This is a genomic window from Saprospiraceae bacterium, from assembly GCA_016713025.1.
In the GTDB taxonomy this organism is placed as follows: Bacteria; Bacteroidota; Bacteroidia; order Chitinophagales; family Saprospiraceae; genus OLB9.
Window position 1 is genome coordinate 2,479,871 of record JADJPZ010000004.1, and the last position, 115,343, is coordinate 2,595,213.

A 115,343-nucleotide genomic window follows, 5' to 3' on the forward strand; every position below is an offset into this window, starting at 1 on the left:
GGTGCCATTCAGGGAGATGACCGTTACACAAAAGATGGCAAATACTGGACAAGTGCAGGTGTGACAGCAGGAATGGATATGGCCATAGCTATCATCCAAGACAATTGGGGCGAAAAGTATGCTCAAGGAGTTATGCTCGACATGGAGTACGATCCCGCCCCACCTATACAAGGAGGCACACCCGAAAAAACAGGTTGGCTCGTGCGGTGGATGATGAAAGCCATGTATGATGCCGGTGTCAATCCTATTGTTGACAGTCTTGAACAAGTTAAAAAAGCCAAAAAGTAATTTTTAATTTTAAATCATAAAAAATGGAACGAAAATTTATCAATTATTATGCCATCGCAGTGGGACTATTTTTACTTTGGATGGTATTGAGAAATCAAATTTGGAGCAATGAAAGTTTATTGCCTGGCGACCTGGTGATGATATATGCTAGGGACAGTGGTTTTTATTTCTTGCTGCTCAGGATTGTATTTCTTACCTTCTCACTCTGGGCATCATTTTTATTGTGGACCAAAGGGAAATCTATATTTATGTGGCTTACCGCTACAGCTTATTCCTTTATTTTATTGCTTGATACATTTATTTTGGGAGCAAAGTATCTGGAATTCAAATTAGTAAACGAAACATGGGAAGCAGCTTATCCAATGTCCATGTTTGTGGAATTTGGTGAGGCGATATTTCAGCTATTCTTTACCGGTTTTGTGGTTTGGTTGATTAAAGACAGCAGAAAAAAGCGACTTGCAAGACAGCAAAACTTGTATAGTTATCCTAGTGAAATGGGCATACTATAATTCTTCAGGGCTTTGAATTAATTTTTATAATTATTCTTTCGAAGCTCCGTAAAAAGTGTAAAATCATAGTCAGATTTTTTATCTTTTGGGGAGGCCGATGCCAAGGCCTTCTCCTTTTTATTTCAAAGATGTACCAGTTTGAAAGCTAGATTGCATTTATAACCCATTTCCAGTCGACATCTGAATCGATAATTGATAAATCTATGTTTGATCGAGTTTTGTAAAACCAATAATTAAATAGTGGAATAATTTAATACAAAACATTACGTCACTTTTATGAATTAGATGTATATTTGCAACGTTGTTGCATTTAAGTGTAAATTCAACTCAAAATTCAATAATATGATATCAGCAAATACGACACAAAAAAAACTGCCTGTAACAGTATTAAGTGGCTTTCTAGGAGCAGGAAAAACAACTTTATTGAATCACATTTTGCATAACAAGGAAGGCTTGAAAGTGGCTGTCATCGTTAATGATATGAGTGAAGTAAATGTTGATGCAAGATTGGTCGAAAATGAAAACACTCTATCACGCACAGAAGAAAAATTGGTGGAAATGAGCAATGGTTGTATCTGTTGTACACTGCGTGAAGATCTCATGGTCGAAGTAGAAAAACTGGCAAACGAAGGCAGATTTGACTATTTACTGATCGAAAGTACCGGTATTAGCGAACCTGTTCCTGTGGCGCAGACCTTTAGTTTTGTGAGTGAAGATGGCAATATCGATCTATCAAAATTCAGTTATATAGATACAATGGTGACGGTAGTGGATTGCTATAATTTTTTTAAGGATTTTGGCACCAATGAATTATTAGTGGACAGAGCACTTACGGATATGGAGGGCGATTACAGGACGATAGTCAATCTGCTAACGGATCAAATAGAATTTGCCAATGTAATTATTTTGAATAAAACCGACTTGGTAGATGCAAAGACTGTCGGTCTTTTAAAAGCATCGATTCATAAACTAAATCCTGGTGCAAAGATCGTGTCATCATCTTTTGGCAAAATAGCCCCAAAAGAAATTTTGCATACCGGACTTTTCAATTTTGAAGAAGCCGAGTCATCAGCCGGATGGCAAAAAGAACTGGAAGGTGGTGCTCACGTACCGGAAACAGAAGAATACGGTATCTCATCCTTTGTATTTCGCAATCAAAAGGCTTTTCACCCTGCAAGATTCTGGAAGTATCTGAATGACAGTTACCCGAGTTCAGTGATCAGGGCAAAAGGATTATTCTGGCTGGCATCACGGCCAGATGATGCTATCAATTTTAGTCAGGCAGGTGGTTCATCACGACTCGAACGTGCGGGTGTTTGGTGGTGCAGCATGCCATATAGCGAGAGAATAGAATATCCTTCATTTGTACATAATAAGCATTATATCGAAGCCAAATGGCACAAGACTTGGGGAGACCGCATGAATGAGATCGTATTTATCGGACAAGATATGGACAAGGAAAAAATGATAGCAGATCTCGAAAATTGTTTGTTAGATGATAGTGAGATATCTCAGTTTGAAAACCAAATAACATTTATAGACCCATTTCCGCAGGATATTTAAATTCGGAAAATCAATCATCATAAAAAGAAAAAGAACATAGACATCACATTAATGCCTACCTGAGATAAGATTCTAATTCGAGACAGAGACATCAATGAAACCCAAATCGATGAGATGAAATTCATATCAATCTAAAATAAACATTTTTCAATTCTTTAAACGAGACAAACAAAACTGATTTTTCGGATTTCAGTATTTATGAAAATAGATATGAAGGATACAAACCAAAATACCTCTTAAATGCCTTGCTAAAAGTATAAATATCTGAATATCCCACAGCAAGACCAATATCCTGAACCAAACCAGCCCTTTTATTTAACAGTTGTCTGGCTTTTTCCATTCTGAGTTTCACCTGATATTGATAAGGGGCATAACCAAATACCTGTTTAAACATACGCGAAAAATGAAAATCAGACATGGTAGCCACTTTAGCTAACTCCTTGACTTTTAAATCTGTATTATAGTTAGCTTCCAAGTATTCTTTTGCCCAAAGTAGTCTTTTTACAATATCTTTTTTTGTTTCTTTTTTTGCATTGTTTAGCTTACTTAGGTATATTAATTGTGGTTTTTGGTCAAGAACAAAAGCTTCTCCAAATTCGAAAAACAAGTTTTCATTATTTTCATCACCAAATGGCTTATTGCCTTGATGTTTTTGCTTTAAAGAAAATAATTTCTGACTCAAATGACTATTTCCTAAGGTAAAAACTTCAAATATCTCTTCCGATAAAATGGCAACTCCTCCGGATTCTTCTCCTTCAAAATATCTGCAATCTTTCAAGGATGCTTCAATTTTACCAATGAGATGGTATGAAATATTAAGGCAAGTACCATTAACATTAAAATTACTCTCAATGCCAACACTTCCATCTAATGGTTGATTGGAAATAAAACATTCATTGGCTTTCAAAGTGATTTTTTTATTGTTCAGCACATAATTCTCAACACCAGCAGAAACATATTTTATACTAATACCTTCGGATTGGATAGGTTTATAAAATTGCTTTAGCTCTGAAAACACCAGTGTATTATTATGATACACTAATTTTTCCGGTACAGATTCACTGTTTAAATGACTGAACTGGGTAAAAGACATTTTAATTTATTAAAGACACTCAAATCTATGGAAACAAGCTGAAATGATACTAAAATTTATACCAATAGTCTAAAAATGTCGATTAATAATTATAAAAAATAAGGATTAAATTGTTTCTCCATTTTTACCCATGCTTGCCCTATTATCCTAAAGGGAATCCGCCCACTTTTTGCACTTTCTTTTGTCCACTCTCCTTTCTCCATTCTCCATTCTCCTTCCTGCAATCTCCATTCTTCCATTCTCCTTTCTCCTTTCTCCATTCTCCTTCTTCCATTCTCCTTTCTCCTTTCTCCTTTCTCCGTTCTCCTTTCTCCATTCTCCTTTCTCCTTTCTCCTTTCTACATCACTCCGTTCTCCCTTCTCCCTTCTTCCATTCTCCATTCTCCTTTCTCCTTTCTACATTCTCCTTTTTACCCATGCTTGCCCTATTATCCCTATAGGAAATCCGCACTCTTTGTGCACTTTCCATTCTCCTTTCTCCTTTCTCCGTTCTCCCTTCTCCATTCTCCTTTCTCCATCATTCCGACCTCAGCGACTTTACCGGATTCATGAGTGCTGCTTTGATAGACTGAAAACTGACGGTTATTAAGGCTAAAATCATTGTAGAAAAACCAGCAGCCAAAAATGCCCACCATGGAATATCGATTCGGAAAGAAAATTCATTCAACCATTGATTGATATAATACCAAGCCAAAGGCGCTGCTATGACAAAAGCGATGAGCACTAATTTCAGAAAACTATAAGAAAGTAAACGCATAATGCCTGGTACAGTAGCTCCAAGTGTTTTGCGAACACCTATCTCCTTCTTTCGCCTCTCAGCGGTAAATGCTGCCAATCCAAATAATCCTAAGCAAGCAATCAAAATAGCTACAATAGAAAAAAACATGATAATATTAGAAGTTTTTGCGTCATTGGCATATAGTTTACCGACGGCATCATTCAAAAAAGTATATTCAAATGTAGCGTTTGGTAATTTTTTTGCAAATTCAGATTTAATTATACTCATATTATCACTCAAAACTCCACCTTCCATCCTGATCAAAAGATTTGGTCTGCCTTCTGAAGGATTATTATGAAACGCATAGGCTCCTATAGGCTTTCGGAAATCTTCAAAATGAAAATCTTCCACTACGCCAACGATTTTTGCTCTATTCCAACTAAAAAGATTGTAAGCTGTCTTTCCTATCGCTTCTTCGGGAGAGTATCCATAAAATTTAATCGCCGATTGGTTTAACACCACTTGCACGTTTGTATCACTTTGTGATGTCCTTGCCGGAAATGTAGTACCTGCCAAAAGTTTCATACCCATCGTTTCGAATATTTCAGGAGTTGTGTGATTGGTATTTATTGAACTGCTTTTGTCAGGATCTTCCTTGCGGGATAAAGCCCTCAAACTTGAAGACTCACCAGGAAGTGCCTGAGCTCTTGAAACACTCTTTACAAAGTACTTGCTTTTTAACTCTCCAATCAATCCATCGATTTGCTCTCTGTTTTCAGCACCTGCAGTGGATACACTGACAATTTGTTCTGTGTCATAACCCAAATTTTTGGATTGCATATACCGAAGCTGACTATTGAATACCATAGTGCAAATGATCAGGATTATAGATGCTGTAAATTGAAGCACAACTAAACTTTTTCTTATATTTTCGGTAGAAAGTGCCGTATTTTCCTTCTTCCCAAATAGTGAAAGCGGAGAAAATGAAGTGAGCATTAATGCTGGATATGACCCTGCCAAAAATGACAAAACTATAGCAGAAATCAAAATACTAGCTACAAATCGGCCATTCAAAAGGTCTGTCCATGAGATGTTAGACTCAGCAATGGTATTAAATAATGGTAATGCTGCACATAAAAACAAAAAACCCACTAAAACAGATATAAACACCATCAAAAATGACTCAGAATAGAATCTCTTTATTAAACTCCACCTTGTGGCTCCCATCACTTTACTTAATCCTACTTCTTTTTGGCTTTTTTGAGATTGTGATGTAGCAAGATTCATATAATTGATACACGCTATAAATAAAATGGCAAGTGCCAGAGCTATCAAAATTTTTACTTGATTGGCATCTCCGATACGTGTGGTGCTAGAGCTTTCTATATGTGAAGAATAAAGATGAACATTACTTAGTGGCTGTAACCAAAATTTAAACCATTGGTCGTCTTTAGGTACGTTTTTATCAAGTACGTCGCTAAATTTTTTATCCAATGCCTGAAGGTCTGTATTAGGATTTAATAGAAAATAGGTCTCAAAACTGGCATTGCTCCATGTAAGGTTTTTTGATGCCCATTCCATAGTGTTGAAAGATCCCAATATTTCTGCATCCAAAGTAGAATTACTTGGTAAATCCTCAAATATGCCACTAACATTGACTGTATATTCATGGTCTATTTTCAAACTCTGCCCTATAGCCTCCTGATTACCAAAATACTTTTGAGCTGTAGTCTTGCTAAGAATAACAGTATTAGGCGCATCAAGTATGTTGGATTGATTGCCAGACAAAAGCTTAATGTCAAAAACTTTAAAAATATCGTTATCAACCCAATATAATTTTTTTTCAGTAAACTTATCATTCTTTGTATTGACTAAGGCTGGTGTCCCGAATGAATGACTTAAAATCCTGGCATAAGCTTTTATTTCAGGTATTTCTTTAGCCATGGTTGGCCCTACACTATTTGGCACAGAAGCCCATTCATAGCTTTTACCATCAAATGTTGCTGTCTGCCCAACTCTAACTATGTTCTCATAGTTGCTATTGAATTTATTGAAGGATAATTCTTGTTTAATAAACAGCAGTAAAAACAGGAAAATAGTCAGCCCAATAGCCAACCCAAAAATATTGAGACCAGAATAAATACCATTCTTTTTTAGATTTCTCCAGAGGCTGTAAAATATTTTGTGTAAACAAAACTTCAAAGAATTATGGCTGAATCAAATTATCCTCAAAGATAATTAAAATTTCATTATGAGTAATATGCCAGTTATGAATTGGCATTGTCCATTTAACTTGAATTTGCTGAATAGCAAGATATACAGATTTCAAGGCTGCCTGATCATTTGGAAAAAGTGTTTTGGTTTTGGTAAATTTTCTGATGGCTCTGTTGAGGCCTTCAATGGTATTAGTGGTATACATAATTTTACGAATGTTAGTAGGATACTGAAACATGGGAGATAGATTTGACCAGTTTGCTTCCCAACTTTTAATGGCATAGGCATATTTAGACCCCCATTTTGCTTTAAAAGCTTCAAAAGCAATGAGAGCAGTTTCCATATTTAAAGCGGCATAAACAGTTTTTAAATCAGCCAGGAAGGCCCTTCTATCTTTCCATGGGACAAACTTCATAGAGTTTCTGATTTGATGAACGATACAAAGCTGGGATACGGTATCGGGGAAAGCAGTTTGAATGGCCTGAGTGAATCCTGTAAGATTGTCAGTGCATGCAATGAGCATCTTTTTAACGCCCCTGTCTTTGAGCTCATTTAAGACAGAAAGCCAAAACGCGGCAGACTCGTTGGCGCTCATCCAGATGCCCAAAACTTCTTTGATCCCATTGGTTTTCAGTCCTATAACGATATAAATACTCTTGTTGATGATTTTATTATCCTGCCGGATTTTAAAACAAATACAATCCATCCAAACGATGTAATAAGTATTATCCAAAGGTCTGTTTTGCCATTCCTGGATAGCCGGAATCATTTTGTTTGTAATATCTGAAACAAAGGTTTTAGAAACGTCTAAGCCATAAATTTCCTGAATTTGAGCTGTTATGTCATCGGTGCTCATACCTCTGCTGTAAAGAGATGTAATGACAGATTCTACTTTCTCAGTGGTAGTTTGGCCCTTGGGAACAATGATAGGCTCAAATTCACCGTTACGATCCCGTGGAATATCCAACTCTACCTGTCCTTGTGTAGTGCGTATCTTTTTCTTATAAGACCCATTCCGGGAATTACCTGAATTAATCCCATCGGGCGAGTGTTTTGAATAGCCTAAATGATGACTTAGTTCAGCTTTTAAAAGTTCTTGAATGCCATCTTTGTAAAGACCATTCATAACATTGTCAAAATCATTAAGAGACTTGACATCCTGAAGAAATTCAGAGAGATTAAGATTAAATTTGTTACTTTGCATAACTATTAAATTTGTTAGGTTAAAAAATGTGTCTGTACTTGGTCGCACAAACATATTAAAAAATTTTCCATCTGTGGGGGGTACCCCCCACAGATGGAAGCCTAACTCCTTGATACTAGTTTACACAATCTTTCTTACACTCCCTTTCTCCAGGCAACTTTGATGTTGTACGTAAACATTTGTGATAAAGTTTAAGTTGTTAATTAATTTTACTTTCTCCCTTCTCCTTTCTCCCTTCTCCTTTCTCCTTTCTCCATTCACTCCATTCTCCTTTCTACATTCTCCTTTTTACCCATGCTTGCCCTATTATCCCTAAAGGAAATCCGCTCACTTTGTGCACTTTCCTTTCTCCATTTTCCTTTCTCCATTCTCCTATCTCCATCATTCCATTCTCCCTTCTCCCTTCTCCCTTCTTCCCTTCTTCCATTTTCCTTTCTCCATTCTCCTTTCTCCATTCTCCTATCTCCATCATTCCATTCTCCTTTCTCCTTTCTCCTTTCTCCATCATTCCATTTTCCTTTCTCCATTCTCCTTTCTCCGTTCTCCTTTCTCCGTTCTCCGTTCTCCCTTTTTACCCACGCTTACCCTATTATCCCTAAAGGGAATCCGCCCACTTTTTGCACTTTCTTTTGTCCACTCTCCTTTCTCCATCATTCCATTTTCCTTTCTCCATTCTCCTATCTCCATTCTTCCATTCTCCGTTCTCCTTTCTCCTTTCTCCATCATTCCGACCTCAGCGACTTCACAGGATTCATCAATGACGCCTTTATCGCATGATAACTAATCGTACAGAAAGCGATAACCAAAGCTGTGACACCAGCCAATCCGAAAAACCACCATTGGATTTCTATTCTGTAGGCAAAATCGTTCAACCATTGTTCCATAAAGTAATAAGCAAAGGGTGCTGCAATAAAGATAGAAATCAAAACAAGAAGCATAAAATCTTTGCTAAGTTCCCATATAAGTCCGGCTATCGACGAGCCCAAAACTTTGCGAATGCCTATCTCTTTAAATCTATCTGTAATATTGATGACCGCTATGGCGAATAAACCAAGGCAGGATAAAAATATCGCCAGAATAGCCGCATAAATAAACATTTGCGTAAACCGTCGTTCTGCTCTGTATTGTTCATTTCTGTTTTCATCAAGAAATGATCCAAGGTATTCAGAATTTGGTGCGATCTCTTTATAACTTTTTTCGATAGCTGCTAAGGTTGCATCTACATTTTTGTCCGCTATCTTGATGAAAATATATGTATATGGAAATCCATTAATCATGAGCGTGATGGGCTCGATATTGTTTTTGAGTGATTCAAAATGGTAGTCTTTGATGATGCCTACTATGACTTTGCCTTCATTTAGAGCAATCTTTTTGTCTATGAGATCCTTACTACCCAATACTTTGGCCATGCTTTCATTGATAATACATGCACCAGTAGAGTCAGAAGGAAAACTTACTGAAAAATCTCTGCCATCTTTGAGTGTGATACCCATAGTTTTTAAGTATTCGAAATCAACGAATAGAGCATTTGTATTGACCACTTTGCCTTCATGCATGATGCCATATTGCGACTTTGATGACGAGCCATCTTTACCAAAACCGATATTATTATCAGCCGCTGTGATATTGATAATATTCGGTTGACTACTCAGTTTGGTCTTGAGCAATGCCAACATCCTGCTGCCATCTACTTCCCGTCCTACTGGCACACTGATGACATGATCCTGGTCAAGGCCCAGTGGTTTAGTGCGTAAGTATTGTAATTGTGACCATATGATGATCGTACAACTGATTAGAAGAACAGAGATTGCAAATTGTTTCACAATCAAAGTTTTTCGTAGTAGTCCCGATCCGATGCTGGTTTTCAGTTTACCTTTCAGGACTTCTATGGTATTAACTTTGGAAATAAACCAAGCAGGATATCCACCAGCAATAAAAGTAATAAGTAAAAAAACAAGAGTTAAAATACCAAGGATAGTAGGATTGTAAAGCAGTTGGAAATTGAGTTTTGTTTTGAATAAAGCGTTGAATCCTGATAAACTAACATTAAAAAGTAATAAACCCAACATGAAAGAAATCAGACAAGTCACCAAAGCTTCACCCCAAAACTGACCCATGACCTGACCACGTATTGCACCCAGGGCTTTGCGTATGCCTACTTCTTTCGCACGAAGTATGGACCGTGAGATACTCAGATTTACAAAATTAATACATGCTATAAATATAATAAAAATACTGATAATCAACAGTGTATAAGGATAAACTATGCTTACTGATCGGCCGCCACCAACATTTCGGTCAAAATGCTCCTTACCAAATGGCAGCATTTTTGCACTGATAATATCTCCATTTTCATCAGGTTTGCCACCTTCTTTTTTTACCTGTTCGATGGCGTCTTTATAATATTTGGGAGCAAAAGATTTCAGGCTTTTCTCCAGTTCTGAATGTGTAATGCCTTCGTGTACCTGTACATATAAGTTGGAATTTGAATGATTCCAATTGTCTTTACTGGATTCGTAATCAGGTTCAATTTCATAGCGTACCATCATGTCATTTTCGATGCTGGTATTTTCAGGTAGCTTGGCTGTAATTCCGCTCACTGTCAGTGGCATAGGTTTGTCACCTATTTCTGCCATGATTACTTTACCCATGGCTGGTTCGTCACCGAATATTTTTTTGGCCACATCTTCGCGCAGTACAATATTACTCAAATCACTTAGTGCAGTCTCTGCTGAGCCTTCGATAAAATCAAAACTAAACATCTTGGCATAGTCTGCATCGACCGCCAAAGCACCTTCTGAGATGGTTTTATCCTTATATTTTACTACAAAACTGATATCCCTTATCCTGGAGATATGTTTTATTTCTTTTTTATAGTCTGCCACTAAAGCATCTTTCACGGGAGCAGGCACAGTACTACCAAAATTTGTCTCTTCGGCTCTATTTACTTTGAGATAATACTTGTAGATATCATCAATATTTTGGTGTACATGATTGTAAGTAAACTCCTGATAACTAGTCAGAAAAAGAAGTAAGCTTGCCGCAAAAGCCAGTGAAAGGCCTACAAGATTGATCAATGAAAAAGTCTTATGTTTCCAAAGATTCCTAAGTGAGATGTTGAAATAGTTACGGAGCATGATTTTTGACGGAGACCGGATTCCGAAACACCGGAAAACGGATATTATCCCCATTTTATATTATTAAAAATTTTCTTTTCTTATTCTAATTAATTTTGAAAGCTCTAACGGAGACCGGATTTTGCGGAGGTCGGAACCCGGATGTACAACAAATTCCATTTTCCAAATTCCATTTTCCATTTTCCGTCCTCCTTTCTCCATTCTCCTATTTCCTTTCTCCTTCACTCCGTTTTCAAACTTTTCACCGGATTCATAAGTGCCGCTTTGATGGCTTGATAACTGACAGTAAAAAATGCTATTGTAAATGTCAATATGCCAGCCCAAACAAATACCAGCAGATTTATATTTATTCTGAATGGGTATTTTTGTAACCATTGCTCCATAATCCAATAAGCAAGCGGACTCGCAATTACTATAGCAATAAGAATAGGGGCAATAAAATCTTTGGACATCAGAAAAATGATTTGTTGGATGTCAGCCCCTAAAACTTTACGAATGCCAATTTCTTTGATCTTATTTTGTGCAAGAGAAGTGACCAAACCAAACAGCCCCAAACATGTAATGAAAATAGTCAGAAAAGTAAACCACTTCGCCATAGCAGACAACCTTGCTACGTTTGTAAATTTCTGATTGTATTCTTCTTCCACAAAACTATATTCAAACGGGTAGTTGGGGTTGTATTTTCTAAAAATCACTTCTGCTTTTGCCAAGTTTTCTTTAATGGGTTTTGTAGAATTGTATTTAACATGAACAGCATTAAACATACTCATTTTGGGACCAGCAATTGTCACAGCACTGATTTCTTGAAAAGGCGATTGCATTATAAAATCTTTAACCACACCTATGACATAAAACTCCCAGCCGCCATCTGTAATTTTCTCCCCAATTGGGTTTTTAAAACCCATCATTTTTTTCATGGTTTCGTTAATTATAATTCCTGAAGAGTCAGTCGGATAGGCTTTTAAATCAAAATCTCTACCATCTATGATTTCCAACCCAAGCGTTGTTGCTATTTTATCGTCACCTCCAAATCGGTCTACATTTCGGTGGTCATCATCAGCTTTGCCTCGCCATTGCATTCCGCCAGTATTGCTCCATGTTTCGGTGATGGGTGAAAAAGTTTTGACCACCGAAACAGCAATATCATTTTTGATTAACGCTTCTTTAATCACATTGAAATTTTTATCAATATCCCCTTCCATTGCATGAAAAATAAGATTCTCTTTGTTATAACCCACTTTTCGTTTTTGAGCTTGATCTAATTGCTTTGTGATAATAATTGTACACGAAATGAGCAAAACACAAAAAACAAACTGAAAAACAACCAGTACTTTTCTAGGTGTGAGAGTCGAAGGAATATTGATATAACTACCTTTTAACACCTTCAACGGATTGAAACTCGATAGATACAATGCAGGATATGATCCTGCTACCAAACCGGCGGCTACAATGAAGGTAAAAGTGTAAACTAGCCAATGTACATCTAACCAATTAATGATTATTTTTGAATCAATAAGTTCATTAAACTTAGGTAGACTAAGAGTGGTGATGAACATTGCCAAAATAGCTGCTAATACTGCTGTTAAGAATGATTCTGTATAAAATTGTTTTATCAATGAGAGACGATTGGCTCCTGCAGATTTTCTAATTCCTACTTCTTTGGCGCGTTTGTCACCACGCGCTGTACTAAGATTTATAAAATTGATACAAGCAATCAATAATATCAAAAGTGCTATTACCGTAAAGTTTCGGACAGTTTCGATTTTTCCGCCTTCTTCTATGCCGTTTTTAAAACTCCCATAAAGGCGTAGTTTGGCAAAAGGGTAAATAAATGTTTCCCAGTTAGCTGTCTCTTGATCATAATTCTTTCGTAAATGCTTGACTTTTTCGTTAAATGCTACATAATCGACATTTTTTTCGAGCAAAACATAGGTTGTTGTGGAGTTATTACCCCAAAATAAGCTTTCTATATTATGTGCTACTTTAAAACGCCAAGGAACTAAGCAATCAAATTTAAACTGAGTGTTTGTTGGCAAATTATCTAAAACACCCGTTACCATAAAATCAGACTCATTGTGAAGCTTGACGATTTGACCTATCGGATCTTTGTTACCAAATAGTTTCTGAGCAAAGTCCTTGGTGACAACTATATTATTGACACCATTTAAACAAGTCTTTGGATCACCTTTGAGCAGCGGGAAGGTGAAAACATCTAAAAACGTGGAATCAACAACCTGAACAGTACCTTTCAATTTGGTTTCTTTAAATTGCATTAAAGCCTTATCAGGCCAATCTGTTCTAACCATTTTTTCTATCTCTGGATAGTCTTTTTGCAACATCACACCCATGATTTGTGGCGTAACGTTCCAGCAATTAGTTTCTCCTTTGTCAGTAACTCTGTTCCAAGCCTGAAAGATTCGGTCTTTATTTTGATGCGTATTTTCAAAGCTTTTCTCGTCATTGACCCAAAGTAAAATGAGTGCCGAAGCAGCAAAACCAATTGTTAAACCCAAGATGTTAATGAGCGAATATACCCAGTTTTTTTGCAGATTTCGCCAAGAGATTTTTAGATTATTTAGAAACATGACTTAGTGATATTTTAGACAGTTAAAATATTTAATAAATTGTTTACAAGCATTTTTAGAAGCAAAGTTGATTTGCCAATAAGCTCTTTTAAAAGCAGGATCATTAACATCGGTTATAGCAGTGCCTTTTTGAAGGAAAAACTCCACACTATTGTCAGAACCTAATTTTATGTGTGTATTCTCACTTATTGGAAAAACATGATTATTGATTTGCAAAGCAGGTTTATTTTTGAGATATTCAATTTTTATGTTTTCTTCCGATTTTTTTTCAATTAGTAAACTTCGGATTTTGGAGAGTGAAGCATCCAAACTACAATTTTGAGCCATGATAAGCTGAGAAAAACCAAAAAATATTACGTTAAATATAATGAATACTCTCATAATTCACTCCGTTTTCAAACTCTTCACAGGATTCATCAATGCCGCTTTGATAGCTTGATAACTTACTGTCATTATAGTGATCGCTAATGCACCAGTACCAGCAGTTACAAAAACCCACCAACTGATTTCAGTTCTATAAGAATATTTTTGCAACCATTCATGCATAAAATAATGAGCAATTGGCGCAGCGATTAGGCAAGAAATAATGACCAAAATCACGAAATCTTTTGATAATAATTGCCACAAATTGGCTATCGAAGCACCTAGGACTTTACGGATACCAATTTCTTTGGTGCGTTGTTCCGCTACAAAGCTAGCAAGCCCGAATAGTCCTAAACATGATATAAAAAGGGATAGAATAGCAAAAAAACTTATCAAACTGGACATCCTTTTTTCTCTAAAAAACTTTTCATTAAAGCGTTCGTCGGCAAAAAGATAATTAAAGTTGCCCGCTGGGTCGTAAGTTTTTAATACTTTTTCCATCTTAGCGATTGATTCTGAAGGGCTTATCTCAGGCTTTAACTTTATGGTTATGAAAGGAGCATTGGCTTTTATAACTTCAAAAACGGTGGGACGAACAGGGTCAAAGGGTGAATCCATGACAATGTTTTGCACCACACCAACTACCGTAAGAGGCTTGCCATTTTTCCTAATCAACTGATCGACAGGATTTTTCAAGCCCATCATTTTTACGGCTGCTTCGTTCAAAATCACTGCGTTTGAATCACTCGAAAAAGCCCTTGAAAAATCTCGGCCCTCAATGACTTTCCAATCTATGGTTTTTCCGAATTCGGGCGTTACATTTAAAGAAACCAGATCTTCAGCATTGGAGTTTTTCTCTGGCCAACTGTAGGCACTCGAATAATGCCATGATTCTGACATTGGGCTATTGATTTCGGCCATTTCTACGATAGCTCCAGAGTTGAGCAAATCTTGTCGCATGGCATAAAAATGACCTCTTAAATCTTCATTATTTTTGCGTATTTGCACCAAGCCTTTAGTATCATAGCCCAATGGTCGATTTTTAGTAAACTGAATTTGTTTATAGATGATTGTCGTCGAAATTATCAAAACAATGGAGATACTAAACTGAAAAACCACAAGTCCTTTTCTTGAAAACAACTCAAATGAGCTACTTTGAATTTTACCTTTTAACACCTTAACAGGCTGAAAAGAAGAAAGGTATAATGCTGGATAGCTTCCTGCAAATAGTATCAAAAAACCAGAAAACAAAACAATTTCAGACCAAAAAGCTGGATTTCCCCACGGAAATTCGATTTTCTTTTCGGCCAGTTCGTTGAATAACGGTAAGGCTATTTGAGCCAAAACAATTGCTAGCAAAGTACTTAGGAATATAGTCAGAAACGTTTCAGCATAAAATTGCCCAATAATTTGACCTCTGCCCGAGCCTATGGCTTTTCTCACTCCAATTTCTTTGGCACGTTTTTCTGACCGTGCTGTACTCAAATTCATGAAGTTAATGGCTGCCAAAAGTATTGTCAGAATGCCAATTAAGCCAAAAATCAAGATATTATCTTTTCCAGTAGAAACCGGCAAACCATTTTTGTACTCGGGATATAAATGCCAAGTATCCATCGGATACAAAAACAAAGCTGGCTTTGAAGGGTCTTTGGTAACTTTATAGATTTCGTCTTTTATCAATGTCGATGCCTGTTCTGCCGAAACATTTTTTGCCAATTTTACATATATTGGAAAAGAATTTTCGTCCCAAAGTTTTTTTGCACTTAACCAATCTTCCTTTTGCAAGTAAGAATCCATCGACGAAAAAAACGATGTGCTGCGATAAGTTGAATTTTGTGGCAATGATTTGAACACACCTACAATTTTAAATGGCGTATTTTTATCGAGATGAACGGTTTGATTTAGCGCACTTTTATTCTCAAAAAGAGCATCTTTTGTTTTGTCAGAAATAAGAATTTCAAAAGGTGCTAAGGGGAAGATTGGCGAGCCTTCCAAGATTTGCAAATCAAGGATTTTTTCTCCACCAGTTTCCATAAACAAACCTCGTTTTATGATGGTTTTATCGTTAACTGTCAAGCTTTTTTCACCACCGTAACTCGACGCCACAACTTCTTCAAAATAATTTCCGTAAGATTCTCTCAATTTAGCAGCAAGTGGAATCGACATAGATTGCTCGGTAATGATATTGCCATTGAAACTGCGGTTTTTCTGCAACATTGATATCCTATCATGCTCTTTATGATATTTATCAAAGTTAAGCTCATCCAAAACCCAAAGCCCAATAAGAATAGCCACCGCCATCCCAAAAGCAAGTCCTCCAATGTTGATAAGAGTATAAACTTTGTTATTTACAAGGTTTCGCCAAGCGATTTTGAAATAATTATGGAGCATGGTATTAGGTGTCAGGGTTTAAGGATTGTCTATTTGTCATTAGGTTGTTCGTTTATTCGTCATTCTGATTGTTCGTCATTCGTCTTACTCCGTTTTTAAACTTTTCACTGGATTCATTATAGCTGCTTTTATAGACTGGTAACTGACCGCTAAAACAGTAATAGATAAAGCGCAAATCCCAACAATTACAAATACCCACCACTGTATATCAATACGGTACACAAAGTCAGACAACCATTTATCCAAAAAGTATTTTCCCAATGGAAATGCAATCACCATCGCTATAAATACCAAAATGATGAAGTCCTTAGATATTAATGAAGCAAGATTATACAAATTTGCTCCTAATATTTTTCGTATTCCTATTTCTTTAGTTTTTTGTTCAGCTACAAAAGCTACTAGACCTAAAATACCCAAACAAGCTATCAAAATAGAAAGAATAGAAGCCACCCGGTATAAGAAACCAAGTTGAGTCTCAGACTTGTAATAACTTTGCATTGTTTCTTCATAAAACTTTCCTTCAAAGACTACTTCTGGATAAACTTCATTAAATATTTTTTCTACTTTTTGTACAGTAGATGGAATATTATTGGAAGCAAGTTTAACGGCTCCATGCCAATAGTATTTGGGACCTTTTGTCATCAATAAAGGAGCTATTTCTTCCTTGGTTGAAGCTACATGAAAATCTTTAACGACCGCTATGACAGGATGCGGATCCCATCCACCCACCTGGATATTTCTACCAATAATTTCTTCTGGATTTTTGATGCCTAATTTCTTTACAGCTGTCTCATTCACCACCAACTTACGCAAAGTATCTTGCTCTTCGTACACCTTGCCTGCTACAACTTCAATTCCAAAAGTTTCAAAATAATCTGCGTCTATGAGTTTTAAATTAAGATTATAGGCTTCATCTTTTGGCCTACCGTCAAAGCTAAAATTAACTTCCCATTCATTATCTGAAGAAGGAGCATCATTGCCAAAAGTAGTAGATTTCACTTCATTTAGTTCTTTTAATTTTGCTTTAAAAGTTGCATTTCTATCTTTATACTCCGTATCCATTCCAAAAGTATAGACTCCCTCTTTCTTAAATCCTGTATCTATATTGTGAACATATTCCATCTGTTGATAATTTACAATAGTACCTACCATCATGAGCAATGCCACCACAAATTGAAAAACAATTAAGCTTTTTCGCAATGATATATTACTTCCTAAAGATGGACTGACTGCATTTTTGAGAGATTGAAGTGGCTTAAAGGATGATAAGACTATGGCTGGATAGAATCCTGAAAGTAACGTTACAAAAATTAACAACAAACCAATAAATGCCCATAACCTTAAATTAGTAAATGGGTTGTGTTCTAATGGAAAGTCAAAAGTTTTATTAATTAATGGAAGACTAATCGAAGATATCAAAAGGCCAATGAGAATTGAAAATAAAACCACTACAAATGTCTCTGTCATGAATTGGCCAACTAATTGATACCTTTGACTCCCTAGTGTTTTTCTAACTCCTACTTCTTTTGATCTCTTACTTGCTATTGCCGTGGCAATATTGATAAAATTAATACATGCGATAAACAAAATAAGTAATCCTACTAACCCTATACTGTAAATCTTTGTTTTTGAGATGGTTCTACCCTTATAATTACCAAATCGATCGTCAAAATGAAAAGTACCAATTGAGCCTAAAGTATGAACCTTTGTGTCATTAGATTTTTTAGGGTCAAAATGTTTGGTAGTAAAATCTGCCAATAATTGGTTGGCTTTACTTACGGAAAAATTATTAGGTAATTCAATAAATATCTTATCCATACTGCTGGTACTACCCCAATTGTCAAATTCTCCAAAACCCCAATTGCCAGGATCAGCTCTTTTTGTTGCATAGGAGAATATAATATCCATCGGAAAATCTGTATTGAGTGGCGGATTTTCTAAGATTCCTCCCACCTTCATTGTTGTTAAGTTATTCACCTTTATATACTGACCAACAGCTTTGGATACATCATCAAAATACTTCTCAGCATATTTTTCACTTAGCACCACCACTTTAGGCTCATTAAGAACTTCTGGCTTTCCAATTTTCCATTTAAAATCAAATACCTCAAAGAACTCTGGTCCCACGCATAGACCTTGATTCTTTTCGTTATATTTTTTTGAAAAGTTATTACTATTAGGATCTTGCCCAATTATTGTTATTTGTGGCTCAATTGTACCACATACTGGAATGACATTTTTAAATTGAGAAATCTCTGATTTGATTCCGTCTATCATAGCAAGACTAGTTCCTGAAGTGTAGTGAATTTCGCCATCTTCTGTGGTCACCTCTCTCTCTATCAAATAGATATTATCTTTCTTACTGTGAAAAGTATCAAAACTCAACTCAAAGTAAATCAAGCTAAATATTAAAATAGACGAAGCAATCCCAACTGCTAAACCGATTACATTTATTGCAGTATAGCCTTTATTTTTTTGAATGTTTCTCCAGGCGATTTTGATGTTGTTTGTGAGCATGATTTTTAAAGATTTGCACTATTAGTTGTTAGCTATTAGCTGATTATTAAATAATTTGGTTTCTTGAGCTTAAAAGCTAAATGCTGATAGCTTTTGGCTAACAGCTTTACTCCGTTTTCAAACTTTTCACAGGATTCATCAATGCGGCTTTGATAGCTTGATAGCTCATCGATAATATTGAAAAAATAAAAGCAATGATTCCCGTTACAGCAAAATGCCACCATGAAATATCTATTCTGTATGGAAAATTGCCTAACCATTTTTCAATAAAATAATAAGCTACAGGAGAAGCTATGATCAATGCAATGGCTATTAAGACTACAAAATCTTTGGATAGTAAATGGATAATGCTTGGAATAGAAGCACCAAGGACCTTTCTTACTCCTATTTCTTTGGTCCGCGATTCAACGGTAAAAGTAGCTAAGCCAAAAAGCCCCAGACATGCTATAAAAATTGCCCAAATAGCAGCAATCGAAAACAAAGACCCATATTGCTGTTCAATGGCATAAGACTTATTAAAATTTTCATCTATAAACGCATATTCAAAAGGATTGCCCTGAAAGTATTGTTTGTAAAGGCTTTCCAATGAGCCGATTTTATCACTCATATTTTCAGGAGTCAATCGTACAGTGATATATTCTGATGATGCTTGTGGATAGAATATGATAGGATCAATTTTATTTTTCAAACTCAGGTGATTATAATCTTTGATCACACCAATGACATCCAAATATCGTTCATCCCATTTTATTTTTGTTCTTACGGCGTCTTCAGATGATACAAACCCCAATTCTCTTACCGCCGTTTCATTTAATATTACTTTGCTATTGTCATTCCATTCTACATTACATTCAGCATTGGTAAAATTTCTTCCTGCTACTAATTTTATGCCATAAGTATCAAAATACCTTTCACCTACGATGCTGAAGGCATACGCTTTTGTCTCATCACCAGCCTTAGAGCCGGGTTGTGTAAAACCACCGGTTCTGAAATTATATCCTTTACTCGGCACACTGCCTGAACCGGCAAAATCTTTGACAAAACTCTGTCTTTCGAGCTCATTAAAAAAAGCAGTTTTTCTTTGTGTATAGGTACTGTCTTTACCTATTTCAGGGCCATTTATGACCAGTAATTGATTAATATCCAGCCCTTTGTCTCGATTTTTCATGTATTGCAACTGACTATAGATCAATACGGTCGCTAATACCAATGCTATAGAAATTCCAAACTGTGAGACTACCAATGATTTTCTTAGGAAAACACCACCTGAAGATTTTGCCATCTTACCTTTTAGTGTTTTTATAGGATTGAATTTTGATAAAAGAAAAGCCGTATATGTTCCAACTGCCAAAGAACCAATGAGCATGACTCCTAGACTCATCACCCACAACGGTGAAGCAGCTAAATGCATAATTGTTAGAGATTTCCCCATTAAATCATTAAATAACGGTTGAATCGATATGATAATAATACCTGCTAAAACAACGGAACAAAGATTTACAAAAATGGATTCACACAGAAACTGATAAACCAGATTGCTTTGTGTAGCTCCTATCACCTTGCGCACACCAACCTCACTTGCACGTTTCATGGCATTAGCGGTACTAAGATTGATGTAATTGAACCATGCAATCAACAATATCAAAAAAGCTATACCCATCAGCATATAAACATATTTTACATCACCGGAATGCGGAAATTTGTCATCAAAAGTAGCTCCCAAATGGACTTCTGAAAATGGCTGAAGTCTGAATATAGCGCCATCACTATCTTGATCAAACTCCTTCCTCAGTGCATTTAATTTGTCTTCTACTTTGGAGTAATCAGCGTTTTCATTTAATGAAAAGTAAGTATCTATGTATTGAGATCCCAGATTGTCTAACTCAGCCCAATCATTACCATTTAAGTTTGCAGGATTTTTAAGGGTTTGTAAAGAGAAAAACATATCGTAATTGATACTTGAGTTTTCGCCTATGTTTTTAAAAATACCACCTACTGTATAATTCTGCGTTCCAAATTGATTGCTGAGTATTAAAATCTTCCCTATAGAGTTTTCATTTCCAAAATATTTATTGGCGTGATTTTCTGATATGAATACAACATTGGGTTTGTCAAAATCTTCAGGTCTTCCGGCTGCAAGTGCAAATGAGAAAAAAGTAAAAAAATTGCCTTCAGCATAACTCACTCTTTCTTCTTTAAAGGATGTGTTTTTGTTATTGGATTTCACTACTCCTTTGCCGTTGCCGTCATCAAAACGGCAAAATTCTTTGATTTCTGGAATTCTCTTTTTAACCAAGTCTGCCCATCCCGGTGCATGCTCTTTCCACATATCACCTTTGGGACTTTCATTGAGAAGTCGATAAGTCTTATCTATTTGTGTATGGAACTTATCCACTGATTTTTCCAGACTTACATATTGCAGTATAAGTATAAAAGCTGCCATACCCATAGCCAAGCCACCGATATTTACCAGCGAATACACCTTGTTTTTCCAAAGGTTTCTATATGCTATTTTGAAGTAATTAGTGAGCATTTTTATTAAGCTTTGAGCTTCTAGCCATTAGCTATTAGTTGATGAATACAAAGAAAAAGATTTCTAACAGCCGATAGCTAATTTCTATATTACACATGAAAATTCTCCGTCACAATCTTACCATCAAATAGATTGATAATCCTATGCGAAAATCCTGCATCATACGGTGAGTGCGTTACCATAGCAATCGTCGTTCCTTCATTATTGAGTTCCTGAAGGAGTTTCATCACCTCCTCACCGTTTTTGGAGTCGAGATTTCCTGTAGGTTCGTCGGCAAGGATCAATTTCGGTTTCGCTACGACTGCTCTTGCTATGGCAACTCTTTGTTGCTGACCACCTGACAATTGCTGAGGAAAGTGATTACGCCTATGCATCATACTCATACGCTCCAGAGCAGCTTCAACTTTAATTTTGCGTTCAGCTGTTGGTATTTTCAAATATAAAAGGGGCAATTCTACATTTTCAAACACTGACAGTTCGTCTATCAAATTAAACGATTGGAATATAAAGCCGATATTGCCTTTTCGGTGCTGCGCTCTTTGACGTTCGCTCATTTTGGCAACTTCGGTACCATAAAAATCATAAGATCCTTCAGACGGATTGTCAAGCAAACCCAGGATATTTAATAGTGTAGATTTGCCGCATCCTGAAGGTCCCATGATAGCGACGAATTCACCGTCTTTGATTTCCATATCGATACCATTCAGCGCTGTGGTTTCCACTTCTTCGGTGGTAAATATTTTTTGAAGATTTTGTACTGAGATCATATTTTTATAATTGTTTTATGAATTTATAATTTAATTTGGAGCGTGGAGAAAGGAACTAGGAACTAGGATATCGCCTAAGTTTTCTTAATCCACATTATTCTTTAAAAAATGGTATAAATTTTGAATTATCATGAAAAAAATATTTTAAAATGTCAAAAATTGAGTCATTTGAAGATTTACATGTCTATCAATCAGGCCTATCTATGGCAATAGATTTGTATAAAAAATTAGCAAATTGCAAAGAATATTCACTTAAAGATCAAATTTGCCGATCTGGTGTTTCTATTCCATCAAACATTGCCGAAGGTTTCGAACGTGATTACAACAAAGATTTCATCCGTTTTCTCAGAATTTCAAAAGGGTCATCTGGCGAATTGAGAACCCAAATTTACATTGCTGAAGCCATCGGAATCATCGACCCTGAAACAGCAAAGGACATCATAGCAAAATGCCGCCATATCTCTGCCATGCTTGGAAGTCTAATCAGAACAAGACAGGAAAAATTTAAATAATTTCTTTTCCATTCTCCTCGTTCCATTTTCTCAGTTTCATTCCCTTCGTTCCTTGTTCCTTTCTCCTTGCTCCATTTTACCCGTTTCCTTATTCCATTCTCCTCGTTCCATTTTCCAAGCTCCATTTTCCAAGCTCCATTCTCCTCGCTCCATTCTTCTCGTTCCATTCTCCTTAATTCCCAATCTCCAACACCTCCTTATCTCCATAATTACCATAAGAACTCGTAATCACTTTATCTCCTACCTTCAAACCATCGAGTACTTCATAATAATTTGGGTTCTTTCGACCGAGAGAAATTTTGCGTTTGACAGCACGTTTGCCATCTGATTCTACTACATATACCCAATTACCACCTGTATCTGAGAAAAATCCTCCGACAGGCAGTAAGATAGCTTTTTGAGATTGGCCAAGTTCCAGTCTGACAGGTGATGATTGACCTCTGCGAATACCATCCGGTGCGCTTTTGGCGAAAGTCATATCGACGGCAAACCGACCGTTGTTAACTTCAGGGTACACCTTGAAAATTTCCATTTCGTATTTGCCACCATTAAACTCAAAGCTTGCTTTCAAGCCGGTAAATATTCTTGAAATATAATGCTCATCTATACCAGCTCTTAGCTTAAAGCCATTCATATCGTCTATCTGACCAATATTTTGACCTTGATTGATATTAGAACCGATCTCTACATTGATCGCGGACAATAGTCCTGTCACAGGTGCTTTCACTACTAGGTTTTCAAGTGTCTGTCGCCATAGATCTACGTTTTTCTGAGTTCGAGCCAGAGTACCTTCCAGTTGTTTGATTTGTAGCTCAGCATTTTCTTGTTGATATTTCTGAGATTCAATTTCGATTTGACGTTGTTTTACGAGACGATCATATTCTCTTTTGGTTCTTTGGTAATCTAGGTCTGAGACCATATTGGATGATTTGAGTTTTTCGTTTCTGTCCAGCACATCTTTTGCTTGAGCAGTCTGAAAATCTAGGTCACTTAATGTTTTCTGAAGATTGAATCGCTCAACTTTGAGTCTTTGTCTCGTATTTTGCAGATCATTGACCAATCGGCTAGCTTCTGTCTCGGACTGAAGGAAATTAAGTTTTAGACTTTGGTTTTCTAGTCGTAGGATGATATCTCCAGACTTAACCATATTGCCACCATCTACGAGCTTCTGGGTTACATATCCACCGACGATGGCATCAAGTTGTATTGTTTTCAGGGGTTGGACAACGCCTTGTACTATGATGTATTCGTCAAAACTGCCATCTTTGACTTCAGATACAGTAAGTTTTTCAGCATCTACATTGAGCTTAGACCTTTTGTCTGCAAATCCAAACTGCCAAACCACAAAAGTCAAAAAGAGCATTGCTAGACTACTCAAAACTATCCGCTGTCGGTTCCAGAATTTTTTGGTATTACTTTATCCATTTTAAATATTCATATACTTATAGCCATTATATTACCATCAGTGTGCCAAATATTTAAAGGTCTGTATTACAGCTTATTAAGAATTTATTGCCATAATTGTTTGTCCGATTTTGGACGGATGTGTACGGTGTCGAAAGTAGATCTTTTCGTTTTGTGGATTTAAAAATTACTAATTGTTTATAGTCTTATTTAGGTCAAATAAATAGAATTGGACGTTTTCACCAAAATCATTATCTACAGTAACTTCAAGAATGCTTTTTGGATCTTTCCAATTTAAACTAAAAATGGGATCATGGTATCCTTTTAGACATAATAATGTATCAAGCAAAACAGAACTATCTTTATGCATATTTTTGATAATTAAATTATAGTGGCTAAGCGTTTTATTAGTTTTAATTTCTGCCATATATTTATTGTTTAGCGATATTGAAGTTTTTATAGTTTTATCATATATGATTCTATTCGGTTGAGTACATTGAATTGAGCTAATGATAAACAATGCTAAAACTATGGCATAGATTTTTATTGATTTAAAAAATGACATTTGGTTCTGGAGATTTTGTAATAACATCAATAAACTTTAACAATAAAGTAAACAGGTAAAATTTACTTATCTATAACTAATACACACCTCTATAAATATCCGCCATATTTAGATCTACATCCAATGATTCCAGCTTAAAGGTATCGTCTAAGGATTTATATTCCCTAAGTATCCACTCATTATTGGATTCTTTGAAATATTTTTCCGCATGTATCGACCCTGTAGAATCTATCACTAAATATTCCCTTAGACTGGCAATATCTCTGTAAAGCATAAATTTAGTACCACGATCATAATCACGTGTACTTTCAGACAGGATTTCTATGAGCACAGTCGGGTTGGTGACAGTATCAAATACATTATCCAATTTTTCTACTTCACCGCAAATGACGCTGATATCTGGATAAGTGTAAAGCGAATTTGTTTGGGCATGGATCCTGAGATCGCTGTTATATGGCACACAATTTTTATTCTTCAAACCACTTCCTAATTCAACAAAGGTATTTGAAGCTATTCGATTATGTTCAACAGTAGCTCCCGCCATAGCAAAGATTTCTCCCTGATAATATTCATGCTTTTCTACGGAGTTGATTTCCAATTCCAGGTATTCCAATTCTGATACTAATTTTTTTTCAGGTAAGCCCAATCTTAAAAAATTTATACAAAGTTAAGTTATTTTGGTGAAAATAGTACCCAATCTAGAGTATGTGTGTAAGGATGTCATTCATTGATAGTCAAAGCACCTTTAAAAAATAGATGTTGTAACCATGACTTGATCGAATACGTAATAGCTATAACAAACTAACCATCACATCATGTATTCTGTCAGACCTTTTTCATTGCTACTGTTGATATTCAGCATATGCATTCATCTTTCATACAATTACAGTTTTCGTCATGAAGTCAAATTGAATAAAATATTCGTATCTAATAGTCAAATATATTTAAATGGTAATGCAACTATTAATGTGAAGAGTCACACTAAAAATACTGTCGAATACGACATAGCCAACAAGGAAGAAAAACAGTTACAGGTCGAAGTCATCCAAGACACCCTTTTCATCACTCAAACCATCAAAAAGAAAACCATTTTTAATATATTTTCAAACAGAGATGACGATGATTTCCCGATATTAAATGTCCTGATTCCGAACAAAATTGATGAATTACAAGTAATATTATTGAAGAACGGCGATATTATATTTGATACTTCCTTGACAGCTAATGAGGTATCCATGGTGGTCATTGGTAACGGGGATATAATGTGTAATAGTGATCTCTTAACGCAGAAATGCAGGTTGGAAGTCAAAGGCAATGGCGACATCAAAGTAAATCAAATTAAATCTGACCTTCTCGATTGTGCAGTTTATGGTAATGGTGATATCAAAATAGACCAAATTACTACCAAAAATCTTATAGGAAAAGTTGATGGTAATGGTGATATTGATTTTGGTCATGGAGTAGCTGATGATATTGTCACTCCCAATGGAATCCGCGGTTTGATTATTAGTAAAGTTTCAAAATCAAATTAGAGTATGTTTAAACAAAATCATTGCGTTCTTTAAGCTATTCTTTTAAAACCAATTTTGTTTTGAGTATAAATTCCATCACAATTAACCTATCATTAAAACTTACAACAGCCTAAACTATTTGAAAATTTCTGTTGAAGAAACAATTTGAAACCTCATTTTTGTTAAATTTTTCATAACAATCCTGCTCAAACCACCATTGTTTCAACAATGGCTTGCTGAAAGCGTTATATTGCTTACTTTTGTGGTTTTTATTGTTCACTCATTTTCAAAAGTTCATCAACTACTTATCCTTTTACGACAATAAAATAACAAAATTTGTTGACAGAAATTTACATTTAACCTAAAAATAGCATTCTTTAATTATTAAATTTTAAAATTTTATGTCTTTTATTAAGCATTATTACATAGGTTTTTTAGCTATTCTTTTGGTCGCTTCATGCGGAGCGTTAAAAGGAACAAAAATAACAGGCACCCTTACCGGAGCAGAAAACATGACTGTCTATCTGGACAATGTCACTTTGACCCAGCAACCCAATATACTTTTGCAGGAAACTGTTGGGGCTGATGGAAAATTTTCATTTTCACTGCCCGATGGTATTAAAAAAGGGATATACCGACTTCGTATTGGTGAACAAGCTGCCGAAATTATTTCAGACGGTACGGAAAAAGAAGTAACTTTTAATGGTAAACTTACAGATCTAAATGAATTTAATTACAAAGTTACAGGCTCAAAGCTTACTGAAGCGTACTTTCAAACTGTCCGAAGTTATATAGATCAAAAAATGGATGTTCCGGCACTGACGACTTACACTGGTAAAACAGCAGACCCTTTGGTGGCTTATCAACTTGCTGTAAGGTTATTCACCCTAAGACCTGAATTCCTCGATCTGCATAAAGAAGTAGCAACAAAACTTACTGCGCAGGATGCCAAATTCGAACTGGCTAAAGAGTACAATCAGGTCATCGGCCAATTGGAACAACAAATGCAAATGGAAGCATCAGCTGCCAAAATAAGAGTAGGTGAGGACGCTCCTGAAATCGCCCTGCCAGGTCCTGACGGCAAAGTGAGAAAACTTTCAAGCTACAAAGGTAAAGTAGTATTGATCGACTTTTGGGCATCTTGGTGCGGGCCATGCCGAAAAGCCAATCCACATGTGGTGGAAGTGTATCACAAGTATAAAGGAAAAGGTTTTGATGTATTCTCTGTATCATTGGATGGAATAGACAGCAGAACTGCTCAAAGATTCACTGATGCCGCACAACTGAAGGAACAAACAGATGCTACTAAACAAAGATGGATTGCAGCAATACAGCAAGACCAACTTGCATGGGATGGTCATGTCTCTGATCTCAAAAAATGGGAATGTGCGCCAGCTCAGGTATATGGCGTCAGAGGTATTCCTCAGACTTTTCTGGTAGGAAGAGACGGCAAAATAGTCGCTGTCAACCCAAGAAATGATCTTGAAGAACAAGTGCAGAAGTTTCTGTAAAAATAATTTCGGTTAAATCATATGAAGAGTCATTGTGAAAACGATGGCTCTTTTTTTTTAGTTATTGAACGGTCAAATAATGTGTCTATAATCTCTAATAAATTAATATCAGGCTTTCTTCAAAGTAAACCCAAACGTAGACCCTATATCCGGGGTGGATCTGACATTGATAGTCTGATCATGAGCTTCTATGATATGCTTCACTATAGAAAGTCCCAGTCCTGACCCACCTTGTTTTCGGCTACGGCTGGAATCCACTCTATAAAATCTGTCGAAAACATGTTTCAGATGTTTTTCATCTATGCCCAAGCCATTGTCTGAAACTTCAATTAAAATTTCAGACTCAGTATCATAAAAAGAAACCTTGGTGACACCGCCTTCCTTTCCATACTTTATAGAATTTACCAAAAGATTAGTAAGCACCTGTCTGATCGAATCTCTGTCACCCATTACAAAATAAGGGTGAGAAGCACCCTCTTTAAATTTCAAACCTATTTTTTTCTTTTTTGCCATAGGTTTCAGATCTTTGAATATGTCATTGGTCAACTGCCGTATGTCAAACTTTCGGAATTCCATCTGCATTTGACCTGATTCCAGCCTGGTGATGATTTCAAGGTCTTCCACAATATTTTGAAGCCTGACTGTATTGTCCACAGCTCTTCTGAGATAATCTTTATTGATGCTTTCATCATACAATCCCCCATCCAATAGCGTATATAAGTATGCTTGAATTGAAAAAATCGGGGTCTTCAATTCATGTGATATGTTTCCCACATAATTTTTCCGATATTCTTCCAAAGACTTCAGCGTAGCAAGCTCCTTTTTTGTGGTTTCAGCCCATTCCATCACTTTAGTGTTGACGTCTTCAAGGCTCTCCTTTGAGATATCTTCAGCAAACTTGTCTTTTTTTGCTTCATAGATCAGTTTATATATCAATTTGACTTTTCTGAATACATATCTCTCAATAAAAAACCGGACGATCAAAAAATTAAGGAAAATGATAGGGAGCAAAAACAGAATCAGCCATATAAAACTGAACCATCTGGTAAAAAGATAAATTATAACTACGTTGAATACAGAAACAACGACTGTAATAAGTATGGTAATTTGCCGTATTGTGATATTTTTATTCACTTTCAGAATTCAAACTTATAACCTACACCTTTCATTGTAAAAATGTAATCTTCACCTATTTTTTCGCGCAATTTTCTTATATGTACATCTATAGTTCTGTCACCCACTATGACATCATTTCCCCACACTTTAGCAAGTATTTCTGTCCTTTTAAATACTTTTCCGGGTTTGGATGAAAGCAATGCGAGCAATTCAAATTCCTTTTTTGCCAGCCCTACATCTTTATTTCTAATAGAAACTTTAAACTGTTCATAATCTATTTCAAGTTCACCAAAGATGTTAATTTTATTTGAAGTTTCTATCCCTGATGATTGTGCTTTCCTTCTCAGTAATGCATTAATTCTGGATTTTAAAACATTGGGTTTGATGGGTTTATTTATAAAATCATCACCTCCGGAATCCAAAGCAGTGATCTGAGTAAATGCCTCGCTGCGGGCAGTAAGAAAAGCGATCAATGTGTCTTTAAACCTGACTTCAGCCCTCAATTTCTGACATACTTCTATACCATCCATACCTGGCATCATGATATCAAGTATGATCAGATCAGGATTGAATACATCCGCAATACCCAACGCAGCAATACCATCATTGGCCAACCTGACTTCATATCCTTCCTTTTCAAGATTGTATCTTAGAATTTCCAGAATATCCTCCTCATCATCTACTACAAGAATTTTATAGCCTGTTGACATATGTTTGATTTAGAGAGGCAAAAGTACTTATTGCCCAAGATTAAGCCACAAATCTAATATTATTTTAATGTTAAGAATCACAACACTCAAACTAATATTCTTGAGTATATTCAAATAATATATTTCTTGGTTTTATTGGTTAAAACATGTTCTGCCTATTGAATTTATTTCTATATTTGGGTCGTTTTAATAACTTACCAATAAAAAAAACAGATTATGTCAAATTCATTTTTTAGTTCAAAAAACCCGATCCTGAATGAAGATAAACTTAAATCACTGCAAACTTCGCAGGATTCCCTCACCGACAGGTCAGATGTAATGACCATTTCCGGGGCTATCAATAAAACACTCATTCTGTTTGTTATATTACTGATATCCAGCGCATTAAGTTTCATGATGCCTACAATGTTCATGCTGATAGTAGGTATTGTAGGTGGCCTTATAGCTGTGTTAGTGGCAAGCTTCAAGCCACATACATCGGCGATCGCAGCACCCGTTTATGCTGGTTTTGAAGGAATGGCTTTGGGCACCATCTCAGCGATGTATGCAGGTATGATGGATGGCATTATTTTACAGGCGGTATGCCTTACTTTTGGTACTTTATTGTCGATGTTGGTATTGTATAAATCTGGGCTCATCACTGTTACTGAAAAATTTCGAGCAGGCGTTATGATGGCTACCGGTGCTATTTTTTTTGTTTATTTAATCAGTTTTATAGGTAGCTTTTTTGGATGGAATATGCCAATGTTGCATTCCAATGGTATGTTGGGTATCGGCATTAGCCTTGCTATCATTGCAGTGGCGGCTATGAATCTACTCTTAGACTTTGACAATTTTGATAAGGCTGCCGAATCAAATGCTCCAAAATATATGGAATGGTTCTGTGGCTTGTCTCTCATGGTTACACTCGTGTGGCTGTATCTTGAGTTTTTACGACTTTTGTCAAAATTAAACAGAGATTAGCACTCTTTCAGAATATAAATGTGAAAGTACCTCCAGAAGTCAACCCCATTGATTTATTATAAGAATCTTTAGGGTGAATCAAGATTAAGTAAATCTCATTTTACTTTGATAATACTGATAATTTGATTGACTTTATCAACGTATGGGTGAAGATATGTAGGTAATTCATCTTTATCCTGGTCTATTGAAAAATTCCATGATTTTTTGGCATTTGAATATTGCAGTATCAACGCTCCCTGATCTCTGCAATCAGGGCATCCGAATGTGGTATCCGGCATGGTTAATAGTTCTGAAGGGAACAATTCCCATAATTCCCGGGCTTTTATAAATTCGGAATTTTCCAGCTCTACATATTTATGTTTACCTTGCTTTCTTTCATTGGCATAAATATCAAAATACAATGAAGTATCAGTAAGCTTAAATACCTTAACGCAATCAGGCCCAATACACTCTCCGTAGCTATGACCAAAAATTATAAAATTTTCATTCTGATTTTCTTCTTTTGAACATGCCGTTAAAACCAGCATTAACACAAAGTAAAAGACCTTATTTTTCATAACTACTGTACATTTTAATAAAATGATTTATATTTTAAAAGAGGCAAATAACCGAGTTACAGTTGGTAATTTTAATAAAATAATTATTTTTAGTCATTCAATTTCTATAACATTTGATTTATATTTCATTTCTTGTGTACAAATTTTAAAGTTATGCATAGAGAGATCAGATCGTGGTATAGCCCTACCCTCAACAGGAATATGGAAATTGTCGAATACGGACATTTTGGCCCTGTAATCCTTCTTTTACCGACAGCAGCAGCAGATTATCTTGAGTATGAACGTTTTCTTATGATTGATGTCATAGCAAAGTATATCGATAGCGGCAAAGTTAAGGTTTATTCTATCAACTCCATCAATAGTGAAAGTTGGCTCAACAATAAACTTGATGGCAGGACCAAAGTATTGAGACACAATGCATTCAACCAATATGTATACAACGAGGTTGTTCCGTTTATCAAAGGAAGAACATCATTGGATACGCCGATTTATACATGCGGCTCTTCATTTGGAGCTCTACATGCTGCAAATTTATTTTTCAAAAACCCCTGGGCGATCAGAGGGTGTATATCCATGTCTGGTTTATATGATTTGGGATATTACACAAAAAGTTATTGGGATCATGATTGTTACTGGAATAGTCCGATGCACTTTTTAAAAGACCTTCAGGACGAAAACCACCTAAACGCAATCAGAAGTTCGCAGCATATACACATCATGACAGGATCGGGAGATTATGAAGATCCGAGTGGGTCCAGATACTTATCTGGCTTACTCCACCATAGGCATGTACCGCATCATCTGGATGTGTGGGGCTATGATATCAAACACGATTGGCCTACATGGCGAGCTATGTTGCCTTATATTCTGGAAACAAAATTTTAATCTTTTATTTGTACCTTCGATACCTGATTTTTAATACCATTCAAGATGGATGTTATTAAAAGTTTTTAACTTACTTTTGTGGTTTCATAAAATGAGTTAAGAGTGACTTTAATTAAATCTATTTCCGGTATCAGAGGTACCATTGGTGGTAAACCAGGTGACAATCTAACCCCGGTTGACGTTGTAGAATGTACTGCAGGATTTGGTACCTGGATGAAAAGGCGTGGTCTGTCACCAAAAGTTGTAGTAGGCAGAGATGGAAGAATAAGCGGAAATATGGTGAGCCAGCTGGCTATCCAAACCCTGATTGCTATGGGTATCGATGTAGTTGACACGGGACTTTCTACCACCCCGACAGTGGAAATGATGGTCCCCAGATTATCCGCAGGTGCAGGTATCATCTTTACAGCAAGCCACAACCCCAAAGAATGGAACGCCCTGAAATTCCTTAACCACCAAGGAGAATTTATCTCCGCTCAAGATGGTGAAGAAATCATTGACATAATAAAATCAGGTGATCTTACCTTTGCAAGTGTAGATTATTTGGGAAATTACTCCAAAGTAGATGATGCCATCGAGTATCATATCAGCAAAATATTAGAATACAAATTTGTCAATATTGAAGCCATAAAGTCAGCTGATTTGCATGTAGTAGTCGATTGCATCAATTCAACGGGAGCCATTTCCGTACCTCCCTTGCTTGATGCCCTCGGTGTCAGATATACACTTATAAATCATGACGATTTTGGAAATTTTGCACACAACCCCGAGCCATTACCCAAACATTTGGAAGAATTATCAGGCACTGTAGTCCGGACGAAAGCCCATGCAGGTATATCTATCGATCCTGATGTAGACAGGCTGGCGTTTGTCTGTGAAGATGGGAGTATGTTTGGTGAAGAATATACCCTGGTAGCCATAGCTGACTATATACTCAGCAAAGAAGCCGGTAATACAGTTTCCAATCTTTCATCAACACGTGCTTTGTCTGATGTCACCATAAACCGGGGCGGCAAATATTTTGCTTCTGAAGTCGGAGAGGTAAATGTAGTCACAGCAATGAAAAGTTCAAATGCCGTCATTGGTGGTGAAGGTAACGGTGGTGTCATAGTACCTGACCTTCATTATGGTCGCGACGCTTTGGCAGGAATAGCGATTTTTTTATCTCTGCTTGCAGAAAAGAATATGGCTGTGTCAGCATTAAAAGCTACTTACCCTATGTATGAAATCATCAAAGATAAGGTTGATCTGACTGCTTCAACAGATGTAGATGCCTTGTACAAGAAACTAAAAAAAGAATTTAAAGCTGAAAAGCTCAATGATATAGATGGTTTAAAAATTGATTTTGCCGAAGGATGGGTTCATATGAGAAAGTCAAATACTGAACCTATCATCAGAATCTATGCTGAGTCACATGACATCACCACGGCTGAAAAGTTAATTCAAAAAGTAAAAGTATTATTATAAATATGCATCATCAACATACTTTAAGGGACCACTTTGCTCAGTTCATACAGAATATCATAGGTCATGATGCAAAATTTGAAACGCCCTATGGTGTAAAAAAATCATATATGCAGACTGGACAGCAAGCGGTCGTATGTATCAACCTATAGAAGATGTCATAAACAATAAAATCTACCCTTTTGTAGCCAATACACACACTGAAACCAATGTCACGGGTTCTACTATGACTTTGGCGTATAAAAGATCTAAGGAAATCATCAAAGCTCATGTCAATGCCATAGATGGAGATATCTTGATATCTTCCAACTCCGGTATGACTGGTGTGGTGAATAAGCTGCAACGTATCATCGGCATCAAACTCCATGAAAAATTTCAGGGTAGGATTTCACTAGAAGAAGACGAACGTCCTGTGATATTTGTGACCCATATGGAACATCACTCCAATCAAACTTCCTGGATTGAAACCACCGGGGATGTGGTAGTCATAGGAGCCACTGCGGATGGGTTAGTTGACTTGAATAGTTTTGCACTCTTGCTTGAAAAATATAAAAACAGAAAACTCAAAATTGCCGCTGTGACATCTTGCTCAAATGTGACAGGAATTTTCACCCCTTATCACAATATGGCTGGAATGATACACAAGGCAGGAGGTTATTGTTTTGTAGATTTCGCCTGTTCAGCACCTTACATTGATATAGATATGCATCCGGCAAATCCTAATGAGTATCTGGATGCTATTTATTTTTCACCTCACAAATTTCTCGGTGGGCCCGGCAGCAGTGGAATAGTGATTTTTAACCAAAAACTGTATAATAACAAAATCCCTGACAACCCTGGTGGCGGCACAGTAGACTGGACAAACCCCTGGGGTGAACATAAATATCATGATGAGATCGAAGCCAGAGAAGATGGTGGTACTCCGGCATTTCTTCAAACTATCAGAGTAGCACTTTGTATCCGGCTCAAAGAAAAAATGGGCGTGCGAAATATCCTGGACCGAGAACATGAACTTCTGGATAAAATATGGAAAAAGTTCTCCACCATTCCTAATCTCAGAGTCCTTGCGGACCATCACAAAAACAGATTGGGTGTCATATCCTTCTATATCGACAATCTTCATTTTAACCTGGCGGTGAAGCTGCTCAATGACAGATTTGGAATACAGATGCGCGGTGGATGCTCCTGCGCGGGTACATATGGGCATTATCTCCTTGAGGTATCCCATGAAAAGTCAAAAATCCTTACAGACGAGATTTCAAAAGGATTTCTGGCAAATAAACCCGGATGGATCAGGATGTCTATACACCCCACTACTACAAATGATGAGATGGACTTTATCCTGAATGCTTTGGAACAATTGTGTCTGCATCATCAAGAGTGGATGGAGGATTACGTCTACGATCCGCATACCAATGAATTTAATCACAAAAGCGGTATGTTTACTGAAAACCTTATTGTTGACCAGTGGTTTGATGACTAACCCAATGGCCTTTTTTGTATAAAACATAAGAGAATGAGAGATGGTATTATACTCTATTGATGGCATCTTAGAGTATATTTAAATTTTTATTGCCTTAAAATCAATGCATTATGAACCTGACTTCAAAATAATAGTCTTTATTAGTACACTAAATGCGTTGATGATTTTATTGCCAGAACCATAATCTCTTGATGATTTTATTGTATTTGAAGCTCTCCCTACGAATCTCATTTTAGATATTTAGGTTAAAACTTAATCTGAGATATATTTTTTCGAATAATATGAAATTAAAGCCATATATACTCTATTTTTGCATTGTCTAAAAAAATCGAGGAATTTTGAGTAAAATTATCATTATTGGTCCGGCTCATCCACTCAGAGGTGGGCTGGCTACTTTCAATGAAAGACTTGCAAGACAGTTTTTATCAGAAGGTCATGAGGTGGTAATATACACCTTTTCATTACAGTATCCTGATTTTTTGTTTCCCGGCAAAACACAGTACTCAACCAGTCCTCCACCAGCAGATATTGTAATAAAACCCATCATCAACTCAGTAAATCCAATTAACTGGGTATCATCGGGTCTGAAAATAAAAAATGAAAACGCCGATATTGTAATTATCAGATATTGGCTACCCTTTATGGCTCCTTGCTTGGGCAGTATCATACGATTGATCAAAAGGAACAAAAAGAGCGTAATCATAGGTCTGATCGACAATGCTTTGCCACACGAAAAAAGACCCGGAGATAAAATTTTCACAAGCTATCTGACAAAAGGATTAGATGGCTTTGTTACAATGAGTGCTCATGTCCGCAATGACCTGCTGCAATTTACAAAATCTCCGATTCACCTTGTTCAACATCCTTTGTATGATAATTTTGGCTTAAAAATTAAAAAGGATGAAGCAAGAAAAAGCCTTGGTATTCCTGAAAAGGGATTTGTTTTTCTATTTTTTGGCTTTATAAGAAAATACAAAGGTCTTGATCTCCTGATTGAAGCCTTTGAGAAAATGAATCCGACCAATGATACTCAGCTTGTCATAGCCGGAGAGTTTTATGCCGGAGAAGAAGCATTGTTGTCCCAACTGAAAAACTCTCGGGTAAACCATCAAATACATCAACACACCCGATTTATAAATGATGAAGACGTAGTCAAATACTTCAGTGCCAGTGATTGTGTTGTTCAGCCCTACAGGAATGCTACCCAAAGTGGAGTAACGCCTCTTGCATATCATTTTGAAGTACCTATGATTGTCACGAATGTAGGAGCACTGCCTGACCTCGTACCAGACACATTAGGTAAGGTTTGTGAGCCTGACGCTGACTCCATTGCTCAAGCTATGCAAAGTATGCTGACTTTCGATATTGCAAGTTTTGAAAGTGCTATCAAGGTAGAAAAACAAAAACTGAGCTGGAAAAAACTGACAACAACATTTTTTGAAGTGGCTAATGGCCTCAAATCTAAAAATAATTAAATAACATATTTTCAAACCTTATGATATAAATATGAGATACTATGTCGTTTAGATAAGCAATTTTTCTTTGTTTTTACCCAATCTAAATCTTTCCCTTAAATGTGAAAGACTTCATAAAGAGGACTTAACTAAACGACATTGATATGAGATACCTGAATGAATAACTGAAAACCGCAGAACAGACCTGAATACAAACATGAATGATAAAACATAGGGTGTTCTGTTTTGTAAGGATTTCTTAGCAATTAATGGATTTCACAATTTATACCAATTCAACAATTTATCAATATTAAGACATATGAATAAAATTTATAGGAGCAGGGCACCTTTGAGACTTGGTCTAGCAGGAGGAGGTACTGATGTAAGCCCGTATAGTGATATATATGGAGGTGCTATACTTAATGCCACGATTTCACTTTTTGCATATGTAGATATCGAAAAAAATGATACAAAAACCATCATTTTTGAAGCCAAGGACTTTGAAACACTGGAAAAATATGAAGTCGGAGAAACTATCAACCCTGACGGCCAATTAAATCTGTTGAAAGGAGTATATTTACGTATCATGAAGGACTACCCTTTTGAACATAATGGCCTGAGAATAACAAGCTATGTTCAAGCACCTCCCGGGTCAGGTCTGGGTTCTTCTTCGACACTAGTTGTTGCATTGATAGGTGCTTTTGTTGAAATGCTAAAGTTGCCTCTGGGAGAATATGACATAGCACATTATGCTTATGAAATAGAAAGAATAGATCTGAAACTGGCAGGTGGAAAACAAGATCAGTACGCAGCAACGTTTGGTGGATTCAACTATATGGAGTTTTTTAAGGACGATAAAACCATAGTCAATCCCTTGCGGATAAAACCTGAATATATATACGAACTTGAAAAGAACATCGTTCTTTTTTATACATCCAAAAGTAGGGAGTCGGCAAGAATCATAGATGAACAAGTAGCTAATGTGAAATCTCAAAAACAGTCATCTATTGAGGCAATGCACCACATAAAAGAGCAGTCTGTGATGATGAAAGAAGCACTGCTCAAAGGGGAACTGAGCAAGATAGGTCAAATCTTTGATTTCGGTCATCTACATAAAAAAAATATGGCAGCCAACATTTCCAATAGTTTTCTTGATGACATCTATGACAGTGCCATGAGTGCCGGAGCATCAGGAGGCAAAATCAGTGGTGCCGGAGGAGGTGGTTTTATGGCATTTTATTGTCCTGGTACTACGAGATATGATGTGATAGTAGCTCTTTCCAAGTTTGAAGGAAAATCTATCCCATTCTTATTTACGGAAAGGGGATTGACCCATTGGACAGGTCAGAAATCATAAAATTCTGAAATTCAATTTTGAAATCTTATTTGCCATTCGATTGTTTATAAAAATGGCAATATTTTTTACCAAGTGTTCATATGTCTTGACTGAAGAGTTTTTAGTTTTTTGCAACAGTATTTTTCTTTGAGTCTAAGGCTCTAAATAACAATTCAACACAATATCTCTACTATTCAACAATATAAAACGGTATGTCAAAAATCAGGGAAATCATCCAAGCGTCCATCGATACCAAGACCGAAATACTTCATGATCAGTCACTGCTCAATAATATAGACCAGTGTGTTGAAAAGATTACACATTCATTAAAAAATGGAAATAAGATCCTTTTCTGTGGAAATGGAGGAAGTGCAGCAGATGCACAGCACCTTGCAGCAGAATTTAGCGGACGTTTTTATAAAGATCGAAAAGCGCTACCCGCTGAGGCATTGCATGTGAATACGTCCTATCTGACAGCTGTGGCCAATGATTATAGCTTTGATGTAGTATATTCAAGATTATTGGAAGGAATAGGTCAGGATGGAGATATTCTGGTGGGTCTCTCTACCAGCGGTAACAGCAAAAACATCATCAATGCCTTTGTCACTGCCAGAGAAAAAGGGATCGCAACCATCGGCTTTACCGGAAAATCCGGTGGAAAACTGAAAGAATATAGCGATATTTTGATCAACGTACCTTCAAATGATACTCCCAGGATTCAAGAATCGCACATCATGATAGGGCATATCATATGTCAACTCGTAGAAGAAAACATTTTTTAAATGAAGCAGCAAATGCCCGAAGCAATCATTCTTGCCGGAGGATTGGGCACCCGACTTCGTACTGAGGTTCCTGATCTTCCGAAATGTATGGCACCCGTAGCAGGAAAACCATTTTTGGATTATGTAATCAGAGCTTTACAAGAGCAGGGGGTTACCAAATTTATATTTTCTTTGGGGTACCGATCTGAGGTTGTGCTACAACATCTGGAGCAATCATGGCCAAAACTCAAGTATGATTATACCATTGAAACAATCCCTTTGGGGACTGGTGGCGGTATCAGGTTCGCCGTACAAAAGGTAAAGGGTGACTCATTTTTTGTGTTGAATGGAGACACTTATTTTGAAGTAAATCTTCCATCAATGCTGAAAAAACACATAGAAGTCCAGGCAGAAATTACTGTTGCACTCAAAAAAATGTACCATTTTGATAGATATGGAAGTGTATTGATAGGTCAAAACAACATCATTTCGGCATTTCAGGAAAAAACTTACAGAGAGATTGGATGGATCAACGGTGGAATTTATCTTATTCAGAAGCAATTAATTACTAATATCGGTATTGCTAATCCTTTCTCCTTTGAAAAGGAAATTTTGGAAAAGTATGTGGATAAAAACTGTATTTTTGGTTTTGAATCAGATGGATATTTTATCGACATAGGTATTCCTGAAGATTTTAAGAAAGCAAATTTGGATTTTGCAACATAAATTTTTATAGATATATTGAAATTATATAAACATAACGCTTAATAATAAGATATGGAGTTTATCAGCGTTTTTGATATATTTAAAATTGGTGTAGGACCATCATCATCACATACGTTGGGACCGTGGCGTGCCGCACAAAAATTTATATATAACATCCGGCAGCACATAGAGTCTGGTGAAATATCAAATATTACAGTGTCTCTATATGGCTCTCTATCTCTGACAGGTAGAGGTCATGCGACAGATCTTGCTATAATGATGGGGTTGAGTGGCCTTGACCCGGTCACTGTTGATACATCGGCCATTCCTGATATCATAAGTCGGATAAATAACTTGAAGCAGCTGCAAATAAACTCCGAAATCATCCCTTTTGATCCTGAAAAGGATATCATGTTTGAAAAAGAGTTTTTACCTTATCATGCCAATGGAATGTTATTCACTATACAAAAATTAAACGGAGACGTTTATTCAGAAACATATTATTCTGTAGGGGGCGGATTTATCATCAGAGAGGGTGAAAATGCAGTACACGATAGTAAATTGGCAAATCATCCCTACCCTATCCAGGATGGAAATGAATTGCTGGTGTATTGTAAAAGAGAAAATAAATCTATCTCTGAAATTGTGATGGCCAATGAACTCGTAGATAGACATAAAAAAGATATAAGAAAAGGATTACTTGCCATTTGGGATGTCATGCTCGACAGTATGTATCTGGGGTGTCACTCTTATGGTTATCTTCCGGGTAGTCTGAAAGTAAAAAGAAGAGCTGGTGAGGTAACTCAAACCTTACTTCCTGGATCAAATTATCATGATAAATATACTTGGATAGACGCTATCCGTCAGAGTAAACCGGATTTTCAAAAAATTTTGAAATGGACAAGTAGCTTTGGTATAGCTGTAAATGAAGTAAATGCAGCATTTGGTCGGGTAGTAACAGCGCCAACCAATGGCAGTGCCGGGGTAATACCTGCAGTACTGATGCATTATCTTTGTTTTGTGAAACCAGATGCCGGAGACGATGAGATCATAAGATTTTTGTTTACTGCCGGTGAGATAGGAAGTATATTCAAAAAAGGGTCTACCATCTCAGCAGCTATGGGTGGTTGTCAGGCAGAAATAGGGGTTTCATCTGCAATGGCTGCTGCAGGATTGACAGAATTGCTTGGTGGTACTCCTGAACAATGTACTATTGCCGCAGAAGTTGCTATGGAACATCATCTAGGCATGACGTGCGATCCTATAGGTGGGTTGGTACAGGTACCTTGCATAGAAAGAAACTCAATGGGTGCCATAAAAGCGATCAATGCAGCTTCAATTGCATTGGACAGAAATCCTCAGGACATAAAAGTACCATTGGACAATGTCATATCTACTATGTGGGAAACCGCAAAAGATATGAACCGAAAATATAAGGAAACCTCAGAAGGAGGGCTCGCTACAGCTGTCAATATTATTGATTGTTGAAACTGTGTCAAAAATATAGATATACATTCTCTTTCTACCAGTGTTTTACATTTTTATCTGTCTAAAAAAAAAAGGTGTCTAAACCGGACAAGCCTTAACATTTGTACTTACGATCCAATAACCCAACGTACCCAAACCCATTCCCCACACAATTGCATTTTTATTTCAAATTCGTATCTTTGCGAAATGAATAATGTGAAATATAATAAGAAAATGAAAAGAGTTAAGCAGACATTTACCGAAAAACAAGAGCTCATATCCAAATTTTCAAACGCATTGGCAAATCCTATTCGTGTGTCTATTTTAGAGTTGCTTTCTAATCAATCTTGTTGCTATCACGGAGACCTTTCAGAAGAATTTCATATAGCAAACAGCACTTTATCTCAACATTTAAAGGTTTTGAAAGAAGCAGGGCTCATACAAGGAGAAATTAATCCACCTAAAACAAAATACTGTATTCATAATGAAAATTGGCTATTGGCACAAAGACTCTATGCTACTTTTTTTGCTGAATTAACTAATGATGAAAAATGTCTGGCATAAAATTTTGTTAAAAATTCGTATTTTTACGAATATTTCGTATTTTTGCGAACATAAATAGCTGAAATATTAAAAAATTTGAAAAGGTTAGTGGCTGAGGTCAATGAAATCAAACAACTTTTAACGATTATGAATAAAAAATCAATGTCGTTTAGTTAATACCTAAAAATCTAAAATGAATTTCCTATTCCAGAACATAATTACTGCAAAATAAGTCTCCGCCGCGGCGGATCATTTTTAACTTCGCAGCATAGCGATGCTATGATTTGTCGTCAAAAATGCTTATTTTATTGTACTTTTGGTCTTCATTACGGAACTCATTTTAGATATTTAGATAATACTCAATTACGAATTTCGAATGAATGTAAAATTAAAATTTTTAGACAGATACTTAACTCTCTGGATATTCCTTGCGATGATACTGGGGGTTGGCTTAGGGTATTTTTTTCCAGGCAACAAATCCGTGTTTGACAAACTTTCAGTTGGTACTACCAATATTCCACTCGCTATTGGTTTAATCCTGATGATGTACCCACCATTAGCAAGAGTAGATTATTCGCTTTTACCAAAGGTATTTCTCGACAAAAAAGCAATGACACTTTCCTTATTTCTCAATTGGATAGTTGGTCCTATTTTAATGTTCGTGTTAGCCATTGTCTTTTTAAGAGACCAGCCCGATTATATGGTAGGTTTAATACTCATCGGCTTGGCTCGATGTATAGCAATGGTCATTGTGTGGAATGATTTGGCTGGTGGTAATCGTGAATATGGAGCATTATTAGTGGCACTCAATAGTATTTTTCAGGTGATTACGTATAGTTTTTATGCTTGGCTTTTTATCAATGTATTGCCGCATCAATTAGGCTTGGGTGACTTCAATGTACAGGTTCCGATGGGCGAAGTTGCAAAAAGTGTCGCTATTTATTTAGGCATCCCGTTTTTAGCAGGATTTTTAAGTCGTAAATTTTTAGTGCAGTCCCAAGGCGTAACTTGGTACAATAGCAAATTTGTTCCTAAAATATCACCCATTACATTGTACGCCTTACTATTCACCATTGTATTGATGTTCAGTTTGAAAGGCGATAAGATATTAGAATTGCCATTGGATGTATTGAAAGTTGCCATTCCATTAGTGATATATTTCATTTTGATGTTTTTCGTTAGTTTTTTCATTAATAAATCGATGAATATACCTTACGACAAAAATGCTTCCATTGCATTTACCTCTACTGGAAACAATTTTGAATTAGCCATAGCAGTTGCTATCGCTGTTTTTGGGATTCATTCAGCACAGGCATTTGTTGGGGTCATTGGCCCGCTGGTAGAAGTGCCAGTTTTGATTCTTTTAGTAAAAGCGAGTTTGTATTTAAAATCAAAATACTACAAATAATGTTTCAAGAAATCATCAATAAAATAAACCAGTTTTCATTCGAAAATCTTACATCAGAACGCAAAAATGTTTTGCATCCATTAGCCAATTACATTCAAGAAAAGATAAACAAAAATGAAACAATAAGATTAAATTTCATTTGTACACACAATTCGCGTAGAAGTCATTTGTCACAAATTTGGGCTCAAACAATGGCTTTTCATTTTGGTATGAAAAACACTTTTTGCTATTCTGGCGGTACAGAGGCCACAGCTATGTTCCCTAAAGTTGGAGAAACGCTTATGAAACAAGGTTTTCAAATTCAAAAATTAAGTGATACGGCCAATCCAGTATATGCTGTAAAGTACGCCGAAAACGAAGCCCCGATCATTTGTTTCTCTAAAACATACACCAATGCATTTAATCCCAAAAGCAAGTTTGGTGCCATAATGACTTGTAATAATGCAGATGAAGGTTGCCCATTAGTTACTGGGGCTGAAGCAAGATTTCCCATCAAATATGATGACCCAAAAGCTTTTGATAATACAGCACTACAAACTGAGAAGTACTCCGAAAGAAGTTTAGAAATAGCAAAGGAAATGTGGTGGGTGTTTCAATCAATTGAGAAATAATCAATTACAAATTTCGAATATAGGAATCATATACAATATGAATTGGATATCTAAGTGCTGCCCTTAAACCGCCAATTTATAAATTATTGGTTTATTGTGTATTACAAAAACTTGAAATGCTAACTTTTAAGGGATGGCCGTTCAAAAATTTTTATCCAAGCACCAAACTCCCTTAGCATGTTTTAAATCTTGATCATCAAAAACAAATTGGTGTAACTTGCCTTATCTTTTGATAAGGACTGATCAAGGCTCGTCCTAAATCTGAGCCCATCAATATAATCCACATCAGGGTAAAAGATAGACTTGTGTTCAAAACCAACTGATATTGACTTATTCAAATTAAAAGCAAATCCACCACCAAAAGAGTAAGTGATGTTGCCCGGATATTGTATTTCAGTTTCATAATCTCCATCATAAACAGATCTGACATTTTTTCTGATTTGATTTCTTCCCTTGCTCGTAGCAATGTCCAGTCCGGAGCCAACTTTTGACAGCAGATTTGTATAAGGCAAGTTTTGACTATCAACCATGTCAAGTCTTGTTTGCTTTCCAAATAATCCCAAACTACCCAGAATATATAAATCCATATACTCAAACTCCATATCATAAATTTTATTGATCAATTTCAAAACATTCAATAGACCTTCCATTTCTACAACAACCTGCTGATATTGATAACTTGGATACCATCCATCTTTCACATTACGATAAGGCTCAAAAACCGACTCCACAAGCCCACCACCAAATGATGAGTGTTGATATGCCTGGACACCGACACCTTTTCCGGATGCAAAATAAGCATTGGCCCGTACAGAAAAAATAGTGTTTGCAGGAAACTGAATTCTTACACCCGCACCTTGACCTGCTCCATCGATATCCCCATTTATCAAAAAAAGACCGGAATGCAAGCTTATACCAAATAATGGCTTTTAATCAGTTTCGTTATCAGATATTTGAGTATGCCCGCAGCAAACGGAAAACCCGGCTATTATGCATGTAAATAAAAATCGTATCATATTATAGTTACTTTTAACCTTCACATTGAGTAAGTCTTCATTTTTTTGTATCACAAATGTAAAAAATACATCTTGTTTGATTTGTTGATGTGGCTTTTTATTTTTTTAAGCCCCTGAAAAGACCAAAACTGTGCTCATGTGACATCAAAAATAAACCCTGCTCCCTAAGTTTACTGAAAACATAGAAATGCCTGTGGTAAAATTTGCTCCGGCATATACTCCCACCCTATCATGGATATTTACAGTATAAGAAAGGTCAACATCGACTCCATGGTGGATAGAGGTGTTTTGAACGCCGTCAAAAATAACAGTTCCAATCGGATTTGTAGTTGCGTTAAAAAGAAAAGACCCCGATTGATTAATGTATCTATATCCTAAAGCGAGATTGATACTCGATGACCCGCTTGTATTGACCGCTTTTTGAAGACTTATGCCATATATATTTAACAACTTAGTTTCTGGTTGTGGGTCCAAAGCGGAATACGGTTTAAAACCTGTTCCTTTCAAATAGTTTCCTTTTAAAATGAATCCTCTTTTGACGTCTAATCCATAGGCTGCTGATAAAAAAGTCATACCCGACAATCCATCAATTCCGCCATATCCGAAGCGAATATCCATGGAGTTTTTGAGTGGTCCTTGCGTATTTGCTTTGAACATCAATAATGTACAAAAGATAAGAATAAAAAAATGTTTCATAAGATAGAGTATTATAAGAATTACAATAAAAATTTAATTCTAATGCCGTGTAAGGTGGTTTCACCTTTGACATCTACCACTGATTCAAAGCCTAATCTCAATCCTGATGTGATTTTATAGTCCATATTTGCACCAATCATGTAATTGAATCCAAAATACTGTCTGGTAGACTGGAAAAAATCTGTACTATTTTGAGTTCTTTCTATATCCGAGACTAACTGAATACCGGGCATAAAATCAATGCCGACATTTATTTTTTTATAATCCACCAAGATCAGGCTCACATTTGCCAGGAGATTGATATAAATATCCTTATTTTTGACATCAGGTGCAGTAATATATCGTGCATGATCGACATATCTTTGATAGCTAAACCTTACTCCTGCATGGAGTAGTTTATTTACTTTGTAGTCAAACATCAGATTGGCAAAATAGCCATTGTAATAGTGATTCTGAGATGGACCCATGCTGGTGCCTATCTCAAAAAAATGAGTCTTAGCACATGGTTTACATGGTGTTATTTGTTTTTTACTATCGTACAGCGATTCGATATGTTCTATTCTATTATTTGTAAGAGATGGAATCGAAATCATTGATTGTCTGGTTTCATTAGCTATTTTCTGAGCATTTTCAGCTGAGATCCCCGAATCATCCTGAACCATATTATCAGTAGCAGGTGCTGAACTTATGGTCTTTTCGGCAGGTTCTATTTTGTCTTCATATGAGGTATTAAAGGCTATGTCCGACTTCTGGTCAATTTTACTGTTTTCTAAAGATGATAATATCTGATGATCATGACCTGCATGTTCTATGTCGTTTGCTCTGATTTTGAATGATGTAGACCCAGTAGTTGAAGCATTCGTCAGGGATAATGATGTGTCTTCTTCATCCCGTACAGCAATTGAATTCCCGTCATATTCTCTGGTTTGTATTTCAGACCCGGAACTTCTTGAAACTGCATCTGAAGGCATGTCAATAGTTTTGGTATCATGAATGGAAGGAAGGTTTTTGGCTATTATATTTTGTGAATTTCTCTTTGACTTTATGTCATTCTGAGCTAAATCATCCGTAGTATTTTGATTTACTAAACCGTAAATGCCTAATACTATAACCAAAAAAAGCAGTATAGAAAAAGTCTTTGGAAACAGACGTAAAAATCCTTTACCACCTGAATCATGTTCCTGATTATTCAGAAGTATCACCTGCGGCTCCATTTTTTCCCAAATCATTGGATCAGGCAAGTTTTTGTGGTTTAATATCTTATCTTTAAATGTCTTCATTTGGTAAAAGATTTTATATCATCATGACTCAACTTAAGTTTTAACAATTTTTTTGCATGGTGCAATAACCATTTAGAGTGATTTTCTTTGATTGTGAGTTCAGCCGCTATTTCTTTATGACTAAATCCGTCAATTTCAAACATTGAAAAAACCAATCTTTCTTTATCAGGCAACTCCTGGACAATTTTGAAAATGTCTTCGACCTCGAGATTGCTCAAAGTCTCTTCAAAGTACAAATCTCTACTACTTTCAATAAAAATATGATCGTTAAAAACGATAGGTGAAAAACTTTTTCTGTAATGATCGATGGCCGTTAAACGTATTATTTTGTTGCAAAAACCAAGGTAATTGTCGATCTCCTTATCGGAAATGATGATGTATTTGAAAATCTTGATCATTGCCTCATTAAAAACATCTTCTGCATCCTGACGCCCATTGGTATATCTGAGACTCACGTGGAATAGCTCTTGATAAGTATATTCATACAGTAATTTCTGCTCCCTAATTCTCTTGTTTTTGCAAGCTTTTATGACTGAATTCAGCTCCATTTACTTTACAATCAGTATTTTGTAATGATAACCTTTGATGCCCCACCCAAATTAAATTTGATTGATCCACCATCCTGTTTAAGAGAGTTTTTAATATCAATAATAAAATGCACATCATACGCCTCACCATTTTCTGGACTAAAATCAACGGGAAATACATTATTCGATTTCCCTAAAAACTTAGAAAAACTCTTTCCATTGGCATAAAACATCATTTCGCCATCCAAAGAAAAACTTAAATAACTATGTGATCTACCTGATATGGCCTTACTTGTAATGAATTGTTTTTTGCTAAAATCATTTTGTGTGAGGATGAACTCATTTCTTCCGAAAAAAATATCTCCTTCAGCTGTACCCTGTCCTGAATCATGTCCTAAAATTTGAAAAACGATGTAGTAAGGGTGGAATGTTATACTCTGATATTCCTCCGCATTGACAAAAGAGAAATACACTTCGACTACAGGAGGTACTTCTTTGCGACAAGATGATAAAATTGTGATCCCAAAAACAAAAAGAATATGTATGACATTTTTTTTCATGATCAGCTTAAATATTTAGGAATGTGGTCACCATTTCCTGTAGAACTGCACACGGTATGGCTGGAACTTAAAAGTGAGCCGCCACAAGGTTGAGTCTGACTTTGAAATATTTGGATTATAGGATAGATTTTCATTTTTAGCACATTATGTGTATGATGTTACCCTTTTTATAATCATGTCTGTTTATTTAGTTCAAAGGTTAGAAAAATATTGATTTTTTTGTAAACAAAAACCTGTTTCTATTCATTCGTGGCTCTGATTTCGGTTTATAAGTCACCAACTTCACTATCTTCGCGCAAAATTTTTGACAATATATGATTCTTTCAGATATAGAAATACTCAAAAGCATTGAAAATGGTAATATCGTCATTGACCCGTTCAGGGCTGACTGCCTTGGTACCAATTCGTACGATGTACATCTCGGAAGATGGCTGGCGGTTTACGATAATCATGAGCTGGATGCGAAAAAGCACAATACCATCCGTCATTTTGAGATCGGAGAAGATGGTTTTGTTCTTCAGCCCGGCACTTTATACCTGGGTGTGACCGAAGAATATACTGAGACTCATCACACAGTCCCGTTTCTGGAAGGAAAGTCATCTATCGGCAGGCTCGGCATCGACATCCACGCTACTGCGGGAAAGGGCGATGTAGGTTTTTGCAATACCTGGACACTGGAAATCTCCTGTGTGCAGCCAGTCAGGGTATATGCCGGTATGCCTGTGGGCCAACTCATATACTTTAAAGTGGATGGAGAGATCGAAAACTACTACAATAAAAAATCCAATGCAAAATACAATCACCGTACCGAAAAACCGGTAGAAAGTATGATGTGGAAAAATAAGTTTTAGCCATCATTGAAGAGATTCTTTTCATTTAGAATCTATAGCCGATGACTTCGTGTAACAAATTGCCAAAATAGGGAGTTTGTAAAATATACCGACGAGAATTTATTTTTCAAATAATTCTGTCGCCATTATGCTCAAAATGAATACAATAGTAGATGAATTTTTTGCAAACCAATTTATTTTGAGTATAACTTATTATTGGGAAAAACAAAACCTTTACATTACATATTTTTACAATTTATAAATAATTGATTTTAAGTATTTAAAAATTAATAAAAAATTATAATTTGTATTTAGTTATTATATTTATTCGTAATATTTTAACTAATTTTGCGTTTTAGAGTATGTTTAAAATTTTTCTTAGCTGTAAATCAAGAGATTATGGTTCTGTCAATAAAATAATCAACGCATTTAGTGACCTAAATAAGGCGGTTATTTTGAAGTCAGGTTCATAATATATTGATTTTAAGGCAATATAAATTTAAACATACTCTTAATATAGTTCTATCGTTGAGCTCTAACTTGATATTTTGCAAAACAGAATAAATTTATAAATTAAGAATGCGTACCACATCTATCCTGTTCGTTATCATTTGTTGTCACTACTCAATAGTATTTTGTCAGGAAAATGCAGCGAGCATTGACAGACTTTCTGACTACAAGATGGGGCAATACTTTTTCAGCCAGAATCTTTTCGGCCCGACCAGATATGCCCAAAACAAGTTCATTCATCAGGTGGCTCCTGTCACTGATTTTGATTTTTCGTTGCTTAAGGATGATGCCGGTGCCATGCATGGCATTTCAGGGATCAGACTTGATTTGCCCAGTGGTGAAAACGAATTACTCACATTTATATCAGAAAAATATCCTGACCCAACCACTACACCAGCCATTCTTGAGTTAGGTAGTTACTATTACGATAAGAGATGGTTTAAAAAATGTATTGATGCCTATGCGATGGTAGATGCTGAAAATCTTTCGGACTATGACAAAAGTGAATCAAGTTTCAAAAAAGGCTATGCACATTTTGCTCTAAAAGAATTTAAGGAGGCTCGGAGTGAATTCAACAAAATAAAGGAAATCAGAAACGAATTTTATTATCCCTGTAATTACTATAATGGTCTAAGTGATTATTTTACAGGAAATTACAATGGTGCCATTGCATCATTTGAAAAGGTAAAAAATTCGGATACATACAGGTCATTTATACCTTTCTATCTGGCACAGATATATTTTGCTCAAAAACAATATGATAAGGTCATCCAGCAAGGCGAAGAAGCGCTCAGTGATAATAATCTGCGCAATAGAAAAGAAATAAGACAACTGACAGGTCAGGCATACTTTAATACAGAAAATTATAGTAAAGCACTACCACATCTCGAGTATTATGAAGCAAATACTGAAAAACTCACTGTGGAAGAATTTTTTCAATTAGCATTCACTCAGTACAAATTAAAAAAATATGCTGATGCCACAAAAAACTTCAGAGAATTGCATCTTTTGGAGAATAGACTCGGACAACTTGTCAATTATTATCTTGCAGATTGTTACTACAGGACAGGCGACCTGACATCTGCGAGAGCCGCATTTAAAAAGGTCTCTCAGATGACTTTTGAGAAAAAAATGCAGGAAGAAGCCACTTTTAATTATGGAAAACTGTCAGCAGAAGCGGGATTTGAACGGGAAGCCATCAATACTCTTTCCAAAATTGATAAATCATCTCCGTATTACAAGGAAGCTGACAAAATAGTGGGCGAATTGCTGGAAAGCATGAGCGATTATACTGCTGTGATGCAAATAATAGATGGTATGTCGTCTACCACGGAGAAGATAAAATTGGTGTATCAAAATGCTGCATTGAAACTTGGTATGCAGTCTTATAATAGCGGAATGACGGATGATGCATTGAAGGCTTTTGAGAAATCAAAAAAGTTTAATCTAAGCAAATCTATACAAGCTCAAAATACATTCTGGATCAGTCAAATCCAACATGAAAAGGGCAATTACAAAGCTTCCATCAAAGGATTTGATGACTATTTTGATATATCCAATGGTCTGGATGGCCTGCCTGATGAATCATCTCCCATCAGTGCTCACTATACTCAAGGATATAACTACCTGATGCTGAAAGAATACTGGAATGCTGAAAAAAGCTTCAAAAATGTACTGGTAGGTTTCAACTTGAATACCACACCTTTAAAAAACAAAGACCTGATAAACAAAATCTGGCCTGATGCGATCATACGTACAGGTGACTGTTTGTTTAAAAGCAGAAAATTTCAGGATGCGGCAGGATTCTACTCACAGGCTATCAATAAAAAACAAGGAAATTTTGTCTATGCCATGTACCAGAAAGCTATCATCGAAGGCCTAACAGGTGACGTTTCGGAAAAGATAATAAGTCTGAAGGAAATCATAAAAAATCATCCCAGTTCCGAATATGCAGATGATGCACTGATGCAGTTGGGAGATGCATATTTTGAGATGGATAATGTTGAAAATGCTTATGTAGTTTTTTCCGATCTTGTACAAAGATACAGCAACAGCCCAATGGTCAATGGAGCTTTACTCAAGCTTGGCCTGATTGCTTACAACAAAGGGGACCTCAACACATCAATTAAGCAGTATAAAGCTGTGATGCAAAACAATCCTTCATCCAAAGAAGCAGAAAGTGCCATTTTAGGTCTTCAGGAGATATATATCAACGACCTGGGAAAATCAGAAGAGTATGTGGCCTATGTGAGTTCACTGCCGGGATACAAGGTATCAGATACTGCTGCAGACTCTCTGGCGTACATGGTAGGAGTACTTAGATACAATGAAGGTGAATATGAAAAAGCCGTAGCTGGTTTCAGTAATTATCTTTCCAAATATCCTTCCGGTATCAATAAAATAAAAGCCTATTATTATCGGGCAGAATCAAATACGCTGCTGAAAAAATATAATGCAGGTCTTGAAGATTATGAAATCCTAATAAAAGCCGGCAATTCGGAATTTTATACTCAATCACTAAGGAAAGCGGCATTGATTGCTTACAATTATACACAGGCATTTGATAAAGCGTACACATACTATGATCTGTACTATAGTCAGGTGACTGATGAAGATGAAAAATTCAAAGCTGCAACCGGAGCACTCAGAAGTGCATTTCGGATCGCCAACAGTGAAGGCATAAAAAACATGCCAACATCGTAGTCAATAGCAAAAAAGCTGACAATGAAGACAAGTCCACCGCCTACTACTATCTGGCCAGAACATGGTATAAAGAAAATAATCTGGAAAATGCTTTTCGGCATTTTCATCTATTGGCGATGCAGTAAACACCAATCAGGCAGCAGAAGCAAGGTATATGATGGCCGAAATCCTGTATAAACAAAAACAAATAGACAAAGCAGAAAAACAAAGCAATCTTGCCAATGAAAAAAATTCAGCGTATCCATACTGGATAGCAAAGTCACTGATATTGCTTTCTGATATTTATATTGACAAAAAAGACCTTTTCAATGGCAGGGCTGCACTGGAAGCCGTGATAGAAAACTTTCCTGAAGATCAGGAATTGCAAACCATCGCAAAAACCAAGCTAAAAGCTATCGAAGAGCTTGAAAAACAAAAGACAAGGATCAAAACACCCTCCAACAATCTGATGGAATTTCATTCAGGTGGCTATTGATTTCATTGAAAATGTATAAACAGATAAACATATGCAAAATAATATCAAATATATAAATATCCTTTTTTTCGTATTGCCTGCAATACTTTTCTCACAAAAGGACACAACTAAGACAGACCTGAAAATCAATCAGGTAGAAGTGGTCAAGGCCTTTGAAGTGACACTGGAAGAATCCCGAAAAACAGATATAAAACCAGTCATTCCAGAGCAAAAACCGTACAACCCGAATTATAAATATGATATTTCTATCGTTCCTGCAAATCTGAAATATCCCGACCCGCAGATCAAACCTCTTGCAATGAATCCGGATGCCCCCTTTAAAATACAAAAAGGGTATCTGCAGGCTGTCTATGGTATCAGAAAAAATCCTGAACTGATGGCAGGCTACCACACTTCCAAAAAAGAAACCTACGATGCCGGTATCCATCTCCAGTATGAATCACTCGACAACAACAACACACTCCCTTACCAACAATACAGAAACACCATCGCCGATGTATACGGAAACTACATGCTCAAAGAAAATATGAAGCTCTATGGAAACGTCAATACAGCTTTCAGAAAACGATATTTGTTTCATGATGATATCGGGGTAGACACATTATACTCAAAAGATCAATCAGCCCGCAACATCAACAGATATGAAATAGTAGCAGGTATAGCAAATGCTGAACCAACAAAATATCATTTCAACTATGATTTCAGGATTGGTGTTGACAATCTTTCGATGACAAATACCAGTGTAAGAGAAAATGGGATGAAAGCTGGAGTCAAACTTGAAAAACTCTTTAAAAAGAACTCCGTCATCTCCATCGAAGGAGATTTCAATTATACAGCATTCAATGGTAAAAAGGAGTTGAGCATCACTACTGCAATGCTAAAACCTACATTCAAGACAAAATACAAAAACCTGATACTGCAAGCAGGAGTCAATGCTTTGTATAGCAGTGATGACAATTCAGCTTTGTTTCCGGAGATATATCTGTCTTATGGCATAGCAGGACCAGTACTACAGATCTATGCCGGAGTAGGACAAGATCAGTACACCAATCACTTCAGAAATGTCAGTCTGAGAAATCCTTTTTTGGCCAATGATCCCGACTCTCTCATCAATACTGTATTCAGAAAGTATTATGCCGGTCTGAAAGGTCAATACTCCTTTATCACTTATCAGTTTTCAGGGGGTCTGAAGGATGCCAATGATATGATGTTTATGACAAATAAAAAGTCAGATGTGCGTTACTTTGATATGATATATAGCGATGCCAATATTATATTCTTATCTGGAAATATAGAGTTTGAAGTATCCGAATACCTTAGCCTTGGTGGATGGATCAATCAAAATATATTTAAACTATCCACTCTTCCTGAAGCATGGCATACTCCAAATCTCGAGGGCAATGTTTTCGGGCGTTCCAAACTCCTCGGCGAAAAACTGGAATTGACTGCAGATTTGTATTTTGGCAGCCGATTGCCCTATCTGAATAAAAACAATACAACATCCAAAAGCAATGCTCTTCTGGACCTGAATGTAGGAGTAAAATACAATCTGACAGAAAAAGTCGGCTTCTTCATTCGCGGTACCAACCTTCTGGACAATAAATTTGAAAGATGGTACGGATATCCTGCAGTAGGTATCAACGGGATGGCAGGAGTTAAGGTGGTTTTTTGAAAAATCGGTATCTCATAGATATTGCTGACATCAAATCTCTGGTCCAACGCATTGATCGTCAACCCTTGTTCGGTTAGCGCATCGTTCAAAATACTCATACTTCGGTTGGTTCATTGTTCGGTTAGCATGTTCTTCATCGTTCAAATCGTTCATTACTCCAATCAGGCTACATCACGCCGAATTCCTGCCGGCATTGATGATACCAAATGCACAACGGATGACCACTTTTATAAATGTTGGTATCAATGGATCATCAGCTTCCATATGCATCAACTGAGTGAGTGCATATTGTTGTATCGTATTGAGCGGTAAGGTGATACGTTCTCTCATACCTACTGACATCCTTTCCACCGGATATTCCTGCATCAGCATATCATGATCTCCAAGCAATAAGAGATTCTTTTTTGTCAGATGGTACTCATCATTTATCTTTTTTCGGATGATGCCATATTTGGGATGGTCAGCCACGTGTGCCGTCAATGGCATAAATGTTTTAAATAGTGTCATCTCACTATTGTCTATCAGTGTGCGCAGAAAAAGAGACTTCCTGTATAATTCCTTAAATTTTTCAAATTTGCCTTCATGTTTTATTTGTTCCAAAGCAGTACCAAGTCCATAAAATCCCGGGACATTTTGTTTGATCATCGTCCAGGAAGCTACAAACGGGATGGCCCTGAGGTCCTTGATGGTCAATTTATCTGTTTTTCCTCTTTTAGCCGGTCTGCTGCCTACATTGGTCTGACTGAAATACTTCAATGGACTGACCTCCGACATGTATTCTACAAAATCAGGATCATTTTTAAGTTCAAGGTAGGCATTGTGACTGATTTCAGCTACGTGAAAGATCAGGTTTTCTTCCTTATCGGTAAAATTGGACTGACTGTCCTGATTTAGATTATTGGTAATACCTGCATTGATCAGTTGTTCGATATTGTACCTTGCAGAATCTATCACCCCAAAATTTGAACTGACGGTCTGGCCCTGGATAGTAAGTTGGATTTCTTTACTGGAAATATCTTTATCCATAGATGCATAAAACTTGTGCGTCTTTCCGCCTCCACGTGCAGGTGGACCACCCCGACCATCAAAAAACATGATATCGAGTCCATATAGCTTGGCTTGTTTGCTCAATTCTTCTTTAGCCCTGTAGATCATCCAATTGGCCATCAGATAACCACCATCTTTGGTACCGTCACTGAAACCCAGCATGATCGTCTGACTGTCATGTCTCCTGCTGAGGTGCTCCCTGTAGTATGGAGTTTCATAAAGGGCTCTCATGATTTCAGGAGCTCTGACGAGATCATCTATCGTTTCAAACAAAGGGATGATATCTACATGGATACTATTCTTATCCCAACCGGAATATCGAAACAGGGCAAGGAGTTCTATTACATTCAGATAACTTCTGCATTGGCTGATGATATATCTGTGACATGAAGACTCTCCGTAGTGTCCCTGAATCTCACGGATGGTGGCTATAGTCCTGATAGTATCAGCATACAATTCATTATCAATGGATTCCGGAGTTACTGATCCTTCAACATTAAGAAGAAACTCAGCTTTTTGTGTATCATCAAGTGTAGAGTAATGTTCCAATTGTCCATTGATCTTCAGTATAGTATCTACGACTTCAGTATGTATAGCATTTTCTTGTCTGACGTCAACAAATGCAAAGTGCAACCCAAAACAATTGACTTTATCGATCATACTGCTCACCATATTGACAAAAAGGCTGTTATGATGGTCGTCAAGTAGTTTTTTTATCTCAGTCAATGGCTTGAGCAGGTCCTCAGGTGTCTTTATTGTCTCAGATGTTCTTAAAAAAGCCTGTTCGTACAGCCTGATTTCCAGATTGGATATAATATGATCCACCCCACTGAAAGTGAGCCGCCTTTTTATCCTCCTGATATCTCTGTAATAACACTTCAGCAAGGCTAAATGCAACGAAGTGGCTACCTTGAAAGTAGTGTCTGCTTTGACAAATGGGTTGCCGTCTCTGTCGCCACCGGGCCAGAATCCCATCCTGATGACAGGTTGAAATGCCGGGTCTAAAAATGGTAAACTCTCTTTATACTCCTGCATGATATCAGAGATACTACGGTAAAAGATGTTTTCCAGAAACCAAATCAGACTCACAGCCTCATCATAAGGAGTAGGTTTTTGTTTGTTTAAAAACGGAGTTTTCCCCAATTGTTGTAATAGTAAATTGACACTTTCAGTATCATTGTTTTTCAACGAAATGGCCAGGTCATGGATGATACCAAGTACAGATCCGGGATAGAACTGTGTAGGGTGTGCAGTAAGTACCAATCTTACACAAAAATCCCTGAGAATACTGCTATCTGCTTCTTTTATCTTTTTTGCAAAATAGTCATTTTCCAGTTGTTTCAGCGTACCATTGCCCTTCATATCATTGATTTTGCTGTAAGCGGCATCTTCCAATGCATCAAAAAGCACGATCTGTCGTTCTATATACTGAACAAATCTGAATAACAGATCCAGTTTTTGCTGTTTGCCGGTAAATTCAGTATGGGATTCAAAGAACTTCTCAATGATTTCTTCAGGTGTCTTTTGATACGCATAACCATCTTCACAATTGGAAAGCAGCAGTGAAAGCAAGATACCTGTCTTTTCAATTTTGTGAAAAGGAAGAGATAAAAAAAGGCTATTGTATAGCTGAAACTTTATGGCTACATCATTATGGAAATGCTGGAGACTTCTTGATAAAACGTCAGGCATGATAAAGAGTTGATTGCAATGAGTACAAAGATAAAGCAAATGATCTAAATACCATATTTTATTCTGAAAAACAGGATTTATTTTAGATGAATTCAGAATAAATAACGGAAAGAGTAGATAATATCTAATGGATGTTACTACTATTTTTGGTTTGGGGTCACTTTGCATGCAGTATCAAACGATGGTATAGGACAACACCATAAAAATAATACTCCAGAAAGCCAAAATTGAAATCAAGAAGTAAGCACGAAAAGGAGTGAAATTGAAAAGCAAATTTAAATAATTAAGAATGGATAATCAAAATTCGGAAAAACCTCCTCAAATCAATTTATATACCTAATTTTGACAGACATTTACACCAAAAAAGCTTTGAATAAAAAATCATGACAAAAATTTTGACTACCTTTTTACTTTTCACATTTATTGCATTTGGGCAGGCACAAGAGTCCAAAGGCAGAGTTAAAGAAACAAAATCGGTTTGGAAAACCTTAAACGGAACAAATTATTCGATTCAGTATCCGGTAGACTGGGAGTTGAATCAAAGTGGACAAATGGGTACAACATTCATTTTATTTTCACCTTTAGAAACAAGTAAAGACAAATTTATGGACAATGTCAATCTTTTAATTCAGGACTTAACCGGTCACAACCTTAACTTGGATAAATACACTGAGATATCAGAAGGACAAATAAAGACAATGATTACCAATTCAAGATTGATAGAGAGCAAAAGAATAAAAACTGGCTCAGATGAATACCATCGAATGGTTTATACAGGTGACCAAGGAATGTTTCATCTCAAATTTGAGCAGTTTTACTGGGTTAAGAGTGGTAAGGCATATGTTCTTACTTTAACTTGTGAGCAAGCCAAATTTACAGTCTTTAAAGAAGTTGGTGAAGCAATTTTAAACTCCTTCACTTTTAAACAATAGTATTGAACAAATTCGATCATGACAATTTCATTACTTTTCAACTAGTAAAACTGATGAAGCAAATAGAAAAATTGGCCACTTCCGGTATTGGTAGAAGGCCTTCAGCAACTTTCCTTTTTGTTGTTGGTGATTTTAAGACAAAACTAGTATCATGAGCAAATATAATGCCTTGTGGGAGTATATTCAGAAAAATGGACATCAATCATTTAAACTATCCTTTGATGAAATTAAGAGTATAGCAGGAATAGCAATAGACCATTCCTTTTTGAATTATAAAAAGGAACTGCTTTCATACGGTTACAATGTGGAAAAAATATCTTTAAAATATAAAACGGTCCTTTTTCGAAAGATTAATTGAAAAGCATATGTTGCGGTATCATTTTGTTTCAATTTTATGCGTTGTATTTCTTTACAGCTGTATGAATTCTAAACATCAGGGTGTTGCTATTGGCAATGACTACCATTGGCAATGCCGTTTCCGATACCTATTTTAATCATTTCCATATTATGTTGTGAATAGCAGCGCTAAAGGATAATAAACTTCTAAAAAGTCAATCTCAAAGCCTCCTTCCGCTGCTGAAAGGAGAGCTGCAATGAAAGAATGGGAAGTTACTCCTGCGGGTAAAATGTACAAAAAATGGGAAGCGTCTCCTGCGGGTAAAAAAGTATATGCCAGTGAAGCTAAAATAATCAAGTCCATCAGGGATTCTACTAATATGAAAGGAGTTGTAACCTCTCTGGCTCTTCCGCCAGGCTCAAGATTAGGTTTTGGAGTGATGGTGAGGATTAGTGGTGACGACTATATTCTTGCTTTTGGGCCAGAAAAGACCGGCAAGGATACTTTGAATTTTAAGAATGAATTTGAGCAATTACATAGCCTGAAAGTAAACGACAAAATAATTTTAAGAAGCCATTTTGTATCCCACGCGCCCAAGTATGCATATCCAATAGTAGCAGGCGAGTATGTAGAACGAGATGGTAAAATACTTTACAAACGTGCACATCGCAAAGGCGGATGCTAAGTAAATAAATGATGAAATGAGCATGAACCAACATTGTGGTACCTGGCCGACTAACGTGTTCAGTCGGGCACAAACCCTGATGATTATTTTCATACGAATTCATACAAAACCCTTTTTTGCTTCTATTCTGAGTTATTAGGTTCCGTGATAACGTAGGGGTGCGATTCCCTTATGTGAAGGGAATATGTCCATTTTTAAGTAAAAAGAAAGTTGTAGCTGAAACCATAAAGATTGCCAATTACAACATTCAACAAGGCACCAATTGAAATAATAATTTAAAACCCAATGTCGTTTAGTTAAGGCCATATTATGAAGTCCTTCCCTTCTAAGGGCTTCTAAGGGAAGGATTTAGGAAGGGTAAAAACAAGTAAAAATACTTTAACTAAACGACATAGATTTAAAACCTGAAAAATGAAAGTACATTTTCTCAATAAAAATCACCTTTTACTGTTGTTACTTTTTGTTTTTACATCTTGTAATAGCCAAGTCAAAACGGACTCATCAAAAGAGATTATATCTCAACTACCAATATTCGTATTACATGACCCAAAAATTGTACGGACACAAGGCACTACATCTGGAAATATATCTTGTGAGTTGGAGGACCGAAATGGAAACCTTTGGTTCAGTGTAGATGGTGAAGGGGTTTACCGCTTTGATGGGAAATCATTTACCAATTTTACCTTGAAAGATGGACTCTGCGATAATACTGCGAGTACCATTATACAGCTCAAATCAGGGGAGATCCTGATTGGTACAAATGCAGGAATATGCAAGTATGATGGAAAAAAATTCAGCAAATATTTCGAAGTTGATTCTTTGAACAATTTAAGAATTACCGCCCTATTGGAAGATAGAGATGGAAACATATGGTTTGGTGCAATGAATAAAGGAGTTTATCGGTACGACGGAACCAACCTTTCTCATTTTCTTCACAAATATAAGCACCCAATCTTTGCTGAAAAGGAAGAAAAAATGATTAGTGATATCATTCAAGATAAAAAAGGGAACATCTGGTTCAGTTCTTTTAATAGAGGAGGCGCATGGCGATACGATGGAAAAATCCTTACTCACTTTCTCCCATCTGCCGATTATTATTCATTCCGTGAAGATGAAAGAAGTCAAGCTTATGCTACAACTGAAACAAAATATGTCCATTCTCCTGACTACATTACAGATGATATGATTCATTCTATGACAGAAGATAAATCCGGAAATATTTGGTTTGCCACAAGGAGACACGGAATTTGTATATATAATGGGAAGACATTTAAAAGCTTTAAAGGAAATGAAGTACTTGGTAGAATTAGTCCCATCGCAATTTTAGAAGATAAAATGGGGATTATTTGGCTAGGAACAGAAGAAAGTGGCGTATTTTCATACGATGCCCACCTGAATGACAAAGTCGGGCAGGGAAAAATTCTTAAAAATTATACCACAAATGATGGACTAGTCAACAATTCAGTTCGTAGTATTTTAGAAGATAAAGACGGGAATCTTTGGTTTGGCACTCGATGGTTTGGATTGAGCCGTTTTGATACCCGCCCGAATGACAAAGTCGGGCAGGGAAATACTTTTACCACTTTTTCTGATAAACACTAGATTCTATAAAACTAACAAACAAAATTGAACAAAAGCAACAAAGCCCTATTCTTGTAGTTGGCCCCACCTACCAAGGTTGGTTGAATAAGATTATCGCTTGATGTATTAATTGGATTGCAAGTACCCGCAAGCCATAGATTGCACTTCTCTAAATTTGAAACTTAAAAAATATAGGATATAGTGCAATTTTGGGATACACCCATAAGTTCGGGATTTTAATATTTTTATCAAATAAAATTAACCAGCTGACACAAATTACTTAAGAATCTTATGTATATTTGTGGAAATTTTTTAATAAATGAATCCGAACCTTTTAAGGGGAAGTTTAGATACTATCGTGATCAAGTTACTGAAAGATCATGGAGAGATGTATGGCTACCAGATCACTCAGAAAGTCAAAGAAATGACCAAAGACGGCATTCAGCTGACTGAGGGCGCTTTATACCCTACCCTGCATAAGCTGGAAGCCAAAGGGATACTTTCTGTGGAGACCCGCATGATCAGCAACAGATATAGAAAATACTATCGGCTGACCACCCAAGGCTATGAGCATGCCATTACATTACTTAACCAAATGGAAGAATACCTCCAGCAAATGTCATTATTGATCAAACCATTAAAACCATCCGCTATATGACAGAAAAACAACTCAATAAAGAACAAATCGATACACTTTTTTCATTTGTAAAGAGTAAATATGTCCGATACATTGATGTGCAATATGAGCTGGTGGATCACCTCGCATCTGCTATCGAAGATGAAATGCAAAAGGATTCCAAACTGAGTTTTGACGCGGCTTTGAGTAAGGTATATGCCAGATTTCCTGTCACTGGTTTTACCAATTTTATTGCATCAAAAGCTAGCAGTTTAGGTAGTTATTGGAGAAGAAGATATTTCAACTTACTATTAACCTACTTTACTCCACCCAAAATTTTCCTCACCATACTGATTTACATTTTTGCTTTTCAGACTGCATACTTTTTTGGAAAGAGTGGATTGGCAGTCTTGATTTTTGTTTCCTATATCATCAATTTATGTTTTTTGTATAATCACTACCAAGCAATGAAGTATATAAAAAGTAAAAAACAGGACTATTTATTTTTACAATCATCGTGGGTAGGAAGTTCTTTCTCTATTACATTACAATATTGGTCCTTTATTTTATTAAGGTATATTTTCACAGATGATCAGAGCAACACGTTGAGCCTATTGCACATCTCGTTACAAGCACTTGTGTGTGCTGTATCATTGATTGCGGCACATGCCAATTTTACCATCTTTCCCAAGATGATCTATGATGAGATCAATGCCAAATACAAACATCTTGGGATTGTGGTTTGAAGATCACAAGTACTCAATTATTGGCAGATGACAAAAAAAATGCAATCTAAAAAAGTTGATATGCCTTCGAAGGTGCGAAGATTAAAACTCTTTTATTTCGTCAGAGCGCTAGAACATAATCTGTAGACGACCCCACAAACCAAAACTGATGGGGGAATGCCCCTGCCTTGACGGCAGACAGGTCACACCAATGTACGTACGAATCTCAATGGCAAACAAATGATAAGATATCAAATCTTTCAAAAATCATTCTGAAATTAAATATCTTTCTCATATTTGAAATTATACTAAGCTGAAAGACACCATTAAGATTCCATGCAATAAAAAGAGTTACTTTTCAACTTGTAAAACTGATGAAGCAAATAGAAAAATTGGCCACTTCCGGCATTGGTAGAAGGCTTTAAGCAACTTTCCTTTTTGTTGTTGGTGATTTTAAGACAAAACTAGTATTATGAGCAAATATAATGCCTTGTGGGAGAAATAGAAAATACCCTAATTGCACTTCATATCAATCCTGGATGCCGGGTCGTTATTAGGAAAACACATACCAGACAATACTCTTTCAGGGACATATCTCTTCAGATTCGGATCTTTTAAGCCATTTTCAAGAAATTCAGTCAGATCCTTGATTTCCTGTTCAGTCAGGCCGAGTGGTTTGATAAACGAAGACAACTGACTGTCCGGAACCCTTTGATTTTGTTTTTTACCGGTATTAAAATATCTGACTACACCTTCAAGGGTTTCTATACTGCCACCATGGAAGTATGGCCCGGTGCCTCCCAGATTGTATAATTGTGGCGTTCTGAATTTAAACATATCCTCCTGTCTGCCGGTAAATCCACCTCTTCCTAAGTTTCTGCGGTCATTGGGTCCGGTTTTTAATCCGCCATGTTCGTAAAGATCATCCACACCCAATGCTTCAAATCTCATAGAACCGAGATTTTTTTCAAAATGGCAGCTGTTACATCCTGCTTTTCCAAAAAACAGGACTGCTCCTTTCTTTTGTTGTTCTGACATGGCGTCTTTATCGCCTTTCAGCCATTTTTGGAATGGTGCCTGATTGGTCAGGTTTTGTCTCAGGTATGCTGAGATTGCAAAACTGGCGCCTTTTCTTGAATATCTTTCATTTTCAGGCATATCAGGAAATGCCTTGTCAAACACCTCCTTATATCCGGCTTTGGTGATGATATCTTTGGTGTATTGCATTCTGTGTACGATCAGGCCTTCAATATTCTGGCCTTCGAGGGTGCCAAGTCTTTCATGATTTCTTGCTGTGCCGGGATCAAAGACTCCCCACATTTTTTCAGTACCTTTATTGACACCTTCAGAACCAAAGGAGCCATTCCACATGGAGTTTTCCACATAGGCTACATTGAGTGTAACCAACGGTCTTGCTCCCTGTGCATCTATACTATCATTGTGGTAAAGCGGAAATTTAAATCTTGACTCTCCTTTTCTTCCGAAAGCCACACCACCATCAGCTATGCCCTGCATTCTGCCCGGCCTGAATCCTGATTCGGGCACATGACAACTGGAACAGGTAAAAGTAAACATCAATTCAGACCTTTTGGCTTCATTGGCAAATGCAGGTTCAAAAAAGAGCATCTTACCCAACTCTATTTTTTCTTTGGTGAGTGGGTTGACCGGAGATTGAGGGATAGAAGCATAATCCGTTTCATCCGGAAGGATATATTTGCTTTTGTCAGGAATGATGCTGTTGAGTGCTTTATCATTTTCGCTGAGTTCATCATGCACGCAACCTACGGTTATTAAACTGAGGAATGCAAATAGCAATAGTATTCTTGAGATCATGTTGCCGAATTGTATGAGATTAAAGTAAATGAGATTGCAAAAATAATGCTGCATTTTAAAATTCATAAGTTTTTGTTATGAAATTATAAGAAAAATTTAAAATATGTCGGAAAATGGCAAAGTTTATTGGTTTTATTGCGGGATTGGCTGTTGGATTTTTTTTAAAAATGGATTTATCCATTTCTAAACATAAATAACAGCGTAATCCGTACGATTTTGTCGTACACTTGACTTCCTTCTTTGGTAAGCTTCCTCTTAAGCTTGTCCTTATATCATTTTGGAATACGGCTAACAGTAAGTAATTTTATCACATCAATCACAGTGAAATATCATGTTTCTGTTGTCACATCCCAATGTCTGAGGACTTTTTTGGACTCAACTAGTTTGAATGATTTAATTTATACATGAAAATTACTATATATTTAATTTTTTATGATATATCTTGTAACTTTGACCGACAAACGGTACAGATGGATGAGAATATGGTTATTGACTAAAGTATAAAAATAGGATAAAAACAATTACAAAAGAAAATGGACATTAAAGTTTTCAAAAACATCAGTAAAATCATTGAAAGAGATTCAAAAACATCAACATACAAATTTGCTTTGTTGAGAGGTGTGATTGATATTATTCAAGACAACTCGCCATACATAAAAGTTAATGAAAACGTTGTAGAAATTCCTCTTGGTTTATTGATAGAGAAATGGCTAATTTATTACTATCCAATTTTTGAGTCAGAAATTGAAATTCCACAAATAAATGGAAAAAATGTGAAGGTAGCATTTCAATCACATTTTAAACCAATCATCAACCACTACGCCCTACGAGGAAAAATCTCAGTATTCTACAACGAATTGAGAATTAGAGGAATAGCAAATGAAATAAATTTAGACTTTTACAGGTTGGTTCAAAAAATAAAGGATACAATCATAACGATGCCAATGAGATTTATAGGAAGAAGTATATCCGATGATTACTATTCAATCTTTAATTATACTCCAGCTAAATTTAAAAATGACAAGAAGCAAAATAGCCAGTGGCTTGTAGAAAGTTGCGGTACTTTTACCATCCCTAAAGATTATTATGAAGCATTTAAAATATTAGGTAGCTTCATTTCAGGAACTGATAATATACTTTTTAAGTGGGCAGAATTTTCTGTAAAAGCTAGCGGAAAGGTCTTAAGTACAGGTACAATTGTCAATGAAATTTTAAAATTCCCTGTTACTGAAAGAGATGTAGAAGCATCAAAAAAATTGTATTATGAAATTCTTGCGAAACACGGGTCGGTGTCATGTGTATGGTCAGGTAGCAATATAGCCAAATATGATATTGACCATATGTTACCATTTTCAATATATAAAAACAATGATCTATGGAATTTACTTCCTTCAAGTCCTCCAACAAATAAATCAAAATTGGACAAAATTCCTTCGCTAAAGTTGATTACCGAACAGAAGGAATTAATCATTCACTATTGGGAGATAATACATCAATATCAAACTGAAAGGTTTTTGAATGAACTACAAATATCTTTGCTAGGTAACTATTCTAAAGATAATTGGCAGCAAAATGCATTCAATCAATTACTTCAAACATCAAAATACTTAATTGAAACTAGAGGATATCCAGAATGGCAAAATTGAACGAATACACTCATCTCACTGCCAAGGAAAGAAATACCATGTCTTTCCCAGCCAGAATTCTGCTTGAAAGAAAGCTACTGCAAGGAGATACCCTGGATTATGGTTGTGGAATGGGTAGTGATGTAACTTTACTTAAAGAAAAAGGTATCAATATTATAGGGTATGATCCATTTTATTTCCCTGAGAAAACAACTCAAAAATATGAGACCATCATCTGTTTTTATGTATTGAATGTCCTTATGCAGGAAGAACAATCGGATGTCATAATGGAGATTTCCGCTTTGTTAAAACCAAATGGCAAGGCCTATTTTGCTGTTCGCAGAGACATTACTTATGAAGGATTCAGAACGCACAAAATCCATCAAAAACCTACCTATCAATGTAATGTCAAACTTCCTTTTACTTCCATGTTTTTAAATGATAATTGCGAGATTTATACATACCAACATTATACAAACATTCACACCGGCAATACAAAAGTCAGTCCATTTTTTAATGATGATCAGCCACGAGATTTGATTTATGAAAGTGGTACTGCCTTTTCCTTTTTTGATAAATATCCAGTTAGTCTAGGTCATGCTCTTGTAATACCCAAAAGATTGGTTTCCAATTATTTTGATCTGACTATTAAAGAACAAATGGCTTGCTGGATGATGGTCAATAAAGTAAAGGGACTTCTGCAAAATCGTTTCAATCCAGATGGTTTTAATGTGGGAATCAATATTCAAGAAGCTGCAGGTCAAACAATACCACATTGTCACATTCACATTATCCCAAGATATACTGGCGATGTTGAACAGCCACGTGGAGGGATACGGGGAGTTATTCCTGGTAAACAAATTTATTGAATTTGATTATTAAAATTATTATCCCCATATCCCATTTCCTCCTACCACCTAACCGACCCCGATATGACAAAATTTCTCCCCGGCGCTACGATACCTGAACTATAAGGGCGATATCTTTCATCAGCGATATTTTCTATGGTACCATTCAGGGACCAATGTTTACTGATCTGATATTGCATTCTGACATTGTATATGACCCACGAAGGCGAATAAGGTTTTTTATTGGCATCTATGGCATAGATTTCCGGTTTGTTCTGTTCTTCTGCCGGAAGCTCTTCGTACGTTTTACCATCGCTGTACTGACTGCTGATACTCAACAACAAATTCTTATATGCCCAGGACAAGGTAGTGGCCCCAAAGTTTGGTGCGGCATGTCGTGATGGGCTTGTACTGCCATTGTCTATTTCTTCTTCTCCACGTTGTATATTATATTGACTTACTAATGAAAATCCATAACCTGGCCTTATCTCTAGACCGATTTGTGCACCTCTGACCTTTGCATTGGCAGCATTTTGAATAGCTTCCACCTTGCTCATTCTCCCATTGTACAAAATTGAATCCTGTCCGTTGAGTTGAAAATTTCTTTTGACCATGGCATTATCTACATATGTATAGTACAGGCTGGCATCAAGCCTGACTTTATCACTGAATACATGGACGAAGCCTATTTCAGCATTGTAGGCATATTCAGCTTTGAGTTCCGGATTGGGTACTGTCACAAAGCCTGCCACAGCATCAAATATTTTTCCGGAATCATCCACATTGGGAGACCTGAAGCCGGTGGATAAGCTGGCCATGATGGATGTTTTATCACCTGGTCTGTACACCATGCCCATACTACCTGTGAGCGCTCCATTGTTTATTTTTGATTCAGTAAAAGGAAGCTTAAAAAATGTATTGTCAAATTCTGCTGTTTGACTATAATACGAATACCTTGCACCGGCCTGGACATTTATTTTATTTGATAATTTGACATCATACCCTGCAAATGCTGCATAAGAAGACCATACCGCATTCGGATACCTCGAAGGGCCTCTTTGTGATGTACCTTTGACAATGTCCTGATCTTCACCAGTCGAAGCTACATCATTGATGACTCCTTCGATTCCATAATTAAGGGTGGCTTTTTCACTTAGCTTTTTTATTAAATCGATATTTGCAGACCATGCTTTGACGTGTTCAAATCGTAAAAAGCGGGTTGACCTGTTGATATCCCTTTCCATCCTGCTTTCCTTAAAGTCCTGAAAAGCCAGCCTCCAGATCATCTCGTCATACCATCCTGTTTTTTGTGATAGAGTTCCCGTCAACTGGTGCATCATCCATTTTTGAGGACCATATGACCACTCTGCGTGTCTGGGCAATCCATTTCTGAGACGGATATGGCGGTCGTATCTGGCGTATTCAGAGGTAGCACTGTGGTGGAAAGCATACTGAAGATCAAAGTGGTCTGAAACTCTGAACCGGAATTTTTGCATGATATTATATTGATCATACCCTGAAGGTGTCTGTACCAATGAATCAGGATTTTTGTAAATGATATCTTTGTCTCCTTCGCGCCTTACATTCCAGATTTTCAGATACTCGGCAGGTCCATTGGTGCCCATTCTGAGATCTCCGAAGTCATTGTAACTCAGACTGGTGACAGATGCCCACTTTGCTCCACCTATATTGAAGTGAACATGTCCGGTTTTTTCATCATTGGCTGTGGAGTATCTGAGTGTCGAACCACCGGAAATGTTAATCTTATCAGCAGTACCATATCGCGGTGTCCATGTCTGAAAAGCCATGACACCTCCTATAGCATCACTGCCGTACATCACCGAGCCCGGACCAAATAGGATCTCTACATTTTCAAAACTGAATCCATCTAAGGATATGACATTCTGAATATTGCCGGAGCGGAATATCGCAGTATTCATTCGTACTCCATCTACAGCATACAATAACCTGTTTGTCGCAAAACCTCTTATCATAGGACTGCCACCTCCTTGCTGGCTTTTCTGTATAAACACCCGACCGGAATTGCCCAATAAGTCTGCGGCAGTTTGCGGATTGGTAAAAGCTATGTCTCTTGGAGTGATGGTACTGACTCTCACCGGAACATTTTTACTGATCTGATTCCATCTTGATGCGGAGACCGTAACCTGGTTTAGCTCAAATGGTGCCTGCGTAAGTGCTATAATATAACCAATGTCTTTCAGCTCTGACAGACCATATTCAACAGAAGTGTAACCAAAATGTGAAACAAATAACCTTTCGTGCTCTTTGAATAGTGAAAAATCTGCTTCTCCTTTTTCATCTGTATATGATATATGTGACCTGCTCTGATCAGTAATCATGACAGCTTCCAGCGGCTTTGCAGATTCCTTATCTATGACAGTGACCTTTTGTGACAAAAGCATAGCATTGCTCGTCAATACAAATATGAAAAGTATAATATATTTATCCATTTTTTTATGTCATTGTTAAAGTTTAATAATTAGTCTTTGGTCTTTGTGATTTCGGCTTCTTCGCTGCGTCGAATGCGCTCAATCACTATCTGTCAGACACTCAAATGTGATTTCGGCATCACTTTGTTGTACTTCGACTTCCCACAGCAAAATAGGCTCAATCACCATCTGTATGACACTCAAATGTGATTTCGACTTCTTCGCCGCGGCGAATGCGCTCAATCACCATCAGTTCTACACCAACAGCATACGGTGTTTGAATACACTATAATGCCGAAGCCACAAGGGGACGGTATTCGTGCCAAAGCAGAATTAAAAGCTTGCAGTGCAACGAAGTTGAAGCCACTATTCAGCCAGCCTTACCTTGCTCAAAATTTTAATCTTATAAGTCCGGAATCAGTCGGTAACCATGAAATGATGATCATTTCAAGCGCTTATAATTAAATGGTCCTAAATTCGGGAGGAGGACCTATTTGAAATAGCAATGGATTTAAGTAGTGATTTATTGCTGTTGTAACCAAAACATTTTCCTGAAGTGTAGTCATTTCTGCAACTACATGCTGATCAGCCAATGGCAGGTAGAATAGATTTTTGAGAAAATCGATATGATTCTGATGTGTCTTTTTTCCAGCAGGATCAGAATGGCATAATGTTTTTACAGACGCTTTTATTTCAGCATAAAGAATGGATTCTTCCACATCCGCCCAACAATGGTATGTGATGGAGTCGCCTTTTTTTTTTCTGTTTTAACAATGTCATACATCATTTTTTTATACTCAAACTCCCTGTCATGTTCCCATCTCAGAAGTTTTTTGATGTCGTCTTTATGGAATGTAAGGTGTGATATCTCATTGTCATTCAAACCATTCAGGATTTTTAGTTTTACTTCTTTTTTGATTACACTTTTCCTGTAGGCATGTGTTAGGTAGGTCACCATATGCGGCAACTGTAGGACAACTATCAATGCGATTCCTGTCCATAAAAACCGATGATAAAGTAAATTTGACATACCTTGTAACAAAGGTAAACTTTTTTTAAGTCCAAAGAATAATTTTTTCTGTTAAAGCAGTATTACTTCTCCAGGTTTTAAAGTCTTTACTTATCTTTTTGATAAATGAACTATTTAGTTTAAGTTTGTTTATACCTTACATTTATGTTTATTTATCTTTGCCCAAATGAATCAAGACAATAAGTTGCCAATCAGCAGTTGGCTGCCTATCACCAAAAAAGAAGTCGAAGACCGCGGTTGGGACGAACTCGATGTTATTCTCATTTCAGGTGATGCGTACGTTGACCATCCTACCTTTGGTACGGCTGTGATAGGTCGCATTATCGAGAGTGAAGGATTTAAGATCGGCATCATACCTCAGCCCAACTGGAAGGATGACCATAGGGACTTTAAGAAGTTTGGGAAGCCCAAATATTTTTTTGGGGTGACAGCAGGATGTATGGATTCTATGGTCAATCACTACACGGCAGGAAAGAGAAAGCGATCCACGGATGGCTATACTCCCGGTGGTGAAGCAGGATTCAGACCGGATTATGCCACCATAGTATATTGCAATATTCTCAAAGACATCTATCCTGATGTGCCGATCATGATCGGTGGTATAGAAGCCTCATTGCGCAGGGTCACACATTATGACTATTGGTCTGACAAATTGATGCCTTCTATCCTTGTGGATTCCAAAGCAGATGTTTTGGTCTATGGTAAGGGCGAACAGCCACTCAGGGAATTGCTTAAATTGGTAAAAAAAGGAGTGCCACTTATTTCAATCAAGGATGTCAATCAGATTTCTTATCTGACCGACAAAGTCCCTGCTTCCAAAAAGTGGAATACTGTCGAATTAGTCAGACATGAAGTATGTCTTCAGGACAAAATCAAGTATGCTTCCAACTTCAAAATCGTTGAAGTGGAATCCAATAAATGGCAGGCCAACCGCATCACACAGGATGTAATGGGGAAAACGCTGGTCATCAATCCACCTTTTAAAACTATGACAGAAAAGGAGATGGACTACTCGTTTGACTTGCCTTATACCAGGTTGCCGCATCCCAAGTACAATAAAAGAGGAGCCATTCCTTCATATGAGATGATCAAATTTTCCATCAATATGCACAGAGGATGTTTTGGTGGTTGTAGTTTCTGTACGATCTCTGCGCATCAGGGCAAATTTATCGCATCAAGATCAGACGAATCCATAATGAAAGAAGTGGATGCACTGACCAAACATCCTGAATTCAAAGGTATAATCTCAGATATCGGCGGCCCATCGGCCAATATGTACCGGATGAAAGGAAAAGATGAAAGTATTTGCGCGCGTTGTCAGGCTCCAAGCTGCATCCATCCTGTCATATGTTCCAATCTTGATGTCTCTCACAAACCACTCACAGAGATATACAAAAAAGTAGATGCGCATCCCGGTGTCAAAAAAGCTTTTGTTACATCTGGTGTCAGATATGATTTGCTGGTTGATGACTTTAATAAAAACAATCAGGATGGCAATCATGACGAGTACATGGAGCAACTCGTGACAAAACACGTATGCGGAAGACTGAAGGTAGCCCCCGAGCACACCGCAGATGCCACCCTGAAGGTGATGCGAAAACCCGGCTTCAAATACTTTAAAAAATTTAAGGAAAAATTTGATGCCATTCAGGCAAAACATGGGCTAAAACAACCTTTAATACCTTATTTTATAAGCTCTCATCCGGGGACCACCGAAGAAGATATGGCTATTCTTGCTGCTGAAACCAAAGATCTCGGATTCAGACTGGAGCAAGTACAGGATTTTACTCCTACACCCATGACGGTGGCCACAGAAATTTATTATTCAGGAGTACATCCCTATACACTGCAACCTGTTGTCACTCCAAAAACCGCTGAAGACAAAAAAACACAAAACAACTACTTCTTCTGGTACAAACCCGAATTTAAAAACTGGATCAGACAACGTCTCCAAAAGCTTAACAGGCCTGACCTTGCTGCCCGACTGTTGGGAGAAAAAACTCATCCAAAAGAAATCAAAAAGGAAAAATCTGATACAGTACAGTTTAAACCTAAAGAAAAGGCATCTCAGAAAGAAAAGCGCGGATTTTTTGGAAAAAGGAAAAATAAGTAGCGAAACCCCTTAAAACTTAAAACCAAAAACCTCACTAAACACGATCGTCGCAGTTTGCAACTGCGATGCTGTAATTAAAGCATTTGTAATGCGAAACCTTCAATCTTGACATTTCCGATTATTTTTTGATTGTTGATTATGAATTAAAAATTCATAAAATATTGGATCGCAGTTACAAACTGCGACCATCAAATTAATAAAATCCGCTGATCGTCGCAGTTTGCAACTGCGATGCTGTATTTAAAGCATTTGAAATGCGAAACCTTGACTCCTGACAATTCCTATAATTATTTGATGGTTGATTATGAATTAAAAATTCATAAAATATTGGATCGCAGTTGCAAACTGCGACCAACAATGCCACTATTCTGATCGTCGCAGTTTGTAACTGCGATGCTTTAATTAAAGTATTTGAAATGCGAAACCTTCAATCTTGACAATTCCTATACTTTTTTGATGGTTGGTTATGAATTAAAAATTCGTAACATATTGGATCGCAGTTACAAACTGCGACCAACAATACTTCAAATCTGATCGTCGCTGTTTGCAACTGCGATGCTGTATTTAAAGCATTTGAAATGCTAAAACGAAAAGTGATAAAATAAAAAGTATTAATTTTACAAAATTATTTTTAACGCATATTTTTTTATTAATAAATGCACGGATACAAAATAATTAACCAGAATGCTTTGCATTTTGTCACAATGACTGTGGTAGGTTGGATTGATGTCTTTACAAGAGAAGAGTATCGAAAGGTTATTTTGGATAGTTTAGCCTATTGTCAAAAAGAAAAAGGGCTAGTAGTGAATGCATATGTTATAATGAGCAACCACATACACCTTATTTGCTACGCCAGAGAACCATTTTTGTTGTCAGAAGTTTTAAGAGATTTTAAAAAATTTACATCAAAGTCAATATTTACTGCAATTCAAGCAAATAACAATGAGAGCAGAAAAGAATGGATGTTACATTTGTTTTCATATTATGCCAAATACAATAAGAATAATAAATCATTCCAATTTTGGCAACAAGGTAACCATCCTGTGGAAATTGAAAGTCCGAAATGGATAAATCAAAAACTTGCATATATCCATTTAAATCCGGTAAGAAATGGTCTTGTGGCCAATGCAGAAGATTACCTTTATAGTAGTGCCGGAGCATATATAGGAAAGGAAAGTTACATCGACATTGAAATGATAGAATTGGATAACACTATAGGTTATGTTGATGGTTAATTATGAATTAAAATTCGTAAAATATTGGATCGCAGTTGCAAACTGCGACCAACAATACTGCACACCTGATCGTCGCAGTTTGCAACTGCGATGCTGTAATTTAGTTCTACTTTGTCACCTTCAAAAATCAAAGTCATTTACACTTTCATCAAAATGTAATGGACCCGGTAAATGTATTGGTTATTTTGGGTCATAACTGTTGGGTTAACCCAACAGTTTCCAATCAACCAGAAAGTCCGGATAATTTAACAAAGTAGAATTAGTGCATTTGTAATGCGAAAAACCACCTAATTTTAAAAATGCGAAAAACTATAACCCAATCAAAACCGAAACGCAAAAACTTCACTAAACACCAAACTCAGGTCTTTTGCTACTGTATCCCAGTCCAAAATTTGCCCTGTCTCTGCTGAAAGAGAAGTTACAGTTTTATCTTCATCTACGATGCCACAAGGTATGATTTTGTTATAGTAAGACAGGTCCGTATTTACATTAAATGCAAAGCCATGCATACTTACCCATCTGGACAAATGGACACCAATAGCACAAATTTTTCTGTATTTGGCCGATGTTTTATCAGGAGGTAACCATACACCGGTGTATTTGGGAAGCCTCATGCCTTCAAGGCCCCATGAAGACATATACCTGATGATTGCTTCTTCGATGTTTCTGACAAAAAGGTGTACATCGGTCGTAAATTCTTCTAAGTCCATGATGAGGTATCCTGTGATTTGTCCGGGACCATGATAGGTAATATCTCCACCTCGGTTGATTTTAAAAAATTCAATATTTTCATTTTTGATTTCGTCTTCAGAAAGCAATAAATGATCCATACTTCCACTTTTTCCTAGAGTATACACATGATGGTGCTCACAAAAAATAAGTTGATGGTCCTGAAAAATTGATTTTTTATCAGATTCCGGAAGATTTCGTTGTTGCAATTTTTGGTGTATAAGTTGCTGATGAAAAGCAGTCTGCATATCCCAAACTTCCTGATAGTTTTTGTTTTTTATAATTGTAAAAGTGACTTTTGGTTGCATTTGTTCCGATTCTTTACTATAGCAATATTGATTTAAGAACTGCTAATTTATAGATAATTAGTCTAAAATGTATTCTAAGTACTTGATTTAGAACATAAATAACTCTATATTTGTTACTTTGTTTTTAGTATACTTAAAGTAAATTTGATTACTAAAATTTAGAATATTAATTGACACACATTTTTAATGAATTAAAATCAAAATTTTTCGTAATTTATACCAAACAGAAAATTGATTGCGAAAATTTATAATCATAATTATTTAATTTACAATACATTATGATTCAAAATTTTCTTAGAATATTTTCTGTTCAACTATAATTTCTTTTGACTATAAATATGCCCCAACCTCATTAATTAATTTAAAGCCTTTTTTAAAAAATGAAATCAAGCATAATCTTTTCTATATTTTTTACTGTTGTTTTTCTGAGCAATGCAGCAGGTCAAAAATCCATACATGATTTTACTGTGACGGATTCACATGGCAAAACGCACAATCTATACAATGATTATTTGAGTAAAGATGCCGTCGTGGTGATCAAATTTTTCTTTACTTCTTGTCCTCCATGTATCGCCAATGCTCCACTGTGGCAACAAAAATACGTAGACCTGGGTTCAGGCACCAAAAAGGTAGAGTTTTTTAGTGTTTCAACATTGACTTCTGACAGTAATGCAGGAGTGGCTGCGTTTGAATCACAATATAAACAGACAATGAAAGGTGTAGGCAATGATGGAAATGCCAAACAAATTACAGACCCTTTCAGGAATGGAACGTATGGTTCATGGTGGGGAACCCCATCTTTTGTGGTAATTGCACCGGACAAATCATTTACTTATCCGGTATTTTTTAGTGACCTGGATGCTGCCATTACCGAAGCCAAATCAAAAACATCTGTGGTGACCATTCCACCTACCACTGTTAGCTTAAATCTTCCAAGTACTAATGTTGATATCCCTCAAGGCCATGTAAAATTTTTTATTAAACCTAAAAACGCATCAACCCCTAAAATTGAAATTCTAAAAAATAATGCAGGCAAATATTCGTTTGCTTATCCTTCCGCTGAATACCCTGAGTTGACTGAACCCGAAGTCATCATGGAAAGCCATGGACCTGTTTATACCAATGTCATTACTGCATTTGATCTGGTGACAATCCAAAAACATATACTTGGTATTACAGAATTGAGTGATGCTTACAAACTGATAGCAGCGGATGTAAACTCCGATGGCAAAATCACCGCTTTTGATTTGGTAACAATAAGAAAAGTAATTTTGGGTATTATTGAGACTTTTCCTAACAATACTCCATCCTACAAATCCATTCCAGAAAAATTGAGCCTGATACCCAAGCCCGGTACTGAGGTACCCCTTGAATTCACAGTTTTCAAAATGGGAAATGTGAATTAAGAGTATGTTTAAAATTTTTCTTAGTTGTAAATCAAGAGATTATGGTTCTGGCAATAAAATAATCAACGCATTTAGCGAGCTAAATAAGGCGATTATTTTGAAGTCAGGTTCATAATACATTGATTTTAAGGCAATAAAAAATTTAAACATACTCTAAACATACTTAAAAATTCAAAGCGGCAAATTGTTTTAAATCCTCCATATAAGCAGTCAAAGCGATTTTGGTATTTTCTTCAATTTCACCTTTTTCGTTGATGTCTTTTTCTACAGAAGACACCGTTAGTCTATTGGGCATTACGATCATATTGAGATAGTTAAATATACCTGTAAGGTGTTCCATACCTCTGAAATTGCCGGCCCTGCCGCTTGCCACCCCTATCAGTGAGACTTTTTTTCCTGAAAATGTTTTGTTATAGTCTTTTACAGACAAGGCATCAATAAACAGTTTTAGAATACCCGGGAAACTTCCGTTATACTCAGGGCTCACTACCAACCAAAGAGGGGATGGTATCAGATACTTTTGTTGAAGTTCAGTAATGCCGGGATGCTGACTGTCTTTGTTGTATCCTGAATCACTTAAGTATTCAAAGTCTATTTCTGACAAATCCACAAGTTTGCATTCGATTCCAGCCTTGGTCAGTGAGTCGTGACACCATCTGGCTATTATTGATGTTTTACTATTTGGCCTGTCAGTTCCCGAAATTATTGAAATCATAGACTATTTTACTTCCCAAACATGTTTATAGCTGCATTGTTTAAGGAAATCGTTCTTTCAGAATAAATTCTATACTAAGACTAACAATACTCCGATAACAAATTTAAGCTGCGACTTTCCCAAAATCTAATATTTTGCGTTTTAATTCATTATTTTTTTGCAACTCTGGTTCAATACCATAGTTGATAAATATTCTTTCCAGCAGAAATTGATTAAATAACTCTGTTTTGATATCTTGAATGGAGCAACTGCAGGGCTGATCTTTTTCTATGCCTTGCCGTATGATTGCTTTAGCTACATTGACTGCCGTCATGGCATAATTTACATGATTATGGATTTTCTCCACTGACCTTGCCTGACAGTTGTCCAATCCGGTAAACTGTTTACCGTCTCTGAATATAAATTCCATTTGAAATCTGGCTTTGTAATATCTGACTATGTCGATGGAATCCCTAGACGTGTTGGTGCTAAAATAAAGAATGGTGTTTGTAACTTCACCTTTCTCATTTAAATATTCTGTATAGGCCACTTTGATATTTATCTTTAGACTTATGGAATACACCACTGCTTCGTATATAACCTTGCTCCCATCATCAACTGTCTTTTTGAATACACTCTTATCTATATTTTTGAGATATACTTTGCATGAGTATTTCTTAGGGCGACCTCTTCCTTCCATCTTCGGACCATTGTAAAGATACTTTAAGTTTGCATCGGGGCGTAATCTACAGATCACTTCTAACCCCAATTTGGTCATTGATCCTACAAATTTTTGTTTGTTAAACCAACCATCTACTACTAGGATTTCACTATGTTTCTTTATTGTATTAATCCTTTCGACAAATATCTTACAATAGTGTTTGATCAGACCAGTTTCTGCATCTTCTTTCTTCACCGGTGGTGTCTGTACGGCATCAAGATGATAGGCTGTATTTTGCTTGACATCTATGATGGCCAAGCATCCAAATTCCATACCTCGCTTGATCATGCCTGCTACACCAGAGTAAAAATAGCCTACATTAGGTGTATGTTTCCCACTCTTTGAAAGATATGAAGGATCAAACCCCACTATCAATTCATCGCCACATTGTTGGGTGATAAATAAAGAATTGATTGATACAAAATCAAATGCCTTCTTGAACATGTTGCGAAACCTCACTTCAGGCGACGAACTATATCTTCCCATCTGAGTAAAATTGATTTTTCCTTTGATGGTAAGAAATAACATGGTTACTTCCATAAAAAATACTTTCTGCCATTTGTTGATGCCAACCATTTTATCTAATATTGTACCTATAAGGCTTTTGCCGGAAGTAAATGCGTCTTGTGTAATCATTTTTGTGAGAGATTGTGATTACAGGTTGGCTCAAGGGCCAATTTACGCATTTACTTTTTATATATATTTTTTATCCTAATGTATTTTAAAAGTTATCGGAGTATTGAGACTAACTCATTAAATGTTAATCTATTATTAACTATTTTTATTAGACGAAACGTCAGAATTTGCCTTTAAAGTTGTACTTTTGCGGGCTGAATCAGAGTGTAGTTTGGGTAGGTTTTTTATAAAAATGTTTGTAAAATATTTCTTATAATCCTTATAATCAATGTACTAAATATTCATATTATTTTTGCTATGTTGATTTTTTGACTTAGTTTTATTGAACAAGTATGATCTATCAAGCCTCTTATCGTACATCTAATCAGCATTATTGACTTTAAAAATAATTGAGAATGAAACTTACATATTTCGGACATTCCACATTTCTGATTCACACAGGCGGAAAGTCACTTGTATTCGATCCATTTATCAGCCCCAATCCTTTGGCAACAGCCTTTCAGGTCAATGATATCAAAGCAGATTATATACTTTTGTCACACGGGCATGGGGATCATGTCGCTGATGCTGAGTCGATTGCAAAAAATAATGACGCCACCATAGTATCCAATTATGAAATCGTAACCTGGTACGAAGGTAAAGGTCTCAAAGGCCATCCTATGAATCATGGCGGGAAATGGAAGTTTGATTTTGGTACAGTTAAATATGTCAATGCAGTCCACTCCAGTGTGCTGCCTGACGGCACATATGGAGGCAATCCAGGAGGATTTGTGGTTTGGAATGAAGAGAAGTGTTTTTATTTTGCCGGAGATAGTGCACTGACGTGGGATATGAAATTGATACCAATGACATGTCCTCAACTGGATTTTGCGATATTGCCGATAGGTGACAATTTTACTATGGGATATGCAGATGCTGTCCATGCCGCACAATTCATCCAATGTGACAAGATCATTGCTTGTCATTTTGATACTTTCGGATACATCAGGATGGATCATCAGGCAGCCATTGATGAATTCCGAAATGCCGGCAAAGAACTGATCTTATTACAACCCGGACAATCGATAGAACTTTAAAAGAATAACACAAATGGGAAAAGTCATTGCAATTGCCAATCAAAAAGGAGGTGTAGGTAAAACCACCACAGCCATTAATCTTGCAGCAGCCATTGCCATACTCGAAAAGAGAGTATTGCTGATAGACGCTGATCCTCAGGCCAATGCCACTTCCGGCCTGGGTGTAAAGTCAGACGAAATATCAGCGACTATTTATGATTGTCTCGTGGATGGAACTCATCCCGCAGATGCTATTGTCAAAACCAATACTCCGAATCTAGATCTCCTGCCTTCATCTATAGACCTGGTAGGTGCTGAAATTGAATTAGTGTCTGTCTCCTCCAGAGAATACAGGATGAAGGATGTGGTCGCAAAAGTTCAGGATAAATATGATTATATATTTATAGATTGTCTTCCTTCACTTGGTCTGATCACGCTCAATGCACTTGTGGCAGCTGATAGTGTGATCGTGCCGGTACAATGTGAGTTTTTCTCCCTTGAAGGATTCGGAAAACTAAAAGATACGATCAATCTGGTTCAACAGTCGCTCAATCCCAAACTTGAAGTGGAAGGAGTTGTACTTTCCATGTATGATCAGCGACTACGAATGGCCAACATGGTTCTCGAAGAAATAAGACATATCATTTCTGACAGGATTTTTGAAACCATCATACACCGCAATAGCAAGATAGGAGAGGCACCGTCTTTGGGTCAGCCTGTGATCATCTACGACGCTACCAGCAAAGGGGCTATCAATTTCCTGAATCTGGCCAATGAATTTATGGCATTGAATCAGTCAGACATCTTAAAACCTGTCAGATAATGAATAAAAAAAATGAAGTCTCAAAGGGGCTGAGATCGCTGCTTTCAAACATAGAAAAGACTAATAATCCCGCTGAAAGAAGTCAACTGGTCAAAGAGTTGACAGGTTCGGTGGCTACCATCAGTCCGGAACTCATCGAAGTAAATCCTTTTCAGGTAAGGACAGAGTTTGACAACGAACAACTCCTCGAACTGGCGCAGTCCATCAAGACATCCGGACTGATTCAACCCATTACCGTAAGATCTGTAGGTGGGAATAAGTACCAGCTTATCTCGGGTGAGAGACGATTGCGAGCTGCAAAAATGGCTGGTATTAAAGAAATTCCCGCATATATCAGGGTTGCCAATGATCAGGAAATGCTGGAAATGGCACTTGTGGAAAACATACAAAGGGCTGACCTGAACGCACTTGAAATTGCAATATCCTACCAGCGTCTCATGGATGAATGTAGTATCACTCATGAACAGCTTTCTGACCGTGTAGGCAAAAACCGAAGTACAGTAACCAATTATGTAAGATTACTGAAGCTTCCGGCCCAAATACAGGCATCAGTCAAGAATGGAGAACTGAGCATGGGTCATGCAAGAGCACTGGCAGGAATAGATAATCTGGCATTGCAACTCAGAGTATTTAAAGAGACGACCCAACAAAGTCTTTCGGTCAGAGCCCTCGAACAATTGATAAAATATCACCAGCTGCCCAACCCTAAAACAGATTTACATAAAACAAAACAAATCAACCCCGAAATAATAAAAATAAGGGATGAATTCAGAAGGGCATTTGGAGCCAATGTAGATATAAAAAGAGATAGTATGGGGAAAGGGACAATTATGCTTCCTTTTAACTCCGATGACGAATTCAACCATCTTGTAGATATATTACGGCACGAAAAAGTATAATCAAATGGATGCTGTCACTCACCTGATATGGTTACACATTACTTATTGATATGAACAGAATATGTGGCCTGATTTTAATACTTCTCATGTTTCTGGTATCAGATTCATTGTCAGGACAATTCAGCGATAGGGCCAATCCTTTTCCCGGAGCTGGTGCTGAACCGGATACGTCTTTCAATGAGGCAGACACCATTGTCAATAAAGGTGGTTTTTTTTCTATTTTCAAAGGGAAACCAGGCAAGGCTGCATTATATTCGCTAATTGTTCCGGGAGGTGGGCAGGTGTATAATAAAAAGTGGTGGAAAGTACCATTGGCTATCGCTCTCGATGGAGGAGCTACAGGCTGGCTGATATACACAAGACAGAGTTTTAAAAGTTCACAGGATGCCTATCTGAAAGCTGTAACTGATGGTGGATCTAATACATCCAGATTGAAACAACAAAGGGATTTTTTTCGCAAACAGAGCGAATATGCATGGATTTATCTGATTGGCGCTCACATCATTACTGTGGCAGATGCGTTTGTTGACAGGCATATGATGACGTTTGATGTGAGTGATGACCTTACCTTACATAGATATGATCTTTACCGAATGGAAAACCCAGCATCCGTCAGGGTCGGATTTGTTTTTAATCTGGACCATTCATCTGGAAGTCGTACTCCAAGGTTTGCATTTTCTTTAAGGTGATGCAATCCAGTTTAGACTCAATGTCGTTTAGTTAAGACATCTTTATGAAGCCTTTCCCTTGTAAAGGAAAGATTTAGATAGGGTAAAAACAAAGAAAAACTCCTTAACTAAACGACATTGAGTTTAGACTTTATAAATATATCAACAGGTACAAGAACTCCAAAACAACTGCTTTATGAAACACAAAAAACGCCTTTCCAAGACAGGATTACCTCCGGGCACCCATGTGTACACCGGTAAAAATGTGGATGAAGTATCTCAGATTGAGCTGTTTTCTTACAATAAAACCAGATGTGTCCAAAAAAAATTGAATCATACGATTCCTTACACATTTGATCCGGAACTCAATCACTGGATCAATATTTATGGAGTACATGATGTAGCAGTGATCAAGACATATTGTGACCTGATAGGTGTGCATCATCTTTTCCAGGAAGACATTATGAATGTATTTCAACGGCCAAAAGTGGAGGAAGAAGATGATTATATTTTTACAGCACTCAAAGCATTTGATTGGAAAACTCAGGCCAACGAACTCGAAGATGAGCAGATTTCGATTATTTTGTCCAGAAATATGGTGATCACTTTTCAGGAAAAACCCGGCGATCATTTTGACATGGTAAGAGAAAGGCTGATGACAGATGGCTCAGTCGTCAGAGAAAGGAATATAGACTACCTTTTTTACAGATTGCTGGATATAACAGTTGATGTGTATTTCGATTTGCTCGAAAAAATGGGGGACTATCTGGAATCTACGGAAGATTTGATACTCAATCAACCTGAAAATGGCATTCTAAGCAGAGTTCAATCCAACAAAAAGGATATCATGCAGATGCGTAAAATGATTTACCCGATGAGAGATCTTGTGGCCAAATTAGTTACATCTGAACATCCGCTGATCGAACCAAAAACCAAAAAATATCTTCGCGACATTCAGGACCATACCATCCAGATCATGGAGACATTAGAGACATACAGAGACATCAATTATAGTCTGAAAGATCTGTATCTCAATGCTATGAGCCACGAGATGAACCGAATCATGAAAATCCTGACCATCATCTCTACATTTTTTATTCCTCTTACGTTTATCGTAGGGGTTTATGGTATGAATTTTAAATTTATGCCGGAATTGCACTGGCAGCATGGGTATTATCTCATATGGGGCATCATGCTCACTATTGTAGTTGTCCTTTCAATATGGTTTAAGAGAAAAGGCTGGTTTTGATCTCTGAGTGGTTGCTGGACTAAATATCAAAAAGCCTATAATTAACCCAAATTTTTAAAATGAATAATCACATAAAAGGAGCCATACTTGCATTTATTGGTGCAGTGATGTTTGCAGGTAAGGCTGTGATTATCAAGTGGATTTATATGCATTATGATGGATTGTCAGCATTGCCACTCCTTGCACTTCGCATGATTTTTTCTTTACCATTTTACATAGTGGTGTTGTGGTTTAGCAGTTCAGGTATCACATATCAACTTTCTAAAAAGGATTATTATTACATTGTTGGTTTGGGCATCATCGGGTATTATCTGGCCTCATATTTTGATTTTAAAGGATTGGAATATATTACCGCTACCCTTGAACGGCTTATTTTATTTATCTACCCGACATTGGTAGTGCTCATATCAGCTTTATTTCTTCGAAAAAAAATCACTCCGATTCAAGTAGTAGCAATAGTGATTACCTATGTTGGTATCGGGATCACCTTCGTTCCTGAACTGGAGCTGGATCACCAAAATAATGTCATCGCAGGCAGCATATTTATATTTTTAAGTGCTTTGACTTATGCGGTTTATCTCATTGGCAGCGGAGAGCTTGTCAGGAAAATCGGGTCTCAGCGTTTGACTTCATTGGTGTTGATCGTTTCCTGTATCACGGTTTTGATCCATTATTATGTCGAAGACGGTCGTACTTTATTGGGATTTGATATGATGGTGTATGTTTTATGTCTTATTATGGCCATATTCTGTACAGTTATCCCTACTTTTATGGTAGCAGAAGGGATCAAACTCATAGGTGCCGGCAATGCTGCCATTATCTCTACTGTCGGTCCGCTGGCCACTATTATCATGGCCACACAAATTCTTGGAGAGCCTTTCAACTTATGGCATGCTGCAGGCACAGTTCTCATTTTGTTCGGTGTATTTTGGGTGTCAAAAAAATGATGATCTGATACATGACGAAATATCGTCAAAAGAAACCCGCTGGACGAAACGCATTTCATAGATTATAATCATAGTTAATTTTCAAAACATTATGAGTTGTATTTTTTGCTTAATATTTTCTTTTCACAATATAATCAAAACTCTTATAGTCATGAACATTTATGACCGTAATTGTTGGATAAAACTGGGAAACATTGTCTGCATACTGACATCATAATTAAGTATTCTAAAGGCATGTGGACCATTATCTTTAGAATAATAGAAGATGATTAAAGTATGTTTATAATTTTCTAAACTTTAAGGCAATAAAAATGGTATCAAACACTAATACTCGTTGATAAAAAACAAAAAAGGCACCCCGATGAGAGATGCCTTTTTATTAAAACTATAATATTACTTATATTATTTTGTACCTTCTGCCTTCTTTGATGCACAAGATTTTGCACCATCTTTTTTGCAGCATGCTTTACCTTCACTTTTTCCAGCACAAGCTTTGGTTTCCACTTTCACACCATTTACATCTTTTTCCATACTTGCAGAAGCAACTTTAGTAAAAGATTTTTTCTCTGCATCAAATTGTACTTCTTCCCAGCTAATTTTACCTGAAGTAGCACACTCTGATTTTTGATAGTAAGAAGTTGCACCTGATATTTCACAAGTTCTTTTTGTGATAGCTCCTTTGGAAGATTTCATAACTTCATCGGCTTCCATTACCACACTGGCAACTTTCGTTTGGTTATCGGCAGTAGACACAGATGCAGTTTTTTTAGAAGCGCAACAAGCTTTTCCTGTAGATGCTGATTTATTACATTGTGCATTGGCAGATAAAGATGCTACTAAAACAAAAGAAAACAAAAACAATAAATTCTTCATGGATTTACATTTTTTAATGATTAATTAGGTATGATTTCAAATTTAGATACAAATATAATATCTTTTTATTATTTAAATGTACTGTTATCCAGTTTTTACATAAATTTTAACATTTGCTGTGGCATCATTTCCTTAATCCTGCCGTTCAGTAAGTATCTTTTGTACACTTTATCTTCTTCTAAATTACGTTTGAGAAAGCCGGATTTAATCTTTTTTGAAATTCTTAATTTTCGTAATTTAATGATATTTTGGTAAAAATAGTTTAAAAAGTTGTAATTTTGCGCCCTTATGAATAATCTTAAATATTTTACTTGTTTTTTAATCCTGTTTTTTCTGTCTTGCAAGTCAGAGTTTGAAGCATTGAGGACAAGCAATCAGCCCGAAAAAATATATAAAGCTGCCAATAATTATTTTGATCAAAAAGAATATGATAGGGCTATAGCGTTGTATGATATCGTTGTACAGTTTTACAGAGGTAAAACAGAAGCAGAAGATTTGTTTTACAAATACGCATATGCACATTACCACATCAATGATTTTATTTTGGCATCGACCTATTTTAAAAACTTTGCCACCACCTTTACCAATAGCCCAAATAAGATAGAAGCCGACTATATGGCTTCATACTCCAATTACAGAATGTCTCCAAACTTCAAACTGGATCAATCGTATACTGAAAAAGCGATCACAGGTTTCGAACAGTTTATCAACCTTTATCCCGGAACCGAGCGCGCCGAGGCAGCCAATAGGTTGATAGACGAAATGCGAAAAAAACTGGAGCAAAAGTCATATGAGCAAGGTCATCTGTACTATAAAATTGGTCAATATCAGGCAGCAATGGTAGCCTTCCAAAGTACTTTAAAGGATTTTCCGGAATCTAAAAAAGTAGAAGAAATAAGATTTTTGATCTTGGAATCAAGTTTTATTCTTGCGACTAACAGTATTTTTGAAAAAAAAGAAGAGAGGTATAGCGAGACATTGGAGCATTATAACACATTTTTCAAAAAACACCCGGGTTCCAAAAACTAAAAGAAGCACAACAAATAGAAAAAGAAACATTAGACGAATTAAAAAAATTGAAAATATGACAACGGATATTAAATCAAAGGTGCAAGGTTTAGACCCTAATATCAAACCAAGAGATATAAAAGGTCTGGCAGCCCAAACCACTAGTGTGTATGAATCTATAGCCGTGATTACAAAAAGGGCAGAGCAGATTTCTATTGAGATGAAGAATGAATTGCATTCCAAGCTGGATGAATTTGCAAGTACTTCAGAGACAATTGAAGAAATTCTGGAGAATAAAGAACAGATTGAAATAAGTAAGTTTTATGAAAGGCTTCCTAATCCGGCCATCATAGCAACGGAAGAATTTTTGCGTGACCACCTTGAGTTTGGGTATAGCGAAAAAAGAGGGCATACTGAAGAATAATTATATTCACTATGCTGCAGGGTAAAAAAATACTGTTAGGAATTACAGGCAGTATTGCTGCTTATAAATCTGCGATATTATGCCGATTATTGATAAAAGAAGGGTGTGAAGTTAAGGTCGTAATGACTCATGCAGCTAGGAGTTTTATTTCACCGCTTACACTCTCTACACTTAGCGGGCATTCTGTAGGTATAGATATCAATGACGGAGAGACATGGAATAATCATGTCGAACTGGGTATATGGGCAGATATTTTACTGATAGCTCCATGTACTGCAACCACAATATCCAAAACAGCTCATGGTCTTGCTGATAATTTTCTTGCTGCCTGTTATCTTTCTGCCAAATGTCCGGTGGTGTTTGCTCCTGCCATGGACTTGGATATGTGGCAACATCCTTCCACTATTGGTAATCTAAAGAAACTTCAGGAATATGGTAACCACATTATTCCTGTGGGAAATGGTTTTCTGGCAAGCGGTCTACACGGAGAAGGGCGCATGGCCGAACCTGAAGAAATTGTTCAATATATCACAAAATATTTTACGGTAAAGCATGATTTAGCTCATAAAAAAATACTTATCACAGCTGGCCCAACTTTTGAAGCTTTAGATCCTGTGCGCTTCATTGGAAACAGAAGCAGCGGTAAAATGGGGTATGCTATCGCTGAACAATGTGCTCAGAGAGGAGCTAAAGTTACCATAATATCCGGACCTGTTCAATTAAGTACTCGAACCTTGGGTATAGATATTGTAAACATAGAGTCCGCAAACCAAATGCACCTTGCTGCCAGTGAAAGGTTTGATGATGCTGACATTATAATTCTGGCTGCAGCAGTAGCAGATTACACACCGGTCATCGTGGCTAATCAAAAAATAAAAAAGACAGAACAACAGTTTTCTATTGAATTGAAAAGAACTGTCGATATTGCAGCAGATTTTGGTAAAAGAAAAATTAAAGACAAGCTTTTAGTCGGATTCGCATTGGAAACAAATAATGAAATTGAAAACGCAACTAAAAAATTACATACCAAAAACCTCGATATTATCGTTCTAAATACACTCAATGATGCTGGAGCTGGTTTTCAGCATGATACCAACAGAATTACAATATTGGACCGAAAAGGAAACAACAATACCTATCCATTAAAAAGTAAGTCTGATGTTGCGTCTGACATCGTTGATTATATTGTGAATTACTTGAATCTTGATCAATGAAACTAAGAATTTTTTTTACTGGTTTGTTTTTTTCTGCGTTTTTTAGCATGCTTTTAGCCCAGGAGCTGAATTTCAATGTAAATGTAATAACACAGGCATCACTGAAATCACTTAATTCTGATGCATCCTTATTTAAAGATTTGGAAAAAAATCTTACAGAATTTATCAATACTACCAAATGGGGCGAAGATGAGTTTCAACAACATGAAAAAATCAGAGGCTCATTGCAATTAACAATCACTGAAGAAGTACAACCAACTATTTTTAAAGCAGAGATAGTCTTTCAGTCTGAAAGACCCGTATTTAATTCAACTTATTCAAGCCCAATGATTTCCGTTATTGACAAAAATGTAACTTTTGCATTTAACGGCTTAAACCCAATTTTGAAAACTACTAACACATTTTATGATAACCTGTCAGCAATTGTAAGTTTTTATGCATATTATGCATTGGGTGTAGATTATGACTCGTTCAGGATTAATGGCGGAGAGCCCTATTTTCAGCGATGTATGGATGTGATTACTTCTTTGCCGGCTAACTATACCAACGATGAAGGTTGGAAAAATGATGGTGCAGGCCGACGCAACAGGTATTGGTTGACTGAAAATGTATTAAATCCTAGATTGAGACAATTCAGACAGGCATATTACGAATATCACAGATTGAGCTTAGATAAGATGTTTGACGAACCAGATAAAAGCAGGGCAATATTACTAAGTGCTATCACATCAATGGGGCAGGCCAATATTGATTATCCAAATACTTACCTGATGCAGATGTTTAGCGATACAAAAAAAGATGAGATCGTCGAAATATTTAAGATTGGGGACAAAGGACAGAAAACAAAAGTAAAAACTATTATGGTTGGTATTGATCCAAGCAGGTCGGATAAATATAATATACTAAATTAGTACTGGTTTTATTTCAAATAGATTATATGTTTTGTCCGAAATATAAGGTACACAGCACATAAAGGTGTTATTTTTTACAATTATTGTAATTCATGTTAAAGTGTTAAAAATAGCAATTTTTGCATCCGGTGGAGGGAGTAATGCAAAAAAAATCATAGAGTATTTTAAGAACCACCACGTAATCAGTGTTGAGCTGATTGTGACCAATAACACAACTTCTGGTGTCATCAGTATTGCTGAAAAAAATAATATTCCAGTTTTGGTAATCAAAAAATCCGATTTAAGTGATGTTGATATTCTTTTTGAGAAGCTCCAGGTTTTTCAAATCAAGTACATTATACTGGCAGGTTTTCTGTTATTGATTCCCAAAATACTTATTGTATCTTTTCCGGGAAGAATTTTGAATATACATCCATCACTATTGCCTAAATATGGCGGTAAAGGAATGTATGGGCATCATGTACATGAAAAAGTCAAATCCAACCGAGAGAACGAAACTGGAATGACTGTGCACCTTGTGAACGAAAAGTTTGATGACGGAAAGATATTATTTCAGGAAAAATGTAACATAACCCCCGAAATGACATCTGAAGAGATAGCGACTGAAGTGCTGAAATTGGAACATAAAAATTACAGCAGAATTATTGAAGATTATATCATCAAGCATGAATCCTAAGCCTACAGAATAATATTCTGTATATTATTATTTAACTTGTGTTAATTATTGTTAATTACTGTTAAATGGGTATGATTTAGCATTTTATACTGTAATTTTGTGCCGTACTTATATAACAAGAATTTAAATCAGACTACTTTTTCAAAACATTAAAATTAAATAAAATGGGAATTATTAAAAATTATCAATCTAAAGGCAGCTGTAAAGTAACTTTTTCGCATCCGGTAAGTGCAGTTGCGGGAGCTAAGTCAGTACATGTTTTAGGTGACTTCAATAACTGGGACATAAACATTGCCGCAAAAATGAAGAAAGGTAAAGATGAGTTCAGCACAGTCATTGAGATAAATGCGGGCAAAACGTATGAATTCAGATACCTTATTGACAGTACTGAATGGGATAATGATTTTGCGGCTGACGGTTATGTACCATCTCCTTATGCAGGCATCAACAATAGTATAGTTATACTAGATCATGTCTTAAAAACAGCCGAACCTAAACCTAAATCTGCTAAACCTGCTGGAACAAAATCTGCAAAAACTGTAGCATCTGCACCTAAGGCTGTAAAAGTTGAAGAAAAGAAAGCTGCAAAACCTGCACCGGCAAAAGCAAAGCTGGAAACGCCTACAAAACCAGTAGCAGATAAAAAAGTAAAACCCGCCGTAAATGTTGCAAAAGATGACCTTAAAAAAATTGAAGGTATTGGTCCTAAAATCGCTGAAATTCTTAGTGGTAAAGGAATAGTAACCTTCTCCGATCTTGCAAAAACTAAGGCTGAAAATATTAAAAAAATACTTGAAGTAGCAGGACCTAAATTTAATGTTCATGAACCGTCTACATGGCCGGCACAAGCGGCGTTAGCGGCTAAAGGGAAATGGGATGAGTTGAAAAAACTTCAGGATGAGCTAAATGCAGGCAAGTCTAAAAAGTAATACTGTATAAATTACTCAAATTTGATTCCACATTCTGACTCATCGGAATGTGGATTTTTTTTTTGGAATAATCATTATTATTTTGAATTTCTGCTGGCTTAGGTATGTTTAAATTTTTATAGTTGAGCTAAAGCGAGGAAATTATTTTTGAACAAGATGACTGAATGGTCTAGTCTGGAACACATTATTGAGTAAAATAATTTACTCAATAATGTATTGCACTGAGTGTAGCCAAAGCGCTGGAATGAGTTAAGTCGAAGTATGAAGGGTTGATCGGGAGAGTAACATCCCGTAAGCTCAAGCATAGCATGACGCAGTATGGCGACAAGTATAACGCTGGTTAAAATTAAATTTGCCGCCTGGAGCCAAAGGATAAAAGTTTATACATACCTTACAACATCATAGTTTGATTTTTCAAATCATACATTTGTCAAGTACTAAAAGGGGAGTGTAAGAAAGATTGTGTAAACTAGTATCAAGGAGTTAGGCTTCCATCTGTGGGGGGTACCCCCCACAGATGGAAAATTTTTTAATATGTTTGTGCGACCAAGTACAGACACATTTTTTAACCTAACAAATTTAATAGTTATGCAAAGTAACAAATTTAATCTTAATCTCTCTGAATTTCTTCAGGATGTCAAGTCTCTTAATGATTTTGACAATGTTATGAATGGCCTTTACAAAGATGGCATTCAAGAACTTTTAAAAGCTGAACTAAGTCATCATTTAGGCTATTCAAAACACTCGCCCGATGGGATTAATTCAGGTAATTCCCGGAATGGGTCTTATAAGAAAAAGATACGCACTACACAAGGACAGGTAGAGTTGGATATTCCACGGGATCGTAACGGTGAATTTGAGCCTATCATTGTTCCCAAGGGCCAAACTACCACTGAGAAAGTAGAATCTGTCATTACATCTCTTTACAGCAGAGGTATGAGCACCGATGACATAACAGCTCAAATTCAGGAAATTTATGGCTTAGACGTTTCTAAAACCTTTGTTTCAGATATTACAAACAAAATGATTCCGGCTATCCAGGAATGGCAAAACAGACCTTTGGATAATACTTATTACATCGTTTGGATGGATTGTATTTGTTTTAAAATCCGGCAGGATAATAAAATCATCAACAAGAGTATTTATATCGTTATAGGACTGAAAACCAATGGGATCAAAGAAGTTTTGGGCATCTGGATGAGCGCCAACGAGTCTGCCGCGTTTTGGCTTTCTGTCTTAAATGAGCTCAAAGACAGGGGCGTTAAAAGATGCTCATTGCATGCACTGACAATCTTACAGGATTCACTCAGGCCATTCAAACTGCTTTCCCCGATACCGTATCCCAGCTTTGTATCGTTCATCAAATCAGAAACTCTATGAAGTTTGTCCCATGGAAAGATAGAAGGGCCTTCCTGGCTGATTTAAAAACTGTTTATGCCGCTTTAAATATGGAAACTGCTCTCATTGCTTTTGAAGCTTTTAAAGCAAAATGGGGGTCTAAATATGCCTATGCCATTAAAAGTTGGGAAGCAAACTGGTCAAATCTATCTCCCATGTTTCAGTATCCTACTAACATTCGTAAAATTATGTATACCACTAATACCATTGAAGGCCTCAACAGAGCCATCAGAAAATTTACCAAAACCAAAACACTTTTTCCAAATGATCAGGCAGCCTTGAAATCTGTATATCTTGCTATTCAGCAAATTCAAGTTAAATGGACAATGCCAATTCATAACTGGCATATTACTCATAATGAAATTTTAATTATCTTTGAGGATAATTTGATTCAGCCATAATTCTTTGAAGTTTTGTTTACACAAAATATTTTACAGCCTCACTAAAAGTGTGGATTTCTTAGCATTCAGCTACATATCACTATGTATGTAGGTTGAAGATTCTTAAAAAAATATCCATATCGCACATACCTATCTCCCCAGGTAAGAATAATACCTTCATCTCATATACCCGCTGAATTTACTCCTTAGAACTCGGGGAGTATGGGACTTAATTTTGTTTGGCAAACTCGTCCATTCTAAGTAAGCCTTATTTTCAGTTTATTCACTTCTTTAATAGTTTTTTTTTTATGGCGTTCATCAGTCGCTATGCTCGAGTCTGTCCGTCAGACCGAGACTTTGCCGCCAGCTTCTTTCCGACCTGCCGCCGACTATGAACGGTTCGAAGTCACCCATGGCTTGCCTCGCCATGCCAGAACGCTCTTGCTCTTGGCTAGTGGGTTACTTACTACTGAGCCCACAGAACTTGTGAAGCTATGCGTCAGAACTTACACATCCAAGTTATACTCCATGCTGGTCACACCAATAAAAAGGGGCTGTCTATTAAAGACAGCCCCTTTTTAGGATTGCGTTATATTCAATACTAATTAAAACCCACTGTTTTTATTACCTATAAATTTAGATGTGGATTTGACACCTTTTGAAGGAACATAACCTTCAGGTCTTGCCATTTCACTATCAGTAGGTTGACAAACTCTTATTTCTACTCTTCTATTCATATAGTGTTCTACTTCTCTTCTTGAAGAACCAACCATAGGAGTTTCTTCACCTCCATACATCAGCTTTATTCTGTTTCTGTCTAATCCATATTGTGAAACTAAATAATTCACAACATTTTCAGCCCTATTGTAAGATAGACTGCTGTTATAATTATTTGATGATCTAACATCTGTATGTCCTTGAACCGTGACACATACATCCGGACACATTTTCATTACTGTAGCAACATGATGAAGATGTCCATAAAATTCAGGTTTAATATTTGCTTTGTCAAGATCAAAATGTATCATCGGTAAAAACCATTTTCCACAATCATCACTTTTCATGGCACCGGCTTTGGCGTTTATCGCTTTATTTACATCATCCATTGTAATGCAACACTTTACATCTGCCACACCTTCTTTACTTACTACATATCCCGGAGGAGAGAATGGTTCTTTATCTTTATAATCAGCAATACCATCACCGTCACTATCCAATGCTATGCCTCTAGTATCCACTGCGGCTCCTGCAGGTGTGTCTACTTCTTTGTCCAGCATATCAATAACCCCGTCACCATCAGTATCGGTAAGGTCAAATACTGGTCTTTGTTTGAGAGAAGCTATATCGTTCATTTGAGCATCCAATGGATTTAACCAGTATAATGGCTCAGTGACTTTGTTGAAGTTACCTAAGTTGATACCTAAACGTAGATTGGTATAATGTGATATATCATTGTTATTTGTTTGATCACCTGATGTTCTGAATCTGATACCATCAAGCATGTCATTGTCAGCAGTCATTACCTGATGTTCAATACCAAGATTGATTCTTTGGCTTAGTTTTCTTGAAACACCCATAGATGCAGTAAATACTAAGTGTATATTAGTTTCATCTCCAAGTCTGAAAATACCCACTTTTTTCCAGCTTTCAGTTTCATAGGTTCCATCATATTTTGCATCAATCGCAGCCTTGATGTCTTTTCTACCTGCTTTGGTGTTTAAATCTCCAGCATTTTGTATTGATGCTAATCCGCTGTATGCTGCAGAACCATTTTTTAAATCCAGCATTGTTTTATGCGAACTTAATCCTCCCCCTACAGCCGCATACCAGTTCCATTTGTTTCTGTCCTTGTGAAAGAGTAAATTTCCAATATTCACTACTCCTTGTAAAGCCAGATAGCCATAAGAAGTTTTGTGTGCAGGAAACCATCCATCTTGGGTTCTGTAATCGTTAAATACAGGTTCAACTAAACCACCGCCTTTGCTTGAGTGTGTCCACATTTGAGGGTCTAAACCTTTGGCCTGACCATACATAAAATCAGCCCTGACAGAAAATACATAATGAATGGCCTTTCTCAGGTGCACACCAAAACCATAACCGGCAGGTAGCCTTCTGTCTACGTCTCCATCTATGAGATAGTGACCAGCGTGTATACCCAGTTCCCAGGCGTTTTTAGGCTTTGCGGAGTATGCTGTTTGACCCATTCTCCAGTTTTTGTTCTGCTCAGCGTTAACAGTCATTTCATCAGTTACCTTAGAAGCTGTTTCTTGGGCAAAAGTTGAAATTGTTGAGACTATCATTACTATAAGTAATGTAAAAATTTTGTTTGTCATAGGAAAATAATTTAAGAGTTTAGTTTATCAAGATACAAATGTACAAATAATTTTAATTTTTCAAAATAATATAAACCAAAACTTTATGGCAATTTTTATACTTTTAAAGTAAAAAATAAGATATTTTATTGGTTTCAATATATAATTGTTTCTATTGTTGTGACTTGCAGAAATTAATCAAAATAAATTATCAAAACATATCATATAGTATTTAATAAAAATATGATTTTTATTCTTTTGACTTTTTAGGGGCAGGAAATTACTTAACAAAATAATATCTAATTTTGTTTAGACTTTGTCCATTTTTATTTGTCACATCTTTTTATTAAAAAAAATTGGATTCATTTAATAAATATTGGATATTTTAGTGAACAGAAAATATTTTGAAAATAATTTATAACACAATATATTGTGAATTAAATAATTATGATTATAAATTTTAGCATTCAATTTTCAGTTTAGCATAATAATAAAATGTGACTATTATAAATTTGAGTCATTAAAAAATTTTAATAGTTGACTCCAAATGCAAATAATAATTTAGAGTATGCTTAAACTTTTATCATTTGGCTCCAAGCTACAAATTTAAACATACCTTAAGCCAAAGTTATACATTCAAACATAACTTGGGTGTTTGAGGAGAAGTAAAATTGATTTCGACACCTTCCTTCACGTATAATATTTATAGATATTCTTATACAATATTACAATTGTTTGAATTTCGATTTTCTTTCGGTACACGTCAAAATCTTCCAAATATATTTATTATTTCCAAATTTGAGTTGATTCAGAATAAAAATATTTATTTGTTGTATATCAATAGATTATGGTTCCAACATTCGCTGATTTGAGATAGATTTACGAAGCCATATGGGACACTTTATCAAAATGATCTTTTTACAATTGACTATTATTTAAACCTAAATGACAGAATAAAGGTTTGTGTTGAAGTTCTATCTGCAGTGGTAAAGTAAAATCAGTATTTTTGCATATGGAGACATCGATAAATATCAATTGGGTCGAAAGAATGAATGAGTTGGGACGGGAAAGAGTTCCTTTTCTTTTCATTCTTGATTATGAATTAAAATCTCCTCTGATTTATACTTTGGACAGTGTACCTTTCAATATACTTTTCAAATTGAATCAAATTAAAAATTATACTTTGTCAGGTACTATTTCAAAGAATTTGGAGTTTGATAAAGTACCAATTTCAGTGGATCAATATGCAGGATCTTTTAAATCCATAATGGAGGAACTGAATTATGGTAATACATTTTTAATCAACCTGACTTTTCCGACTGAAATAATGACAAACTACAATCTTCGCGAGTTATTTAATGTGTCTCATGCAAAATATAAATTATATTTCAAAGATGAGTTTATAGTATCGTCACCGGAATCATTTATACAGATTGTCGAAAATAAAATCAAAACTTTTCCTATGAAAGGTACTATTGATGCCAGTATTAAAAATGCCAGAAATATTATTATGAACGACCCTAAAGAAACAGCCGAACACTACACAATTGTTGATCTCCTCAGAAATGACCTGAGTAAGGTGGCTGATAATGTAACAGTTGAAAGATTTAGATACATTGAAGAAGTTCATACTTCCAGTAAGACTTTATATCAGGTGAGTTCTGAAATTACTGGTCAATTAGGCCCTGATTATCCTTGTAGATTGGGTGATATATTTAGGGATATTCTCCCTGCAGGTAGTATAAGTGGAGCGCCAAAAAAGAAAACGGTTGAAATAATTGAACAAAATGAAATTTGCCCACGAGGGTTTTACACTGGTATTTTTGGAATATTTGATGGTGTAAATGTAGATTCCGGCGTGATGATTCGTTATATCGAAAGTGTAAGGGATAAAATGTATTACAGAAGCGGATGTGGAATTACTCATCAAAGTGACATGCAATCAGAATATAATGAAATGAATGAAAAAGTTTATGTCCCTGTTAGTAGAAACAATTAAGTTGGACCATGGCTGTTTTATCAATGCCGACCTTCATGAACACAGGTTAAATCTTGCAAGGAAGTTTTTGTTTGGAATACTCAAGCCATTAAGTCTGGTGGGCTACCTCAGATCATTGGATGTTCCTGTTGATGGGCATTACAAATGCAGAATTATTTATGCTGAAGACATCGTTGATTATCAGATTTCTCCAAGCATAATAAGGACAATATCTACGCTCAGATTGGTGACAAATAACGATATTGTATACTCATTCAAATTTTTGAAGAGGGTTGATTTGGACGCATTATTTCTGGAAAAAGGAAATGCTGACGAAATTTTGGTGTGTAGAAATGGACTTATTACGGATGCATATTATTATAATGTTGTTTTTCAGAAAGGTGATGACTATTTCACCCCTTCATCTCCTTTGCTGGAAGGGATTCAGAGACAGTTTTTATTAAACACACAAAGGATCTCGAAAAAAAATATTAAAGCCGGTGACATTTATAAGTATGATTATATTCATTTAATCAATGCTCTGACACCTCTTCATGCTATCAAAATTTCTGTTGATCATATTATCATATAACTTCAAAGCGGAATGATATTAAATTACTAATTACTAGAAATGAAGTACCAGGTAATCAAAAGTTCTTTGTTAATATTGAAAGGATTAAGTAAGTATTTTCCTATGCTTTTTGAATTCCTACAGCCTGTATTCAAATTTATGGTGAAAAATCTGGTAGGCTATCGCAAGTGTGTAATAAAGGACAATCTTAAAAACAGCTTTTGTGAAGTTTATACGGAAGACGATAGAAATCAAATTGTTGATAAGTATTACAGTGTTATGTTTAGGTATATTAAAGAAACTATCATGATGCTTTCATTTGACCAAAAGATGCTAAGTAACTATTCAGGACTTAAGGTCAAATTTTCATATGTGAATAGTGTGATTAATGACTGAAAAACATCGCAAGATTGTTTTTTCATTGTTGAGATTGCAGACATGATAGTTGCATAACATTGTGCGCCATTTAGTGATCTAAAACATCCGGATACTTTTGCTTTATCTTACAATGTCTTAAATCTCTCTCAGCTTGGTTGTTTGTAAATGGAATCATTGGATTAAACGCAAATTCCAGTACTTGGTGCATATATTCTTCTAGCCTTAGGATTAAATTTAGTCCTTTTGATTTTTTCATCCGACCTCTTTTACCTGATCTTTTAGGTTCGGGCTCTTCTAATTTCCCTTCATTTAGTATAGTTTTATATCTCTGGAATATTTGTTGCTTTATCGACTGATTGTGATGATGGTCTTGGTGTAATAATTCATAGTAAAGTTCCTTAAATTTGTGAGCCCATCGTGATTGGTAATCAACTAATGAATCTAATTCTCTTGTTATGTGTGCTCCACACGGATTGTGTTTTGATGAACTTAGGCCAAAATAGCTCTTAAAAAAATCATGTATTAGGTTCCCTCTATATTTTTCAATCACTTCATCAAATGACTGACTTCCTCTTTGCGTGCACTCTCAAATAGGTATATTTATCTGTGCTCAATACATGCATCCAATGCAATAAAACATCTACTATTATGCCAGTCTCGTCCGCGTGCAATACGGATGATTTAAGTAAGGCTTGTTTAATTTCTTCTTCAAAGTCCTTTAAGTATGTCGAACCTTTTGTGATGAAATTAACACACTACCTTTAGATATCGGCAGACCAAATAAATCGTTTGTTAAATTTGCTACCTTCTCATAAGGAACTTTATACTCTACATTTAACATCGTACAAAATGCTTTGATCGCAGGGCCATATTGGGTCTCACTCTTTATATGCATCGGGTAGTTACCAATATTGGTTTGCTTGCAACAAGGACAGACTTTGATATGGCGCTGATGTTCTGTTATTATATGCCTTATCTCTATATCGTATTCCTGTCTTGTGTCAAAGATCTCAGAGCAAACATTTTGGAGGGTTTGACCGCATAACATTCATCAGGAACATGCGTCTTAACATAGTCAACAAAATCACTTTTGTGTAAGGTACTACCAGTGTGATTATCTTGTCCGCCTATTTTACCACCTTTCTTCCTTTGCTTTGAAGCCTTTATCTGTACGGGATCTTTGGATGGTGCCACATGACTATTGGTACTATTTAAGTTTAATCTATTCTCTAAACTTTTGATCTTCTCATCACGCAATGCTAACTCTTTCTCAAGATAAGCAACTCGCAATTGAAGCCGCTCCAATTCTTTTAATATGTCCTCTAAGGTTGCGATAACTTTGAATTTTATAGTGAAATTCTTTGTTATCATTCTCAAGTGAAGCACAAATATACATATTTCTATTTATTACATATGATTTTTTATACTTTTTACACCTGAATAGTTACGATGCTAAAATCAAAAATAATTTATCATGACCAAGATCGTTGGGAAGGATATTTCCTAAATCAAAGGAGTGTAATTGTGACTGCATCTCATTACGGAAACTGGGAGGTTAATTTGGTTGCTTTTCCGGCATTGACACGGATGAAAGTTGTGGCATTTTACAAGCCAATGTCAGGTTCTGATGTAGATAAAATAATGTTTGATGCCAGATCAAAATTTGGATTGCTCCTTTATCCGATCCAACTTACTGCCAGAGTCATGCAAGAATTAAAAATGGAAAAAGTCTTATATATTTTTTTGGGAGATCAATCACCATTAAATATGAATGGAGTCTATTGGAATTCCTTCTTGAATCAGTGTACCCCATGGTTGACAGGGGCAGAAAAACTGGCAAAAAAATACAATTATCCAGTGGTATATCTCTCTCAAAAGCCAATTATCGCAAGTGATGTATGGTATGAGTTGGAATTTCACCTTATATCCGACCATTCTGCCGACACCGAAGTAGGAGAGATTACTGAAAAATATTCAAGAATACTTGAAGCAGAAATTAAACAAAATCCTGAATATTGGCTTTGGTCACACAATCGATGGAAAAGAGCAGACCATAAATATTTGGCTGGTAACTCATCATTTGACTGAAAGTCAAAAAAATAAGGTGTATCCCATATTTGACTAAAATTGTTTAAACAGCCCTCTACCCTCATTCCTGAAGAGCTTGTCAAGCTACGCTTGAGACGTCCCACCCTTTAACTCTTAACTACCAGGATAATCCACTAAATTGGAAACTTAAAAATATAATATAGTGCAATTTTGGGATACACCCAAAATTACAAAATAGGACAGAATATTATTAATGTATCCTTAATTATGTTCAGAAAGGTTCTCCTGCGATGACTCCCAAATTATTAATATTGGTAGTTTCAGGTTAAGGCCGTCGATTTTTACTAAAGGCATTAGCTTTTCCTTAATTCCTGTCCTATAGTCAAAGTGTCAGAAAACAACATAATCCTGAGATTTATATTCCTGTTGATATTCTCTATGGAATCATTTATTAGCTTTACGATGACTTCGGCTTTGGATGGATTGATGATTTTTTCCATTTTCACTGCTACTTCCATTTCCTTTGTTGTGAGCTGGACATTTTCTGATTTTGTCATCATTCTAAATAAATATTGCCTGAAAAAGTGGAGACCATATTCAAAAAAATTCTTCTGTTCGTCTTTATCCATTTCAGAAATACCTTTTATCCATTCATTGATTTCTATGGCATCAGACTTATATGCCACACGTAGCCAGGAAATAAGCATTTCAGAATAATCCGTAGCTTCATTTTTTGCGATATTCATAGCAGCATTGATATTGCCATCTGCAAGATTGGCAAATTGTAGTGCCTGGTCCTGCTGAATTCCATATTTCTCCACCAGAAATTTGCTTATTTCATAGTTTTCATATGCTGGAATTTTAACCAATTGGCATCGACTCAAGATAGTTTGAAGTATCATGTCCTGATTTTCTGCAACTAAAATGATAAAGGTATTGTCTGTAGGTTCTTCAATGAGTTTCAAAAGTCTGTTACCTTCGTTGTGGAGGTACTCCGGCAACCACATGATCAGAATCTTATTGTCAGATTCAAAGGACATCATATTCAGTTTATGCATGATATCATTACATTCTTTGACATTGATATTGGGAAGGTTGTTGTCTGCATCAATATGTTGCAACCAATCGCTTGTATTCATATCAGGATTGGCTTTCAGAATCTCTCTCCACTTAGGAAGGAAGTCATCACTTGTTGTATCTGAGCGTTTTTTATCGCCGGATTTTACCACAGGGAAAGAAAAGTGAATGTCCGGATGGATAAATTTATGTGATTTAATACAATTTGAACATACACCACAACTATCTCCATCAACTCTCTCCTGGCATTGGATATATGATGCATATGCCAGCGCAATAGGTAGTGATCCAAATCCCTCCCTACTTAAAAATAACTGTGCGTGAGGAATTCTGCCATTATCGACTGCCTTGATTAAGCTTTTTTTGACCGATTCTTTCCCAGCAATTTCTTTGAAATACACTTAATTCAATATTTATTGTCAAATAATCCTCAATTATTACAAACAGAAAATTGATTGCTAAAATTTAAAATCATAATTATTTACTTTACAATACATTATGATATAAATTTTGTGCAGATTATTTTCTGTTCACTATAAATCTGATTTGAAGGTCAAAAATACAATAATAACATCATTTTTTGACACTTTTGCCATTATAATGGTAAGAGTATTAATATATTTTATTTCACCAGTCATCAAGAAACAACTAATTAGAGTATGTTTAAATTTTTATTGCCTTAAAATCAATGCATTATGAACCTGACTTCAAAATAGTCGCCATATTTAGTTCACCTGCCCGCCTATTAACATAGTTGTCGGCTTGCTAAATGTGTTGACTTTTTTATTGTCTGAACCATAATCTATTGATTTACAACTAAGAAAAATTTTAAACATACTCCTATTTCAGTTGTTAGCATTGCTGTCTTACTTCGATTTATAAAATATCAACACAAATTGCAAAGATGAAAGCTTCAGTCATCAGAAAAAGTCACTTTAATGCGGCACACAGATTGCATAACAAAAAGTGATCAGAAGAAAAAAATCAGGAAGTTTTCGGACTATGTAACAATGCAAACTATCATGGACACAATTATGATCTAGAGGTCAGATTGACAGGAGAAATAGATCCGGAAACAGGATACGTTTACGATATGAAACTCTTAGCTGACTTGATAAAAATAGAAATTGAAGAAAGATTCGATCATAAAAATCTAAATCTTGATGTTCCCGATTTTATCGACCTTATTCCGAGTGCTGAAAATATAGCAGTAGTGATTTACAATATCCTGCGCCGGAAAATTGAAACCGCATTGGATTTGTCGATCAAATTGTGGGAAACACCCAGAAATTGTGTAGAATATCCAGTAAAAATATAAAAACATTCTCTTCGATTTTGGATCAGAATATATCTTACCTAAGAGCTACTCTAAGAGTTAAAATTTTTATGTTTGATCGAAAGTGAGAAAATTAAATTTTGGACAAGATGACTGAATGGTCTCGACTTTGACGAGAATTAAGTAAAATAATTACTCAATAATGCGTTGCACTGAGTGTAGCATAAGAGCTGCACTTAGCTATGTCAAAATGTGAAGGAACTGCGAGCAGCTACTCGCAACAATAACTGAATAGTCAGTCAAGGGATTTTTAAAATAAATGTCATAATCGGGACAGAAGCGTCCCGAAAGCTCAAGCATAGATTGGCACGTTACGGCTAAAAATATAACTCTGGCTAAAATTAAATTCGTCACTTGGAGTCAAATGATAAAATTTTAAACATACTCTAAAAGAAACTTTAAGCTTTTTGACGTATGTGATTGATTTAAATTTTATCCCAGTTTCATTAAAATATATGGTTTCAAACCCACCTGGCTCAATATAAACAGTAGTATGCACACCAACCCTTGATATTGATTATTATGTAGCTCACATAATTCAGAAATAGTGATGGTTAGTTTTTTCGAAACATCGTCTTTAACCATAAGCCTATCCCTGATTTCAAATACTGAAATATCAGGTTGTGTAGATTTCATGTTATTGAATTGTAACCCGTAATTCATTTGATACAGCTTTTTTGCTTTTTGCTACTGTCGCAAATGTGTCGCCAATGTTCATGTACAAGGGCTTATAATGTTTACTTGCGGACTGGACGGGTCGGCCGCAAAACATAAAGCCAATTATAATTTACTGATAATTAGTATCTTAAAATTAATGCATATCTTCATATGCACTATGGTGCCATGATGGTGCCATATAATTTACCGCAATTTACGGCTTTTTACGGACTTGAACCCTCCGTCCTGTCACTTTTTTTTCAACTATTTTTTTTCCTTTTTGTCATTTTAAAAACCCAAATAACCACAATGGGATTTTATTCCTGCTTCCGATCTCAATATCATCAACCGCTAAAAAACTATCCGGTAGTCCTGAGATTTGTTTATTAGTTTTTGAATGACCACCAACCTCAAATACGTAGGTATCATCTAGCATAAAATCACCTCTGCTGGATGTATTAACCAAATGTAATGGAGATATTGAATTTACAAAAAATGTCTCCCTAATGCTTCCTGAATTTAAATTATTTGGCTGAAGGCATGCCATTAGATTTGGATTGTGTAAAAGTACTTTTTCAGGCTTTGCTATGTAGCTGTAAGTACTTCCGCTTTCCTGCAACAAATTTAAAATCTTAGCCTGAGCTAAATATTGAAAATATAGCAGCAGTGTATTTCTGGTAATTTCTATGCTTCCGGCAAGTTTACTTACATTGGGTTGAAAAGGAACAGAGTTGGCTAATATGTTGATCAACTTCTTAATTTTAGGAATGCTAACCGGGTCCACATTTTTTATACTAACCAAATCCACTTCTAAAGTCAGATTTATAATATTCAATAACTTGATGGGATATGCACTCAGGTTTTCCAGATAAAATGGGTAGTACCCATACTGCAGGTAATTTTTGAAGTGTTTTAAAGGTTTGATTCCTTTGTTTAAAATCTCATGTGATATTTCAATATGTTGTGATATTACTTCTTTGATATTTAATATTTCCAGATTGATACCTGTTTCTATTTGCAAGTATTCTCTAAACGAAAGCCCTTCCATATCATATAGTATCACCCTTCTGCTAAGATCGGCCTGGCCTTTGTATATTTCCAATATAGAAGAACTCGTAAAAACGACATGCAAGCCGGGATATAAATCATAAATTGTCTTTAACTCACCACTCCAACTTTTACTTTTATGTATTTCATCAATGACCAGGTGCGTTCCTCCCTTACCAAAGTGGAAAGCTGCCACATCCAATAGTGAAACACCGCTGAGTTGGATATGATCCATAGTTAAATATAATACATCTTCAGAGAATCCAAAAGTTTGTTTTATGTATTGAAGTAGCAGAGTTGTTTTACCTACACCTCTTGCACCTGTTATTCCGATCATTCTGTTAGTCCAGTCAATTTGGTCCAGTAAGTCTCTTTTGAAGGAGAATTTTAAATTTTTAAGATATTGCTGGTGTATAAGTGATAAAAATTCCATAAGAAAAAATTTAATGCGCAAAGTTACAATATTGATCTATATAAAGATCATAAATGATGCATAAATGCATTTTAAATAAAACAAATTCTGTATTAATCAAAATCATTTATCGATAAAATAACTACCAAAATTGACACCTTTTTTAAGCATTCTTTGTGTGCTTTTATGAGTCATTTTTTTACTTTTTTTTTGCTCTTTTTCCAATCATTTTTTCACTCCATTTCGCCGCTAAAATTTAGTCATAAAATCATTCCATTTTTTCAAATTTTGTCCTGAATTTTCACACCCTTTTTATCGCTATTTTATTCAATATTTTAAGTGAACTGCCTCGAGTTCGGATTACCGGTCACTGCGTTCGGATTACGGTACAGTGCGTTCGGATTACGGTACAGTGCGTTCGGATTACCGGTCAATACCGTACCGTAATCCGAACTCGACACCGACCAAGAGACGGAAATGAAACGATACCATATATAAAACAATTTAAAACTATTAAAAAACTTATTAAAACATTAAAACCGCGTGCGCGAAAAAAAAAGAATCGAAAACCGAAAAAACGCAAGCGGAACGCCTCGCACCGGGGGGCGGCGCGGCCAATTTTGATTTTCGGGTATCACAAAACGAAATTATATTGAAAATTCGCTATCTAATTTCGTGCAGATAAGGCTATCTTTGGGCTTAGGTGTATTTGGTTGGTTTTGGGTTAGATCGTCTCTTAAAATGCTTAAAAATGGCTTGTTGACATTTTGCTATCCAATTTGGCCCTGATTTGACATTATCAACTCAAATTTCCATGGGAGCCTATACTTAAAAATCAAGCCGGCATCCTATTCATTTTTAGGCTGGCTTCTTCATCAAATTGACCCCGATTTTCAGCACTAAAAATCAGCTCTAAAATATTCATTTTTTGGCTTCAATTTTTGGATAAATTTTAGGGCCATTTTTTAGATGTTTATTTTATATTTTCGTGAGTAAAATCTTATCATTATTTTGTTCTTTAATTGCCTGAAAAACTATCAATCACCAAGAACTCTTTTCCAAATTTCTATTCATGGATTCCTTTGGTAATTTTCAACAACATTCTGTTTTCCTATAGTATGGAAATTATAAAGAAAGTTTTCTTTATTCTATTTTATATTCTTCCAAATGACCAATTTTTATTAAGAAGAATTTTGAATTGCTTCTATCCTACAAAATTTTACACAAGTAAATCAGATGACCTCATAGGTTTTTATTTTGTTTAGATAGGTTTTAAAAATTTTTTCATTACATATATAAATATTTTTATAGTGTAAAATACTGATTATATGTATTTAATCATATTTTAAAATCTGTGTTTTTTATTTTTATTCATAAAAAAACTTATGAGTTCTAGGTACCTCATATGTTTTGCACTACCCTACCCCTGACCTTTGCAGTGCAATCAAACATCATTTATCATGCCTGCAAACATCATCACCACCGACGATCTCAGACAGTTCAAAATAGAACTATTTGATGAACTCAAACAACTCCTGGGTCAGCGCACCGAGTCCAATTCAAGAGAGTATCTCAAATCTTCTGAAGTATCAAAACTTCTAAATATTTCCCTTTCCAAGCTTCAGCATCTGCGCATTGCAAAAGTATTGTCGTATACCAGGGTTGGCGCTACAATTTATTATAAACGTGAAGACATTCACCAGTTGCTTGAGAGTAACAAAAAGCAAGCAAAACCTAAATCTCTTTCCATTTTTCAAAAGTGATCGACATGTCCACAACATCAAAGTCTCCAGCTGTAAACTATATCCGCCACATTGATCTTTTCTTTGAAATTGCCCGATTTTCTCCAGCCATAAATTATGGCCATATTGCACTGTACATTTCACTTTTCAGATCGTGGAATCATTCCTTTTTCAGCAATCCAATGACACCAGCCAGAGATGATATCATGGCATATGCAGGTATCAAATCCAAGGAGTGCTATTATAGGATATTGAGAGAAATCTCAGAACTCGACCTGATCAGATACTATCCTTCAAAGTCAAAGTACGAAACCGGCTTATTTTGTATGTCTTCTTTAGAATTGGTAAATGAAGGCATTAAGATCATAGTTTGGTCTATTTCGCATCATCAGTCCATTTGCGTCAAGCAACTTGAAATACCATTTAGCGATGCCAAACCAACCAATGGAATCACTCGACCACACAAGTCACAACTAATCAACGGACGCGGAGTGCTCTTTGCTGAGAAGCATGTTTTACTTGAGGTGTATCAAACTCCAAATCCATCGGTCAATACCACCTACAACCCACTCACAGATCCCAAATACGCATCCCAACTTGACCACCGTATTTCCTCACATTCAAATAATAGCAATTATGCAAACCATCAGAATTCACAATCAGATGTACCGGCCTCCGTCCTTCAGGAGTACCAGTCGATCCAGAAGCTGACTACTCAATCAAACTTTAACTACGATCACTTCTCCAGGCTTCTGGATCGTATTGTGATCGATGTATTCCACATAATTTCTGCCATACTGCATGATGACCTGAGAACCGGAATCCATATACTCCAATGTCAAGGCCTGGCATGTTTTCATCCTTAACCTTTCGTTATAACCCATGAACTGCCGAACCAGCTTCATATGGCAGGTTTTACCGACACCTGTTTTCCCGGATAGGAAAAGCCCTTTTCGAAGATCGATTTCGTAATGTTTGCAGAGTGCAATATCACCTGTGAAGTAGGCATAAAGCTGCAGTCGTACTGTTTTGACGAACTAGGCGCAGAAGACGAAGTTAAACATTACGGCACCACCACCAATGTTCTTGGCCAAATCATCCTGATGCACTACGAGCTATTTATCAATCGCAAAGTGCTGTCCCACTTTACGAGCAATCTGTCTGCACCACAAATAGAAAAATGTTATGGCGAACGCGTCCGGAGGCGCCTGCGTGAGATGTGCAACTGGATAGAATACAAATCCACATCCTCGGATAAAAGAAGGTAAGTTGCATGGTTCACATTGTTTTGGGTTATGTGGTCGCTGCCCTGGCAGCGGCCACTTTTAGTGAACCACCATTAAATTGTTTCACATCATTGATTGAGTTTTGGTTAATTTTTTTTCGCATACAGAAAGGTGTGTGTCCAGAGCAGCTGCTTTAGCTCTCTACTTCAGTAGCGCTCTTATTGTAGGATACTTCTTACTGTTCAAAAAACAAGCGATAGTGAGTGAAGAATCAAAAGTGCGTCTATCGCATTTGGCACAATATCACATAAAATCCTCACAATGTGCGATAGAAAAAGCATTTTGATTTGGGAATGAACGATGCTTCGCAATCGCCTTTTTTTGAACTAGCGTTTTTGGATACTTTTTGGCAATGCAAAAAGTATCTGCCCTGCCGGCACGAGGCAAAAATCAATTGGAATACAAATCATTTAAATCATCGAAACTAATTAAAATGAAACTCAAATTTCTATTCTCAACCTTAATCTTATTCTCTTCCTTCCTTAAATTGCCAGGAAATCATCTTCCCCGGCCTAAAAGAAGATTCCCTAATCACCGAACTAAAAAGATACTACACCCCCAAAAATATCCTAAAATACGACGAAGCCAGGACCAAACTCTATACCGAAATATTCCTGGAACAAGATTCCATAGAATGTTTTTATTCCGGGTACAAAATCCCAATCACCGACAAACGCAAAGTCTTGTCTCTGACAGCTAAACTGGGCATCCAAACCGAACACTTATTTCCCAGATCTTTTGGCGCAGCATCACATCCGGCACTAGGAGATCTCCATCACCTGGTACCTACCAAAGCCAGCATCAATACACTTCGACGAAATGCCCCATTTGCAGATATTCCTGATGATCAAACCAAATACTGGATCCATAAAGACAAAGTTTTGACTACAATACCCAGAACACAAATTCACCAGTACTCTGAATCCAAATCTAATGCTTTTGAACCGATTGAATTTCAAAAGGAGACATTGCCAGGTCTATATTTTACTTTTACACTTTCTACCAATCTGAAGCTGATAAAAAGAGCAAAACCTTTTTCACTTCTATGCTCCCCGATCTCTGCCGTTGGCATCGATCGGACAAAGCAGAACTCCACAGAAATCAAACGATCCATGACCATCGCCCGCATCCAATCCAATGTAAATCCATTTGTTTTTGACCCATCACTCGTTGAACGATGTTATTGCAATACTTTTCCAGCTTTACTGGAAAAAACCTACACTGTCAATATCTATCCCAATCCTTTAAAAGGACTTTTTTACATCGATATTTAGGATTACAAAGGACTAGTCATTATGAAGATTTCTGATCAGTCAGGAAAACTCATCGAGTCACATCATTTGGTTTATTCAAGTTTGATGACATGGAGATTGGGAAAGGGGATTTGGTTAATAAATTTCTCATTTGGTACCCAAAAATTTAAAGCTTTAGAAATTTTAATAAATTAAAAAAGGCCAGGAAGTTCCGAAGCTCCCTGACCTAATAAATTTCAAGTTTTACACTTCTTTAAGCGAACCTAAAATTTGAGAATGATCTTTATAAACCTTTGATTACTTACTCAATCACTATCAATGGTTTGCTGGTCAGAACACCATCCACATTGAGCACAATGTAGTACATTCCTTTACCTAACTCTAATCCTGTATCCTGGTACTTTATTAATTCTCCGTCAGAGACACTGTCTATGATCTTACTTCTCAGCTTCTTGCCGGTACTATCATAGATATCTGCTGTCACTCTTTGTCCCTCTGATGCCTGGATTTCTATCGTATAGGCTCCTTTTGTTGGGTTTGGATATACTGTCAGCTTTCTACCTGTATTGTCTCTTTCTACTTTTATCGATAGTGGTCCATACATGCTTTCATTGCCATCATGATCCACTTGTCTCAAACGATACACGTAATCACCATTCCTGCTGATTTCTCTATCTGTAAGCTTGTACACATTGATCTCCGTACTATTTCCTTTTCCTTTTACACGGCCTACTACCTCAAAATCTCCCTTATTCACACTTCTTTCTATCTCAAAATAATCATTATTGACCTCTGTCATTGTTGTCCACGCAAGCTCATTAACATCATCAGTCTGATTCCATCTTCCCGTAAAGTCTTTGAGTATTACAGGTAGGGCTTTTGATTTTATTCCGGCATCTATATCGGTTATCGTCACTGCATAGCCCACTGTAAATAGTAAGGTCGTCTGATTTGGAAAATCTATCACATCGCTATCTTTGGCATCATCTGATCCTTGATTCGGTGTTACAAAATCATAATTTTCAGGCTTATGTACTTTTATAAAATATGTTCCCAATTGACATATTTCAAAATTGTAATATCCGTTTTTAGTGGCATCATTCGGATTTTGTTTGGTAAACATCGTTTGTACCGGCACCGAAGGATTGTTCGTAGAATACAATTCGACCTTTACTCCACTCATTCCTACATCTCCTGCATCCTGTACATCCTTTATACCTCCCTGGTCTACCCAAACATAATCACCTACATTGGAACATCTGTAAAAGCCTGCGTCGATCGTTCTGTTATCCTCACCTGACACTAATAACTCCGGAGCCGCCGAGCCGCTTACGGGATCAGCATCGCTATCTGCTGCATCGTCCGGACTGGAATTCGATGGTGATGATTTATACGCCGAACCTGGTCTGACAAATGTCACTGTGTAAGTACCCGGTACCAGATTGGTAAATTCATACAAACCACTTGCATCGGTTGTCGTTGTCTTATTTACAGGTACTCCAAATACATCTGTTCCCGTAAGATTGACCGTCACGCCCTCAATTCCAGGCTCAAAGGCATCTTGTACTCCGTTGGCATTTCTATCCTCCCATACAAAGTTACCAATCTGCGCCAGTTTGTAATATCCTGCGTCTATCGTTGTATTATTATCTCCTCCTGCCAGATTGACTACAGGACTCAATCCAGTGACCGGATTGGCATCACTATCTTTGGTATCATTGCCCCCATATCTCTTGGTGTCACTATATAGCCATTTGGAGTATCAAACTTCACACTGTAACTTCCAGGTGTCAAGCCCGTAAAGCTGTATGATCCATTCGCTGCTGTGACTGTAAACGCTTCCTGCATGCCGCTGCTATTGAACAATCTCACGGTTACTCCTCCTATTCCTGGCTCTCCTGCATCTTGTACGCCATTGGCATTCAAATCATGCCATACAAAATCACCCAAACTCGCTCTCCTATAATAACCCGCATCGATAGTTGGGTTATTTTCGCCCTACTTAGGGTCACTTGTTGTGATTTTCCTGTCGTCGTACTCGCATCACTGTCTTTGGTGTCATCACTGCCACTATCTCTGCTGGTGGTGGTATACCCATTTGGTGCTATGAAGTTGACTACATATACTACTCCTGGTCTTAGATTGGTAAACTGGTATTGTCCATTGGTGCCAGTTGTCGCATTTGGTACTAAAATATTGTTGATGTCTCTAGCTTGATTGCCTGCTGCATCTTCTAATCTCACCGTCACTCCAGCTATACCCGGCTCACCACTGTCTTGTACTCCATTGGCATTTCTATCTTCCCATACATAATCTCCTAAGCTTGCTGATTTCAAATAACCGGCATCTATGGTATTATTCGTCTCACCACTTTGTACGGTAACGGGCGCTGCTGCTCCTGTCGTGATACTCGCATCACTATCTTTGGTGTCATCTCCTCCTTGGTCTGGTGTCGTCGTCACTGTATTGGCTGGTTTGGTAAACGTCACTGTGTAGGTGCCCGGTGCAAGGTTCGTAAACTGATAGCTTCCATTGGTACCCGTGGTTACGGTGATCGGTGTGATCGGTGTACCGTCTCCCTTAGTACCTGTCAAGGTCACGGTAACTCCTGCTATTCCTGGTTCGCCCGCATCCTGTATACCGTTACCGTTTTTGTCCTCCATACAAAGTCACCTATCGTCGCTGGACGGTAATATCCTGCATCTATCGTTGGGTTATTTTGACCGCCTGTCAGCGTCACACCTGCAGCTTTACCTGTCGTAACATTAGCATCACTGTCTTTGGTATCATCACTTCCTCTGTCTGCGCTCGTCGGTTGATATCCCGTTGGTGCTGTAAATTTCACTACATACACGACTCCTGGTTTCAGGTTCGTAAATTGATACTGGCCATTGGTGCCTGTGGTTGTACCCGGTATGATATTGTTATTGATATCTCTTGCTGGATTACCACTTGCATCTTCTAAGCTTACAGTCACTCCTGATATACCTGGCTCACCACTATCTTGTACGCCGTTGCCGTTTCTGTCTTCCCATACATAATCTCCTAAGCTTGCTGGTCTGGTAACTCCCGCATCCACTGTGGTATTGTTTTGTCCACTTAATAAGGTGATTGCGGTGGTACTTCCTGTCGTAGGACTTGCATCACTATCTTTGTCATCTGTTCCATTGTCTTGGCCTGTAAAAGCTGTTCCTGTCGGTTTGGTAAATGTAACCGTATATGTTCCTGGCTTCAGATTGGTAAAGCTATAGCTTCCATCTGGGCCTGTCGAAGTGGTCAGATTGACTATCGTTCCATCTCCCGCTGTTCCAGTCAAGGTCACTGTGAGTCCGCTGATCCCTGGCTCTCCAGCGTCTTGTCTGCCATTGCCATTGGTATCATCCCACACAAAATCTCCAAGACTGGCTGGTTTGTAATATCCTGCGTCGATCGTCGGATTGTTTTGTCCACTTTCTAAAGTCACTCCTGGTGTTTTACCTGTGCTGGTGTTCGCATCACTGTCTTTGGTGTCGTCTCCGCCTCTGTCTGCACTGCTCGGTTGGTAACCACTCGGTGTGGTAAATTTTACTACATATACTACACCTGGTTTTAAGTTTGTAAACTGATATTGACCATTGGCACCTGTAGTCGTCGCAGTTATGATATTGTTATTGATATCTCTTGCTGGATTGCCACTTGCATCCTCCAACATCACTGTAACTCCCGGTATGCCGGGCTCACCACTGTCTTGTACGCCATTGCCGTTTCTATCCTCCCATACATAATCTCCTAAACTCGCTGGCCTCAGTAAACCTGCATCTATCGTCAAATTAGTTTGACCTGCGCCTAAGTTAATCGCTCCTGTCGTATTGCTGCCTACTAAAATATCACTATCCGTGTTATCATTTCCACTATTTGGTGTGGTGACGCTATATCCTGTCGGTGGTGTCACTGCACATAGTATGTGCCCGGAGGCAGATTATCAAATTCGTATGCACCTGTACTACTCGTGGTCGTGGTTCGAATGACGTTATTGTTTTGATCCAACAACTGTACAGTAACACCTGGGATTCCCAGTTCTCCGCTGTCTTGCTGTCCATTACCATTTTTATCTTCCCATACAAAATCTCCGATCTTGCCATTTGGAACATAACCTGCATCGACTGTTGGATTATTGTCACCCGGATTGAGTGTGTAATTTTGGGTTCTTCCATTGGTTACATTGGCATCACTGTCTTTGGTATCATCTGACGTGTTGGCGATCGTTCTGCTATATCCTGTAACTGCTCCAAACTCCACATAATAAGTTCCTGCACATACTTCAAACTCATAAAATCCTTGGCCATTCGTCGTCGTTTGGGCCACCTCTACATTGGATGTGTTGAATAGTTTTACTGGGACGCTTCCTAAGCCTGGCTCGTTGGTGTCCTGTACTCCATTGGCATTGTCATCTCTCCATACGAAGTTACCGATTTTTGCTTTTGGTTGTACTACCACATTGACAAAGTCGGTGTCCGTACATCCTGTTGAGGCTACTACTACGACTCTATATTGCGTATTGCTTGCAGGACTTACTAATGGGTTTTGTTGTGTGCTGCTGATAGTACTGCTTGGTGGTACTGTCCAGATGACTCCCGATATTGTCGCTCCTGCGGGTGGGGTCGCTGTAGGGTACCTCCTATTTGTACACTGTTGCCAAGACATACTGTCTTATCCTGTCCTGCATCTGCAATAGGATTCAAATTAACATTCACATCTACAGTGATTTGTCTGCTCACTGCACATCCGTTTAACGTCGCAGTTAATGTATATACTATATCAAATGGTGGCGTAGATAGTGGTCTCGCTACGGTATTACTATTCAAAAACAAATTTGGCGTCCATTGGAAGGTGGCTCCCGGGCTTACCTGATTGGCATCGTTTGGATTGGGTCCGATCTGGACAGTTCCTCCCTCGCATACTGGATAATTGGCCTGTGTATTGAGATATACACCCGCTTTTACCAAAATAGCTTTAGTGTAAGTATTACTACAATTGTCTTTCGTTACCGTAAGGGTTACTGTTCTTGATGTATTCTGATATGTACTTGCCCATTTGATGCTTTCTGTTGGATCATTGGCATCTCCGTCTAAACTTGTACCGCCATCAAAGGTCCATGCATAGGTTGCTCCTGATACCACAGGACTAGCATTAAACACTGCGTATTCATCTACACATATCTCATTAGGACCTGTAAGTCCTGATGAAGGAAGTGGTGTAACGGTCACTATGGCTTGTGCACTGTTGGTACAGCCATTGGCTCCTGTTACTGTAACGGTGTAGGTTGTTGTTATCACTGGGTTTACAGTGATACTTGCTGTCGTCGCGTTGGTGCTCCATCTGTATGTACCGTTGCCTGTAGCTGTGAGTGTTGTACTGGTACCATTACATATCGTTTTGTTTCCTCCCGCATTCGCCGTAGGGATATCAGTATCTTGTGTAACATTTGTACTCGACGATGCTGTACAGCCATTTTGAGTGTCTGTGACTGTTACCCTATATGTGCCTGTTACGGATACATTGTTGGTTCTACTTGTGGAGGTATAGCCATTAGGTCCAGACCAACTGTACGTGTAAGTAGAAACATTGGGAAAGGCTCGTATCGTTACGCTATTATCGATACATGTCAATGGACCGCCGATGTTATCTGCGCTAACATTAGCTGGTGGTGTATTATTTAATGTCACTTGTGCAAAATCTGTGGCTGTACAACCATTAAGATTATTTGTTACTGTTAAAGTGTAAGTACCCGCACTCTTGATTGTTGGTGTTGCTGTATTGCCGCCACTGACGATATTTCCCCCATTACTTGGTGCCCATGTATAGCTGACCCCTGTGGTGGTGCTGCTTCCGGTTAAAACCACGCTTGTTGTTGTACATGTAAGTGTTTTATCAGAACCTGCGTTTGCATTAGGTATTGTTGTGTTTTGATCGACTACAACATCGCGAACTGAAAAACAACCTGTTGCAGAATTTGTAACAGTTACAGTGTAAGTTCCACCCGAATTAACAGTTATTATTCTGGTCGTTAAATTATTAACACTCCATAAATAATTCATACCTGACTCAGGAAACGCTGTTAAAGTGGAGTTAGGTAAAATACAAGAAATATTCCCGGACTTTGAAATTGATGCGTTGGGATTGTTGTTCACTGTCAATGTTCTCGTTGCTGTGTCTGTACAGCCGTTTGCATTGGTCACCGTAACCGTGTAGGTGCCTGCGGTACTCACTGTGATTGCAGCTGTGGTCGCTGTCGTACTCCATAAGTAACTGCCTCCAGTTCCTGCGCCACTTGCCGTGAATGTGGCATTCGTACCATTACAAACCGTATTTGTTCCCGTGATATTGGCGTTGGGATTGTTGTTCACTGTCAATGTTCTCGTTGCTGTGTCTGTACAGCCGTTTGCATTGGTCACCGTAACCGTGTAGGTGCCTGCGGTACTCACCGTGATTGCTGCTGTAGTAGCTGTCGTACTCCATAAGTAACTGCCTCCAGTTCCTGCGCCACTTGCCGTGAATGTGGCATTCGTACCATTACAAACCGTATTTGTTCCCGTGATATTGGCGTTGGGATTGTTGTTCACTGTCAATGTTCTCGTTGCTGTGTCTGTACAGCCGTTTGCATTGGTCACCGTAACCGTGTAGGTGCCTGCGGTACTCACCGTGATTGCTGCTGTAGTAGCTGTCGTACTCCATAAGTAACTGCCTCCAGTTCCTGCGCCACTTGCCGTGAATGTGGTATTCCTACCATTACAAACCGTATTTGTTCCCGTGATATTGGCGTTGGGATTGTTGTTCACTGTTAATGTTCTCGTTGCTGTGTCTGTACAGCCGTTTGCATTGGTCACCGTAACTGTGTAGGTGCCTGCGGTACTCACTGTGATTGCAGCTGTGGTCGCTGTCGTACTCCATAAGTAACTGCCTCCAGTTCCTGCGCCACTTGCCGTGAATGTGGTATTCCTACCATTACAAACCGTATTTGTTCCCGTGATATTGGCGTTGGGATTGTTGTTCACTGTCAATGTTCTCGTTGCTGTGTCTGTACAGCCGTTTGCATTGGTCACCGTAACCGTGTAGGTGCCTGCGGTACTCACTGTGATTGCTGCTGTAGTAGCTGTCGTACTCCATAAGTAACTGCCTCCAGTTCCTGCGCCACTTGCCGTGAATGTGGTATTCCTACCATTACAAACCGTATTTGTTCCCGTGATATTGGCGTTGGGATTGTTGTTCACTGTCAATGTTCTCGTTGCTGTGTCTGTACAGCCGTTTGCATTGGTCACCGTAACTGTGTAGGTGCCTGCGGTACTCACTGTGATTGCAGTTGTGGTCGCTGTCGTACTCCATAAGTAACTGCCTCCAGTTCCTGCGCCACTTGCCGTGAATGTGGCATTCGTACCATTACAAACCGTATTTGTTCCCGTGATATTGGCGTTGGGATTGTTGTTCACTGTCAATGTTCTCGTTGCTGTGTCTGTACAGCCGTTTGCATTGGTCACCGTAACCGTGTAGGTGCCTGCGGTACTCACTGTGATTGCTGCTGTAGTAGCTGTCGTACTCCATAAGTAACTGCCTCCAGTTCCTGCGCCACTTGCCGTGAATGTGGTATTCCTACCATTACAAACCGTATTTGTTCCCGTGATATTGGCGTTGGGATTGTTGTTCACTGTCAATGTTCTCGTTGCTGTGTCTGTACAGCCGTTTGCATTGGTCACCGTAACCGTGTAGGTGCCTGCGGTACTCACTGTGATTGCTGCTGTAGTAGCTGTCGTACTCCATAAGTAACTGCCTCCAGTTCCTGCGCCACTTGCCGTGAATGTGGTATTCCTACCATTACAAACCGTATTTGTTCCCGTGATATTGGCGTTGGGATTGTTATTCACTGTCAATGTTCTCGTTGCTGTGTCTGTACAGCCGTTTGCATTGGTCACCGTAACCGTGTAGGTGCCTGCGGTACTCACTGTGATTGCTGCTGTAGTAGCTGTCGTACTCCATAAGTAACTTCCTCCAGTTCCTGCGCCACTTGCCGTGAATGTGGCATTCGTACCATTACAAACCGTATTTGTTCCCGTGATATTGGCGTTGGGATTGGTATTGTTGGCATTTACCGTGACTTGTGCTGATGCAGTACAATCATTGCTATTGGTCACGATTACTGTATAAGTACCAGCACTAGAAACAGTCGGTGTTCTACTAGTCGAAGAAAATCCTGCAGGACCGCTCCATTGGTAAGTCATTCCTGTTGGAAAAGCTCTTACTTGGGGATTTGGAGTAGTACATGATATATCTCCAGTCTTATCTGCAGTTGCAGTAAAACTTGGCAAAACTGTTACCCTGACTGAAGATGATGCTGTGCATCCACCTGCATCCGACACAGTGACAGTGTACGTAGAAGTACTCACAACATTATAATTTTTACTACTGCCCGTTCCTCCTCCTGACCATAGATAGCTAAATGGTCCCTGATTGGTCGGTGTAACTGATGCTGTTAATGTAACTTGTGAAGCACTACAAATCTCAAAGTTTGACCCGACACTCACATTCATTCCTTCATTAATTGTAATAATATAATCTTCTACCTCTCCATCGTTACAACCACTTTGGCTACAAAAATTGCCAGTTGGGCCTTGATTTTCATTAGCACTAATGGTTATTCTTGCATAAGATGTACCACATTTTGAAATTGCAGGCGGAGTAATGTTAAAAGTTCTGTTACCACTTCCTGAAACACTACTATTGGTAATAATTCTTTCTCCAGTATCATTAAAATCACCATCACCATTCCAATCTATCCATCCATTTATATATGCAGTTGGGTAGCCCGATGTATAATTTACTGTTATTGACTTTTGAAGTCCCTTAGTAAAAGTACTTCCTCCAACGAATGTCACGCCATCCTCATCATCTATACCATCGTTATCATCACCATTTGCATTTGTATTACTTTGCATGGCATTATCGGCATCAATTAGAGTTCCCATTTTCACAATTATACCACAACCATAATCAAACCCTATGGTACCATAAGATGATGGAGCATCTCCATATTCACAATCTGATGTACACGCTACTGTTGCTGTCACAATACCAGCAAGTACATAAGACTGCCCACACTGATTATTATTAGCAGGATTATTAGCTCTATCTGTAAGGATTTCTAAAGTAATTGAACTTGTATTACCAGCTACATTATTTAAAGGAAGACTTACAATATTGAGACAGCAAGTTCCCAATGAAGTATTTGGACCATTAATCGTAACAGAATTGGCAGTGCTACCTGCTGTAGCTCTGATAGTCATATATCTTCCGTCATTTGTCAATTCAGATATTGGCACTGACAATACTAAATTTCTACTGCCTATATCTGTACTTATCGGAATCGTTAGACTTTGTTGGTCACAATACCCACTTTTTTC

The 115,343-nt window shown here is 36.9% G+C and carries 97 protein-coding genes and 5 pseudogenes (2 of these 102 running past the window's edge); 56 read left to right on the top strand and 46 right to left on the bottom strand.

All coding sequences use genetic code 11. From position 1 onward, the window contains the following. From IPK35_16815 to IPK35_16825, 3 genes are all read left to right on the top strand, one after another. Positions 1-288, top strand: partial view of a DJ-1/PfpI family protein gene (locus IPK35_16815; GenBank protein ID MBK8054879.1) — the 3' portion only. 594 nt of this gene lie to the left of the window's left edge; the window shows 288 of its 882 coding nt (coding positions 595-882); the start codon falls outside the window, past its left edge; its stop codon occupies positions 286-288. Positions 289-311: 23 nt separating this feature from the next. Next, positions 312-797, top strand: a complete 486-nt coding sequence (locus IPK35_16820; protein MBK8054880.1) for a hypothetical protein — start codon at positions 312-314, stop codon at positions 795-797. 342 nt (positions 798-1,139) lie between these two features. Further along, entirely contained in the window at positions 1,140-2,360 is a 1,221-nt protein-coding gene (locus tag IPK35_16825) for a GTP-binding protein (protein MBK8054881.1), read from the top strand. Positions 2,361-2,556: 196 nt separating this feature from the next. On the opposite strand, the gene IPK35_16830 is transcribed toward IPK35_16825, so the two are convergent. From IPK35_16830 to IPK35_16890, 13 genes are all read right to left on the bottom strand, one after another. Next, on the bottom strand, positions 2,557-3,453 hold the full coding sequence (locus IPK35_16830; GenBank protein ID MBK8054882.1) for a helix-turn-helix transcriptional regulator: 897 nt from the start codon (positions 3,451-3,453) through the stop codon (positions 2,557-2,559). Between the two features lie 147 nt (positions 3,454-3,600). After that, complete coding sequence (locus IPK35_16835; protein MBK8054883.1) at positions 3,601-3,834, bottom strand: hypothetical protein; 234 nt, start codon at positions 3,832-3,834, stop codon at positions 3,601-3,603. A 136-nt stretch (positions 3,835-3,970) separates the two neighbouring features. Then, on the bottom strand, positions 3,971-6,373 hold the full coding sequence (locus IPK35_16840; protein MBK8054884.1) for an ABC transporter permease: 2,403 nt from the start codon (positions 6,371-6,373) through the stop codon (positions 3,971-3,973). A gap of 4 nt (positions 6,374-6,377) precedes the next feature. Beyond that, complete coding sequence (locus IPK35_16845; protein MBK8054885.1) at positions 6,378-7,589, bottom strand: IS256 family transposase; 1,212 nt, start codon at positions 7,587-7,589, stop codon at positions 6,378-6,380. Between the two features lie 257 nt (positions 7,590-7,846). Then, the gene (locus tag IPK35_16850; GenBank protein ID MBK8054886.1) at positions 7,847-8,116 is read right to left on the bottom strand and encodes a hypothetical protein; all 270 of its coding nucleotides are present in this window, start codon (positions 8,114-8,116) and stop codon (positions 7,847-7,849) included. Beyond that, positions 8,094-8,315, bottom strand: coding sequence for a hypothetical protein (locus IPK35_16855; protein ID MBK8054887.1), 222 nt, complete (start codon positions 8,313-8,315; stop codon positions 8,094-8,096). The genes IPK35_16850 and IPK35_16855 overlap by 23 nt, the downstream gene beginning before the upstream one ends. Further along, entirely contained in the window at positions 8,312-10,726 is a 2,415-nt protein-coding gene (locus tag IPK35_16860; protein ID MBK8054888.1) for an ABC transporter permease, read from the bottom strand. The genes IPK35_16855 and IPK35_16860 overlap by 4 nt, the downstream gene beginning before the upstream one ends. A gap of 221 nt (positions 10,727-10,947) precedes the next feature. Then, positions 10,948-13,311 (bottom strand): ABC transporter permease, encoded by a 2,364-nt coding sequence (locus IPK35_16865; GenBank protein ID MBK8054889.1) that lies wholly within the window; start codon positions 13,309-13,311, stop codon positions 10,948-10,950. A 3-nt stretch (positions 13,312-13,314) separates the two neighbouring features. Further along, the gene (locus IPK35_16870) at positions 13,315-13,692 is read right to left on the bottom strand and encodes a hypothetical protein (protein MBK8054890.1); all 378 of its coding nucleotides are present in this window, start codon (positions 13,690-13,692) and stop codon (positions 13,315-13,317) included. 3 nt (positions 13,693-13,695) lie between these two features. Continuing rightward, complete coding sequence (locus IPK35_16875) at positions 13,696-16,065, bottom strand: ABC transporter permease (protein ID MBK8054891.1); 2,370 nt, start codon at positions 16,063-16,065, stop codon at positions 13,696-13,698. An 84-nt stretch (positions 16,066-16,149) separates the two neighbouring features. After that, positions 16,150-18,582 (bottom strand): ABC transporter permease, encoded by a 2,433-nt coding sequence (locus tag IPK35_16880; GenBank protein MBK8054892.1) that lies wholly within the window; start codon positions 18,580-18,582, stop codon positions 16,150-16,152. Between the two features lie 106 nt (positions 18,583-18,688). Beyond that, on the bottom strand, positions 18,689-21,115 hold the full coding sequence (locus tag IPK35_16885) for an ABC transporter permease (GenBank protein MBK8054893.1): 2,427 nt from the start codon (positions 21,113-21,115) through the stop codon (positions 18,689-18,691). Positions 21,116-21,204: 89 nt separating this feature from the next. Further along, on the bottom strand, positions 21,205-21,882 hold the full coding sequence (locus IPK35_16890) for an ABC transporter ATP-binding protein (GenBank protein MBK8054894.1): 678 nt from the start codon (positions 21,880-21,882) through the stop codon (positions 21,205-21,207). A gap of 149 nt (positions 21,883-22,031) precedes the next feature. Between IPK35_16890 and IPK35_16895 the strand changes: the two genes are divergently transcribed. Then, on the top strand, positions 22,032-22,394 hold the full coding sequence (locus IPK35_16895; protein ID MBK8054895.1) for a four helix bundle protein: 363 nt from the start codon (positions 22,032-22,034) through the stop codon (positions 22,392-22,394). A gap of 36 nt (positions 22,395-22,430) precedes the next feature. Here IPK35_16895 and IPK35_16900 read toward each other — a convergent pair whose 3' ends face one another. The 4 genes from IPK35_16900 to IPK35_16915 all read right to left on the bottom strand — a co-directional run bounded on the left by IPK35_16900 (position 22,431) and on the right by IPK35_16915 (position 25,024). After that, positions 22,431-22,577, bottom strand: a complete 147-nt coding sequence (locus IPK35_16900) for a hypothetical protein (protein ID MBK8054896.1) — start codon at positions 22,575-22,577, stop codon at positions 22,431-22,433. After that, positions 22,567-23,757, bottom strand: a complete 1,191-nt coding sequence (locus IPK35_16905; GenBank protein ID MBK8054897.1) for an efflux RND transporter periplasmic adaptor subunit — start codon at positions 23,755-23,757, stop codon at positions 22,567-22,569. Before IPK35_16905 ends, IPK35_16900 begins: the two co-directional genes overlap by 11 nt. 231 nt (positions 23,758-23,988) lie before the next feature. Continuing rightward, positions 23,989-24,225, bottom strand: coding sequence for a hypothetical protein (locus tag IPK35_16910; GenBank protein ID MBK8054898.1), 237 nt, complete (start codon positions 24,223-24,225; stop codon positions 23,989-23,991). A 214-nt stretch (positions 24,226-24,439) separates the two neighbouring features. Then, positions 24,440-25,024, bottom strand: coding sequence for a Uma2 family endonuclease (locus IPK35_16915; GenBank protein ID MBK8054899.1), 585 nt, complete (start codon positions 25,022-25,024; stop codon positions 24,440-24,442). Positions 25,025-25,178: 154 nt separating this feature from the next. Between IPK35_16915 and IPK35_16920 the strand changes: the two genes are divergently transcribed. Beyond that, positions 25,179-25,895, top strand: a complete 717-nt coding sequence (locus tag IPK35_16920; GenBank protein MBK8054900.1) for a DUF2807 domain-containing protein — start codon at positions 25,179-25,181, stop codon at positions 25,893-25,895. A 380-nt stretch (positions 25,896-26,275) separates the two neighbouring features. Further along, on the top strand, positions 26,276-27,385 hold the full coding sequence (locus IPK35_16925) for an AhpC/TSA family protein (GenBank protein MBK8054901.1): 1,110 nt from the start codon (positions 26,276-26,278) through the stop codon (positions 27,383-27,385). Positions 27,386-27,493: 108 nt separating this feature from the next. Here IPK35_16925 and IPK35_16930 read toward each other — a convergent pair whose 3' ends face one another. Both IPK35_16930 and IPK35_16935 read right to left on the bottom strand, forming a co-directional pair. After that, positions 27,494-28,519, bottom strand: coding sequence for a sensor histidine kinase (locus IPK35_16930; GenBank protein ID MBK8054902.1), 1,026 nt, complete (start codon positions 28,517-28,519; stop codon positions 27,494-27,496). 2 nt (positions 28,520-28,521) lie between these two features. Next, positions 28,522-29,211, bottom strand: coding sequence for a response regulator transcription factor (locus tag IPK35_16935; GenBank protein ID MBK8054903.1), 690 nt, complete (start codon positions 29,209-29,211; stop codon positions 28,522-28,524). Between the two features lie 216 nt (positions 29,212-29,427). Here IPK35_16935 and IPK35_16940 point away from each other — a divergent pair, with 216 nt between their 5' ends. After that, positions 29,428-30,174, top strand: a complete 747-nt coding sequence (locus IPK35_16940; GenBank protein MBK8054904.1) for a Bax inhibitor-1/YccA family protein — start codon at positions 29,428-29,430, stop codon at positions 30,172-30,174. Between the two features lie 95 nt (positions 30,175-30,269). Here IPK35_16940 and IPK35_16945 read toward each other — a convergent pair whose 3' ends face one another. Next, positions 30,270-30,731, bottom strand: a complete 462-nt coding sequence (locus IPK35_16945) for a hypothetical protein (GenBank protein ID MBK8054905.1) — start codon at positions 30,729-30,731, stop codon at positions 30,270-30,272. A 153-nt stretch (positions 30,732-30,884) separates the two neighbouring features. On the opposite strand from IPK35_16945, the gene IPK35_16950 reads away from it, so the two are divergent. The 11 genes and pseudogenes from IPK35_16950 (at position 30,885) to IPK35_17000 (ending at position 42,848) form a co-directional block, all read left to right on the top strand. After that, positions 30,885-31,616 (top strand): esterase, encoded by a 732-nt coding sequence (locus tag IPK35_16950; GenBank protein MBK8054906.1) that lies wholly within the window; start codon positions 30,885-30,887, stop codon positions 31,614-31,616. A 102-nt stretch (positions 31,617-31,718) separates the two neighbouring features. Then, entirely contained in the window at positions 31,719-33,083 is a 1,365-nt protein-coding gene (gene glmM, locus IPK35_16955) for a phosphoglucosamine mutase (protein ID MBK8054907.1), read from the top strand. A 2-nt stretch (positions 33,084-33,085) separates the two neighbouring features. Then, a pseudogene (locus IPK35_16960) lies at positions 33,086-34,563 on the top strand (aminotransferase class V-fold PLP-dependent enzyme). A 338-nt stretch (positions 34,564-34,901) separates the two neighbouring features. Continuing rightward, positions 34,902-36,038: a glycosyltransferase gene (locus IPK35_16965; protein ID MBK8054908.1), complete on the top strand. Its 1,137-nt coding sequence runs from the start codon at positions 34,902-34,904 to the stop codon at positions 36,036-36,038. A gap of 298 nt (positions 36,039-36,336) precedes the next feature. Then, positions 36,337-37,374, top strand: a complete 1,038-nt coding sequence (locus IPK35_16970; GenBank protein MBK8054909.1) for a dehydrogenase — start codon at positions 36,337-36,339, stop codon at positions 37,372-37,374. 191 nt (positions 37,375-37,565) lie between these two features. Further along, positions 37,566-38,135 carry a D-sedoheptulose 7-phosphate isomerase gene (gene gmhA, locus IPK35_16975; GenBank protein ID MBK8054910.1) on the top strand — a complete coding sequence of 190 codons (570 nt, stop codon included), beginning with the start codon at positions 37,566-37,568 and terminating at the stop codon, positions 38,133-38,135. A 12-nt stretch (positions 38,136-38,147) separates the two neighbouring features. Continuing rightward, positions 38,148-38,840, top strand: a complete 693-nt coding sequence (locus IPK35_16980) for a nucleotidyltransferase family protein (protein MBK8054911.1) — start codon at positions 38,148-38,150, stop codon at positions 38,838-38,840. A gap of 51 nt (positions 38,841-38,891) precedes the next feature. Further along, on the top strand, positions 38,892-40,307 hold the full coding sequence (locus tag IPK35_16985; GenBank protein ID MBK8054912.1) for an L-serine ammonia-lyase: 1,416 nt from the start codon (positions 38,892-38,894) through the stop codon (positions 40,305-40,307). 213 nt (positions 40,308-40,520) lie between these two features. Beyond that, positions 40,521-40,850 (top strand): winged helix-turn-helix transcriptional regulator, encoded by a 330-nt coding sequence (locus tag IPK35_16990; GenBank protein MBK8054913.1) that lies wholly within the window; start codon positions 40,521-40,523, stop codon positions 40,848-40,850. A gap of 355 nt (positions 40,851-41,205) precedes the next feature. Continuing rightward, the gene (arsB, locus tag IPK35_16995) at positions 41,206-42,237 is read left to right on the top strand and encodes an ACR3 family arsenite efflux transporter (GenBank protein ID MBK8054914.1); all 1,032 of its coding nucleotides are present in this window, start codon (positions 41,206-41,208) and stop codon (positions 42,235-42,237) included. Then, a complete protein-coding gene (locus IPK35_17000; GenBank protein MBK8054915.1) occupies positions 42,237-42,848 on the top strand; it encodes a protein-tyrosine-phosphatase in 612 nt (203 codons plus the stop codon). Before arsB ends, IPK35_17000 begins: the two co-directional genes overlap by 1 nt. 182 nt (positions 42,849-43,030) lie before the next feature. Here the strand turns inward: IPK35_17000 and IPK35_17005 are convergent, their stop codons facing one another. The 5 genes from IPK35_17005 to IPK35_17025 all read right to left on the bottom strand — a co-directional run bounded on the left by IPK35_17005 (position 43,031) and on the right by IPK35_17025 (position 46,927). Further along, positions 43,031-43,756: a hypothetical protein gene (locus tag IPK35_17005; protein MBK8054916.1), complete on the bottom strand. Its 726-nt coding sequence runs from the start codon at positions 43,754-43,756 to the stop codon at positions 43,031-43,033. A 252-nt stretch (positions 43,757-44,008) separates the two neighbouring features. Next, complete coding sequence (locus tag IPK35_17010) at positions 44,009-44,560, bottom strand: hypothetical protein (protein MBK8054917.1); 552 nt, start codon at positions 44,558-44,560, stop codon at positions 44,009-44,011. A gap of 20 nt (positions 44,561-44,580) precedes the next feature. Next, the gene (locus tag IPK35_17015) at positions 44,581-45,840 is read right to left on the bottom strand and encodes a hypothetical protein (protein MBK8054918.1); all 1,260 of its coding nucleotides are present in this window, start codon (positions 45,838-45,840) and stop codon (positions 44,581-44,583) included. Then, on the bottom strand, positions 45,837-46,295 hold the full coding sequence (locus IPK35_17020) for a sigma-70 family RNA polymerase sigma factor (GenBank protein ID MBK8054919.1): 459 nt from the start codon (positions 46,293-46,295) through the stop codon (positions 45,837-45,839). Before IPK35_17020 ends, IPK35_17015 begins: the two co-directional genes overlap by 4 nt. A gap of 104 nt (positions 46,296-46,399) precedes the next feature. Further along, on the bottom strand, positions 46,400-46,927 hold the full coding sequence (locus IPK35_17025) for a hypothetical protein (protein MBK8054920.1): 528 nt from the start codon (positions 46,925-46,927) through the stop codon (positions 46,400-46,402). 314 nt (positions 46,928-47,241) lie between these two features. On the opposite strand from IPK35_17025, the gene IPK35_17030 reads away from it, so the two are divergent. The 5 genes from IPK35_17030 (at position 47,242) to IPK35_17050 (ending at position 53,117) form a co-directional block, all read left to right on the top strand. Further along, positions 47,242-47,778, top strand: a complete 537-nt coding sequence (locus IPK35_17030) for a dCTP deaminase (GenBank protein MBK8054921.1) — start codon at positions 47,242-47,244, stop codon at positions 47,776-47,778. Between the two features lie 558 nt (positions 47,779-48,336). Beyond that, positions 48,337-50,970 carry a tetratricopeptide repeat protein gene (locus tag IPK35_17035; protein ID MBK8054922.1) on the top strand — a complete coding sequence of 878 codons (2,634 nt, stop codon included), beginning with the start codon at positions 48,337-48,339 and terminating at the stop codon, positions 50,968-50,970. Between the two features lie 21 nt (positions 50,971-50,991). Beyond that, on the top strand, positions 50,992-51,147 hold the full coding sequence (locus IPK35_17040) for a hypothetical protein (protein MBK8054923.1): 156 nt from the start codon (positions 50,992-50,994) through the stop codon (positions 51,145-51,147). Beyond that, the gene (locus IPK35_17045; GenBank protein ID MBK8054924.1) at positions 51,125-51,445 is read left to right on the top strand and encodes a hypothetical protein; all 321 of its coding nucleotides are present in this window, start codon (positions 51,125-51,127) and stop codon (positions 51,443-51,445) included. The genes IPK35_17040 and IPK35_17045 overlap by 23 nt, the downstream gene beginning before the upstream one ends. Before the next feature lie 31 nt (positions 51,446-51,476). Continuing rightward, on the top strand, positions 51,477-53,117 hold the full coding sequence (locus IPK35_17050) for a hypothetical protein (protein MBK8054925.1): 1,641 nt from the start codon (positions 51,477-51,479) through the stop codon (positions 53,115-53,117). Positions 53,118-53,288: 171 nt separating this feature from the next. Here the strand turns inward: IPK35_17050 and IPK35_17055 are convergent, their stop codons facing one another. Further along, entirely contained in the window at positions 53,289-55,856 is a 2,568-nt protein-coding gene (locus IPK35_17055; protein ID MBK8054926.1) for a phosphoenolpyruvate carboxylase, read from the bottom strand. Between the two features lie 383 nt (positions 55,857-56,239). Between IPK35_17055 and IPK35_17060 the strand changes: the two genes are divergently transcribed. The 6 genes and pseudogenes from IPK35_17060 (at position 56,240) to IPK35_17085 (ending at position 60,753) form a co-directional block, all read left to right on the top strand. Then, the gene (locus tag IPK35_17060; protein ID MBK8054927.1) at positions 56,240-56,788 is read left to right on the top strand and encodes a hypothetical protein; all 549 of its coding nucleotides are present in this window, start codon (positions 56,240-56,242) and stop codon (positions 56,786-56,788) included. 151 nt (positions 56,789-56,939) lie between these two features. After that, positions 56,940-57,146, top strand: coding sequence for a hypothetical protein (locus IPK35_17065; protein ID MBK8054928.1), 207 nt, complete (start codon positions 56,940-56,942; stop codon positions 57,144-57,146). Positions 57,147-57,330: 184 nt separating this feature from the next. Continuing rightward, positions 57,331-57,810 (top strand): annotated as a pseudogene (locus IPK35_17070) (hypothetical protein). Positions 57,811-58,221: 411 nt separating this feature from the next. Beyond that, complete coding sequence (locus IPK35_17075) at positions 58,222-59,412, top strand: hypothetical protein (GenBank protein ID MBK8054929.1); 1,191 nt, start codon at positions 58,222-58,224, stop codon at positions 59,410-59,412. Between the two features lie 298 nt (positions 59,413-59,710). Next, positions 59,711-60,049 (top strand): PadR family transcriptional regulator, encoded by a 339-nt coding sequence (locus tag IPK35_17080; protein ID MBK8054930.1) that lies wholly within the window; start codon positions 59,711-59,713, stop codon positions 60,047-60,049. After that, positions 60,046-60,753 (top strand): hypothetical protein, encoded by a 708-nt coding sequence (locus tag IPK35_17085; protein MBK8054931.1) that lies wholly within the window; start codon positions 60,046-60,048, stop codon positions 60,751-60,753. The genes IPK35_17080 and IPK35_17085 overlap by 4 nt, the downstream gene beginning before the upstream one ends. A gap of 492 nt (positions 60,754-61,245) precedes the next feature. Here the strand turns inward: IPK35_17085 and IPK35_17090 are convergent, their stop codons facing one another. Then, on the bottom strand, positions 61,246-62,565 hold the full coding sequence (locus IPK35_17090; GenBank protein ID MBK8054932.1) for a hypothetical protein: 1,320 nt from the start codon (positions 62,563-62,565) through the stop codon (positions 61,246-61,248). Positions 62,566-63,098: 533 nt separating this feature from the next. Here IPK35_17090 and IPK35_17095 point away from each other — a divergent pair. Both IPK35_17095 and IPK35_17100 read left to right on the top strand, forming a co-directional pair. Next, a complete protein-coding gene (locus tag IPK35_17095) occupies positions 63,099-64,211 on the top strand; it encodes a hypothetical protein (protein MBK8054933.1) in 1,113 nt (370 codons plus the stop codon). Continuing rightward, a complete protein-coding gene (locus tag IPK35_17100) occupies positions 64,199-65,059 on the top strand; it encodes an HIT domain-containing protein (GenBank protein ID MBK8054934.1) in 861 nt (286 codons plus the stop codon). Before IPK35_17095 ends, IPK35_17100 begins: the two co-directional genes overlap by 13 nt. Before the next feature lie 41 nt (positions 65,060-65,100). Here the strand turns inward: IPK35_17100 and IPK35_17105 are convergent, their stop codons facing one another. Further along, the gene (locus tag IPK35_17105) at positions 65,101-67,509 is read right to left on the bottom strand and encodes a TonB-dependent receptor (protein MBK8054935.1); all 2,409 of its coding nucleotides are present in this window, start codon (positions 67,507-67,509) and stop codon (positions 65,101-65,103) included. A gap of 270 nt (positions 67,510-67,779) precedes the next feature. On the opposite strand from IPK35_17105, the gene IPK35_17110 reads away from it, so the two are divergent. Beyond that, positions 67,780-67,953, top strand: a complete 174-nt coding sequence (locus tag IPK35_17110) for a hypothetical protein (protein MBK8054936.1) — start codon at positions 67,780-67,782, stop codon at positions 67,951-67,953. Here the strand turns inward: IPK35_17110 and IPK35_17115 are convergent. Together IPK35_17115 and IPK35_17120 are read right to left on the bottom strand one after the other, a co-directional pair. After that, complete coding sequence (locus tag IPK35_17115; GenBank protein MBK8054937.1) at positions 67,950-68,207, bottom strand: hypothetical protein; 258 nt, start codon at positions 68,205-68,207, stop codon at positions 67,950-67,952. The two genes, IPK35_17110 and IPK35_17115, sit on opposite strands and share 4 nt — an antisense overlap. After that, positions 68,177-68,518 carry a hypothetical protein gene (locus IPK35_17120; protein ID MBK8054938.1) on the bottom strand — a complete coding sequence of 114 codons (342 nt, stop codon included), beginning with the start codon at positions 68,516-68,518 and terminating at the stop codon, positions 68,177-68,179. Before IPK35_17120 ends, IPK35_17115 begins: the two co-directional genes overlap by 31 nt. Before the next feature lie 166 nt (positions 68,519-68,684). Between IPK35_17120 and IPK35_17125 the strand changes: the two genes are divergently transcribed. Then, positions 68,685-70,631, top strand: coding sequence for a YgiQ family radical SAM protein (locus IPK35_17125; GenBank protein ID MBK8054939.1), 1,947 nt, complete (start codon positions 68,685-68,687; stop codon positions 70,629-70,631). A 656-nt stretch (positions 70,632-71,287) separates the two neighbouring features. After that, a complete protein-coding gene (locus IPK35_17130) occupies positions 71,288-71,866 on the top strand; it encodes a transposase (protein MBK8054940.1) in 579 nt (192 codons plus the stop codon). A 320-nt stretch (positions 71,867-72,186) separates the two neighbouring features. Here IPK35_17130 and lipB read toward each other — a convergent pair whose 3' ends face one another. Next, a complete protein-coding gene (lipB, locus tag IPK35_17135) occupies positions 72,187-72,903 on the bottom strand; it encodes a lipoyl(octanoyl) transferase LipB (protein ID MBK8054941.1) in 717 nt (238 codons plus the stop codon). 380 nt (positions 72,904-73,283) lie between these two features. On the opposite strand from lipB, the gene IPK35_17140 reads away from it, so the two are divergent. Continuing rightward, entirely contained in the window at positions 73,284-74,309 is a 1,026-nt protein-coding gene (locus IPK35_17140) for a redoxin domain-containing protein (protein ID MBK8054942.1), read from the top strand. Between the two features lie 163 nt (positions 74,310-74,472). Here the strand turns inward: IPK35_17140 and IPK35_17145 are convergent, their stop codons facing one another. Then, positions 74,473-75,024 carry an NAD(P)H-dependent oxidoreductase gene (locus tag IPK35_17145; GenBank protein ID MBK8054943.1) on the bottom strand — a complete coding sequence of 184 codons (552 nt, stop codon included), beginning with the start codon at positions 75,022-75,024 and terminating at the stop codon, positions 74,473-74,475. Positions 75,025-75,127: 103 nt separating this feature from the next. Next, the gene (locus tag IPK35_17150) at positions 75,128-76,360 is read right to left on the bottom strand and encodes a transposase (GenBank protein ID MBK8054944.1); all 1,233 of its coding nucleotides are present in this window, start codon (positions 76,358-76,360) and stop codon (positions 75,128-75,130) included. Between the two features lie 395 nt (positions 76,361-76,755). On the opposite strand from IPK35_17150, the gene IPK35_17155 reads away from it, so the two are divergent. From IPK35_17155 to IPK35_17180, 6 genes are all read left to right on the top strand, one after another. Beyond that, positions 76,756-77,436, top strand: a complete 681-nt coding sequence (locus IPK35_17155) for a metal-dependent hydrolase (GenBank protein ID MBK8054945.1) — start codon at positions 76,756-76,758, stop codon at positions 77,434-77,436. A gap of 13 nt (positions 77,437-77,449) precedes the next feature. Beyond that, positions 77,450-78,238 carry a ParA family protein gene (locus IPK35_17160; GenBank protein ID MBK8054946.1) on the top strand — a complete coding sequence of 263 codons (789 nt, stop codon included), beginning with the start codon at positions 77,450-77,452 and terminating at the stop codon, positions 78,236-78,238. Further along, positions 78,238-79,137, top strand: a complete 900-nt coding sequence (locus tag IPK35_17165) for a ParB/RepB/Spo0J family partition protein (GenBank protein ID MBK8054947.1) — start codon at positions 78,238-78,240, stop codon at positions 79,135-79,137. The genes IPK35_17160 and IPK35_17165 overlap by 1 nt, the downstream gene beginning before the upstream one ends. Before the next feature lie 50 nt (positions 79,138-79,187). Next, positions 79,188-79,826 carry a hypothetical protein gene (locus IPK35_17170; protein MBK8054948.1) on the top strand — a complete coding sequence of 213 codons (639 nt, stop codon included), beginning with the start codon at positions 79,188-79,190 and terminating at the stop codon, positions 79,824-79,826. Between the two features lie 175 nt (positions 79,827-80,001). Further along, entirely contained in the window at positions 80,002-81,054 is a 1,053-nt protein-coding gene (corA, locus tag IPK35_17175) for a magnesium/cobalt transporter CorA (protein MBK8054949.1), read from the top strand. 59 nt (positions 81,055-81,113) lie between these two features. Further along, positions 81,114-82,001 (top strand): EamA family transporter, encoded by an 888-nt coding sequence (locus IPK35_17180; protein MBK8054950.1) that lies wholly within the window; start codon positions 81,114-81,116, stop codon positions 81,999-82,001. A 402-nt stretch (positions 82,002-82,403) separates the two neighbouring features. Here the strand turns inward: IPK35_17180 and IPK35_17185 are convergent, their stop codons facing one another. Continuing rightward, positions 82,404-82,874, bottom strand: a complete 471-nt coding sequence (locus IPK35_17185) for a hypothetical protein (protein MBK8054951.1) — start codon at positions 82,872-82,874, stop codon at positions 82,404-82,406. Between the two features lie 288 nt (positions 82,875-83,162). Here IPK35_17185 and bamD point away from each other — a divergent pair, with 288 nt between their 5' ends. The 7 genes and pseudogenes from bamD to IPK35_17220 all read left to right on the top strand — a co-directional run bounded on the left by bamD (position 83,163) and on the right by IPK35_17220 (position 89,835). Further along, positions 83,163-83,903: an outer membrane protein assembly factor BamD gene (bamD, locus tag IPK35_17190; protein MBK8054952.1), complete on the top strand. Its 741-nt coding sequence runs from the start codon at positions 83,163-83,165 to the stop codon at positions 83,901-83,903. Positions 83,904-83,958: 55 nt separating this feature from the next. Beyond that, a complete protein-coding gene (locus IPK35_17195; protein MBK8054953.1) occupies positions 83,959-84,306 on the top strand; it encodes a DNA-directed RNA polymerase subunit omega in 348 nt (115 codons plus the stop codon). Between the two features lie 11 nt (positions 84,307-84,317). Further along, positions 84,318-85,520, top strand: coding sequence for a bifunctional phosphopantothenoylcysteine decarboxylase/phosphopantothenate--cysteine ligase CoaBC (gene coaBC, locus IPK35_17200; GenBank protein ID MBK8054954.1), 1,203 nt, complete (start codon positions 84,318-84,320; stop codon positions 85,518-85,520). Beyond that, on the top strand, positions 85,517-86,431 hold the full coding sequence (locus tag IPK35_17205) for a DUF4835 family protein (GenBank protein ID MBK8054955.1): 915 nt from the start codon (positions 85,517-85,519) through the stop codon (positions 86,429-86,431). The genes coaBC and IPK35_17205 overlap by 4 nt, the downstream gene beginning before the upstream one ends. A 100-nt stretch (positions 86,432-86,531) precedes the next feature. Beyond that, the gene (locus IPK35_17210) at positions 86,532-87,107 is read left to right on the top strand and encodes a phosphoribosylglycinamide formyltransferase (protein ID MBK8054956.1); all 576 of its coding nucleotides are present in this window, start codon (positions 86,532-86,534) and stop codon (positions 87,105-87,107) included. Between the two features lie 164 nt (positions 87,108-87,271). Then, positions 87,272-87,580 (top strand): annotated as a pseudogene (locus IPK35_17215) (isoamylase early set domain-containing protein). 1,044 nt (positions 87,581-88,624) lie between these two features. Next, positions 88,625-89,835 (top strand): annotated as a pseudogene (locus IPK35_17220) (IS256 family transposase). Between the two features lie 584 nt (positions 89,836-90,419). Here IPK35_17220 and IPK35_17225 read toward each other — a convergent pair. Continuing rightward, positions 90,420-92,147: an OmpA family protein gene (locus IPK35_17225; protein MBK8054957.1), complete on the bottom strand. Its 1,728-nt coding sequence runs from the start codon at positions 92,145-92,147 to the stop codon at positions 90,420-90,422. A 991-nt stretch (positions 92,148-93,138) separates the two neighbouring features. Between IPK35_17225 and IPK35_17230 the strand changes: the two genes are divergently transcribed. Genes IPK35_17230 through IPK35_17240 form a run of 3 tightly spaced genes read left to right on the top strand, consistent with a single transcriptional unit; the run spans position 93,139 to position 95,071 of the window. Beyond that, on the top strand, positions 93,139-94,125 hold the full coding sequence (locus IPK35_17230) for an aminodeoxychorismate synthase component I (protein ID MBK8054958.1): 987 nt from the start codon (positions 93,139-93,141) through the stop codon (positions 94,123-94,125). After that, positions 94,100-94,696 carry an aminotransferase class IV gene (locus IPK35_17235; protein ID MBK8054959.1) on the top strand — a complete coding sequence of 199 codons (597 nt, stop codon included), beginning with the start codon at positions 94,100-94,102 and terminating at the stop codon, positions 94,694-94,696. The genes IPK35_17230 and IPK35_17235 overlap by 26 nt, the downstream gene beginning before the upstream one ends. Positions 94,697-94,735: 39 nt before the next feature. Continuing rightward, on the top strand, positions 94,736-95,071 hold the full coding sequence (locus IPK35_17240) for a hypothetical protein (GenBank protein ID MBK8054960.1): 336 nt from the start codon (positions 94,736-94,738) through the stop codon (positions 95,069-95,071). 70 nt (positions 95,072-95,141) lie between these two features. On the opposite strand, the gene IPK35_17245 is transcribed toward IPK35_17240, so the two are convergent. The 3 genes from IPK35_17245 to IPK35_17255 form a co-directional block, all read right to left on the bottom strand. After that, complete coding sequence (locus IPK35_17245; GenBank protein ID MBK8054961.1) at positions 95,142-95,603, bottom strand: transposase; 462 nt, start codon at positions 95,601-95,603, stop codon at positions 95,142-95,144. 4 nt (positions 95,604-95,607) lie between these two features. Next, positions 95,608-95,796, bottom strand: coding sequence for a transposase (locus IPK35_17250; GenBank protein ID MBK8054962.1), 189 nt, complete (start codon positions 95,794-95,796; stop codon positions 95,608-95,610). A 235-nt stretch (positions 95,797-96,031) separates the two neighbouring features. Then, positions 96,032-96,424, bottom strand: a complete 393-nt coding sequence (locus tag IPK35_17255; GenBank protein MBK8054963.1) for a hypothetical protein — start codon at positions 96,422-96,424, stop codon at positions 96,032-96,034. Positions 96,425-96,502: 78 nt separating this feature from the next. On the opposite strand from IPK35_17255, the gene IPK35_17260 reads away from it, so the two are divergent. Then, the gene (locus IPK35_17260; protein MBK8054964.1) at positions 96,503-97,141 is read left to right on the top strand and encodes a lysophospholipid acyltransferase family protein; all 639 of its coding nucleotides are present in this window, start codon (positions 96,503-96,505) and stop codon (positions 97,139-97,141) included. A gap of 314 nt (positions 97,142-97,455) precedes the next feature. Here the strand turns inward: IPK35_17260 and IPK35_17265 are convergent, their stop codons facing one another. Then, on the bottom strand, positions 97,456-98,580 hold the full coding sequence (locus IPK35_17265) for a hypothetical protein (protein ID MBK8054965.1): 1,125 nt from the start codon (positions 98,578-98,580) through the stop codon (positions 97,456-97,458). A gap of 503 nt (positions 98,581-99,083) precedes the next feature. Between IPK35_17265 and IPK35_17270 the strand changes: the two are divergent. Continuing rightward, a pseudogene (locus tag IPK35_17270) lies at positions 99,084-99,497 on the top strand (6-carboxytetrahydropterin synthase). A gap of 958 nt (positions 99,498-100,455) precedes the next feature. Here IPK35_17270 and IPK35_17275 read toward each other — a convergent pair. Next, positions 100,456-101,652 carry an ATP-binding protein gene (locus IPK35_17275; protein MBK8054966.1) on the bottom strand — a complete coding sequence of 399 codons (1,197 nt, stop codon included), beginning with the start codon at positions 101,650-101,652 and terminating at the stop codon, positions 100,456-100,458. Positions 101,653-103,091: 1,439 nt separating this feature from the next. Here IPK35_17275 and IPK35_17280 point away from each other — a divergent pair. The 3 genes from IPK35_17280 (at position 103,092) to IPK35_17290 (ending at position 105,933) form a co-directional block, all read left to right on the top strand. After that, positions 103,092-103,394 carry a helix-turn-helix domain-containing protein gene (locus tag IPK35_17280; protein MBK8054967.1) on the top strand — a complete coding sequence of 101 codons (303 nt, stop codon included), beginning with the start codon at positions 103,092-103,094 and terminating at the stop codon, positions 103,392-103,394. Positions 103,395-103,399: 5 nt separating this feature from the next. Further along, positions 103,400-104,239: a hypothetical protein gene (locus IPK35_17285; protein ID MBK8054968.1), complete on the top strand. Its 840-nt coding sequence runs from the start codon at positions 103,400-103,402 to the stop codon at positions 104,237-104,239. Between the two features lie 1,103 nt (positions 104,240-105,342). Further along, positions 105,343-105,933, top strand: a complete 591-nt coding sequence (locus IPK35_17290; GenBank protein ID MBK8054969.1) for an endonuclease — start codon at positions 105,343-105,345, stop codon at positions 105,931-105,933. A gap of 280 nt (positions 105,934-106,213) precedes the next feature. Here the strand turns inward: IPK35_17290 and IPK35_17295 are convergent, their stop codons facing one another. The 6 genes from IPK35_17295 to IPK35_17320 form a co-directional block, all read right to left on the bottom strand. Continuing rightward, positions 106,214-107,593 (bottom strand): carboxypeptidase regulatory-like domain-containing protein, encoded by a 1,380-nt coding sequence (locus tag IPK35_17295; protein ID MBK8054970.1) that lies wholly within the window; start codon positions 107,591-107,593, stop codon positions 106,214-106,216. Next, positions 107,590-107,862, bottom strand: coding sequence for a carboxypeptidase regulatory-like domain-containing protein (locus IPK35_17300; GenBank protein ID MBK8054971.1), 273 nt, complete (start codon positions 107,860-107,862; stop codon positions 107,590-107,592). Before IPK35_17300 ends, IPK35_17295 begins: the two co-directional genes overlap by 4 nt. Beyond that, positions 107,835-108,575 (bottom strand): hypothetical protein, encoded by a 741-nt coding sequence (locus IPK35_17305; protein MBK8054972.1) that lies wholly within the window; start codon positions 108,573-108,575, stop codon positions 107,835-107,837. Before IPK35_17305 ends, IPK35_17300 begins: the two co-directional genes overlap by 28 nt. Beyond that, positions 108,524-109,843 (bottom strand): carboxypeptidase regulatory-like domain-containing protein, encoded by a 1,320-nt coding sequence (locus tag IPK35_17310; protein ID MBK8054973.1) that lies wholly within the window; start codon positions 109,841-109,843, stop codon positions 108,524-108,526. Before IPK35_17310 ends, IPK35_17305 begins: the two co-directional genes overlap by 52 nt. Further along, positions 109,840-110,154: a carboxypeptidase regulatory-like domain-containing protein gene (locus IPK35_17315; protein ID MBK8054974.1), complete on the bottom strand. Its 315-nt coding sequence runs from the start codon at positions 110,152-110,154 to the stop codon at positions 109,840-109,842. Before IPK35_17315 ends, IPK35_17310 begins: the two co-directional genes overlap by 4 nt. Before the next feature lie 311 nt (positions 110,155-110,465). Then, positions 110,466-115,343, bottom strand: the 3' portion of a protein-coding gene (locus IPK35_17320; GenBank protein ID MBK8054975.1) for a hypothetical protein. 510 nt of this gene lie beyond the right edge of the window; 4,878 of the gene's 5,388 nt are visible here — the last part of the coding sequence; its start codon lies off the right edge, out of view — the gene reads right to left on this strand; the stop codon is at positions 110,466-110,468.

Excerpts from the sequence above, each read along its gene's own strand:
- IPK35_17055 (MBK8054926.1), bottom strand. The coding sequence starts at position 55,856 with ATGCCTGACGTTTTATCAAGAAGTCTCCAGCATTTCCATAATGATGTA.
- IPK35_17170 (MBK8054948.1), top strand. The coding sequence starts at position 79,188 with ATGAACAGAATATGTGGCCTGATTTTAATACTTCTCATGTTTCTGGTA.
- IPK35_16920 (MBK8054900.1), top strand. The coding sequence starts at position 25,179 with ATGTATTCTGTCAGACCTTTTTCATTGCTACTGTTGATATTCAGCATA.
- IPK35_16910 (MBK8054898.1), bottom strand. The coding sequence starts at position 24,225 with ATGGCAGAAATTAAAACTAATAAAACGCTTAGCCACTATAATTTAATT.
- IPK35_17000 (MBK8054915.1), top strand. The coding sequence starts at position 42,237 with ATGTTTCAAGAAATCATCAATAAAATAAACCAGTTTTCATTCGAAAAT.
- IPK35_17045 (MBK8054924.1), top strand. The coding sequence starts at position 51,125 with ATGATGGCCGAAATCCTGTATAAACAAAAACAAATAGACAAAGCAGAA.
- IPK35_17150 (MBK8054944.1), bottom strand. The coding sequence starts at position 76,360 with ATGATTACACAAGACGCATTTACTTCCGGCAAAAGCCTTATAGGTACA.
- IPK35_16820 (MBK8054880.1), top strand. The coding sequence starts at position 312 with ATGGAACGAAAATTTATCAATTATTATGCCATCGCAGTGGGACTATTT.
- IPK35_17280 (MBK8054967.1), top strand. The coding sequence starts at position 103,092 with ATGCCTGCAAACATCATCACCACCGACGATCTCAGACAGTTCAAAATA.
- IPK35_17255 (MBK8054963.1), bottom strand. The coding sequence starts at position 96,424 with ATGATAACAAAGAATTTCACTATAAAATTCAAAGTTATCGCAACCTTA.
- IPK35_17025 (MBK8054920.1), bottom strand. The coding sequence starts at position 46,927 with ATGAAAAAAAATGTCATACATATTCTTTTTGTTTTTGGGATCACAATT.
- IPK35_17065 (MBK8054928.1), top strand. The coding sequence starts at position 56,940 with ATGAGCAAATATAATGCCTTGTGGGAGTATATTCAGAAAAATGGACAT.
- IPK35_17075 (MBK8054929.1), top strand. The coding sequence starts at position 58,222 with ATGAAAGTACATTTTCTCAATAAAAATCACCTTTTACTGTTGTTACTT.
- IPK35_17195 (MBK8054953.1), top strand. The coding sequence starts at position 83,959 with ATGACAACGGATATTAAATCAAAGGTGCAAGGTTTAGACCCTAATATC.
- IPK35_16925 (MBK8054901.1), top strand. The coding sequence starts at position 26,276 with ATGTCTTTTATTAAGCATTATTACATAGGTTTTTTAGCTATTCTTTTG.
- IPK35_16970 (MBK8054909.1), top strand. The coding sequence starts at position 36,337 with ATGAATAAAATTTATAGGAGCAGGGCACCTTTGAGACTTGGTCTAGCA.
- IPK35_17120 (MBK8054938.1), bottom strand. The coding sequence starts at position 68,518 with ATGTCAAATTTACTTTATCATCGGTTTTTATGGACAGGAATCGCATTG.
- IPK35_17285 (MBK8054968.1), top strand. The coding sequence starts at position 103,400 with ATGTCCACAACATCAAAGTCTCCAGCTGTAAACTATATCCGCCACATT.
- IPK35_16980 (MBK8054911.1), top strand. The coding sequence starts at position 38,148 with ATGCCCGAAGCAATCATTCTTGCCGGAGGATTGGGCACCCGACTTCGT.
- IPK35_17240 (MBK8054960.1), top strand. The coding sequence starts at position 94,736 with ATGAAGTACCAGGTAATCAAAAGTTCTTTGTTAATATTGAAAGGATTA.
- gmhA (MBK8054910.1), top strand. The coding sequence starts at position 37,566 with ATGTCAAAAATCAGGGAAATCATCCAAGCGTCCATCGATACCAAGACC.
- IPK35_17140 (MBK8054942.1), top strand. The coding sequence starts at position 73,284 with ATGAAATCAAGCATAATCTTTTCTATATTTTTTACTGTTGTTTTTCTG.
- IPK35_16890 (MBK8054894.1), bottom strand. The coding sequence starts at position 21,882 with ATGATCTCAGTACAAAATCTTCAAAAAATATTTACCACCGAAGAAGTG.
- IPK35_17110 (MBK8054936.1), top strand. The coding sequence starts at position 67,780 with ATGCCGAAGCCACAAGGGGACGGTATTCGTGCCAAAGCAGAATTAAAA.
- IPK35_17050 (MBK8054925.1), top strand. The coding sequence starts at position 51,477 with ATGCAAAATAATATCAAATATATAAATATCCTTTTTTTCGTATTGCCT.
- IPK35_16945 (MBK8054905.1), bottom strand. The coding sequence starts at position 30,731 with ATGAAAAATAAGGTCTTTTACTTTGTGTTAATGCTGGTTTTAACGGCA.
- IPK35_16875 (MBK8054891.1), bottom strand. The coding sequence starts at position 16,065 with ATGCTCCATAATTATTTCAAAATCGCTTGGCGAAACCTTGTAAATAAC.
- bamD (MBK8054952.1), top strand. The coding sequence starts at position 83,163 with ATGAATAATCTTAAATATTTTACTTGTTTTTTAATCCTGTTTTTTCTG.
- IPK35_17275 (MBK8054966.1), bottom strand. The coding sequence starts at position 101,652 with ATGGAATTTTTATCACTTATACACCAGCAATATCTTAAAAATTTAAAA.
- IPK35_16825 (MBK8054881.1), top strand. The coding sequence starts at position 1,140 with ATGATATCAGCAAATACGACACAAAAAAAACTGCCTGTAACAGTATTA.
- IPK35_17185 (MBK8054951.1), bottom strand. The coding sequence starts at position 82,874 with ATGAAGAATTTATTGTTTTTGTTTTCTTTTGTTTTAGTAGCATCTTTA.
- IPK35_16885 (MBK8054893.1), bottom strand. The coding sequence starts at position 21,115 with ATGCTCACTAATTACTTCAAAATAGCATATAGAAACCTTTGGAAAAAC.
- IPK35_16940 (MBK8054904.1), top strand. The coding sequence starts at position 29,428 with ATGTCAAATTCATTTTTTAGTTCAAAAAACCCGATCCTGAATGAAGAT.
- IPK35_17060 (MBK8054927.1), top strand. The coding sequence starts at position 56,240 with ATGACAAAAATTTTGACTACCTTTTTACTTTTCACATTTATTGCATTT.
- IPK35_17180 (MBK8054950.1), top strand. The coding sequence starts at position 81,114 with ATGAATAATCACATAAAAGGAGCCATACTTGCATTTATTGGTGCAGTG.
- IPK35_17155 (MBK8054945.1), top strand. The coding sequence starts at position 76,756 with ATGAAACTTACATATTTCGGACATTCCACATTTCTGATTCACACAGGC.
- IPK35_17040 (MBK8054923.1), top strand. The coding sequence starts at position 50,992 with ATGAAGACAAGTCCACCGCCTACTACTATCTGGCCAGAACATGGTATA.
- IPK35_17305 (MBK8054972.1), bottom strand. The coding sequence starts at position 108,575 with ATGGAGGACAAAAACGGTAACGGTATACAGGATGCGGGCGAACCAGGA.
- IPK35_17085 (MBK8054931.1), top strand. The coding sequence starts at position 60,046 with ATGACAGAAAAACAACTCAATAAAGAACAAATCGATACACTTTTTTCA.
- IPK35_16895 (MBK8054895.1), top strand. The coding sequence starts at position 22,032 with ATGTCAAAAATTGAGTCATTTGAAGATTTACATGTCTATCAATCAGGC.
- IPK35_16830 (MBK8054882.1), bottom strand. The coding sequence starts at position 3,453 with ATGTCTTTTACCCAGTTCAGTCATTTAAACAGTGAATCTGTACCGGAA.
- IPK35_17235 (MBK8054959.1), top strand. The coding sequence starts at position 94,100 with ATGTCCCTGTTAGTAGAAACAATTAAGTTGGACCATGGCTGTTTTATC.
- IPK35_17130 (MBK8054940.1), top strand. The coding sequence starts at position 71,288 with ATGCACGGATACAAAATAATTAACCAGAATGCTTTGCATTTTGTCACA.
- IPK35_17035 (MBK8054922.1), top strand. The coding sequence starts at position 48,337 with ATGCGTACCACATCTATCCTGTTCGTTATCATTTGTTGTCACTACTCA.
- IPK35_17205 (MBK8054955.1), top strand. The coding sequence starts at position 85,517 with ATGAAACTAAGAATTTTTTTTACTGGTTTGTTTTTTTCTGCGTTTTTT.
- IPK35_16865 (MBK8054889.1), bottom strand. The coding sequence starts at position 13,311 with ATGTTTCTAAATAATCTAAAAATCTCTTGGCGAAATCTGCAAAAAAAC.
- lipB (MBK8054941.1), bottom strand. The coding sequence starts at position 72,903 with ATGCAACCAAAAGTCACTTTTACAATTATAAAAAACAAAAACTATCAG.
- IPK35_16860 (MBK8054888.1), bottom strand. The coding sequence starts at position 10,726 with ATGCTCCGTAACTATTTCAACATCTCACTTAGGAATCTTTGGAAACAT.
- IPK35_16935 (MBK8054903.1), bottom strand. The coding sequence starts at position 29,211 with ATGTCAACAGGCTATAAAATTCTTGTAGTAGATGATGAGGAGGATATT.
- IPK35_16985 (MBK8054912.1), top strand. The coding sequence starts at position 38,892 with ATGGAGTTTATCAGCGTTTTTGATATATTTAAAATTGGTGTAGGACCA.
- IPK35_17090 (MBK8054932.1), bottom strand. The coding sequence starts at position 62,565 with ATGATCTCAAGAATACTATTGCTATTTGCATTCCTCAGTTTAATAACC.
- IPK35_16905 (MBK8054897.1), bottom strand. The coding sequence starts at position 23,757 with ATGCTCTTTTTGACTTTTGTGGTTTGGCAGTTTGGATTTGCAGACAAA.
- IPK35_17165 (MBK8054947.1), top strand. The coding sequence starts at position 78,238 with ATGAATAAAAAAAATGAAGTCTCAAAGGGGCTGAGATCGCTGCTTTCA.
- IPK35_17010 (MBK8054917.1), bottom strand. The coding sequence starts at position 44,560 with ATGAAACATTTTTTTATTCTTATCTTTTGTACATTATTGATGTTCAAA.
- IPK35_16880 (MBK8054892.1), bottom strand. The coding sequence starts at position 18,582 with ATGCTCACAAACAACATCAAAATCGCCTGGAGAAACATTCAAAAAAAT.
- IPK35_17015 (MBK8054918.1), bottom strand. The coding sequence starts at position 45,840 with ATGAAGACATTTAAAGATAAGATATTAAACCACAAAAACTTGCCTGAT.
- IPK35_17100 (MBK8054934.1), top strand. The coding sequence starts at position 64,199 with ATGGCAAAATTGAACGAATACACTCATCTCACTGCCAAGGAAAGAAAT.
- corA (MBK8054949.1), top strand. The coding sequence starts at position 80,002 with ATGAAACACAAAAAACGCCTTTCCAAGACAGGATTACCTCCGGGCACC.
- IPK35_16855 (MBK8054887.1), bottom strand. The coding sequence starts at position 8,315 with ATGATGGAGAAAGGAGAAAGGAGAACGGAGAATGGAAGAATGGAGATA.
- IPK35_16845 (MBK8054885.1), bottom strand. The coding sequence starts at position 7,589 with ATGCAAAGTAACAAATTTAATCTTAATCTCTCTGAATTTCTTCAGGAT.
- IPK35_16835 (MBK8054883.1), bottom strand. The coding sequence starts at position 3,834 with ATGGAGAATGGAAGAAGGGAGAAGGGAGAACGGAGTGATGTAGAAAGG.
- IPK35_16950 (MBK8054906.1), top strand. The coding sequence starts at position 30,885 with ATGCATAGAGAGATCAGATCGTGGTATAGCCCTACCCTCAACAGGAAT.
- arsB (MBK8054914.1), top strand. The coding sequence starts at position 41,206 with ATGAATGTAAAATTAAAATTTTTAGACAGATACTTAACTCTCTGGATA.
- IPK35_17160 (MBK8054946.1), top strand. The coding sequence starts at position 77,450 with ATGGGAAAAGTCATTGCAATTGCCAATCAAAAAGGAGGTGTAGGTAAA.
- IPK35_17080 (MBK8054930.1), top strand. The coding sequence starts at position 59,711 with ATGAATCCGAACCTTTTAAGGGGAAGTTTAGATACTATCGTGATCAAG.
- IPK35_16870 (MBK8054890.1), bottom strand. The coding sequence starts at position 13,692 with ATGAGAGTATTCATTATATTTAACGTAATATTTTTTGGTTTTTCTCAG.
- coaBC (MBK8054954.1), top strand. The coding sequence starts at position 84,318 with ATGCTGCAGGGTAAAAAAATACTGTTAGGAATTACAGGCAGTATTGCT.
- IPK35_16850 (MBK8054886.1), bottom strand. The coding sequence starts at position 8,116 with ATGGAGAAAGGAAAATGGAATGATGGAGAAAGGAGAAAGGAGAAAGGA.
- IPK35_17125 (MBK8054939.1), top strand. The coding sequence starts at position 68,685 with ATGAATCAAGACAATAAGTTGCCAATCAGCAGTTGGCTGCCTATCACC.
- IPK35_16990 (MBK8054913.1), top strand. The coding sequence starts at position 40,521 with ATGAAAAGAGTTAAGCAGACATTTACCGAAAAACAAGAGCTCATATCC.
- IPK35_17105 (MBK8054935.1), bottom strand. The coding sequence starts at position 67,509 with ATGGATAAATATATTATACTTTTCATATTTGTATTGACGAGCAATGCT.
- IPK35_17230 (MBK8054958.1), top strand. The coding sequence starts at position 93,139 with ATGGAGACATCGATAAATATCAATTGGGTCGAAAGAATGAATGAGTTG.
- IPK35_17260 (MBK8054964.1), top strand. The coding sequence starts at position 96,503 with ATGCTAAAATCAAAAATAATTTATCATGACCAAGATCGTTGGGAAGGA.
- IPK35_17030 (MBK8054921.1), top strand. The coding sequence starts at position 47,242 with ATGATTCTTTCAGATATAGAAATACTCAAAAGCATTGAAAATGGTAAT.
- IPK35_17225 (MBK8054957.1), bottom strand. The coding sequence starts at position 92,147 with ATGACAAACAAAATTTTTACATTACTTATAGTAATGATAGTCTCAACA.
- IPK35_17145 (MBK8054943.1), bottom strand. The coding sequence starts at position 75,024 with ATGATTTCAATAATTTCGGGAACTGACAGGCCAAATAGTAAAACATCA.
- IPK35_17095 (MBK8054933.1), top strand. The coding sequence starts at position 63,099 with ATGGACATTAAAGTTTTCAAAAACATCAGTAAAATCATTGAAAGAGAT.